Below are 89107 nucleotides of genomic sequence, written 5' to 3'. Positions count from 1 at the left end.
GGCGGGTGCGGCGCCCCCCCCGGGGCGGTCGCCCCCGGGCCGCCGCCCCGCGCCCGCCACTACCGGGCTGCGGTACGCGCGCACTCCCGCGCTGTGGTGCGTACACGTCCGCGAGCTGCGCGTGCACTGACTTCATGCATCAACCACGCTCGCGGCGCGCACAATAGCGCCCATGCCCGCCTCCCCCGCTGCCGGTGCTCCCGGCCAGAAGAATCCCAGCCTGCGCGAGCGCGTCAATGCCATGCGCAACCTGCCGCCGTTCCTGCGCCAGGTCTGGCAGACCAGCCCTGGGCTGACCCTGGCCAGCCTCGGCCTGCGCGTGATCCGTGCCTTGCTGCCGGTGGCGATGCTCTATGTCGGCAAACTGATCATCGATGCGGCGGTGCTGCTCAGCCAGCATGATGCGGGTTTTCCGCCGTTCGGCGAGGCACTCTCCAGCGGGTTGCTCAATCCACTGCTGGGCCTGCTCGCCCTCGAATTCGGCCTGGCGATGGCCTCGGACCTGCTCGGCCGCATGGTCAGCTACGCCGATACGCTGCTGTCGGAGCTGTTCACCAACGTCACCAGCGTGCGCCTGATGGAACACGCCGCCGAACTGGACCTGGAGGATTTCGAAGACCCCGACCTGCAGGACAAACTGGACCGCGCACGGCGCCAGACCATGGGCCGCATGAACCTGATGAGCCAGCTGTTTGGCCAGGTGCAGGACAGCATCACCGTGGCCAGCCTCGCGGTGGGTCTGATCGTCTACGCGCCGTGGTTGATCCTGTTGCTTGCGGTGGCGCTGATCCCGGCGTTCATCGGCGAATCGCATTTCAATGCGGCCGGTTACAGCCTCAATTTCCAGTGGACGCCCGAGCGCCGGCAGCTGGAGTACCTGCGCCAGATCGGGGCCAGTGTGGAAACCGCGAAGGAGGTGAAGATCTTCAACCTCCATCGCTTCCTGATCGACCGCTACAAGCTGCTGGCCGAAAAGTTCTATCTGGCCAACCGCGCTCTGGCCCGCAAACGCGCGATCTGGGGCACGCTGCTCGCCGCACTGGGGACGCTGGGCTACTACGCGGCCTACGCCTACATCGCCTGGCGCACCGTGCGCGGTGATTTCTCGATCGGCGACCTCACCTTCCTGGCCGGCAGCTTCCTGCGGCTGCGCCAGCTGCTCGAAGGCCTGCTGATCGGGTTTTCGCAGGTCGCCGGGCAGGCGCTGTACCTGGACGATCTGTTCTCGTTCTTCCAGATCGAACCGGAGATCCACTCGCGCCCGGATGCCATCGCCATCCCGCAGCCGATCACCCAGGGCTTCGTGTTCGAAAATGTCGGCTTCCGCTATCCCGATGCCGAACGCTGGGCCGTGCGCCACCTGGATTTCGAACTGCGTGCCGGCGAAGTGCTGGCGCTGGTGGGCGAGAACGGTGCCGGCAAGACCACCCTGGTCAAGCTGCTGGCCCGCCTGTACGACCCCGACGAAGGCCGCATCCTGCTCGATGGCCGGGACCTGCGCGATTACGACCTGGATGACCTGCGCGCCAACATGGGCGTGATCTTCCAGGATTTCGTGCGCTACAACCTCAGCGCCGGCGAGAACATCGGCGTCGGCCTGGTCGAGGCGATGAGCGATGACGCCCGCATCCGCGATGCCGCCCGGCGTGGCATGGCCGATGAAGTGATCGCCGGCCTGCCTGGTGGCTACGACCAGCTGATCGGCCGCCGCTTCAAGATGGGCGTGGACCTGTCCGGCGGCCAATGGCAGAAGATCGCGATCGCCCGAGCCTACATGCGCGATGCGCAGGTCATGATCCTCGATGAACCCACCGCGGCACTGGATGCCCGCAGCGAGTTCGAGGTGTTCCAGCGCTTCAAGGAACTGTCCGACAACCGCACCGCCGTGCTGATCTCGCACCGCTTCTCTTCGGTGCGCATGGCCGACCGCATCCTGGTGCTGGCCGACGGCCGGATCGAGGCCAGCGGCACCCATGCCGAGCTGATGACCCAGGGCGGCCGCTACGCCGAACTGTTCGAACTGCAGGCCGCCGGATACCGCTGAAACCCACGGCTGGCGGGCCTGTCCAGCCAGTCAATGAGAATTTATCTCATTTGAGATAAACTAGACCCGACGAAACCGACCAGAACCCCACCCCCATGTCTTCCGCTTTTGGCGCCGAAACGGTGCTTGAGGTCCGTCACTGGACCGACGCCTACTTCAGCTTCACCACGACCCGCGACAGCGGCTTCCGCTTCGAGAACGGCCAGTTCGTGATGATCGGCCTGGAAACCGAGGCGCGCCCGCTGCTGCGCGCGTACTCCATCGCCAGTGCCAACTGGGAAGAAAACCTGGAGTTCTTCAGCATCAAGGTCCAGGACGGCCCGCTGACCTCGCGCCTGCAGCACATCAAGCCGGGCGACAAGGTGCTGGTCGGCAAGAAGCCCACCGGCACCCTGCTGATCAGCGACCTGCACCCGGGCAAGCACCTGTACCTGCTCGGCACCGGTACCGGCCTGGCGCCGTGGCTGTCGGTGATCAAGGACCCGGAAACCTATGAGCGCTTCGACAAGGTGATCCTCACCCACGGCGTGCGCTACGAAAAGGACCTGGCCTACCGCGACCTGTTCGAGAAGGAACTGCGCGAGCACGAGTTCCTCGGCGAGATGATCGGCGACAAGCTGCTTTACTACCCGGCCGTGACCCGCGAAGCCTTCCCCAACCAGGGCCGGCTGACCTCGTTGATGGAAAGCGGCGAAATGCAGAAGACCCTCGGCCTGCCGCCGCTGGACCCGGAGAACGACCGCGCCATGATCTGCGGCAGCCCGCAGATGCTGGCCGACCTGCGCACCGTGCTGGACAGCCGCGGCTTCCAGACCTCCCCGCGCATCGGCACCCCGGGCCACTACGTGTTCGAACGCGCCTTCGTCGAAAAGTAAGTCACGCGGGCGAACGGCCCGCCAGGCCGACGCCCAGTTTGCTGGTAGTGCCGGCCGCTGGCCGGCAACCTGGGTCATGCAACACGAGCAGCCGGCCAGCCGCCGGCACTACCTCTGGCCGCGCTCCGACCGGGGGCCGATCAGCCCAGCGCGGCCTCGATATCCCCGCGCAGCGACTCGGGCTTGTCGGTCGGCGCGTAGCGCGCCAGCACCTTCCCATCGCGGCCTACCAGGAACTTGCTGAAGTTCCACTTGATCCCGCGCGTGCCCAGCACCCCGGCCTTCTCGGCCTTGAGCCACTGCCACAGTGGATCAGCGCCCGCGCCGTTGACCTCGACCTTGTCCGACATCGGGAAGCTGACTCCGTAGCTCAGCGAGCAGAATTCTCCGATCTGCGCCGCATCGCCCGGCTCCTGGTGCCCGAACTGATCGCAGGGAAACCCGACCACCACCAGCCCCCGCGGCCCGAACTCCCGCCACAGCGCCTCCAGCCCCTCGTACTGCGGCGTAAAGCCGCACTTGCTGGCCACATTGACCAGCAGCAACACCTTGCCCTGGTACTGCGCCAACGCCTGCGGCTGACCGGACAGGTCCACGAACGGGAAATCGAAGGCAGTGGTCATGGAAGGAGGTCCGGTGGAAAGACCTCATCTTAGCTCGCCTGCTGAACTTGTCCTGCACGGCTGGGGAGCCGGCCAGCGGCCGGCACTACCGCCCACACTCAGGGCCACACGCTCGTTCTCAAGGCGCCAATCAACTGTCCAGCGCGGGGCGGGTGGGGTTGGCGGGGCCGTAGTGCGCCATGGATGGCGCACTACGAGCGTACATGGACGTATTCACAGCGTGCCCCGCTGGCCCCCACCCGCCCCTCGCCTCGCAGCAGCCCACCGCCGCTGTTGCTGTTTCTGTTGCTGTTGCTGTTGCTGTTGCTGTTGCTGCAGTGACCGCGCCCTTGCCCAATGCCCCGGCCTTCGCACGGCCAAAACATGCCTTTCGACACAAGCCCCTCCCCAACGGCTCGGGTTACCCTCAAAGACTTGTCTGACCGGAGAACTCCCCTTGACCACCCGTCTTGCCCTCGCCGTCGCCGTGACCCTCGGCCTTGCCCTGCCCGCCTATTCCGCCACCGCCGCCACCCCGGCCGCGGCCACCGCCCAGCAGGCCAACCCGTTCTTCGCCGACAGCCCGCTGCCGCTGCACTTCCCGCAGTTCGACAAGATCAAGGACAGCGACTTCGCCCCCGCCTTCGACGCCGGCATGGCCCAGCAGCTGAAGGAAGTCGACGCGATCGCCAACAACAAGGCCAAGCCGACCTTCGACAACACCATCATCGCCCTGGAAAAGAGCGGTGACACCCTGGATCGCGCCACCACCGTCTTCTTCAGCCTCGTCGGCGCCGACACCAACGACGCACGCAAGAAGCTGCAGGCCGACTACTCCGCCCGCTTCGCCGCGCACAGCGACGCCATCGCGCTGAACGGCAAGCTGTTCGCCCGCATCCAGAGCCTGTACGACGGCCGCGCCGCGCTCGGCCTCGACGCCGAAGGCGTGCGCCTGGTCGAGAAGTACTACGAGAGCTACGTCCGCGCCGGCGCCAAGCTGTCCGAAGCCGACAAGACCAAGCTCAAGGAAATGAACGCCGAACTGGCCAACCTGGGCACCAAGTTCAGCCAGAACGTGCTGGCCGAAGTGAACGCCTCGGCGATCACTGTCGCTGACGTCAAGGAACTGGCCGGTCTCTCGCAGGAGCAGATCTCCGCCGCTGCCGAAGCCGCCAAGGCCCGTGGCCAGAACGGCAAGTACGTCATTACCCTGCTCAACACCACCGGCCAGCCGCCGCTGACCAACCTGGCCAACCGCGCGCTGCGCCAGAAGATCTACGAAGCCTCGGTGACCCGCGGCAGCCGCGGTGGTGAGTACGACAACACCGGCCTGGTCTCGCGCATCATGCAGCTGCGTGCCGACAAGGCCAAGCTGATGGGCTTTGCGAATTTCGCCGCCTACAACCTCACCAACCAGACCGCCAAGACTCCCGAAGCCGTCAACGCCATGCTCGGCCAGCTCGCCCCGGCCGCCGTCGCCAACGCCAAACGCGAAGCCGCCGACCTGCAGGCCATGATCGACAAGGAACAGAAGGCTGCCGGCAAGCCCACCTTCAAGCTGGAAGCATGGGACTGGGCGTTCTACAGCGAGAAGGTCCGCCAGGCCAAGTACAACTTCGACGAATCCCAGCTCAAGCCGTACTTCGAAATGAAGAACGTGCTCGAGAACGGCGTCTTCCATGCCGCCCAGCTCGAGTTCGGCCTGACCTTCAAGCAGCGCACCGACCTGCCGGTCTACCACGAAGACGTCACCGTCTACGACGTGTTCGATGCCGACGGCAGCCAGCTGGCGATCTTCATCTTCGACCCCTACGCACGCGCCTCCAAGCGCGGCGGTGCGTGGATGAACTCGTACGTCTCGCAGTCCGAACTGACCGGCTTCAAGCCGGTGGTTGCCAACCATCTCAACATCCCCAAGCCGCCGGCCGGCAAGCCGACCCTGCTGACCTGGGATGAAGTGACCACCACCTTCCACGAATTCGGCCATGCCCTGCACGGCATGTTCTCGAACGTGAAGTACCCCTATTTCTCGGGCACCTCGGTGCCGCGCGACTTCGTCGAGTTCCCCTCGCAGGTCAACGAGATGTGGGCCGATGATCCGGTCATCCTGAAGAACTACGCCAAGCACTACCAGAACGGCACCGCCATGCCGCAGGCCCTGCTCGACAAGGTCGTCGCCGCCGCCAAGTTCAACCAGGGCTTTGCCACCACCGAATACCTCGGTGCGGCCATGCTCGATCAGCGCTGGCACCAGATCGGCCCGGACCAGGTGCCGGCTGCCAAGGACGTGATGAAGTTCGAAGCCGAGGCCCTGGCCAAGGACGGCATCTTCTACGCGCCGGTCCCGCCGCGTTACAAGACCCCGTACTTCAGCCACATCATGGGCGGCTACTCGGCCGGCTACTACGCCTACATCTGGTCCGAAGTGCTCGATGCCAACACCCAGAAGTGGTTCCGCGAAAACGGCGGCCTGAGCCGCAAGAACGGCGACCACTTCCGCCAGACCCTGCTCTCCAAGGGGGGCAGCGTGGATGCGATGGAGCTGTTCCAGAACTTCGCCGGCCACGCCCCGCAGATCGAGCCGCTGCTCGAAAAGCGCGGCCTGACCTCGGGTGACAGCAAGAAGTAAGCGTCTGTTCCAGCGACGTGCAGTATGAGAAACGCCCGGCACTGCCGGGCGTTTTTCTGTTGCCCTCACCGCGGCGCCACATACCCCCCTGGCACGCCATCCGGCGACAACACCAACTGCCACAACTGCGCGTGCCGGCAGCGGAAACTGGCCATCGAACCGGCCAGATAGAACCGCCACATCCGGCGGAAGCGTTCGTCATAGCGCTGCGCATCCAGCCGCGGCCACGCCGCCTCGATGTTGGCCCGCCATGCCTGCAGCGTGCGGTCGTAATCGGTGCCGAAGTTGTGCCAATCCTCCAGCACGAACAAGCCTTCGAACGCCTGTGTCACCTGCGCCGCCGACGGCAGCATCGAATTGGGGAAGATGTACCTGGCGATCCACGGATCGGTGCGATGCCGCGACAGGTTGCTGCCGATCGAATGCAGCACGAACAACCCCTCCGGCCGCAGGCATCGACGCGCCATCTCGAAGTAACCACGATAGTTCTTGTCGCCTACGTGCTCGAACATGCCCACCGACAGGATCGCGTCGAACGACTCCTCCACCTCGTGGTAGTCCTGCAGCCGGATCTCGATCGGCAGCCCAGCGCACAACTGGCGCGCGTACTCCGCCTGCTCCTGCGAGATCGTCACCCCCACCCCGGACACGCCATAGCGCTCGGCCGCGAACTTCAACGCCTCACCCCAACCGCAACCGATATCCAGAATGTGCTGGCCGGGCCGCAGCCCCAGCTTGCGGCAGATCAGATCGAGCTTGGCTTCCTGCGCTGCATCCAGCTCCGCGGCCTCGCGCCAGTAGCCACAGCTGTACACAAGCCGCTGGCCCAGCATCGCCTCGTACAGATCGTTGCCTAGATCGTAATGGCGCCGGCCGACCTCGAAGCTCCCCGCGCCGGCCTGCAGGTTGAACACCCGCGCCTTGAGCGCATCGGCGAGATCGCGCCAGCCGTGTACGCGCTCATCCAGATGCGCCTGCATCAGATGAAACAGAAAAGCATCCAGCGAGCGGGCATCCCACTGCCCGTCCATGTAGCTCTCGCCCAGGCCCAACGAGCCGTGGGCCATGACCCGCGCAAAGAAGCGCGGATCGTGCACCGTGATGTCCTGCGGCTGGTCACCGTCAACGGTGACCCCCGCCTCATGCAGCAACCCTGTGACCCGTCGTTGCAGCCCAGCGTCCACATCGCCTCCGTCGATCAGCTCCGGGCGAACAACCCCGCGACATCCTGCGCCACGTGCGGTGCCAGCACGGCGGCCGGAACGTCCACGGTCTGCGTGCCGTCCGAGTATGGCCCTACCTGGTAGGGCGGGAACACAAAGCGTATCGCAGCGATATGCCCGTCGGCACCCGTCAACGGCTGGAACTGGCTGAAGTTGTCCGCGCTGGGCCCGGTGCCGTCGGCAATCATCCGGCTCGCGTTGCGCAGCGATTCCTGCATCTGTGCCGGCTCCATCTCATCGCCACTGAGCCGGGTGGCAACGCGCTCGCGCAGCTGGTCGGCCACGTAGTCACTGATCGCCTTCCAGCCTTTGGCATCGGCCACCAGCTTGTCTGCGGTCAGCATCTGCTGCTGCTCCGGCAGCCACACGAAACGCGCCACCAGCGGCTCCCCGTGGGCACCCCCGGTGTAGCGGCTGCCATCGGCGGTCACCACCACCAGCTGCGGTGTCTCCAGCACCTTCTCAAAGCTCAGCGACAGCTCATACGGCATCGTCGGCTTGTCGTTGCCCAAGCCGTCCACCGCCTGCTGCAGCTCGGCCCGCGCACTGTCGGCATAGCCGGCCAAGGCCTTGGCCAGGCCCGGATACCGCGCGATGTCCGGCGGATAGCTGATCCCGACCACCGCCTGCGGCGAGGTCTCGATCACGTCGCGCAGTTCGATCGGCGCGTCGGGTGCCACGGCCGGGGCAGCCGGCTCGGCGGCGGTGTCGACCGGCGCGGCCGGAGCCGCTGTTTCGCCGTCGCGCTTGCACCCGGCCATCACCACCACGCCCATGGCCAAGGCCAGCGCGCTGACGCGCAGCGCGCGACGGTTTCCTGCGATGTTCATCCTGAAATCCCCTTGTTGTAACCCACCATCATGATCAGCCATCCCTGAAGCATGACCCGCTGTCGTCATCGGACCAGCAGGTCGTCGTACTCCTCGTGCCGCTGCAGAAACGCCTCCGCGTACGCACAGGCCGGCACGACCTTGAACTTGTTCTCGCGCGCGTAACGCAGCGCCACCTTGGTCAGTTCGCCCGCGACGCCGCGGCCGGCGATCGGCTCGGGGACCTCGGTGTGGGTAATGATCATCCGCTTGCGCTTGATCTGGTAGTCCAGCAGCGCCACATGCCCTTTGACCCGGGCCTGGAAGCGATGGTGGTCCAGATCGTGCTCCACTTCGTAAGCCAGTCCGGGCGGCGTGACCGAAGCCATGAGCGGTGTCTCCTGCGGCGACTGACGCGATAGTGCGCAGCTGACCGCCATGATCGTGTGAAGCCTGAACAGGGTCAGGCAGCGACGCAGCACGTCACTTGCCGACCTAAAGCCTGGGCCGTTCAAGCCGATATCGGTCTCGGACAGGGCGTAAAAGCTGGCACGGCTTTTGCGAAGACCTGACCGGTACGAACCCGCTTTCCGGAGGTCCGCATGGACAACACTGCACCCGCCCCCGCCGCCCACGGCGATGCCGACAGCTCGCTGCTCGAAGGCCTGTTCCAGCTGGCCGTGAATGGCCAGACCCAGGGCTGGGAATTCGATCAGATCGACAACGAGGTCTACGCCCGGCTGCTCAGCACCTATGGCGTGGACGGCAAGAAGGCTGCCTGACGGTTGGCGTGCTCACGACCAACGGTCGTGAGCTACCCCGCGCCAGATGCCACGCCGCAGGGACCGACCGTTGGTCGGTACGCCCTGCCTCAACCGCCGAGGCGGAAGGTCGGGTTGCTCAGCTCACGCAGGAAGTGGCTGAAGATGCTTGGCTGCATGGCCAGCATGAACAACACACCGAAGGCCGCACCGGCCAGGTGCGCGCTGTGGTTGATGCGATCGCCGCCACGGCGGTCCATCCAGATGCTGTAGCCCACGTAGAACACCGCATAGATGATCGCCGGGGCCGGAATGAACAGCACCAGGATGATCGACCACGGCTTGATCAGGATGAAGGCGAACAACACCGCCGAGACCGCACCTGACGCCCCCAGGCTGAGGTAATTCGGGTTCTTCTGGTTCTTCAGGTAGCTCGGCAGGATCGAGACCAGCAACGCGCCCAGATAGAACGCCGGATAGGTCAGGTAGCTGCCGCTCAACTGCAGCATCACCTGTTCGATGAAGCCGCCGAAGAAGAACAGCGTGATCATGTTGAACGCCAGATGCGACAGATCGGCGTGGATGAACCCGTACGTGATCAGGCGGTCGTACTGGCGATTGCGGTCCACCGCCGGCGGCCACAGGATCAGGCGGTCGGCGAGCGCGCGGTTCTTGAACGCCATCCACGACACGATGACGGTGATGGCGATCAGCAGCAGGTTGACTGGGGTCATGTCAGGCTCAGGCGGTGCGGTAGTTGTCGACCATACGATAGCGCTTGGCATACCAACCAAAGGCCAACGCCGCCAGGAAAGCAAACCCGGCGAAGAAGAACATCAGGAACGCCGCCTCGCTCAAACCCGTACTGGCGATCTGGTGGGTCACCGTATCGTTGCGCACCGCCGCGTTGGACAGCAGCACCCACAGGTTACCGATGGTGGTGGTCAGGTTCCAGAAGCTCATCACCACGCCCTTCATCGCCTGCGGCGCCTGGCTGTAGGCGAACTCCAGGCCGGTGGCCGAGACCAGCACCTCACCGAAGGTCAGCAGCGCGTAGGGCAGCATCTGCCAGAAGATGGACATGACGTTGCCGCCATCCATCATCACCTGGATGCCGCCAACCACGATCCAGGCCAGGCCGCTGAAGGCGATACCGGCGGTCATCCGGCGCAGCGCGGTCGGCTCGAAGCCGAAGCGGCGCAGCATCGGATACAGCACCAGGTTGTTGAACGGGATCAGGATCATCACCAGCAGCGGATTCAGCGCCTGCATCTGCGAGGCGGTGAACCAGCTCGGCATGGCCATCTGCTGGCCCTGCAGGACCCAGGTCGAGGCCTTCTGGTCGAACAGCGAGAAGAACGGCGTGGTCAGGGCAAAGATCACCAGCACGCGCAGTACCGAGCGAACGCCCTCCACGGCTTCGGCCGGATGCACCGCACGGGCGCGGTCCAGCTGGATCCAGGTACCACCACCGATACCGGCCAGCAGCAGGACCAACGCGATGCACAGGCAGATCACGATGCCCAGGCTGCCCACCAGCCCCATCGAGGCGACGGCCAGTACCGCGCCGAGGATCGCCAGGGTGCGACCCGGACGGCCCTTGCCCGGCACCTGTGCCGACAGCGCGGTACGCACCACGTTGCCGAACGAATGCGGGTCCTTCGGCGGCAGCGGCACCAGCACATAGCGCTTGCGGCCCATCCAGAACACGAAGGTGGCCACGAACATCAGGATGCCCGGGATGCCGAACGCCCACGATGGACCGAGATTCTTGAGCGCCAGCGGGATCAGCAGGGAGGCGAACAGCGAGCCGAAGTTGATGATCCAGTAGAACGCGTCGAAGACCACCTTGGCCAGATGCTTGTTGCTCTGGTCGAACTGGTCGCCCATGAACGAGGCCACCAGCGGCTTGATGCCGCCGGCGCCCAGCGCGATCAGGCCCAGGCCGACGAAGAAGCCCTGGCGGCTGTCCTCGAAGATGGCCAGACAGGCGTGACCGGCGCAGTAGATCAGGCTGAACCACAGAATGGTGTGGTACTTGCCGAAGAATTTGTCGGCCAGCCAGCCACCGAGCAGCGGGAAGAAGTACACGCCGATCATGAAGCTGTGCATGATGTCCTTCGCCTCGCCGGCGCGGCCATCGGCGGTGATCTCTTGCAGCAGCAGCGAGGTGATCAGGAACTGCACCAGGATGTTGCGCATCCCATAGAAGCTGAAGCGTTCGCAGGCCTCATTGCCGATGATATAGGGAATCTGGCGCGGCATTTTTCCTTTGCCGGCGCTGGCGGCTGCGATATTGCTCATCCTGTGGGGCTGTCCTGCGAACACGAAAGGACCAAGATTACCGGAAGCCCCCACCCCAGCGCACGCTGCACAGCTGCATGACAGGGGCCGCCGGACATGGCAGGCGGGCTGAAAACGACCGCGCGCGATGCCACCCGTGTCACGGATCGTCGACGGCGGAAGCGTAAACTTATCGTTATGCGCGCGCACATCACTGGTGGGACCCGACGTTGGCCGAGCTGGATCCTGCTGCTGTTGCTGGCGGCGCCGGCGGCGCTTGTGCACGCGCGCCAGGCCGAGGAGGCCCTGCCTTCGTTGAAGATCGCCACACTGGAGCTTCCCACCCAGGATGATGCGCAATGGCAGCAGCGCCGTGACCAGGTGCTGCAGCTGCTCGAAGCGATGCAGCCGGACGTGATCGCGGTGCAGCGGGTACTCCAGACCCAGGGCCGCAACCCGGCCTGCTGGCTGGCCAGCCGCCTGCGCTACAGCTGCGATTTCGTCACCGCCGACCCGCCCAGCCAGTCCCTGCGCCACGGCAGCGCCATGCTGACCCGCCTGCCCGTGACCGATGATGCGGTCACCCTGCTGCACCCACCCGGCCAGTTCAGCGCGGCCGGCATGTTGCGGGTCAAGCTGCGCGAGGAGCTGGTCAACATCTACATCGCGCGGTTGCGACCGGAACCGGACGATGCACAGATGCGCCGGCACCAGACCAGCGACCTGATGACCTGGATCGGTGCGACCGCCGATGGCCTGCCCTCGCTGATCGCCGGGGACTTCTCGGCCGAGATCGGCGAACTGGTCGGCAGCACCCCGGGGTTCCAGCCGGCGCGCAAGAATCCCGGCGAACGCGTGGATCCGCCCTCGCTCGCCGGCGCGGCGCGCGGGCACGGCCTGGACGTGCTGTTCCAGGTCAAGCACTTCGGCGGGATGCGCCAGGACAGCATCAAGCTGCCGGCCAGTGAAAGCGACCCCACCGCGATGCGCTTGGGCACCATGGCGACGCTGCGCCTGCAGACCCCGGAAAGCACCAGCGCGCCCTGAGCTGCAAGGTGTCCCCAACGAAAAACGGCCAGGCATCGCTGCCTGGCCGTTCGTCTGTCAGGTGACCGTGCCGATCAGGCAATGGCTTCCTGGTAACGACGCTCGACTTCATTCCAGTCGACGACGTTGAAGAACGCGCCGATGTATTCCGGGCGACGGTTCTGATACTTCAGGTAGTACGCGTGTTCCCACACGTCCAGCGCCAGGATCGGCGTGTTGCCGTCCATCAGCGGGCTGTCCTGGTTGGCGCTGCTTTCCACCACGACCTTCTTGTCCGGGGTGACGCTCAGCCAGGCCCAGCCGCTGCCGAAACGGGTCAGTGCGGCCTTGGTGAAGGCTTCCTTGAACTTTTCCAGGCCGCCCAGCTGCGAATCGATCGCCTTGGCGACATCACCGACCGGGGCGCCGCCGCCGTTGGGCGACATCACGGTCCAGAACAGGGTGTGGTTGGCGTGGCCGCCGCCGTTGTTGCGCACGACGCCCTGCAGGTTTTCCGGAAGCGACTTGGTCTTCTTGACCAGCTCTTCCACCGGCAGGTCGGCGAACTCGGTGCCTTCCAGCGCAGCGTTGACGTTGTTGATGTACGTCTGGTGATGCTTGGTGTGGTGGATTTCCATCGTCGCTGCGTCGATATGCGGCTCGAGCGCGTCGTAGGCGTAGGACAGCTTGGGGAGGGTATAGGCCATGTGGTTCTCCTGGTAGCTCACTCACCCGGCAAAGACCGGGCGTTGCGGAGTCGATGATGGGGATGGCCAGCAAGCTTACCAAGGGGCATGTAAAGGAAACTTCGTCCTGCGCGGTCGATGGCGTGTCCAGTTCGTTACGCGAAAGTGACGGTGGCACGCAGGTGCGGCGCACGTGCTCGCACTGCAGCACGCCTGTTCGGCTGCGCCTCACCGTGCAGGCCGATGATCGCAGTAGAGTAGTCGCCTCGCCCATCGCTTCTGGCCCCCCATGCGCAAGCCGCTGCTGTTGTTGATCGCCATCGTGCTGCTGGTCGGTGGCCTGGCCGCCATCAAGCTCGCCCAGCGCCCGCCCGCGCCGCAGTTCGCGCCATCGCTGACCCAGCCGGATACCACGCCGGCCACCAGTGCAGCGAGGTCATCGCCAGCATCGTCCAAGGCGGCGCGCGATCCCCTGCCCCCGTTCCTGCCCGCCGAAGCGCGCGACACCATTGCGCTGATCCAGCGCGGCGGCCCGTTCCCGCACCGGCAGGACGGCAGCATTTTCAGCAACCGCGAACAACGCCTGCCGCAGCGACCGCGCGGCTATTACCACGAATACACGGTGGACACGCCCGGCGCGGGCAATCGCGGCGCACGGCGCATCGTCACCGGCGGCACCCCCCCTACTGGCTGGTTCTATACCGATGATCACTATGAAACGTTCCGCAGTTTCGACGTTCCACCTGCCGGGAGCTGGCAATGACGCATGACGGATTCGAGTTGGGCCTGCACGACATCAACAATGCCGGCATCTATGCGATCGGCAACGATGACGTCGCCCCCTTGTCGGCAGCGATGCGTGATGCCGGCCTGCGTGTGATCCAGATCGATCTGGCCGGCTGCCAGGATAAGCGCACGCTGCTGATGCGGCTGGCCGCGCGCCTGGATTTTCCGACCGGCTTCGGTGGCAACTGGGATGCACTGACCGACAACCTGCGCGACCTGGCCTGGCTGCCGGCCAACGGCTATGCGCTGTTCTTCAACGATGCCGATGCGTTGCGCAGCGAGGCGGGCGCGGAGTTCGACACGCTGCTGGATGTGCTCGACGAAGCCTGCCGCTACTGGGGCGAGAGCAACGTGCCGTTCTGGGCGTTCGTCGCATTGCAGGACGCGGGCGTGGATGCGAGCGACGCAGTACAGCCGTAACGCTGCGCAGCCTCATCGGCTGCCGTTGTCTTCCTGCAGTTCTTTCTTGAACGGGATGTCCGGCGGCGGCCGCGCGATGGCCGGCTGGTCCTGCATATTCGGATCACTCAGGCCGCACCCACCACCGAACTGCAGGACGGAAATCACACACGAGATCTTCGAGCTGGTACCAGGGATCGGGATCTCGACCGCCTTGATGCCCTTGCGGACCCATTCGGCCAGCAGCGATTCATTGGGCGCCCAGTACTTGTCGAACGAGGTCGGGGTGTAGTCGTACGGCGGGCGCTTGAGCCAGGTGCCGGACTGCGCGATGCGCTCCTTGCTCCACCCGTCCTTCTCGCCGCCGGGTGCACCGCGCTCGGTGCTGCCTGTTCCCGCCTGACCTGGCACGCGCACGCTGCCATCGGCATTGAACAGGCTGCCGCCAGACTTGCCGGTTGCGCTGACGGCGCGTCCATTGAGATCGGCATCCTGTGGATGGTTGGCTGCACCCCAGTCATCCGCGCGGTTGGGGGTTGCCCAGTTGCCCGGGGCCGCTGCCGCCTGGTTGGCGGGCAAACCCGCCGTGGTCGACGCGCGGTTGCTGGGCGCACTGCTGGCGCTCCGGGCACTGACGGCCGCAGGCACCGTCGCCGTACTGCTCGACGCCGTTGGCGACGGTGGCGATGGGCGTGGTGCGGCATTGGGCACGGCACGTTCACGCACGGCGACCTCCGCTGATCGTCCCGGGACGGTCACCTCGCGCGCAGGCAGCGTGGCGACGGTCACCGCAGGCGCCGTGACCGGCCGGATTTCGCGCTCGCGCACCTGCAACTCGCGTTGCGGAACCGTGGCCTCCACCTGTGGGCCCGGCACCGTGACCGTCGGTGTCGGCGCCTCGATGACGGCGACCTGGCGTTCCTGCACGCGAACATCGGGTGTGCGCAGTTGCGGCTCCACCGCGCGCGGTGTCGGTACGTTGCTGCGTGGCGTCGGGGCTTCCACGGTAACCACGGTGCGCTCGCGCACCGTGATGTCCTGCGGATCACGCGTGACCACGCGCACCTCGGTGCGGGGCACGCTGGTCGGCGGCACCACGAAATCGGTCGTCGCCCGGGCCACCTCCGTCGCCTGGACCGGCTGCTCCACCGCCGGTGTCGCGGGCGAGGGAGGCGTCGGTTGTGGTTCGCTGGGCGGTGCGGGCGTGGCGGAGGGCTGCGGCGCCGATGCCGACGGCTCGCGCGCATCGGCTTCGGCCTGGGCCATTGCCTGGGCATTGGCCATCGCTGCTGCGATGGCGACTTCGGCAGTGGCAGGTTCGGCCGCGGCCGGCTGGCCACCGTCTTCCTGCTGCGGGGTGCCACGGCCGACGAACGCGACCTGCACGCGACCACTCTCACCGCCCTGCTCGGGCTCGCTCGGCGGCCGGATCAAGGCCACCCACAGCAGCAACAGTGCGAACATCAGATGCAGCAGCGCGCTGATCACCGCCGAGGTCCAGCGCATCCAGCGCTGATCGCGCGGCGCGGGATCCCAGCCCTGCCAGAGCAGACGGCGCAGGGCCTGGACGAAACTCAGTTCGGGCAGGCGCCCGCGGTGCGGCACCGGCTCGCGCTGGGCCAGCTCGGCCAGCACTTCGCTGGCCCGGAAGGGCCGCGGCAGCGGCGACAGCGCGCGCAGCCACAGGCCCCACCCGTAAGGCAGGCCCGTGGTTTTTTCAAGAAAGCGTTTGTCCGGCTGGCGTGCCAGCAGCCACTCGAGGATGTCGTCAGCCCGGCGCAGTGGCACGCAGCGGAATCAGGCTGCCGTGCCGCGGGGAATGTACGGCGCGTCGCCACTCTCGTGGTCGGTCGCGTCGCGCACTGCGGTGATGCCCGGCACCCGCCCCATCAGGGTCTTCTCGATGCCCTGCTTGAGCGTCACATCGGCCATGCCGCAACCCTGGCAGCCGCCACCGAAACGCAGCAGCACCACGCCATCGGCGGAAACTTCCTGCACCGCGACTTTGCCGCCGTGCGAAGCCAACTGTGGATTGACTTCGTTCTCCACCACCCAGCGCACGCGCTCGACCAGCGAGGAGCCTTCGGTCGGCGCCTCGCCCTTGATCTTCGGCGCCTTGATGGTCAACTGCTGGCTGCCGGTGGCGTTGGTGACGAAATCGATCTCGGCGCCATCGACCCAAGCCACACTGGTGGCGGCCACATAGAGGGTGAAGCCATCGCAGTCCACCGCCCACTCATCACCCAGCAGTTCACTGGGATCAGCGAACTCCAGGCGGGCATCGGCGCGCGGGGTACCCGCATCGACGGCGGTCAGGCGCACACCCATGCCGGGCACGGCCTCACGTTCGATCAGCTTGCGGAAATAGGATTGGGCAGTGTCGGATATCTGGATCATCGGGCTATTCTAGCCAATCCCTTGTGATGCGCTCATTCGGTTTATACACCCGACCGCGCATTGTTCAGTCATACAGATGTGGAGGAACCCATGGCCGACCTGATTCCGCTGGCGCACGCCCACTGCGTGCCGCGTAAAGGCAGCGACCACAAGCTCGGCGCCGCCCGGGTCACCGAGCTGCTGGCCCAGGTGCCGGGCTGGGAGCTGGCCGAGGCCGGCCAGGCGCTGACCCGCACCTTCCGCTTCGACAACTACCACGGCACCATGGCCTTCGTGAACGCACTGGCCTGGGTGGCCCATCGCGAAGACCACCACCCGGATCTGGGCGTGCATTACGACCGCGCCGTGGTGCGCTTTTCCACCCACGATGTGGGCGGCCTGAGCGAGAACGACTTCATCTGCGCGGCGAAAGCCTCGGCCCTGACGGAGTAAGCCCATGAAACTGCAGTACATCGCACTGTCCAGCCTTGCCTTGGCCGCCCTGGCCGGCTGCAACAAGACCCCTGCCGAACCGGCCGCACCGGTCGCTGCGCCTACCGAGGTCGCCGCGGTCAAGACGCCACCGCCGGAGTACCCCATCGAACTGGCCTGCCAGGGGATCGGCGGCACCAGCACCTTCAAGGTGACCATCGCCGCCGACGGCCAGCCCAGCCAGGTGCAGCTCGCCAGTGGCAGCGGCAATGCCCAGCTCGACGAGCAGGCCCAGAAGGCCGTGCAGGCCTGGCAGTTCAAGGCCGCCACCCGCGCCGGGCAGACGGTCCCGACCACGATCCAGGTGCCGGTCAGCTTCAATCCGCCGCAGCCCAAGCCCGACCAGTGCTTCGCGGTCGAAGAACGGCTGCGTCGCGGCGGTTGATCGCCGCAGTGTGTTGAGGTCAGCCGCCGCAAACCTCGTGCTCCCTACTCCGCGCCCCGGTGCCAAAGCCCGGGGCGCGCTGCACTTCTACAAGGACGCGTTGGCGGATGCCTGATATTTCCAGTGAAAACGTATGGATCGCCCTGGCGGTCACGTTGGCCGCCGGCCTGGCTACCGCGCTGGGCAGCCTGATGGTGCTGTTCTCGCGTCGGCCCAACCCGCGCCTGCTGGCGTTCGGCCTGGCCTTTGCCGGTGGCGCGATGGTCTTCGTCTCGCTGACCGAGATCCTCAACAAGGCGATCGACTCATTCACCCAGGCCTACGACGCCCGGCTGGGCTTCGCGTATGGCACCGCTGCCTTCCTGGTCGGCGTGCTGCTGATCGTGGTGATCGACCATCTGATCCCGAACCCGCACGAAAGCCTGGACAAGCAGGACCCGCTGTTCCGCGACAACAACAAGGCCTACATCAAGCGGGTCGGCCTGCTGACCGCGGTGGCGATTACCGCACACAACTTCCCCGAGGGTCTGGCGACGTTCTTCGCCACGCTGGAAAGTCCGTCGGTGGGCATGCCGCTGGCCTTCGCCATCGCCATCCACAACATCCCCGAGGGCATCGCGATCGCGGTCCCGGTGTATTTCGCCACGCAGAACAAGTTCTACGCATTCGGCGCGAGTCTGCTGTCGGGCCTGGCCGAACCGATCGGCGCGGCGATCGGGTATGTCGCCCTGTCAGGGGTGCTCAACCACGCCACCTTCGGCTGGGTGTTCGGCATCATTTCCGGGGTGATGGTGTTCCTGGCCCTGGACGAACTGCTGCCAGCGGCCAAGCGCTACGCCAAGGGCCACGAGACCGTGTATGGCCTGGTGGCCGGCATGGGCAGCCTGGCGATCAGCCTGGTGCTGTTCAAGTGGTGACGGCCCGGGCTCTACCCCGATAACGCCAGGCCGCCAAGCCTTGTCGGCTCTATTTGAGTCGGTTCAACACCTCGACCAGCTCCTCGGCCAGCGGTGCATTGATCAGGTATGGCGTCTTGCCCGCGTCCAGCGCGAACTCCAGCGAGGCCGCGTGCAGGAACAGACGTTTCAGGCCGATCTGCTCACGAAGCCGCTTGTTGACGTCCGGATCGCCGTACTTGTCGTCACCGGCAACCGGATGCCCCAGATGCTGGGCATGCACGCGGATCTGGTGGGTGCGGCCGGTCTCGATGCGCACTTCGCAGTACGAATGCCCGCCCTTGCGCTCCAGCACGTTGAAGTGGCTGATCGACTCTTTGCCGATCGGATTGACCTGCACATGCCGCTCGCCACCCTGGCGCAGGCCCACGTGAAGCGGGGCGTCCACGGTCATGGTGCCATCGGGCATGCGGCCGGCCAGCAGGGTCAGGTAGCGCTTGCGGATGCCGGCGCCGTGATCTTCACGCAACAGTGCCTGCAGCTCGCTCAGGGCCGAGCGCTTCTTGGCCACGATCAGCAGGCCGGAGGTGTCCCGGTCCAACCGATGCACCAGCTCCAGGGTCTTGCCCGGACGCAGGGCACGCAGCGTTTCGATCGCGCCGAAGCTGATGCCGCTGCCGCCGTGGCTGGCCACGCCTGACGGTTTATTCAGCGCCAGCAGCCGATCGTCTTCGAACACGATGGCATCTTCCAGCCGTTTCATGAACGCCGGGGGCGGACCGGCCTTGTCGCCCTCTTCGTTGAGACGGACGGGCGGAACCCGCACTTCGTCGCCGCCTTCGAGCTTGCGCTCGGCCTTGGCGCGGCCGCCGTTGACGCGGACCTGGCCACTGCGGACGAGCTTGTAGATCAGGCTGCGCGGTGCACCCTTGAGCTGGCCGAGCAGGAAGTTGTCCAGGCGTTGCCCGGCGCGGTCGGCCGGGACAGTGATGATACGTACGCTGGTCATGGCTTCAGCGGCTTTGGGGGTGGGCTCGGTAACGGTCATTGGCCTTTTATTCTGTTACACTCGGCGGGCGAGATAAGGGATTGATTTCGTTGGAAGTTGCTCTGGGCCAGAAGCCCGACTTCCCGCGATTCCGGCACAGTGCGCAGCCACCGCCCCCGGGGCGGCCATGTTAGCGGCTCACCGGCGGTCCCGGCCATCGCCGGATGTCTGACACGCATTCGCGCTGAACATGTCCCTGTGGCGCTCCAGCCTGGCTGAAAGCTGCCTCCGGCCCCGTTACACCCAAACCAAAACAAATGAAGCGCTCCCGCGGCCTGCCGTGGTGTTGTAGCGCTGGAAACCCAAACCGCCCTCCCCGCGCATGCGCGATGGGCGGTGAAGCGTGACCAGAAGCGAAACCCCATGGCGTTCCGCGCGGTAGCAGCGCGCGAGGAACGCAAGAATGAAGCGAATGCTGATCAATGCCACGCAGGCTGAAGAGCTGCGGGTAGCCATCGTGGATGGCCAGACGCTGTACGACATCGACATCGAACAGCCGTCCAAGGAACAGAAGAAGTCGAACATCTACAAGGGCCGCATCACGCGCCTTGAGCCTTCGCTGGAGGCCGCTTTCGTCGAATACGGCGGCGAGCGCCATGGCTTCCTGCCGCTGAAGGAAATCTCCCGCGATTACTTCCAGGCTGGCGTCGACCACAACAAGGCCGGCATCCGCGAGCTGCTGCGTGAGGGCCAGGAAGTCGTGGTCCAGGTGGACAAGGAAGAGCGCGGCAACAAGGGCGCTGCCCTGACCACGTTCATCTCGCTGGCCGGCCGCTACATGGTCCTGATGCCGAACTCGCCGAGCGCCGGTGGCGTCTCGCGTCGCATCGAGGGCGAAGACCGCGCCGCGCTGAAGGAAGCCCTGGACAAGCTGAACATCCCTGACGACATGGGCGTGATCATCCGCACCGCCGGCGTCGGCCGCGATGCCGAAGAGCTGCAGTGGGATCTGGATTACCTGCTGCAGGTCTGGAAGTCGATCGCCGAAGCGGCGCTGACCAAGCCGGCCTCGTTCCTGATCTACCAGGAATCGCGCCTGATCGTGCGTGCCCTGCGTGACTACCTGCGCGCCGATGTCGGCGAGATCCTGGTGGACACCGAAGAGCTGTACGAGACCGCCCAGGAGTTCATGCAGCAGGTGATGCCGCAGACCCTGCGCAAGCTCAAGCATTACAAGGACGACATTCCGCTGTTCAACCGCTTCCAGATCGAATCGCAGATCGAAGGCGCGTATGAACGCAATGTCCGCCTGCCGTCGGGCGGCTCGATCGTGGTCGACCAGACCGAAGCGCTGACCGCCATCGACGTCAACTCCTCGCGCGCCACCAAGGGCAGCGACATCGAGGACACCGCGTTCCAGACCAATCTGGAAGCGGCCGAAGAAGTGGCCCGCCAGCTGCGCCTGCGCGATCTGGGTGGCCTGGTGGTCATCGATTTCATCGACATGGCCTCCAACAAGCACCAGCGCGAAGTCGAGAACCGCCTGCAGAACGCGCTCAAGTACGACCGCGCGCGCGTGCAGCTGGGTCGCATCTCGCGCTTCGGCCTGATGGAAATGAGCCGCCAGCGCCTGCGTCCGAGCCTGGGCGAATCCAGCCAGATCGTCTGCCCGCGTTGCGACGGCCATGGCCGCATGCGCAGCGTCGAGTCGCTGTCGCTGTCCATCATCCGCGTGGCTGAGGAGCATGCGATGAAGGAGAACACCGGGCAGGTGCTGGTCCAGGCCCCGGTCGAGATCGCCAATTACCTGCTCAACGAAAAGCGCAGCGCGCTGCGCGAGATCGAACAGCGTCATGACGCGCCGATCGTGATCGTCGCCGACGAGCAGCTGCACACCCCGCACTACGAAGTGACCCGCCTGCGTGAGAACGAGCTGGGCGAAGAAAGCGGCAAGCCGAGCTACCAGCGCGGCACCCCGCGCAAGCTGCCGGTGCATGCGCTGACCAAGGCCCAGTTGAACATCCCGGTCGCCCCGGTGGTCACCCAGGTCAAGCACAGCCAGCCGGCCCCGGTGCGCGAAGCGCCGGAACCGGAAGCCGCACCGGCGCCGGTCGCCGCCCCCGTTGCCGCCCCGGCCGCAACCGGCGTGGTGGGTTGGCTCAAGCGCATCTTCGGTGGCGAACCTGCCCCGGCCGCCGCACCGCAGCCGAGCAACCGCTCGGCCCAGGATGGCAACCGCAATGGTCGCAACAAGGACCGCAACGGCAAGGACCGCAACGGCCGCCGCGATGAGCGTGGCGAGCGTGGTGGCAACGGCAATGCGCAGGCGCAGGGCCGTGGCAAGGACCGTGGTGAGCGTGGCGAACGCGGCCCGAAGGGTGAGCGTCGTGACGAGCGCCGCCAGGACACCGCCGCACCGGCCAATGGCAATGCAGCACAGGTGCAGGCACCCGGCCAGGGCAAGCCGCGCAACGAGCAGCAGCCGGCCAAGCCACGCAATGAATCGCGCAATGACCAGCAGCAGCCGAAGCTGAAGCAGAAGCAGGGCCAGAACGGCCAGGCCAAGCCGCAGCAGAACGACGGCGACAAGCCGGCCGTGAGCGAGAAGCCCGCGCGCCAGCCGCAGACCGATGCACCGAAGCCGACCACCGCTGCACCGGTCGCTGCCGACGCCGCCGTGATCGCCGCGGCTGCCGTGGTAGCCACCGATGCCGCCGCACCGGCTGCCCACGTCCAGGAAACGGCCAAGGCCGCCCCGGCCGAGGATGCACAGCTGAGCGACACCGACGCCACCGAACAGGGTGACGCGCCGGCAAATGCTGAAGACGGTACCGGCGAAGGCGCTTCGCGCCGTCGTCGCGGTCGTCGCGGCGGCCGTCGTCGTCGTCGTGGCAATGGTGAGCAGGCTGCCGGCAGCGATGGCCTGAATGGTGATGACAACGGTCTGGATGACGAGGGCGACGACCAGGACGGCGATCAGGACGGCGGCAACGCTGCCCCGGCCGAGCGCCAGGTCGCCAACCATGGTCAGCCGCAGCCGGAGTTCGAGTTCGACGACGAATCCGGCAACGCGCCGGCCGCTGCCCCCGCACCGGTCCAGGCCCCGCGCCCGGCCCCGGTCGCCGCTGTCGCTGCTGCCGCTCCGGTTGCCGTGGTGAGCAGCCCGGTCGTGACCGCCGGCCATGCGGAGCCGACCCCGGCCCCGGTGGCTGCACCGGCGGCCGAGAGGGCCCCGACCCCGGTCGTTGAGAAGGCGGCTGCCCCGGCCGTCGAGCCGGTCGCTGAGAAGGCCCCGGCCTCCTACAACGACCCGGTGCCGTTCGTGGAAAGCCCGAAGCCGGCTCCGGCCGCGGCTCCGGTGGCTCCTGCCCCGGTCGCTGCTCCGGTTGCCCCGGCTCCGGTCGCTGCTCCGGTTGCTCCGGCTCCGGTCGCCGCTCCGGTGGCTCCTGCCCCGGTCGCTGCTCCGGCAGCTCCGGCTCCGGTCGCGGCTCCGGCAGCTCCGGCTCCGGTCACTGCTCCGGCAGTCCCTGCTCCGGTCGTGGCTCCGGCAGCTCCGGCTCCGGTCGCTGCTCCGGCGCCGACCGCTCCGGCCCCAGTGGCTGCTCCGGCGGTTCCGGTCGTTGAGACCGCCCCGCAGGAAGTGAAGGAGCCGACCGTCGCACCGGTGCAGACCAGCATGCTGGATGCCGTTGATGCGACCCAGGCCCCGGCACAGCCGGCAGCCCCGCAAGCCCGCACCGAATCGGCCCCGGCCGGCCCGGTCGTGCACAACGGTCAGCTGTTCGGTTCGGCCGCCAGCGAAACCCCGGCCGCGACCAACGCCGCCGAACAGGCCGCGCAGGCCGAAGCCCGCGAGGACATCCCGACCGATGCCCCGCAGGCCGAGGAAGGCGACAAGGCTGACCAGGAAAAGAAAGACACGCTCTGATCCTGAGTGAGTGACGCAACAAACAGACAGCGGCCTTCGGGCCGCTGTCTGCGTTTGGAGGGTTGGAAGGCGCAGGCAGCGGCGTGCGTCAGGTGGTCATGAGGGCGGCACTGAGAGCAATCCACGCATGGCGTGGATCTACACGGGCCAGCGGATGCAAAGGGTAGACCCACGCCATGCGTGGAGGCAGCCGGTAGCGCGCTACACCATCACCGACGACGCGGCGCGCGCCTCAGGGCGTCGTCGCGCCAGCGTTGCCGGTACCCGGGGCGAACTGCAGCCGGGTCCACACGCCGTAATGATCCGAAGCCCAGCGGCCGTCGGCGTACGGCTGGTCGAACAGGATCTTCGCCTCACGGGCAAGCAGTCGATCCTGCTGGAAGAAGATATGGTCGATGCGCGAAGGTGCGTCGTAGTAATGCCGGTTCAATGTACTGACCTGGGCCAGCTCGTTGTTTACGTGCACGCTGCCGTAGCTGTCGCCGTAGTGATTGCGCAGCTCGCTCAGGTCACCGGCATCCACCAGCGCATTGAAGTCACCCGCCACCACTACCGGCGCATCCGCCGCGGTCCGGGCAATGAACGTCAACAGATCCGCCACCTGCTCACTGCGGATGCGGCTGCCGGCCTCGTCCGAGCGCTCGTTCAAGTGGGTGGCGTAGACATTGACCGGGCGGCCGTCCACATCGATGCGCAGATGCGCCACGGTGCGGTAGTCCCCCAGCGGTGCCAGCAGGTGATCGTTGCGCGACAGTACCGGCCGGCGGGTCAGCAGCGCATTGCCATAGCGCTTGAAACGGCCCGGCGGATCGGTGGAGACGAACTGATACTCATAGCCCAGCTTGCGCGCCAGCCAGGCGGCCTGGTTGCGCACGTGGGGCTTCTGGATCACTTCCTGCAGGGCGATCGCGTCGGGCTTGAGTGCCTGCAGCTCGCGCAGGATCACCTTGCGCCGGGCCGGCCAGTCTTCGCGGTCATGGTGCAGGTTGAAGGTGACCATGGTCATCTCCTGCCCCGCCCCATCGCCCTGCGCGAGCGCTACCAGCGGCGCCAATGCCAGCGCCGCGGCCAGCAGGCCGCGCATCATCTTCGTCATCTGCCGCATTACGGTGCCTTGCGTTCGGCCCGGCGTACCGAGGCCGGAATCTCGATCTCGACCTTGGCCGGCACCTGCATCACGCGCAGCTCGCCGCCCACCCACTCCGCCGGCTCACCATTGACGGTGGTGGCGCCCGGTTCGCCGCTGTACGGCCACGGCAGCACCACGCCGCCGGCCGGCGGAATCAAACCGGCCGACACGGTCAGGGTGAGCTGCTTGTCGTTGCGGATCAGCGCGTAGTTGAGCTGGCCGTTCGGGGTGCGCAGGCCCTGCACGCCGACGCCCTTGCCTTCCAGCCAGCGCGACGGTACGCCGGCAGCCAGCACCAGGCTGTCGTCGATGTCGCGGCTGTAGGCGAACATGTCCAACGCCGAACGGACGAAATCCGAGGCTACCCACGCGTGCGGCAGATCACCCAGGAAGAACGGTTTGCGCGGCGTGCGCGAGACGACTTCAGCCCACTGGTTCCAGGGCTGCGGTGCGCGATCCTTGAAGAAGAACTCGGTCGCCTGCCAGGCACGGTCACGCCAGCCCAGCCGCACGAACGCAGCCACGTTGCGCCACTCGTACGGGGTGTAGTCCTTCCACTCGCGCTTGCCGTCGCGGCGCGCTTCGAACTCGCTCCAGTAGCGCTCGAAGGTGTTGTTCAAGTACGGCTGCGGCAGGCGGCCCTGCTCACCGGCCGGGGCCAGTGCGATGGTGGTCGAGGTGGCATCGAAATCGCCCAGCTCGGCCGAACCAGGCAGATAGTCGATCTTGTGCTGCGCGGTCGCGGCCAGCAGCGACGCCTGCAGGTCGTCACGGAACTGATCGCGTGACTCGCTGATCTGCATCGCCTCGGCCTTGCCGAGCGTGCTGGCGATGATCGCCGCGTCCTTGTAGCCACGCAGCGCCCAGAAGTTGTCCCAGTACGAATGCATCGGCTTGGCCGAATAGCCCTCGTGGCTGATCGAGACCGGCATCATTCCGTAGAAGGCGGGGTTGCGCGCGCGGTTGTCTTCGGTGCGCTCGCTCAGGCGCAGCTGCTCCATGTACTGGTAGGCACCCTGCACGTGCGGCCACATCACCTCCAGGAAGGTGGTGTCACCGGTGTAGCGCCAGTACTCGGCGATGTTGAAGATCAGCTCGCCGTGGCTGTCGTTCTCCGGCACCGGGTCGCTGCCACGCGAATCCACGCAGCACGGCACCTTGCCGTTGTCGAACTGGTACGGCGCATACCAGTTGACGTACTGGCGCACCGCATCGCTGCGGCCCATGCGCAGCAGCCCTTCGGAAATCATCGCGCCATCGCGGATCCAGCTGCGCGAGTACGAGCGTGTGCCCGGTTGCAGGCTGGGGCCGATGCGCGAGATCAACATGTGCGCCAGCGCAGTGCGCAGCGTATCGGCCAGCGGCTTGCCGGCCGCGGGCACCTGCAGTGTCACCTGGTCCAGCTTGGTCCGCCACATCGAGGCGACCTGCTGTTGCGCCTTGGCCGCATCGAAGGCCTTGGGCATGGTCCAGGTACCGGTCTGTGGCAGCACGATGGCCACCTCACGGCTCTGGCCCGGCTCCAGCTTCCAGCGGTACAGGAGCGCACCGGAGGCCAGCCCGGTGCTGTCCTTCACTTCAGTGGTGCCCGGCAGCTTGCCGCTGGCCAGGTGGACCACATCCAGCTTGCTGTCGAACGCCGTGGCAAACGCCGCATCCGGCGCCTGCGCGGGGTAGAGGCGCGGCGTGCCGTTGACGTCGACGTGGGTGGGGTCAACCGACAGGTTGTCGATCCGGCTTACACCACCGACGGTATTGAGGAACTGGGTCGGCGGATTCACCTGCCACGGGCGCACGGCCAGGGCCAGGGTGTACTCATGGGCGACCTTGTCCGGGTTGCGCAGGGTATAGCGCCCGACCAGCTGCGCGTTGTCCGGCGTGCCCTGCACGAAGCCGGTCACCTGCAGGCCGGCCTTGTCGTGGGTCCAGCCGACGTTGGCGATCGGCAGGTAATCGTCCTGCAGCGATTGGCTGGTTTTGACATCTGCCCAGCTCAGCAGCTTGTTGTCGACCAGCACGAACGGCTCCACGCTGAAGCTCGCCTTGGCCACTTCCAGCGCGCCATCCTCACCGATCAGGGCCTGCTCACGGCCGCCATCCAGACCCAACAGTGTCCAGTATGGCTGCTCGCCGGTGAAGCCACGCGGCACCGAGCCGCGCGGCAGATCCGCGCCGACCGAACGGACGAAATCATTCGGAGTCGCGGCGAACTCGAGCGGCTTGAGCGTGATGTCACGGATACCGTAGCGCCAGCTCGGGCCGCCCTTGAGGTCGAAGCGCAGGTAGCGCGCTTCCGTATCGGGCAGGGCCAGCCAGTCACGGGCACCTCCGCCGGCGGTCACCTCGCGCAGCGTGTTCCAGGTGCGGCCGTCGGCCGACGAACGCACCACGTAACGCGTGGCCTCCAGCCCGGGCAGCCATTCGATCACCGCGCCGCCAAACTCGCGCACCTTGTGCAGGTCCAGGCTGATGGTCTGCTCGGCCACGCCGCCACTGATCCAGACCGTATCCGGTTTGCCATCGACGATGCGGTTCTGCAGCGCGGTGGCGGTATCGGCGATCACCGACGGGCTCAGCGAAGAGGTGTCAGCGGCGGGCAGGCCCTGCAGCGTGAGCCGGTCGAAACAGACCGTGCCCTTGCCGCCGACCTTGCTGTAGATCGTGAATTCCACGGCGGCGCTGCGCTTGAGCGTCTTGTCGGTCTCCGGGCCCCAGGCCTTGTCGATCTGGCGCTTGCGGTACTGCACAGACGTCCAGGCCTTGGGGAAGGCATAACCGGGGCGGTTGACCCACCACACGTTGTCGCCGCTGGCATCGATCAGCTTGAACTGCAGATCGTTGCCCGGCGAATCACCGCGCAGCTGGAAGCCGAACTGGTAATTCTCCGGGTACTGGATGCCCAGTTCGCGGCGGATGCCGACGTAGCCGGACACGTTGTGGAAGTCGTAATCCACACACAGCGCGCGGCCACCGCCACTACCGGCCACGCTGCGCAGCGAGCCGCTGACCTGATCGGAGACGACCAGCTTCCACGGGGTCATGTCATCGAAGCTGTCCAGCACCCTGGGTGCGGGCAACACCGGCGTCGCCGGCGGTGCGGCCGAGGCCGCCAGTGACCAGACCAGACCCAGACCCACCGCGACGACGGCATGCTTCACCCTTTGACACTCCCCAGCAACAGACCTTGGATGTAATAACGCTGCAATGCCAGGAACAGCAGCAGCACCGGAACCACCGTGACCACCGCGCCGGCCATCATCATTTCAACGTCCATGATGTGCTCGCGCGAGAGCGTGGCCAGGGCCACCGGGAGAGTGTAGTGCTCCTGATCGGTCAACACGATCAAGGGCCACATGAAATCGTTCCAGGCGGCCATGAAGGTGAAGATCGACAGGGTCACCAGCACCGGCTTGAGCATCGGCAGCACGATCTGGAAGAAGATCCGCAGTTCCCCTGCCCCGTCGATGCGGGCTGCCTCAAGCAGCTCGTCCGGAATCGAACGGGCGTACTGGCGCACCAGGAAGATGCCGAACACGGTGGCCAGCGCCGGCACGATCACGCCGCCGAAGTTGTTGACCAGGCCCAGCTGCTTCATCAGCAGGAACAGCGGCAGCATCGCCACCTGCGCCGGGATCACCAGCGCGGCCAGCAGCAGCTGGAAGATGCGCTCGCGGCCGGCGAAGCGCAGCTTGGCAAAGGCATAGCCGGCCATGGTGTTGAGCAGCAGCGAGCCGAAGGTGATCGCCAGCGACACCATCAGGCTGTTGACGAAGTTGTTGGCCATGCCGGTGCGCGCGAACAACTCATGGTAGTTCGCGGTGGTCAGCGAGGACGGCAGCAGCGGCGGCGGGAAATGCGCCGCCTCGCCGGTCGGCATGAACGACACCGACACCATCCACAACAACGGCGCCAGGCTCAGGACGGCGAGCACCAGCAGGCCGCCGTTGACCCACCAGGCATGCCAGCGCGATTGACCGATTTCACGACTCATACCAACTGCCTCTTGCGGCCGAAACGCAGCATGACGCTGGTCACGCCCAGGATGATCAGGAACAGCAGGAACGCCACCGCGGAGGCGCGACCCAGGTTCCACCACTTGAAGCCTTCTTCAAACATGAAATACAGCACGCTGACGGTGCTCTGCAGTGGGTCGCCACGCGTCATCACGTAAGGCTCTGCGAACAGCTGGAAGTAGCCGGACACGGTAATCACGCCCACCACCAGCAGCACCGGGCCGAGCATCGGCAGGGTGATGTGCAGGAACTGCTTCCAGCGCGAGGCGCCATCGATGCGGGCGGCCTCATACAGGTCATGCGGGATCGCCTGCAGGCCGGCCAGGAAGATGACCATGTTGTAGCCAAAGTTCTTCCACACTGCGAACAGCATGATGGTCGGCATCGCCCAGTTCGGATCGCCCAGCCAGTCGATCGGACTGATGCCCAGATGACCCAGGCCGTAGTTCACCAGGCCGTAGCTGGTATGGAACAGGTAACGCCAGATCACCGCCACCGCCACCAGGGTGGTCACCACCGGCGCGAACAGCGCGGTACGGAACAGCGCTTTGAAGCGCGCGGCCGGGGCGTTGAGCAGGATCGCCGCACCCAGTGACACCGCGATCGACAGCGGCACGCCGACTATCACGAAGTACGTGGTGTTCCACAGCGACTTCCAGAACATCGGGGTCTGCAGCAGGTCAATGTAGTTGCCCAGCCCGACGAAACGCAGGTTGTCACCGTCTGCCAGTGCGTACAGATCGAAATCGGTGATGCTCAGCGCCAGCGCCGAGAACACCGGCAGGCCGAAGAACACCGCGATGACCAGGATGGCCGGGCCGGCGAACATCCAGCCGGCAAGCGAACGCTGCTTCATGGTGCCACCTCCGTGGCCACGGCACTGGAGTGCGCCGTGTCGCTCGCCCCCGAGGATTCCTGCCGGTGCTGCTCATGCATCCATCGGCGTTTGGCGAGGACCTTGTCCACGCGTTCGTCCAGCTCTTTCACTGCTTGATCCTGGTCCAGGCCACCACGCACCACCTGTTCGGTGGTGATCCGCATTTCCTGGGCGATCCGTTCCCACTCCAGCACCTTCGGGGTCGGCTTGACCCGCTCGAGCTGGTCGCGGAACGGCTGCGCCAATGGGTCGTTGGCCAGCGAGGGATATTCCCAGGTGCTGCGGCGCGGCGGCAGGTCGCCGATGATGGAATGGAAGCGTTCCTGGATCGCCGGACGCGACAGGAACTCGATCAGCTTCCACGAGGCTTCTTTCTGCTTCGAATCACGGAAGATCACCAGGCTGGTCCCGCCGGCGATGCCCGCACCCGGGCCATCAGGGCCCGGCAACGCGGCCGTACCCCACTGCCCTTCCAGCGCCTTGGGCTGCAGCTTCTTGAACTCGCGGATATTCCAGGGGCCGGACACGTAGAACACGTTGAAGCCACGGAAGAACTCGTCCCAGACGTTGGAGATCTGCGTCTCGGACATGCGCGGGGCCCAGCCCTGCGCGAACATGTTCTCGTAGAAGCCCAGCGTCTTGCGGAAGCCCGGGCTGCTGAAGTTGCCCCGGGTGTCTTCATCGCGCAGCAGCGGATCGGGCTGCTGCAGCGCAAAGGACAGCTGCTGCTCGAATTCATTGATCGGCATCAGCACCGCGTAGCGGTTGGGGCCCTGCATCGTCTTGATCGCCGCCATCATCTCGTTCCACTCGTCCCAGGTGCGGGGCGGATGGTCGTAACCGGCCTTGGCCAGCATGTCCTTGCGGTAATACAGCAGGCGCGTATCCACGTACCACGGCACGCCGACCAGCTCGCCGTGGATCACGTTGGTATCCCAGATGCCCTGGAAATAATCGGCCGGGTCCACCACCTTGGACTGCGCCACGTAGGGCTGCAGCGGGGTCAGGGTGTTGAGTTCGGCGAACTCGGGGATCCACGTATTGCCCAGCTGGCACACGTCCGGCAGCCCTTCGGCGGCGAACGCGGTCAGCAGCTTTTCATGCGCGGCCGTCCACGGGATGTTCTGCACATCGACATGGATGCCGGGATTTTCCGCCTCGAACTCACGCACCAGGCCGGTGACCACTTCGGCCTCGCGGCCCATTGCCCAGAAACGCACGGTGACCCCTTCCGGTTCTTTCCGGCAGGCACTCAACAACAGGCTGCCGGCAATCAGCAGCAACAGACTCAACCCCAGCTTCGGGCGCGACGACGATGGCACTGCTTACTTCCCCTGCTGCTGGTTGCGGTTCGAATTGGAATTGTTTTTCTGTTCCTGCGCCGCGGCCGCACGCGATTCGGCGATGCCGACCGAGCGGGCCGAGGCCGCCTTTTCATCTTTCTGCAGTTCCATCGGCTGATCCTCGCCTTCCGGCGTCAGCCAGCCACCGGTGAAGCCGGCGCGTTCCAGGCCCTTGCGGATATGCGGATTCTTCTTCATCACATCCCAGACGAAATCATTGCGGTAGTTGGCGATCATGGTCAGGATCGGGCCCTGATCGATACCGATGTAATCGCTGGCCACCCAGCCGCGATCCGGAACCAGGCGGCCGGTCTTGATCGGGATGTCGTAGTTGAAGCTCGGGTTGAACGAGTCCAGGAAGCCGTAGCTGGAATAGATGTAATCGCCGTAGCGCTTGTGCATCTCCTCAGTGGCCGGGATGACTTCTTCCGGTGCGAACACGATCGAGGAGATCGCCGCGGTCGGCGCGATGGTGCCGTCATCGAAGTTCTCGCGCAGACCGGCGCCACGCGAGGAGTAATGGCGGAACTGGCGCTGCTCGCCCCGGTATTCCTGCGTGGTGTTCTGCGGGCCGTCGCTGGCGGTCAGGCCCCAGACGTTCTGTCCGTAATCCTTCCAGTTCATCGGGTTGGCGATCGCGTATTCGCGCTGCGCCAGGGCGGCCGACCGGCTGTTGAGGAAGTAGGTGCTGCCCCGCTCGCGCATGTAGGCATCCTGGATGTCGCGGAAGTCCACCCACACATGCGTGTACTGGTGGCCGAACAGCGGGCCGAAGGACAGGTATTCCTGGCCCTGGTACACGCCCCAGTCGTTGTCGTAGGTACGCGTCCAGACCGTCCAGGCATCCGGACTGACCGGGTGGGTCGGCGAGCCGAGCGCGAGGATGTAGACCATCATCGCTTCGTTGTAGCCCATCCAGTCATGGTCGATGAAGCCGCTCTCCGGGAACCAGCCCATCGAGATCAGCGGCGCACGCTGCTGCAGCCACGGCCAGTCCACGCGCTTGTAGAGCGTATCGGCGATCTCGCGGATTTCTTTTTCGCGCGCGTCGTCACCGTCGTAATAGGACTGCGCGAACAGCACGCCCATCATCAACAGGGCGGTGTCCACGCTGGACAGTTCCACCCAGCTGTCGTAACGACGGCCTTCCTGCATGTCCAGGAAATGGTAGTAGAAGCCCTTGTAACCGCCCTTGCCGGTGCGCTGCGGGCCCATCGGCAGATCACGGAAGAACTTCAGCGTCAGCAGGGTGCGGTCGATCGCCTGGTTGCGGCTGACCCAGCCGTTCTCGATGCCGATCGGATACGCCGTCAGTGCGTAACCCACCGAGGCGATGCTGGCGAACGGACGCGACGGGTAACGGTCCGGGCTGAGCCCGTTGACCTCATTGGTGGTATCCCAGAAGAACTGGAAGGTGCGGCGCTCGATATCATCGAACAGCGGCGGCAGCTCCGGCTTCATCGGCCGCGGCGGTACGTCCGCCTCGACCAGGATCACCGGCGGCTTGGGCTTGGCGGGCTCCTGCTGGGCCTGCGGCTGGCAGGCAACGGCGACGAGACTGATCGTCGCAGCGGTCAACAGGTGGCGTGCCTGCATGGGCCAACTCCTTGTGCGTTGTTCGTGACTGGGAAGCATAACGTCCAATGACCTGAAATCGTTTACAGAACGCGGCCTAAAAAAAACCACGCAGGCGTGGTCCAAAGCCGCGGGTCATTGCCCAGGCCGCTGCCACCCTCCGTGGCAGCGGCCTGGACAATGGACTGGCCCGAAGGCCAGCCATTGCCGTGAAACCAGCCCCATCCGAAGACGGGGCCGTGTGCTGCATCAGAAGCGGAAGCCGACTTCGGCCTTCACCTGGCGCGGCGTACCGACGATATCGCCGGTCTCGTTGTAGCTGGCCTGCAGCTTGCCGTTGCTCTTGACGTAGTTGTACGTGGCGAAGTTGTCGAAGTTGAAGACGTTGATGATGTCCAGACGCGCGTACAGCTCGGTATCGCCCGCCATCTTGAACGTCTTCGTCGCCTGCAGATCGACCGAACGGTAGCCGAAGATCTTGCCACCCAGCAGGAACTTGCCATTGGCATTGGGCACAGCCGCCTGCGGGGTCGGCAGGTCGAAGCCACTGGCCTGCGGCACCGGGTACCAGTCGTTGACGGCGGTCGGGGTGGCCAGGGTGACCTTGCCACCGAAGGTGATGCCCCAGAAGCCCGCGTACGAACCGGTGACCACCAGGCGGTGGCGCGGCGCGCCGTTGGAACGGATGGTCGGGTAGTCTTCGATCAGGCCGCGGTCGAACGCGTACTTCTCGTTGATGTCGCGGTTGTGGCGCGCGGTGGTCCAGGTGTAGGCCACCGAAGTGCCCCAGCCGCTTTCCTGGGTGAACGGCTTCTGCGCCGACAGCAGGACCTGGGTCGCACGGGTCTTGATGCCCTGCTGGCCGATGATCAGGCTGCCGAAGCCCGGCACGTTGCAGCTCCAGGCCTGGCTCAGGCCCGGGTCGGTGCCACCGCACAGGCGCGGATCATCGAAGAACTGGCCGGTCGGGTAACGGTTGCCCAGGGTGAAGGCGAAGCCGTCGTAGCTCAGGGTGCGGGAGATGGTGGCATCGGTCAGCCACTCACCCACCTGGTTGCTCATGCCGAAGCTGAACTGATCCGAGTACGGCACCTTGAGGTTGTTGTTCAGCAGGTCGACTTCCAGACCGGCATTGCTGGTCGAACCGACCAGGGTCTGCAGGTTGCCGATCCCGTTGAGCAGGTTCGGGTTCCAGTCGTAGCAGGCGGCCTGACCGTTGATGCAGGTACCGGTCGACGGATTGCGGAAGTAGATGGTCGGCTGCGGCAGGGCCAGCTTGGTGGTTTCCAGCTGCAGGTTGTCGAACAGATCGCGATCGTACGAACGGCCGGCACCACCGTGGAACACGTGCTGCTCGTCGGCGTTGATGTCATACGAGAAGCCCAGGCGCGGCTGCCAGGCATCCTTGAACGCCTTGCGGTTGCGGCCAGTGCTGATGTAATCGCCGATGTTCAGGCCACCCAGCGCCAGCGAATCGGCGTAGGTCTGGCCAGCGGCCGCACGCGGATCCTGCGAGTAGATCGCGTCGACCACCTGCTGCGGGGTCACGAAGTCCAGGTAGGACGGGGTCTTCTCGTAGTCCCAACGCAGGCCGAGGTTCAGCTGCAGATGGTCGTTGACCTGCCAGTCGTCCTGGATGAACAGGCCGATCTGCTTGGACTTCGAGCGCACTTCGCCCGACACGCCCGACACGCCGGTCACCGGCTTGACGAACTGCGCCTTGTACGGGATGGAAGACGGGAAGTCCGGATCACCCAGGCTGTAGGTGAAGGTCGGATTGATCTGCGCCGCATCGGATGCGTACAGGTCGATCTGCTTGTACTTGGCGCCCATCTTGATGGTGTGATCGCCGGCCCACTGGATGCCGTCCAGGGTCAGGTTGTCTTCGATCGACCAGCCCTTCTGGCCCTTCACCTGCGAATCCAGTGCCGATGCGCCACCGATCTTCACCACGGTGCGGTCTTCGGTGCCGTCCGGTGCGGTGTAGGTGATGCCGTTGGCCAGGGTCAGCGGGGTCGGGTTGTTGAACGAATCTTCGTGGGTGACCATCAGTTCGTTGTAGTAACGCTCGCCGCTGTGGTTCCAGCGCAGGGCGTAACGACGGTCGGTGTTGACCACTTCGCGGCCGGCTTCCGGCGCGGTCTGGCCGCTGAACTGCGACTGGGTTTCATCGCGGTCCTGGAAGGTCAGCTCGATGCGATCGTTGTCGGTCGGCTCGAAGTCGACTTTGGCGAAGATCAGGTCCTGCTGGAACGGCTGGCTGGCCGGGCCGAGGCCGGCGGCGCCTTCCGGCGGCAGCAGTGCGGCAGCACGGCCGACCGCGCCGTCGGGCGCGATGGTGACCGGCAGGTCGAAGCGCTTGGCTTCGTAGGTCACGAAGAAGTGGGCCTTGTCCTGGATGATCGGGCCACCCAATGCAAACCCGTATTCCTTCTCGGCCGATGCCTCTTTGGTCTGGCCAGCCTGACGCTCGGCCGGGGTCTTGGCGCGCATGTCCTCGTTGGTGTAACGGTAGAAGGTTTCACCCTTGAACTCGTTGGTACCGGACTTGGTGGCCGCGGTCACGGCCGCGCTGGACACCTGGCCGTACTCGGCCTTGTAGTTGCCGCTGATGACCTTGTACTCGCCGATCGCCAGCTGCGGGAACGGGTTGCCGGCGCTGCCGGACTGGCCGGCCACGCCGCCGCCCTTGACGTAGCTCTTCTGGCCCACGCCGTCGATGTAGACGTTGGTGCCGTCGGAGTTGGTGGCACCGCCACGCAGCGAGGTGTTGCCCTTGGCATCACGGGTGAAGATCAGGCCCGGCACCGCGTCGGCGAACTCCAGGAAGTTGCGCGACACCTGCGGCGTGGTCTGGATCTGCTGCAGGCTGACGGTCTTGCCCACTTCGGAGGTACGCACTTCCTGCAGCAGGGTCGGTGCAACCACGTTGACCGTGTCCAGGTTGGTGGCGTTGGCGGTGCTGCCGTTGGCCGGCGCGCCGCTGAAGTTCAGGGTCGCGGCCGAGGCCACGGTGACCGTCACCTTCTGGGTCTGGCCGTTGGCCACGACATCGTAGGTGCCCGGATCCAGGCCCATCAGCGAGTAGCTGCCATCGGCACGGGTGGTGGCGCGGCGCACGGTACCGCTGGCCACGTTGGTCGCGGTGACCTCGGTGCCGGCGGCGGTATCGGCGACCTGGCCGCGCAGCGACGAGGTGGCCGACTGCGCCATCACGCTCGGGGCGGCGCCCAGCATCAGGCAGGTGACCAGCGCGCTGGCCAACAGGCTGCGTGCGGGCGCGCGATTGCGGTGATTGGAATACGTCATGTAACTCTCCGGGTGGTGGTGGCCGTCTTTGCGGCCCCTGTCGTTTTATGTGGTGCGTTTTTTAGGGCGTCACGACCAACGGTCGTGACCTACTGCTCGGGTCTGGCTTTGCTCGAATCACGCACGATCAGGGTCGGCACGAGCGTCTGCTTGTCGCCAGCCCCTTCTGTGTTGTTGCCATCCATCAACTGCAACAGGCGCGTCGCGGCCTTATCGCCGAGGTCGGCGATACTCACCTGCATCGTTGTCAACGATGGGTGAACGAAACGCGCCAGCGGAATGTCATCGAAACCCGCCAACGCGACATCCAGCGGCACCCGGATACCTGCCTGCGCGAACGCATACAGACACCCCAGCGCCATCATGTCGTTGGCGGCGAACACCGCATCGGGCAGCGTGCCGGCTGCCAGCAACTCCTGTCCGGCGCGATGGCCGGAAGCTTCGTCAAAGTCACCGGGCAACTCGATCCCTTCGGCAGCATCGCCGAAGTCCGCCAGCGCATCGCGGAAACCGCGCAGGCGCTCACGGGCGTCGTAGTTGAGGTCCGGACCGGAAATGAAGGCGATGCGCCGATGCCCCACGTCCAGCAGGTGGCGGGTCATGGTCATCGCACCGGCATGGTCATCGATGCTCAGCACCGGATGATCCTGCTCGGGCAGATAGGTATTGATCAGCACCGTCGGCAACGACTGCGGCAGGTTGTCGGTCAGGAAGCCCGGGCTCTCGGCATACGGCGAGAGCACCAGCAACCCATCGACACGACCGCGCATGGCACGCAGGGCCGCGCCCTGCTGCTCCTGGTCACCGTGGTAACTGGACACGAGCAGATGCTGGCGACGCTCGCGGGCCACCCCATCGATGCCACGCATCAGTTCGGAGAAGAATTCGCCATAGAGATCGGGCAACACCACGCCAATCGTGTTGGTCCGTCGGCTGCTCAGGCTCCGGGCCGCTGCGTGCGGGGTGTAGCGCAGACGCGCCGCCACCTCCAGCACCAGCTTGCGCACGGGCTCGGCAACATTTTCATGGCCATTGAGTGCGCGCGAGACCGTGGCAACAGAGACACGGGCTTCACGGGCGACATCTTTGATAGTGATCGCTGCCTTGTTCACTTCGCCGCCCTCCACGGCTTAGAGATCTGGGCTTGGCGCGGAATGTAAGCGTTTTCAAACCCGGATGTAAACACTACGTTAGCCTCATGTCGTACGGCGGTAACCAAAAGCTGTCCATGGCTGCCCCTCGGGGGACTGACCAGGACAAGGCGGGACAAGGGTTTCAGCGGTTTTTGACCGGTGTCTCGGCACGAATGGACAATGCGTGGATATCGGTCTCCATCATGGTGCCCAAGGCCGCATAGACGGCCCGATGGCGCGCCAACGGGAGCTTTCCTTCGAACGCTGCGCTGACCACGTGCACCTTGAAATGCCCCCGACCATCGCGCGCGCCCTCATGGCCAGCATGCCGATGACTGTCGTCCTTGACCTCCAGCAGCTCCGGATCCAGCGCCTGCTGCAGGGCCTCGCGGATGCGCTCGACCCGGTTCATGGCAGGACCTTGCGGAACGGACGCACCTGGACGCGCACATAGACGCCCGCCTCCACATAAGGATCGGCGGCGGCCCAGTCCTGGGCGTGGGTGAGCGAATCGAACGCGGCAATCACCACGCTGCCGCTGAAGCCGGCCGGGCCGGGATCTTCGCTGTCGATGGCCGGGCACGGGCCGGCCAGCAGCAGCCGACCTTCGTCCTGCAGCGCCTGCAGCCGGGCCAGATGGGCCGGGCGCGACGCCAGACGGGCGGCCAGCACATCCGTACCGTCATAGCCTTCAATCACATACCACACGGGCAACTCCGAGGTCTTGTTGAATCAATCCCGGGCATTCTAGCGGGGCTGGCTGGACACTGGCGCGGCAACCCCGTAGTCTTAGCTCCATTGCACGTGGCTGGACGCAGCGCCCCGTCGGCAACCGGCTCCACCGCCAGCCGACGACCGATCCACTGCCCCACACCAGCACACGTAGACGACCTCCCCGTAGTTCTGTCGCTGCCCGTCGCGGCGCGCCTTGCTGTTTGAAGTGTGGAATCGCGCCGACCCAGGCGTGTCATGGCTTGCCATCCTGCCGCCCGGCCCTGTTCCGGACGCTCGCATGGTGCGGCGACCGGTCCGTTGCAATACTGACGTCTATTTGATGACTGCCGAACTCGCGCTCGACGCGAACCCGCCAACCCGAGTGCCCGCCCCACAGCAGCAGGAAATGCCGCTGGCCGTGGTGCATGGACAACCGGTCCTGCAGATTCCGCAGGACCTGTACATTCCGCCGGACGCGCTGGAAGTCATCCTGGATGCCTTCGAGGGTCCGCTGGATCTGCTGCTGTACCTGATCCGCCGGCAGAACCTGGACATCCTGGATATCCCGGTCGCCGAGATCACCCGCCAGTACGTGGAATACATCAACGTCATGCAGGAGCTGCGCTTCGAACTGGCGGCCGAATACCTGGTGATGGCGGCGATCCTGGCCGAAGTGAAATCACGGATGCTGCTGCCGCGTCCGCCCAGCGTAGAAGGCGAGGAAGCCGACCCGCGTGCGGAGCTGGTGCGCCGGCTGCAGGAGTACGAACGTTTCAAGCAGGCCGCCGAAGATATCGACGCCCTGCCCCGCCAGGATCGCGACACCAGCCTGGCACATGCCTTCGTTCCCGATCGCGCGGCCGTCAAACTGCCGCCGCCGGTGGATCTGAAGGAAATGCTGATGGCACTGCACGACGTGCTCAAGCGCGCCGAGCTGTTCACCGGCCACGCGATCAAACGCGAGGCGCTGAGCGTGCGCCAACGGATGGGCGACGTGCTGGGCCGTCTGGAAGATGGCCGGTTCTACCGGTTTGAAACGCTGTTCACTGCCGAAGAAGGCAAGCTGGGGGTGCTGGTCACCTTCCTGGCCCTGCTGGAACTGGCCAAGGAACAGCTGCTGGACATCGTCCAGGAAGCTCCGCTGGCGCCGATCTACGTCAAGTCCCTGGCTGCTGGCAACACCAACGAACCGCTGCAGTTCAACAGCGAGTTCGACGACGCCGACGCCGCCAACGAATCCGACTGAGCACCCGACCCACGCATGGATCAAGCACTGATCAACCGTATTGTCGAAGGGGCGCTGCTGGCCTCCAGCCAGCCGCTGACCCTGGCGCAGCTGCAGGGCCTGTTCCCGGAAGAGGAACCGGCACCGCCGGGCAGCATCGAACGCGCGCTGGAACTGCTGCGCGAGGGCTGCCAGGACCGCGGCGTCGAACTGGTCGAGGTGGCCTCCGGCTTCCGCTTCCAGGTCACCAATGAAGTGCATGGCTACATCACCCGGCTGTGGACCGAGCGCAAGACGCGCTATACCCGCGCCACGCTGGAAACCCTGGCCCTGATCGCCTACCGCCAGCCGATCACCCGCGGCGAGATCGAACAGGTCCGCGGCGTGGCGGTCAGCAGCAACATCATCCAGGCCCTGGAAGAGCGCGAATGGATCCGCGTGATCGGCCACCGCGACGTGCCCGGCAAGCCGGCGCTGTTCGGCACCACCAAGGGCTTCCTGGATTACTTCGGGCTCAAGCGCCTGGACGAGTTGCCGCCGCTGTCCGAGCTGCGCGACCTGGGTGAGCTGGAGCCGCAGCTGCCGCTGGACCGCGAAGGCCAACCGGCCGGACGCCTGGCCGCGGGCGCTGCGACACCGGATGCCGAGCTGGACAGTGACGCCGCCAACGACGACACGACCCCGCCGGCCGATCCGGCCGAGCCGGTGGACCCTGCCGCGGCCCGGTTGGCAGCCCGCGTGGCGCTGGCCTCGGCCCGACTGGCGGAGCCGCCGGCCGATCCGGACAATAGTGGGGCCTCCGCCGACGCGGAGACCTTCGATACCCCATCCCATGCGCCGTTGTCGCTCGCCGACGACGACGCGGATACGACCGCCAGCGATGGCGAACCCGATACCGCGCCGGGAGAGCGCGCGGCGCCCCAGAACGAAACCGGAAACAACGCCGTCGCGAAGACGACCGTGGCTGTTGACGAAGCCGATCCCGAACCAGAGGCCGACGCACCCGTTGCCGGCCGGAGCCAAGTAAATGAGTGACACCCCCCGCAAGCCGTCGTTGAACAAGCTTTCGCTCAAGCGCGAAACCGCCTCCGAACAGCCCAAGCTCGAAGAGCGTCTGCACAAAGTGCTGGCCCAGGCCGGCCTGGGTTCGCGCCGCGCGCTGGAACAGCGCATCGCCGATGGCCTGGTCAAGGTCAACGGTGAGGTCGCGCAGACCGGCCAGTCGATCAAGAGCGGCGACAAAGTCGAACTGGACGGCCGTGGCTTCGTCGCCACCGCGCTGACCGAAACGTCCCGCGTGCTGGCCTACAACAAGCCCGAAGGCGAAGTGACCACGCGCGAAGATCCCGAAGGTCGCCCGACCGTGTTCGAAGCGCTGCCTGCCCTCAAGGGCGCGCGCTGGATCGCGATCGGCCGCCTGGACATCAACACCACCGGCCTGCTGCTGGCGACCACCGACGGTGAGCTGGCCAACGCGATGATGCACCCCTCCTACGAGGTCGAGCGCGAGTACGTGGTGCGCGTGCGCGCCCCGGAAGGCGAAGAGAAGGTGCCCGACAACATCGTCGACCGCCTCGCCCGTGGCGTGGCGCTGGAAGACGGCCCGGCCAAGTTCGACGAGATCGAACGCATCGGCGGCACCGATTCGCACGACTGGTTCCGCGTGGTCGTCAAGGAAGGCCGCAACCGCGAAGTGCGCCGCCTGTGGGAATCGCAGGGCTGCCAGGTCAGCCGCCTCAAGCGCACCCGCTACGGCAAGGTCAGCCTGCCGCGCGAACTGCTGCGCGGTCAGTCGGTCGAACTGCCGGCCAAGCAGGTTGAAGCGCTGCGCGCCGAACTGAAGCTGGAAGAAGGCGCCCCGTCGGCGCTGACCCTGCAGCCGGTGATCGGCCAGCGCCGCGCCGCCAAGACCACCGTGCGCGTCTCGCGCGAGGGCGGCCGTGGCAATGCCTACGTCAACGGCCACAATTCGGCCGATGAAGGCCGCGAACTGCGCCGTTTCGACAACGTGCGCGAAGAGCGCGGCCGTGGCCGCGGTGGCAAGGGTGGCGGCTTCAAGGGTGGCCTGACGGTCAGCGGCGAAGCGGCCGCCAAGCAGTCGCAGCGCCCGTTCAAGGCGCGCCCGGACAAGGGCAACCGGGCACTTCCGGAAGGCAACCCGGCCGCGTTCCGCAGCTGGTACGTGCCGGACGGTGTCAGCACCGGCCCGAGCGGCCACCGCAATGCCGGCCCGGGCGCAGCCCGCGGCCCCGGCGCGCGGGGTCCGGGTGCCGGCGCAGGCGCCGGTGGCCAGGGCCGTCCGTACGGCAAGCCGAAGGGTCCGGGTGGCGCAGGCGGCCCGGGTCGCGGCAGCTACGGCGGCGGCGCTGAAGGTCGTGGCGGTTATGCCGGCGGTGGCGAAAGCCGTGGCGGCTACGGCGGCCAGGGCCGTCCGGCCGGTCCGGGCGGCGGTGGCAACCGCGGTGCCCAGGGGGGCCAGGGTCCGTCCCGTCATCCGTACGGCCATCCGGGCAATGCCCCGAGCTTCCCGTCCGATCACGCCAATCCGGGCGCCAGCCCGTACGGCAGCGCGCGTCCGGCGGGTAACCGCGGCCCGGGTGGTCCGGGTGGCAATCGCGGCCCAGGTGGCCCCGGTGCCCGTGGTCCTGGTGGCGCGAACGCGCGCGGCCCTGGCGGTCCCGGTGGCAACCGCGGTCCCGGTGGCCCGGGCGGCAACCGCGGCCCGGGCGGCCCCGGTGGTCGTGGTCCCGGCGGTCCGGGCGGTCGCCCGGGTGGCAGCCGTGGTCCCGGCGGCGGCAGTCACCGTGGTGGCGGCCCGCGCGGCGGCTGATCACTGATACGCCGAGATCAAAAAACCCCGGCTTCGGCCGGGGTTTTTTGTTTGGTTCCACGCGGGCCGCGATCAACCCGGTCGTGTAGAGCCACCCCATGGGTGGCTGCGCGTCATGCCGAAGACGGTGGTGCAGCCACGCATGGCGTGGCCCTGCACCTCAACGCCGCTCGATGGTGAAGCGCCCCACGCCCACGCCCAGATCCCAGCCCTTGCCGGTGCCAGCCAACGCGAGCGACACATCGCCCTTGGTCATGACCTGAGCGTTGCTGGATTTATCCGCACCGGCGTGCGCTTCGACAGCCGCGTACGAACCGATCAGATCGTTCACCGAATAGGCACCGGAAAACTTGCCCTTGCCGTCGACGATCTTCGATTTGCCCACGGTGAGACCTCCGCCCTTGGCGGTGATCTTGACCGGAATGCGGGTGCCGTTGTCGCACTGGATGGTGCCGGTGCCGGAGGCAGTCTTGTACAGCACCGACCAGCCAGCCAGGTTGTAATGCAGCTCGCAATCAATGTTGCCGGCGGCCTGCGCGGCAGGGACGGCCGAGATGCCGGCCAATGCGATCAATGCCAGGGAAAACTTCTTCATGCGGGTCCGCTCGTACTGAAGGGGTAACGAGCCGAATCTAGCAGCGCGCGCGTGTGGCGCGGATGATGCGCATCGCGGGAATCCGGCATCCGTTCAGCCGTCAGCTGCGTTCCTGCAGGCTGAAGCTGTCCGCATCGAGCATCGCCGGGAAGCGCGCGCGGTGGGCGGCCAGGGACGCTGCCGAGATGGTGGTGGTCACCACCTGCTCGCGTTCGCGTACTTCCACCTGCGGCTGGCCGAGGAAATCGATCACCGCACTGTCGCCGGCGTAATGCAGCTCGTTGCCGTCCATACCGATCCGGTTCACCGCCGCCACATAGCAGAGGTTCTCGATCGCGCGCGCGCGCAGCAGCGTCTTCCACGCATAGGCGCGTGCCGACGGCCAGTTGGCCACGAAAATCTGCAGATCGAAATCCAGCTGGTCGGCGCGCTCCACGTTGTAGCGGTTGCGGCAGAACACCGGGAAACGCAGGTCGTAGCAGACCTGCGGATTGATCCGCCAGCCCTTCCATTCCACGCACAGGCGCTCGCGGCCGGCAGCATAGCGTTCGTGCTCACCGCCGTAACGGAACAGGTGGCGCTTGTCGTAGTACTGCAGTTCGCCCTCCGGCGTGGCCCACAGCAAGCGGTTGTAGACGCCCTCGCCCACCCGCAGCTGCACGCTGCCGGTGACTGCCGCGCCCAGCCGCACGGCCTGCTCGCGGATCCACGCGACGGTGGGGCCGTCCATGCCCTCGGCCTTGTCGATGGCGTCGTTGGAGAAACCACTGGTGAAGGTCTCCGGCAGGATCACCAGATCGGTCTGCCCGGCCAACGGCGCCAGCAGCGCACCGTAATGCGCGCGATTGCCGGCCGGGTCATGCCAGCGGGTGTCGCCCTGGATCAGGGAAATGCGCAGGTCCTGCAGCTCGGCCACGGCGCTCATCACAGTGCCCGCAGGCGTTCGATCGCCGCATCCATCGTGGCGTCGTTCTTGGCAAAGCACAGGCGCACCAGACGCTGGCCGGCCGGCGCGGTCTCATAGAACGGCGACAGCGGGATCGCCGCCACGCCCTTCTCGATGGTCAGCCATTTCACGAATTCGTGGTCCGGCAGATCGCTGACGGCCGAGTAATCCACCAGCTGGAAGTAACCGCCCGGCACCGGCAGCGGCGTCAGGCGCGTGGTCAGCAGCTGCTCGCGGAAGCGATCGCGCTTGGCCTGGTAGAAGGCGCCCAGTTCCAGATGGTGCTCGGGCTCGTCGCGGATCATCGCCGCGAAACCGTATTGGGCCGGGCCGAAGCTGGTGAAGGTGTTGTACTGGTGCACTTTGCGGAACTCGGCGGTCATCGCCGGCGGCGCGATGGCATAGCCGATCTTCCAGCCGGTGCAATGGTAGGTTTTGCCGAAGCTGGAAATCACGAACGCACGCTCGCGCAGTTCCGGATGGCGCAGCGAGGATTCGTGGCGGCGGCCGTCGTAGATGATGTGCTCGTACACCTCATCGGAAATCAGGTAGATATCGGTGCCGCGCAACACATCGGCCAGCGCCTGCATGTCGTCGGCGCTCAGCATCGCGCCGGACGGATTGTGCGGCGTGTTGACCATCAGCAGCCGGGTACGCGGTGTGATCGCGGCACGCACGCGGTCCCAGTCGACCGCGAAGGTCTGCGGGTCCAGCGGCACGTGCACGGCACGCGCACCGGCCAGATCGATCGCCGGTTCGTAGCAGTCGTAGGCCGGGTCGAGCACGATCACTTCCTCGCCCGGGCGCACCACCGCGTGGATCGCGTTGAAGATCGCTTCGGTAGCGCCGCTGGTGACCGTGATCTCGGTGTCCGGATCCACCTGGGCGCCGTACAGATCCAGCGACTTCTGCGCGATGGCCTGGCGCAGCGGCACCACGCCGGTCATCGGCGGGTACTGATTCAGACCGCCCTGCATCGCGGCGATGGTTTCATCGATCAGACGCTGCGGTGCGGAGAAATCCGGGAACCCCTGGCCAAGGTTGACCGCGCCGTGTTCGGCGGCGAGCTGGGACATCACGGTGAAGATGGTGGTGCCCACCTTGGGCAGCTTGGTTTGCGGTTGCATCGGCAGCGGGGAAAGAACCGGGGGAACTCCCAGTGTACGCAAATCATCCAGCCCGTTCCCCCGATACAATGGCGGCCCATTCCGGTGCAAAGATCCCGCCCCTTGAACGCCCCTCCGTTGCTGGCCGCGCATGGCCTTGGCTTCAGTCGCAACGACGAACCCGTCTTCGGCCCGCTGGACCTGCATGTGGATGCCGGCGAAGCCCTGCTGGTGCAGGGCGACAACGGTGCCGGCAAGACCACCCTGCTGCGGGTGCTGGCCGGCCTGCTGCGCGCCGACAGCGGCCAGGTCGAGATCGATGGCAAGCGTGCCGGGCACAAGGAGCGCGCCAACTACGTGGCCTACCTCAGCCACCTGCCCGCACTGAAGCCGGACCTGGACACGCTGGAGAACCTGCATTTCCTGTGCGGCCTGCACGGCCGCCGCGCGCGCCAGATGCCGGGCAATGCACTGGCTATCGTCGGCCTGGCCGGGTATGAGGACACCTTGGTGCGGCAATTGTCGGCCGGGCAGAAGCGCCGCCTGGCGCTGGCCCGCATCTGGCTCTCGCCCGCGCCGCTGTGGCTGCTCGATGAGCCTTACGCCAATCTGGATCTGGACGGCATCAACCTGGTGAACCGCATGATTTCCGCGCACCTGCGCAGCGGCGGCGCCGCCCTGGTCACCACCCATGGTGCCTATTCCGCCCCGCCGGTGCGCACGCGCCTGCTGATCCTGGGAGAAGCCGCATGATCGCGCCAGGGACCGAGCCGGGCCTGTGGCAGACCGCACGGGCGCTGGTGGCCCGCGACATGCGCCTGCTCTGGCGCCGCCGCGGCGATGCGCTGCAGCCCTTGCTGTTCGCGCTGCTGGTGGTCGTGCTGTTCGCACTGGCGCTGGGCCGCGATCCGGAGGCCATGGCCCGCGTGGCCGCGGCCGTGATGTGGCTGGCGGTGCTGCTGGCCGGCCAGTTGGCGATGGATTCGCTGTTCCGCAGCGACGCCGAGGACGGCTCGCTGGAGCAATGGCTGCTGGCCCCGGTGCCGCTGGCCTGGCTGGTGCTGGTGCGGGTGCTGGTGCACTGGCTCACGACCGCGCTGCCGCTGATCGTGATGTCGCCGCTGCTGGCGGAAATGCTGCATCTGCCGCATGACCAGCTGCCGATGTTGCTGGCATCGTTGCTGCTGGGAACGCCCTTGCTGAGCCTGATCGGCGGGGTGGTCGCGGCGCTGACGGTCGGCATCCGGCGCTCTGGTATTCTCGTGGCGCTGCTGGCCCTGCCGCTGTATGTGCCGGTGCTGGTGTTCGGCGCAGGCAGCGTGGCGGCGGTCGCACGCGGGCAGGACCCGATCGGCGCGCTGCTGATGCTGGGCGCCGGGCTGGTGATTGCACTGGTGCTGGCCCCGCTGGCGACAGCCGCCGCGATCCGCATCTCGCTGAGTTGAGCGGTATGGCGTACTGTCGGTGGCGTGAGCGGCGTTGTGAGCGTCACCTGCATCCGCGTCACCCGTTGCCTAGCCACTCCACGTCCGTTCCATCGTCGCCCTTCGTTGGATAGCCACTGCCGCATGCACCCGATCGTCCGCTGGTTCCACCAACTCGGTTCGCCGCCCACCTTCGACCGCTTTGCCGCGCGCTGGTCGCGGGTGTTCTACCTGGCGGCGGTGCCGGTGCTGCTGATCGGCATCTGGCAGGCACTGGCGGTGGTACCGGCCGATTCCAAGCAGCTGGACAGCTTCCGCATTCTCTACATCCACGTGCCCAGCGCGTGGATGAGTCTGTTCGTGTTCGCGCTGATGGCGCTGTACGCGGCGATCGCGCTGATCTGGCGGATCAAGACCTGTGAAATCCTGGCGATGGCCTGCGCCCCGCTCGGCGCCGGCTTCACCCTGATCACTCTGCTGACCGGCAGCATCTGGGGCAAACCCACCTGGGGCACCTGGTGGGACTGGGACCCGCGCATGACCACCGAGCTGATCCTGCTGCTCCTTTACCTGGGCGTGATCGGCCTGTACTACGCCATCGAGGATCGCCGCAGCGCCGCGCGCGCGGCCGGCCTGCTGGCCATCGTCGGGGTGAGCCTGCTGCCGGTGATCCGCTATTCCGTGGAATGGTGGGGCAGCCTGCACCAGGGCCAGACCATCCGCCTGTTCGGCGAATCCACGCTGGATGCCAGCATGGCACTGCCGCTGTGGCTGATGGTGATCGGCACCAAGCTGTGGTTCGCCGGCTCGCTGCTGGCCAAGGCCCGCGCCGACAACCTGCTGCGCGAGGCCGGCAAGGCCTGGGTTACCGCCGGCATCCGTGCACCCCTGGAGGACCGCCGCCCATGACCCACCTGCCCTATGTGATTGCCGCCTACGCGGTGTTCGTGCTGGTGCTGGGCAGCGATGCCATCGGCTCCTGGCTGCGCCTGCGCTGGGCGCGCCGCCTGGCGGTCCGCCGCCAGCAGCGCCAACAGGCCCGTGCGGCGGCCGACAGCGCGCCGCCGCTGGCGCCGGAGCTGACCCGATGAATCCGGTCCGGCGTCGCCGCCTGCTCTGGGTGATGCTGCTGGTGCTGGCCTCCGGCCTGGCCACCGCGCTGGTCGCGATGGCCCTGCAACGCAATATCGCCTACCTCTATACCCCGTCCGAAGTGCTGCGCGGCGATGCCGGCGATCACGCCCGGTTCCGCTTGGGCGGCATGGTGGTCAAAGGCTCGCTGCAACGTGCGCCCGGCTCGCTGGATGCGCACTTCGTGGTCACCGATGGTGACGCGACCCTGCCGGTGATCACCTCGCGGATCCTGCCGGACCTGTTCGCCGAGGGGACTGCCGTGGTGGCCACCGGGCGCCTGCAGGACGGTCGCTTCGTCGCCGAGGAAGTGCTGGCCAAGCACGACGAGACCTACATGCCCAAGGAAGTGGCCGACAAGATGGGACAGGCACACACCAAACACGATGTGCCCGTGCCGGCGCCGGAGACGTACTGAGTGCTGCCGGAACTGGGGCAGATCCTGCTGGTCACCGCGCTGTTGATGGCCGTGCTGCAGACCGTGCTGCCGCTGTGGGGCGCCCATCGCGGCCGCACCGCATGGATGGCGGTGGCACGACCGGCAGCGTATGCGCAGCTCGCGCTGTTGCTGGGCGCATTCGGCGTGCTGACGGCCGCCTTCGTCACCCAGGATTTCTCGGTGCGCTATGTGGCGGAGAACTCCAACTCGCTGCTGCCACTGGCCTACCGTTACTCGGCGGTCTGGGGCGCGCATGAAGGCTCGCTGCTGCTGTGGGCGCTGGTGCTGGCCCTGTGGTGCGGCGCGGTCGCGCTGTGGTCCAAGCGCCTGCCGGCAGAGGTGTCCGCCCGCGTACTGGGCGTGCTTGGCATCATCAGCATCGGCTTCCTCGCCTTCCTGATCTTCACCTCCAACCCGTTCGCGCGGCTGATTCCGGCGCCGCTGGAAGGACGCGATCTCAACCCGCTGCTGCAGGATCCCGGGCTGATCATCCACCCGCCGATGCTCTACATCGGTTACGTCGGCTTTGCAGTGCCGTTCGCCTTCGCGATCGCCGCGCTGCTGGAAGGCCGCGTGGATGCGCGCTGGCTGCGCTGGACCCGCCCGTGGACCAACGTGGCCTGGGGTTTTCTGACCATCGGCATCGCACTGGGCAGCTGGTGGGCGTATTACGAACTGGGCTGGGGCGGCTGGTGGTTCTGGGACCCGGTCGAGAACGCCAGCTTCATGCCGTGGCTGGCCGGGGCGGCGTTGATCCATTCGCAGGCGGTCACTGAAAAACGCGGCAGCTTCGCCAGCTGGACGCTGCTGCTGGCTATCGCCGCCTTCGCGCTGTCATTGCTTGGCACCTTCCTGGTGCGCTCGGGCGTGCTGACCAGCGTGCATTCGTTCGCGGCCGATCCCTCGCGCGGCACCTTCATCCTGATTTTCCTGGCGCTGGTGATCGGTGGCGCGCTGCTGCTCTATGCACTGCGCGCCGGCGCGCTGACCAGCGAGGATCCGCGCCGCGGCTTCCTGCCGACCTCGCGCGAGACCCTGCTGCTGGCCAACAACCTGCTGCTCGCCGCCGCCTGCGGCATGGTTCTGCTCGGCACGCTGTATCCGCTGCTGGCCGATGCACTGGGCCTGGGCAAGGTCTCGGTCGGGCCGCCCTACTTCGGCACGCTGTTCGTGGTGCTGATGGCACCGCTGGTGGCACTGCTGCCGTTCGGGCCGCTGGTCAACTGGCAGCGCGACCAGGCCTCGCGCCGCGTGGCGATGCTGGCACCGTGGGCCGGGCTGGCGCTGCTGCTGGGCGTGATCGCGTACTTCATCGCGCCGCAGGGCGCGTTGAAGACCGCCGCGGGCGTCACCGGCGCGGCCTGGGTGGCGTTGGGTACCGGCCGTTTCGTCTGGACCCGCCTGCGCGGCAACGGCAGGTTCACCGCCGAGATGGTCGGCATGCTGCTCGCCCATGGCGGCGTGGCCGTGTTCCTGGCTGGCGCACTGCTGGTGGAGGCCTTGAACGTGCAGCGCGAAGTGGCGCTCGCCCCCGGCCAGTCGCTGGTGGTGGGCACCTATGAAGTGCGCTTCGAAGGCGTGGATCATCAACAGGGGCCGAACTACGTCGCCGATCGCGGGCACCTGCGCGTGCTTCAGCATGATCGCCAGCTGGCCCTGCTGCATCCGGAGAAACGGCTGTATGCCAGTGGTGGGCAGGTGATGACCGAAGCCGGCATCCACGCCCGTCTCAACGGCGATGTTTACGTGGCACTCGGCGAATCGCTGGGCAACAATGCATGGGCCGTGCGCGTGCACATCAAACCGTTCGTCCGCTGGATCTGGCTGGGCGCGCTGCTGATGGCACTGGGTGGCTTCGTCACCGCCGCCGACCGTCGTTTCCGTCGTCCCTAGGAGTTTCCCGTGTCCGATCCCCGCCCTGCCTCCCGTCCGCTGCCGCCCGTGGCCATCGTCATCGGCGTGCTGTTCTTCTTCGGGCTGCTGGGGCTGATGATCTACGGGGTGATGAAATCCGGCGCGCCGGACCGCGACGTGCTGCCTTCCGCACTGATCGGCAAGCCGGCACCGGCCTTCGAACTGCCAGTGCTGCACGACCCCCACATCAAGGTCAGCAGTACCGAGCTGCGTGGTGCGCCCTACGTGCTCAACGTGTGGGGCAGCTGGTGCGCGGCCTGCCGCGACGAGCATCCGATCCTGACCAAGTTCGCCGAAACCAAGCGCGTGCGCGTGATCGGTTACAACTGGAAGGATGAGCCGGCCGATGCGCTGCGCTGGCTGGAACAGCTGGGCAATCCGTTCGTGCTGGTACTGAGCGACATCGAAGGCCGCACCGCGATCGACTGGGGCGTCACTGCCGCGCCGGAGACCTTCCTGGTGGACGCCAGTGGCGTGGTGCGCTGGAAGTACAGCGGCGCGCTGAGCCAGCGCGTGATCGATACCCAGCTGATCCCGGAACTGGAAAAGGTGGAGCATGCCCATGCCAATGCCCAGCCGCAGCTGCCTGCCTCGCCGTAACCGGATGCTCCGCCAGGCCGGCGTGGTGCTGATCGCGCTGATGCTGGCCCTGGCCTCGCCGGTGATGGCGCAGGCCGTCTCCGACCCGACCCCGTTGCAGTACCGCGATGCCGCCGAGGAAGCCCGCTTCCACGCGCTGGCCGCCGAGCTGCGCTGCGTGCAGTGTCAGAACCAGTCGCTGGCCGATTCCAATGCGCAGATCGCGCACGACCTGCGCCGGGAAGTGCTGGTGCTGATGCAGCAGGGCAACAGCGATGCGCAGATCAAGCAGTTCCTGGTCGATCGCTATGGCGAGTTCGTGCTGTACCGGCCGCCGATGGAAGCACGCAATGCGGTGCTCTGGTTCGGGCCGCCGGTGGCGCTGCTGATGGGCGCAGGCGTGCTGGTCTGGGTGGTGCGTCGGCGCAGCCGCGGGATCGAACCGATGGACAAGAGCGAGGAGCGCTGGTGAGCCTTTGGATGGCCCTGAGTGCCGCCGTAGTCGCAGCGGCCGTTGCTGCACTCGTACTGCGGCCGTTGCGTGCAGGTGGTCAGCATCGTCCCTTCATGATCGCCATGCTGGCCCTCGGGCTGGCCGGGGGCGCGCTGTACCTGCTGGTCGGCACGCCGGATGCCGCCGAACGGACGGCGGCCAGTAACGAACCCGCCACACTGGAAGATGGCGTGCAGGCGCTGGAACAAGCGCTGGCCAAGGATCCACAACGCGCCGATGGCTGGGCCCTGCTCGGCCGCTCGCAACTGGCGCTGGGCAAGCTGGCCGAGGCCACCGCCGCCTTCGACCGCGCGGTGCAACTCGCCCCGGACGACCCCGGCATCCTGGTCGAAGCCGCGCAGGCGCGCGCCCAGGCCGCACCCGGCAAACAGTTCGACGACCAGGCCCTGCAGTGGCTGCGTCACGCCAACGCACTCGCGCCGGAGAGCGAACGCGCCGGCTGGCTGATCGGCATTGCCCTGCGCCAGCGCGGGCAGGATGCCGAGGCGGCGGCCGCGTGGGAAGCGCTGCTGCCTCGCCTTGAGCCGGGCGCGGCACGCGCGTTGCGCGAGCAGATCGCCATCGCCCGCGGCAATGCCGGGCTGCCGCCTCTGGCTGATGCACCCGCCCCTGCGGCGGCGGGCAACCACGCCCTCACTGTGCAGGTGCGTATCGCGCCGGGAAGCACGCTGGATCCAGCCCTGGCCAACGCCACCGTGTTCGTGATCGCGCGCGCACCGGGCGGCCCGCCGATGCCGATCGCAGTTCAGAAACATCCGGCCAGTCAGTTGCCGCTGCGGGTCACCCTCGGCGATGGCGACAGTCCGATGCCCACCAGCACACTCTCCCAGGTGCAGGAGGTCGAGGTCATTGCGCGGCTGTCGCGTTCGGGCCTGGCCAACCGCCAGCCGGACGATGTGGAAACCACGCCGGTACGGGTGCGTCTGCCGCATGCCGGGCCGGTGCCACTGGTGTTTGATCGCCCATGACCGATGCGCGGCCGCTACGCAGCGTGCCGCTCACCACTACGGCGCCATCGCGGCGCCCGGCTAAACTGCGCGCATGACTGAATTCATTCCCCCCGGCACCCGTTATCACGCCCTGCCCTCGCCGTTCGCGTTCAAGCGCGGCGGTGAACTGCGCGACGCGCACGTTGCCTACGAAACCTGGGGCACGCTCGCTGCCGATGCCGGCAATGCGGTGTTGATCGTCACCGGGCTCTCGCCCGATGCGCATGCCGCGGCCAACGCCGACAACCCGGCCGCCGGCTGGTGGGAGGCGATGGTCGGCCCGGGCAAACCGATCGATACCGACCGCTGGTTCGTGATCTGCGTGAACTCGCTGGGCAGCTGCAAAGGCTCCACCGGGCCGGCCAGTATCGATCCGGCGACGGGCGAACTGTATGGCCTGCGCTTCCCCGAACTGTCCATCGAAGATGGCGCGCGGGCAGCGGTGGAGGTGGTGCACGCACTGGGCGTGACCGAGCTGGCCTGCGTGATCGGCAACTCGATGGGCGGGATGACCGCCTTGGCGCTGCTGATGCTGCACCCAGGCATCGCGCGCAGCCATATCAACATTTCCGGCAGTGCCCAAGCATTGCCGTTCTCCATCGCGATCCGATCGCTGCAGCGCGAGGCGATCCGGCTGGATCCGCAGTGGAATGGCGGTCGCTACACCGACCAGGCCTATCCGGAATCGGGTATGCGCATGGCGCGCAAGCTCGGCGTGATCACCTATCGATCCGCCCTGGAGTGGGATGGCCGCTTCGGCCGCGTGCGGTTGGATTCGGACCAGGCTGATGACGATCCGTTCGGCCTGGAGTTCCAGGTCGAAAGCTACCTGGAAGGCCACGCCCGCCGCTTTGTGCGCTTCTTCGATCCCAACTGCTATCTGTACCTGAGCCGCTCGATGGACTGGTTCGACCTGGCCGAATATGCCGATGGCGATGTAATGGCCGGGCTGGCGCGCATCCAGGTGGGCAAGGCGCTGGCGATCGGCGCCAACACCGACATCCTGTTCCCGGTGCAGCAGCAACAGCAGATCGCCGACGGCCTGCGCGCCGGCGGTGCCGATGCGCAGTTCATCGGGCTGGATTCGCCGCAGGGCCATGATGCGTTCCTGGTGGATTTCGCACGGTTCGGACCGGCGGTCAGCGGCTTCCTGCAGGCGCTATGAGGCACTCGCGCCGGTACCTGGCGCTGGCTGCGGCAGGTGCCTTGATCGCGATGGCGGCGACCGACCTGTTACCCCTGTGGCTGGCGGCGTGGTACGTAGTCGCCAGCGTGGTTGCGTTCGCACTCTACGGGTACGACAAGCGCGCTGCGCGACTCGGCCGCTGGCGCACGCCCGAACGCACGTTGCAATTGCTGGCATTCGCGGGCGGCTGGCCCGGCGCATTGCTCGGCCAATCCGTGTTTCGCCATAAGCATCGCAAGGCCGCGTTTCAATGGGTATTCGCCTTGTGCGTGCTGGCCAACGTCTGCGCGCTGGCGGTGCTGCTGCGGGCATGACCCAGGATCATCATGGGTGCGCGCGGCGCGGCTTCACGGCAACACGCGCAGCCATGCGGCCGCCATCTCGATGGCGTCCTGATCATTGGAAACGAGCGCCTCGGGTTGTATCCCGTCCGGATAGGCCTCACCCGAGCGATCCAGCATCTCGGCCCTCGTCAACCGTAGCGCGCCGCCGTCAGGCAGAGGATAGGCGCGATTGGCTGTTGCGAGCCCTGCCGTGCGCTGTCCGAAGAACCGGGTGCCAGGGCGGGCTCTGAAGGCGACGGCAACCGCTTCCCCAGAGCTTGCCGTCTTCGGGCCGACGAGAACAGCCACGCGACTGCCGGAAAGGTCGGCTCCACAGGCACGGCCGGATCGTGGGCGCCAAACGGTAGCAACGCCGTCGCGGTCCCGGGATGCGCCAATCGTTCCGTTACCCAGCAACGGGTGCAGCCCGCTGAGCATCGGCCACATATTGCCGCCCGTGTTCTGGCGCAGATCGACGATCCAGCCCCTGGCTGATGTCGGTGCCAATCGTTCGATCTGCTCACAGAGCTGGGTGGTAAACGCCTCACTGGCGCTTGCTTCGGTCCCACGCAGGCCCGGCACCAGAACGTAACCGATGTCCTGCAGCTGCCTGGCCTCGATGTCTCTCGATGCCGACGCGGTCTGGCGGTACGCGGCGGCCTCTCTGGGCTGTTCCAGGAAACTATGGCGATCTGCCAGCGCATCCAGAACCTCTCTGATGCTGGCATAGGCCTCTTGTGCGGGGAGGTTTTTCAGTGCCGGCGTCAGACGCCCCTCCTCGGCTGCCCAGTCAACGTTCCCGGCGTTCAACGCATTGGCGCGAATGGTACTGAAGGCATACTCGACCATGTCATAGGCGGACACTTCGCCCGACGTGGCAGCCTCCGCTGTCAACGTGAGCACCTCGACGACAACATGCCCGGCGCTGTCGAAGGTTGCCCCGAGTTTGAGGCTGGTCGTTCCGGACGGAATGTACAGCCGGAGCTCTCTTTCCTGTGAACCTTCATCGACACGCACGGGCGTGCCAGCCGAACTCGCAAACGCCAATCGCCCGTTGGCGCCATCCGCACGCAGCCATAGCGCCGCACTGCCTGTGCCCTTCTCGACCAACAGCCTGCCGGCCAAGCGAACCTCTTGTCCCTGGAACGGACGGGCGTCCATCGCGGTGACGGCGCCGACAAATTTTTCCGTGCCGGTCGATTCTGCAGACAAGTGGAGGGCCACACCACCGGCCTCCAGAATGTCTCCCGTCCCCGAGGTGATCGAGCTGACGCTGGTGCCCTTCCACACCGTATCCGCGGAGGCGCCACCGCTGAAGAGCCCCAGCATAAGGAGGAATGCTGCGTTGCGATTCATGCTCAACATCCTTGTTCACGTTGAGACACGATCCTAGGTCAAGCACATTGCATTCGCCAGACAATCCGGCCTATCCCAACCGTCCATCCCGCAAACGATAGCTCCGATGCACGATGCCCTCCGGCAGTTCGTCGTGGGTGATCATCAACAGACTGCGATTGCCCAGCGCCGCCACCATGTCCTGCAGCAGCGCATGCGCGGTATCCACGTCCAGGCCTTCGGTGGGCTCATCCAGCAACAGGATCGGTGCATCACGCAGCAGCGCGCGTGCCAGCGCCAGCCGCCGCGCCTGCCCGGCGGACATGGTTGCGCCGTTCTCGCCCACCCACGCCGACAATCCGCCGATCTGCTCGGCCCAGGCGTGCAGACGAACGTCCGCCAGCACCTGCCACAAGCGCGCGTCGCTGGCCTGCACATCGCCGAGCCGCAGGTTGTCGGCCACGGTGCCGGCAAACACCGGCGCATTCTGCGGCAGCCAGGCAATCTGCCGATGCCAGTCCGCCTGCGCGAAACTGCGGATATCGGCATCGCCGTAACGCACGCTGCCAGCCTCTGGATCCCATAGCCGCAGCAGCAGCGAGGACAGCGTGGTCTTGCCACTGCCGCTGTCGCCGCGGATCGCGATCCGTTCGCCCGGCGCGAGCTCCAGCTGCACGTGGTCCAGCAGCACGCGCGCCTGGCCGGGCCAGCGGAACACCACCTGATCGAACCGCAGCGTTGCGGGCACCGACGGCACGGCCACCGGCGCGTCGGCTTCCACCACGCCCGGCGATTGATCCACGATGGCCTCCAGCCGCACCGCGGCGACGCGACCGGACAACCACGATTGCCAGGCCAACCCGATGCCGGCCCACAGCTCCAGCAGTGCCACGGTCAGGAACACCAGTGCGGCCGCCAGCGCGGCATCCACGCTGCCACGCTCGAAGGCATGCAGGGCCAGCCACAGCATCGCGACCAGACCACCGGCACCACACAGACCATGCAGTGCATTGCCACTGATCAGGCGCCAGCGGCGACGCTTGTCACGCGACTTCAGCTGTTTGGCCGCCACCAGCACGCGCTGGTTCCAATGCTCGCGCGCCTGCAGCGCGGCAAGATCGGCCGCACCTTCCAGCCCTTCGAACGATTGGGTACGCAGCTGCGCCCGGTGCAGCGCGCGGTCGCGCTCCTGGTCGGCCGCGCCACGCACGGTCAGCCACGGCACGCCCACCCCGATCAGCAAGGCGAGTACCGCCAGCAGACCGGCGGCCGGCAGATAGATGATGCCGGCCGACACCACCGCGACCAGCGAGATGCCGCCCAGCGCCAGCAGCGGGCCGATTGCGCGCACCAGCAGGCCATCGACCTCGCCGATGTCCGACATCAGCCGCGCCAGCAGTTCACCGGTGCGTACACCGGCCAAGCGCGCCGGGGCCAGTGGCAGCGCGCGCCGGAAGAACCACACGCGCAGATCGCGTGCGATGCGCAGGGTGACATCGTGGCCGACCAGTTTTTCGAAGTAGCGCGACACGATGCGTGCCATGGTCAGCCCGCGGATGCCCGCCGAGGGCGAGAAGAAGTTGAAGCCGTTGCCGAGCCCGGCCGCCCCGGCCAGGGCGGCAGCGGTGAGGAACCCACCGGACAGCCCGAGCAAGGCGGTACCGGCCAGCATCGTGGTCCACAGCAGCAACACGGTCAGCAGCAGGCGGCCGCGATGCCGGGCGAACACGCCCTTCAGCGAATCGATGTGTGGGGCCTTCATGGCGTGACCTCCGAGGCCAGGCGCGCGCCGCCGGCGGTCAGGGTCAGGCGGGTGTCTGCCCAGCGCATCGCGGTCTCGCTGTGCGTGGCGAGCACTACGCTGCGCCCACGTGCGAAGGCGGCCAGGGTACGCAGGAGATCGGCTTCGGTATCGGGATCGAGGAAGGCGGTCGGCTCGTCGAGCAGGAGCAGTTGCGGGTCGCGCAGCAGCAACCGGGCCAGGCCGATACGGCGCGCTTCACCACCGGACAATCCGAAGCCGCGCTCACCGATCACCGTGTCCAGCCCCTGCGGGAGCGCGGCGGCGAAGCGCATCACCTGGGCGGCCTCGGCAACGGCGCGCAGATGCGCGTCGGTCGCGCCCGGTGCAGCCAGGCGCAGGTTGTCGGCGATCGTGCCGTGGAACAGATACGGGCGCTGCCCGGCGTAGCCCACGTCCAACCCGGGGCGCAGCACGATGCTGCCCTCGCGCGGTGGCAACCAGCCGGCCAGCGCTTCCAGCAACGTGCTCTTGCCACTGCCGCTGGGGCCGACCAGCGCCACGCGCTGCCCCGGCTCGATCTGGAACGAGAGCTGCTGCACCACATCGTGATGCGCACCGAGTGGACGCAGGCTCACACCGCGTACGACCACCGGGGGGGCGTGCTGTTCGAGCAGTTCCGGAACGCGTGCGGTCGCGGGCGATGCGTCCTCGGCGACGGGAGCCTCAGGCAGCTCGCCCAGCAGGCGCTCCACTTCCGCAGCTGCGGCCAAGGCGTTGGCGCGATCGTGGTAATGCGCGGCCAAGCGCCGCAGCGGTGCATAGAACTCCGGGGCCAGCAGCAGGCAGAACATGCCCACGCCCAAGGTCGGCACGTGTGCATGCAGCGACATCAGGCCGAGATAGCTCAGGCCCAGATACAGCGCGACCATGGCCACGCTCACCGACGCGAAGAACTCCAATACCGTGGAGGAGAGGAAGGCGATCCGCAGCACCTTCAAGGTGCGCTCGCGCACGCCCTCGGCTGCCGTGGCTACACCATCCAGCTCGGCCTCGCCTCGTCCGTACAGGCGCAGCAGGCCGAGCCCTTTGATGCGATCAGCGAAGTGGCCACTCATCCGCGCCAGTTCACCCAGCTGCGCACGGCCGGCGGCTTCCGCGCCCCAGCCGACCAGCATCATGAAGAACGGCACCAGCGGCGCGGTGAACAGCAGGATCAGCGCGATCACCCAATCGATCCAGGCCACTGCGATGGCGATCAGCAGCGGGACCACCACCACTTCGATGCGGACCGGCTGATAGCCCGAGTAATAATTCTCAATCGCATCGGCGTGGGCCAGCATCAGCTCGCCGAGTTCACCGGTGCGCTGCTGACGCAGCCACAGTGGGCCACGGCCGAGCAGCCGCTGGTAGACCCGTTCACGCAGGGCCAGCCGGGCGGCATCGGCGACGTCGCCGGCCGCCGCCTGGGTGGCGCTGCCCAGCAGGGTGCGGATGCCGAGCACCGCCAGCAGCCCCAACAGCACCGGTGTGGCGTCCGCCAACGGGCGATGATCGACCAGCACCGCCTGGATCAGCCAGGCGATGGCCGCAGCCTGCCCGATCAGCAGCGCGCCGGACAGGCAGATGCAGAACGCCGCCAGGCGCTGCTTGCCGCGCGCGGCCGCGGCCAGCCCACCCAGCCACTGCAGGCGACGGCGGCGCAGGGCGGTTGTCTCAACAATGGACGCGTCGGGGGGTATGCTCAAAACAAGTCACTGGCGGCCACAGGGAGGTTCCGTCGATTGTAGTAGGTGCTGGCCCTGCCCCCGTGCGGCCAGCGGTCGCAGGGGGTGGGATGCATACGATCCCCGCGCCGGTCTGTTTGTACATTGATCTGAATCAAGGCTGTTTGAAGTTGCTGGTCACAGAATTCACCCCGTAGACCCCCCTTCCCGCCACCTGAAACGGCAAAACCCAACGAGGTAGCCAGGCCATGATTGATCAGACAGTCGTAGAACTGTCGCGGCTGCAATTCGCTCTGACCGCGATGTACCACTTCCTTTTCGTTCCCCTCACGCTTGGCCTGTCGTTCATGGTGGCCATCATGGAGAGCGTCTACGTCATGACCCGCAAACAGGTCTGGCGGCAGATGACGCTGTTCTGGGGCACGTTGTTCGGCATCAACTTCGCCATCGGCGTCGCCACCGGCATCGTGATGGAATTCCAGTTCGGCATGAACTGGTCGTATTACAGCCACTACGTCGGCGACATCTTCGGCGCACCGCTGGCGATCGAAGGCCTGATGGCGTTCTTCCTGGAAGCGACCTTCATCGGTCTGTTCTTCTTCGGCTGGAAGCGTCTGACCCCGGTCAAGCACCTCACCGTGACCTGGCTGATGGCCCTGGGCACCAACCTGTCGGCGGTGTGGATCCTGATCGCCAACGGCTGGATGCAGAATCCGACCGGCGCGATCTTCAACCCGGAAACGATGCGCATGGAGGTGGTGGATTTCGCCGCCGTGCTGTTCAACCCGGTGGCGCAGGCGAAGTTCGTGCATACGGTCAGTGCCGGCTACGTGACCGGTGCAGTGTTCGTGATGTCGATCAGCGCCCTGTTCCTGCTGCGCAACAAGCACAAGGACATGGCACGCCGTTCCTTCGCGGTGGCGGCCGCCTTCGGCCTGCTGTCCTCGCTGTCGGTGGTGGTGCTGGGTGACGAAAGCGGTTATGCCGCCAGCGAACACCAGAAGATGAAGCTGGCCGCGATCGAAGCGATGTGGGAAACCGAGCGTGCCCCGGCTGACTTCACCGCCTTCGGCATTCCGAACCAGGCCACCCAGCAGAACGATTACGCGATCAAGATCCCCTACCTGATGGGCCTGATCGCGACCCGTTCACTCAACCAGCCGATCCCGGGCATCCTGGAACTGGTGGAACGTGCCGAGCACCGCGTGCGGGGTGGCCAGCTGGCCTACGGTGCACTGGAACGCGTGCGCAAGGACAAGAACGACGTCGAAGCGCGCGAAATGTTCGACCGCCATTGGCAGGATCTGGGCCACGGCCTGCTGCTCAAGCGCTATCGCGAAGACATCCTCAACGCCACCCCGGAAGAAATCTCCAAGGCCGCGATGGACACCGTGCCGCGGGTCGCACCGCTGTTCTGGACCTTCCGCATCATGGCCGGGCTGGGCTTCTACCTGATCGCCTTCTTCGCCCTGGCCTTCTACTACTCGTGCCGCCACAACTTCCAGGACAAGCGCTGGTTCCTCAAGCTTGCCCTGTGGTCGCTGCCGGCCCCGTGGATCGCGATCGAATGCGGTTGGTTCGTGGCCGAGTACGGCCGCCAGCCGTGGGCGGTGGACGGCGTGCTGCCGACCTTCTACGCCGCCTCGGGCCTGGCCCTGCATGAAATCCTGACCACGCTGGCGGTGTTCACCGGGCTGTACACGGTGCTGCTGATCATCGAAGTGAAGCTGATGCTCAAGGCGATCCGCAAGGGCCCGGACGACATCCTGCCGTCGCTGCAGGCTGCAGCCACGTCCCTTTCCCCCAATGCCGCTGCGCCGACCCACGGTCGGGCGTAAGGCAGGAGAACCCAGATGGAATTCATTGGACTCGATTACACCACGCTCCGCGTGATCTGGTGGCTGCTGCTCGGCATCCTGCTGATTGCCTGGGCGGTGATGGACGGTTTCGACCTCGGCGTCGGCACGTTGCTGCCGTTCGTGGCCAGAACCGATGACGAACGCCGCTTGGTGATCAACACCGTCGGCCCGGTGTGGGAAGGCAACCAGGTGTGGCTGGTGCTCGGTGGCGGTGCGATCTTCGCCGCCTGGCCGCCGCTGTACGCGGTCAGCTTCTCCGGCTTCTACCTGGCGGTGTTCCTGATGCTGTTCGGGCTGATCCTGCGCCCGGTCGCGTTCAAGTACCGCAGCAAGATGCCCGGCAAGCGCTGGCGCGAGAACTGGGACCGTGCGCTGTTCGTCGGCGGCCTGCTGCCGGCGCTGATCGCCGGCGTGGCGGTGGGCAACGTGCTGGTCGGCGTGCCGTTCCACTTCGATGACAGCATGCGCATCTTCTACACCGGCACCCTGATCGGCCTGCTCAACCCGTTCGCCCTGGTGGCCGGTCTGGTCAGCGTGGCGATGGTGGTCTCGCACGGCGCCGCGATGCTGGTGCTCAAGACCGATGGCCCGGTGGCCGAGCGCTCGGCCCGCTATGGCAGCGTCGCGGCGGTACTGACCTTCGTGCTGTTCGCCCTGGCCGGCGTCTGGGTGGCCTTCGGCCTGCCGGGCTACCAGATCACCTCGCAGGTGGTCACCGATGGCCCGACCAACCCGCTGCTCAAGACCGCTGCCGTCGGTGCGGTGGCCGGTGGCTGGCTGCGCAACTACCAGACCATGCCGCTGACCCTGCTGGCCCCGATCCTCGGGCTGGTGGGTGCGCTGGCCAGCGCGGTGCTGCTGCGGGCCCGCCGTGGTGGCCTGGCCTTCCTGGCCTCGGGGGCGTCGATCACCGGCATCATCCTGACCGTCGGCTTTGCGATCTTCCCGTTCCTGCTGCCCTCCTCCAGCCAGCCGGGCTCCAGCCTGACCGTCTGGGACAGCTCCTCCAGCCACCTGACCCTGGGGATCATGCTCATCGCCACGGCCATCTTCCTGCCGATCATCATCGCCTACACCTCCTGGGTCTACCGCGTAATGAAGGGCAAGACCACGGCCGAAGAGATGGGCGACAACCCCAACGCTTACTGACGCGCCCCACGGCGCCATAGGAGACTTACCATGTGGTACTTCGCTTGGATTCTGGGTGCAGGGCTGGCTTCGGTCGTGGCCATTCTGAACGGCATGTGGTTCGAAGCCCGCGAGCAGAGCCGTACGGATCACGAAGAAGGCTAAAAAAAGGTTGCCGATCGGGTCTTCACACCGTATCCTTGTCGGCTCCTTCGGGGTGTAGCTCAGTCTGGTAGAGCGCTACGTTCGGGACGTAGAGGTCGCAGGTTCGAATCCTGTCTCCCCGACCACTCCGGTGGTCGTATTGAAGCCTGGGAACACGTTTCCAGGCTTCTTTATCAAGGGCCGTGGCAACACGGCACCGAAGGTGAAAAACGCGATCCCCCCTTGTCGCCGACCGGCGGGATTGATACAATAGGCGGCTCCTTACGGGGTGTAGCTCAGTCTGGTAGAGCGCTACGTTCGGGACGTAGAGGTCGCAGGTTCGAATCCTGTCTCCCCGACCATTTGATGGTCACAATCAAGCCTGGAAGACATCACTGTCCTCCGGGTTTTTTTGTGTCCGGCGATTGGCAGGCCGGGTAGCGGCCGCGGATCTCCCCTTCGCAGCTGCCGGTATAGCGGTAGCCTTGGCCGAGCATGCAGCGCTGCAGATCATCGAACGTGCGGCCCAGGGCCTGCTGGATCGCCGCCGCGCTGGAACCCTCCGGCGTGGAGACGTGGTAACCGCCATTGGCGGCGCCGCCGCACGCCAGCCAATCGGCATTGCGGGTCGCGCCGTCATTCCCTGCCTTCTGCCAGGTGTCGCGTGGCGGCACGAGGGTACGGCCGACCGATGGATCGCCATTCATCCACATGCCGCCGATGCCGCAGGCGCTGAGGCTGAGGGCCAGGCACAGGGCCGTGACGGCGCGTGGGTGCCGCTCAATCACACACACCCCGCAGATACGCTTCCGCCCGCGATGCGGGTGACGCGGCCGAGGGTTCGGGCGGCACCGCACGGAACGTGATGCCCGACTGCTCGGCAGTACTCTGCAGCCCCTGCATCTTCGGCGACGTGCCTACGACTGTCAGAGTCAGGTGCGAAAGGCGCTGGTGCTTGAAGGTATCAAGTGCCGACTGCACTGCCTTGCGCGTGACATCTTCGCTCTCACCGGCGACAACCAGGCGGGTCATCGGTGGTTCGGCGCCGCGGGCCATGAGGGCCTTTAATTGACCCATCCATGCGGCCTTGCCCACCACCGATCCCATCATCAGGTTGGCCACGCGGTTGCCCGCCGAGGGAACATCGATGTAGAACGCCGCACATTGCGCTGATGGCACTGGCTGCGGCGATTGAGGTACCTCCGCCGGGTCGGCGAACGCTGCGCCCGCGATGCACAGAAGGCCCAGATACAGCGCAACGCGGGCATACGCTCCAGGCAGTTGAAGAAAGGGTGACGGCATATTCTCTGGCTCCCAAGCAGGGTGGCGATCATTGCATCGACATCACAGACGCCTGTGCGGTTCAGCGCGCCGGCACCGCATCGTCCGCGCGCTGGCACGCGGGGAACCTGCTGGGAATCTCTCCCTGGCAGGTACCGGTGTAGTGATACTCCTTACGCATCATGCAGCGTTGAATCTGGTCGAATTTCTCACCGGAGCGCGCCGCCGTTATCGCGTTCAACGCGGCGAGGACTGGCAGGCCGGATAGCGGCTCGGGATGTCACCTTCGCAGGTGCCGGTGTAACGGTAGCCTTTGCCCAGCATGCAGCGCTGTGCCGCATAGAGCTTGTCACGGGAAAGATCCGCCGTTTCCTTGCCCGTAGCACCTTGCCGGTCCGGCGAGATGTTCCCACTGCGCTGGCCACCGCAGGCCTGCCAGTCCGTGTCACGCGCCGAGGCGCCGGCGTCCGGCCTGCTCCAGTCATGGCCCGGCGGAACCAAGTGCGAGGTCGCATTGGGATTGCCATTCATCCACATGCCGCCGATACCACAGGCGGTCAGACCCGTGGCCAGGCACACCCCGAACACGACGCGAAAAACATGCTTGCCGTTCATTACCACCTCCTGAAAATCGTCCATGGACAGCGTGCCATCCTCACCGCGAAGCGCGTGCAAGGATGGAGATCGCTTCCCATACCTGCGGTGGAAGTGCCTTGGCCATTGCGAACGGCGCAGCCACGGGAATGGCCACCACGCTCCATCCTTCATGCACCATCTTCAACGGCGACGGGCGACCGCGGGTTGCATTGCCCTGCTCATCGTACAGGCCACCCCATTGGCCGCCGATCATGTCGTGCGGGCCGGCGAAGTACTCGATAAGCCTGTCCTGCCACGCGCCAGACGCGTACGGCGTGCCCTTCAGGGTGCCCTCGATGCCCTGGATGCCACCGGTCAGCCCGCCCATGCCCTTGCCTGCCGGGCTCTGCAAAAACTCCGACAGCGTCATCTTCGCCTTGGCCGAATCCCACTGCACGCGCCCCTTGTCGTCCAAGGCGAGTGTTTTGCTCCCCGGCAGCGTCATGCAGCGCTCGTTGCTCTCCCCGCACAGCTGATCCAGGTCGACGCGCGTGCCGCCCAGCTTGATCCCATCGCCGTCCACACCAACGCTGATCCCGTTGATGTTGTTGAGTACGTTGGGATCCTTCGAGGTCGGATCGACCTCGGAATTGGCAGGGTCCACCACGCCGGTAAAGATGCTGGAATTCTTGATCATCTCCTGCCGCATCCAGTCCGCCGCACTGGCCAGCGCCTCCTTGGACACCGCACTGGTCGCCGAGCCGGTCACCGCGCCGATCAGGATATTGAGCATCTTCTCCTGCGTGCGCAGTTCATCGGCTTCGGCCTGCAGGGCCGCCTTCTGTTCCGGCGTGGAGGCTTCCTCGTAACGTTCCCGGATGCTGGCGCCGCGGCTGGCCACATAGCTGCCCACGGCGCTGTGAGCCTGCTGGGTAAAGGCCGCGCTGATCTGTGCTTCGGCCTGCACCTTCTGCGCGAGTTCCACCGGATCCCAGGTGCGGATCAGCCCATTGGCATCGTCGCCGCTGAGCACGCTTCGGTTGAGGCTGGCCACGGTGTCGTCGATGCTCTTGCCGGTCTTGGCCAGCTGCGCGTTGCCATCGGTGATGGTCAGCGCGCCTGCGCTGATGCCGCTGCGGGTAGTGCTGGCATCGCTGCCCTTGTCGCTGGCATAGCCGGGCGCGGCAGCGCTGGCATCGTTGCCGAAGTTCTGCCACGACCAGCTGCTGCCCTGCCCGGCCGGACCGGTGGCCCCTGGCGTGCCGTCATTACCACGGGCGCTGTTACCGCCACTGGACGGGCCGCCTGTGCCGCTCTTGCTGAAGCCGCCGGACAGGCTCAGGCTGCTGGCCTTGTAGTCGCTGCGGTTGTCCAGATCGCGCACGCTCAAGGTGCTGGTGATCAGCTGGTTGCGACCGTCGGCGATGGCCTGTTCGCTGGAGGCGATCACGCCACCGATCAGATCGGTGTTGCCGCCCACACGCACCTGGTAGCCGCCGTCGCCCGCCTTGATCCCGCTCTGCTCGACCACGCTGGCGTAGTCGCCATCCACCTTGGTGTTGCCGTAGCTGGCGCTGCCGGAGAAGCCCAACCCGACCGTGACACTACCGCCGACACTGGTGTCCTTGCTGTGGAAGGTGGAGGTGTCCTGCAGGCTCTCGATGTTGAGGTCACCGCCGATATCGCCGATCACCTGGCGGCCACTGGCCACCGCGCCACGCAGGGTGGTGTCGCCGCCGGATTGCAGCACCAGCGTGTTGCCCGCATTGACGTGGCTGTTGGTCCAGTTCACGTCGGTGCCCTCGCCCTTGCCCTTGGAGCCACTGGCATTGGCGGTGATGCCGGCGCTGGCGCCACCGGAGCCGATGCTGATGGCCACGCCGACACCGCCGCTGGCCGCGCTGCTCTTGCGATCGGTCTCCAGCGTGTTCTTCGCCGCCAGCAGGGCGATATCGCCATCTGCCCGGAGGTACGCGTTGTTGCCGGCGGTGATGTTGCTGCCGACCACGGTCAGGTCCGAGTCCTTGCCCGCGCCGGTGGCGCTGATGCGCACGTCTCCGCCTGCGGTGATGCTGGAACCGGCGGCGTTGTCGTGCGTAGTGGTGGTCTTGCTGTCGCTGCGTGCGCCGCCCACGGTGATGGAGATGTTGATGCCGCCCGCCGCACCCGGATCGGCCTGCACCGCACCCACCGCTGCCGCCGTGTTGAGCACGGTGGTCGCTGCCGCCAAGGTCTTCATGCGGCTGTCGTCGGTCTGGCTGGCCGCCTTCTTCATCTGCTCGGCACTCTGGATCGCCGAGATCACCGGCGCGGTCAGCGCCACCGTCAGGCCGGCCTGGCGGAATTTGTCCTCCTGGGTGGCGACGCCCGTCTCGCGGGCTTCGACGATATCGACCTTGCGCGCATGGATATCGATGTCGCCCTCGGGTGCGACGACGTGGCTGCCGACCTGGCGGTAGTTGTTGCCCGCCACCATCACCACGTTGCCCGCGGTGGAACCGATGGTCGATGCTGCAGCGCTGGTGCTCACGTCCTTGGCATCGCGGCTCTGCATCTGCGTGCCGACGGTGAATGCGACGCCGCCGTTGTAGAGGAAGCCGCTTTCGTCCTTGCGCTTGTAGTGGCTCTCGCCGCGGGTATTGGTTGCCGCCTGCACGGTCAGATCGTTGTCGGCCAGCAGCACGGTGCCCGCATCGGAGACCACGTTGCTGCCGGTCACGGTGATGTTGTTGCCACGCACCGCCACCTGGTGCCCACTCAGCGTGCTGGCGACGGCCTGGGTTTCCTCCAGGCTGTCGCGCGTGGTGTTGGTGGTGGACTTCAACAGCCCGCGATGGGTGTGCTTGCGGCCCTCGCTCCAGTTGTTGCTCTGCTCGCCACTGGCGATGCTGACGTCGTTGTCGGCCATCACCGAGATCGCGCCATCGCTGCTGTAGACCTGCGCGGCGCGCAGGTTCGCATCCTGCCCGGCCTGCAGCTGCACTGCACCGGCAGTATCGATGGTGGTGCCGACCTCGCGCTCGTATCCTTGGCGCAGGTAGTTGTCGTTGTTGCGGACGTTGTTCTCCTGCCGTGCTTCGGTGACCGTGCCCAGGGAGAGATCACGCCCCGCCGAAAGCAGGGTCTGGCCCTGCGCGCCGGTGTTGACCACCTGGGCGCCGTCCATGCGCAGATCGCGGCCGGCCTTGGCCAGCAACGTGGCGCCCTGATCACTCACGAACAACCCGGCCACGCGATCGATATTGGTCCGGCTGAAGTCGCTCAGCCCGGCCGTGTTCTGACCGCTGCGGGTCGTAGTGACCATGTTGAGATCACGGCCGGCACTGGCGACCAGCACGCTGCGCGCATCGATCAGGCCGCCGAGGTTGTCCAGATCGGTCCGCGCGTTGGCGCTGACCGCATCACCACTGATGCGGCCATCCAGGTTGCGCAGGTTCTGCGCGTCGATCTTCACCGCGGTGCGGCCAGCGATGGTGCCACTGTTGACCAGATCGCCGCGCAGGTTCAGCTCCACCGAGCGACCAGCCAGCAGCGTGCCGGTGCCGTCGATATCGCCGGGGCGCACGCGTACATAGACCTGCGGGACCAGCGCGGTGGTGGTGCTGCCATCGGCCAGGGCGACGCGCTGCTCGACCAGCCAGACGATGTCGCTGGTGAGCTGGGCCATCTGCGCCGGGGTCAGTGCCACGCCGGGGCGCAGGCCCCATGCGTCGGCGATGGTGGCCGCATTATCGAGCAGCGCGCGGTACTGCGCTTCATCGTCGGCGTAGCCATCCAGGAAGCGGCGGCCGGTGAGCTGGGCGACCTGATCGCGAACCAGCTTCTGTTCGTAGAACCCATCGCCCAACCGCTTCTGCACGTTGGCCGGGTCCACGCCCATCTTCTGCAGCAGATACTCCGAGCCGAGCCAGCTGCGGTAATCGGCAAAGCGTGGATCGGTCTCGACCAGGTACTGCCCCGCGTTCGGGCCACTCTGGAACAGGCTGCTCTGCGGCAGTTCCGCATCCACGCCGATGGTGCGGATCACCGTCGGCTGGCTGGCCGCCGCGCCCTCCGCACCGGTGCCTGCGTTGCTGCCAGGACCGGCCAGCGAGGCGACACTGGCGTTGACCTCGGTCACCTGGCGCTGCCCACCGACGGTGCCGGCATCGGCTGCACCGCCTACCTGCCCACCGACGGAACCGGTAGTGACACCGCCCACCTGATAGCCGCTGCCACCGTCGCGGGTGTGCTGTTCGGTGCGGGTTACACCCAGGTTGATGGTGCGTACTTCATCGGCCGGGCGATAGGCGATCTTCCCGTCCCATTTGCGTTCGTGATAACGCTTGAAGCCACCGCGCCAGCGGCTGTAGGTGTACTGGCTGGTGCCTTCCTCGCGCACGCGGTACTCGCCGAACGCATCGATGTTGCGCAGGTTGCCAAGGTCGCCCAGCAACGCGCCGCCGGCCAGGATCTGGCTCTTGTCGTTGATCAGCTCATCACCGCGCAGGGTCATGTTCCCGCCGGAAATGATGCGGCCGGGCGCGCTGGAGGTGACCTGGGTTTCGTACTCGGTATGGGTGACGTCGTACTGCGTCCACGCCTTGACGTCGCCGCTGCCGTTTTTCCACCAGTACTTGCCAGCACGGCTCCAGCTGGACCAGGTGAACTCGCTGGCATCGTGCATGCCCGGCGTGCCCTTGGGCTGGATGTACAGCTTCTTGGTCGGGCCGACCACCATCACTTCGCTGGTAGCGAAATGCTCGTTGCTGTTGAGCAGGCGCGTGGCGTCTATGCTCAAGCCACCCAGCGATTCGATGGTCGCGCTGGCGTTGTGCACCGAGCCGGCGCGACCGACTGCATGCCCCTGCGCATCCAGCGCACCGCCGATATTGAGTGCATTGTCGCCACCGCCGGCACTGAAGATCAGCGCCTGCTCGCGGTTGACCACGGTGCCGGCGCCGATGTCCAGGCGCTCACGCGCGGCAATGGTGGCGGCGCGGGTAACGCCCTCCAGCGTTTCGTCACTGTTGACGAGGGTGCTGGCACCGATCGACAGGCGGTCGCCGTAGATGCGACCGGTGCCGACGTTGAGGATCACATCGGCATCGACGCGGGTATCCACGCCGTCGATCAGGCCGCGGTTGCCGAGCACGCCATCGGCGCGCACCTGGGTGCGGATGCCGCTGATCTCACCCGTGACGAGGTTGTCGATCTGGCCTGCGTGCAGGTTCAGATCCCCGGCCTGCACCTTGCCTGCGTTGGTCCACAGCCCCTGCGTGGAAACGGTGGCCTTGCCATTGGCGGTGATCTGGCCATCGTTCCGGTAGTCCTGCTGCAGGGCCAGCACCAGGTCGCCCTGCGACAACACCCGGCCCGTGCCGTTGAGCGCATTGGCATGCAGCGTCTGGTTGCCCGCCGACAGCAGCGTGCCGTCGGTGTTGCCGACCTGCCCGGCGCGCACGTCCAGACTGCCCGCCGAGGACACCAGGCCTTGCTGGTTGAACAGTGCATCGGCCGCCTGCAGCGCGATGCGCTGGTCGGCAGCGATCATCCCCGCGCTGTTGTCGATCTGGGTTGCGGTGAGGTCCACGTTGCGGCCCTGCAGGCCGAGTGCGGTGCTGCCGCCGCTCGTGTTGCGGTTGTCGATGCGCGCGGCGTGGGCGACCAGATCGCCGCCGGCGACGGCCAGACCAGCCTGGTTGACCAGCTCACCGCTCAGCTCGAGGGTCAGGTCCTGGGCGGCCTGCAGGCGGCCGCCGCTGTTGTCCACGTGTTGCGCCTGCAGCAGCAGCGAGGTGCCGCTGCCGACCTGCCCGCCGCCACGGTTGTCCAGCGAGGCCAGCCGCGCGTCCAGCGCCGCCTGCGCCTGGACAAGGCCGGCACGGTTGTCCAGCTCACCGGCACGCAGGCTCAGCCCGGCACCACTGACAATGCCGCCGCGCGCGCCCGCGTCGGTATTGCCCAGCCGCTGGCCGTGGGTATCGATGCTCATCGCCGCACTGGACTGCAGCAGGCCGGCGCGGTTCTCCAGCGCACCACTGCGGATATCCAGCGTGCCGGCGGTGGCGGCGATGATGCCGTCACTGTTGTCCACGCCGCCCAGACCCGTATCGAGGGCGACGGACGCACCGGCCAGCGTGCCACGCAGGTTGCTCAGCCCTTGGCTGGTCACCGACAGCGCGCGCTCGGCCTGGATCACACCGGCGGTGTTGTCGATATCGCTCGCACTGTCTAGCGAGACGTCGCCGTCAACCGACGCCAGCGTGCCCGCGTCACGATTGATGATGCGCCCGGCCTGCACGCGCAGCGTGTCGTTGGCGGCGAGGGTGCCGGCGCTGTTGTCGAGGGTCTGGGTGACCGCCACGTCCAGCGTATCGCCTGCGTTGACGGTACCGCCGCGGTTGTCGAGGCTGCCCGCGCGCAGCTGCTGCGCACTACCGGAGGCGATCATGCCGCCCTGACGGTTGTCGAGCAGGCCGTCCACGGTGAGCTGCAGCGCACTGTCACCGGCCGCCTGGACCGTGCCAGCCTGGTTGTCCAACTGGCCGGCGTGCAGCGTCAGATCGCCGGCGCTGGCCAGGGTGCCGCGCTGGTTGTCGAGCGCGCCGGTCACCTTCATCGTGGAGGCCGCACTGCCTGCCGCCAGTAGTTTGCCGTCGCGGTTGGAAAGACTCCCTGCCTGCACGGCGAGCGCACCGTTGCCGATGATCTGGCCGCTGTCGTTGAGCAGCGCATGGGTCACGCGCAGGCCAAGCGTGTCGGTGCCGGTGGCGATCAGCTCACCACGACGGTTGTCCAGCTGCCCGGCGTCGATCTCCATGCGCACCGCCGAGGTGATGCCGCCGGAGACATCGATGCGCTCTCCCTGCAGGTGCAGCGCGCCATTGCTCAGCAGCTTGCCGCTCGCCCCGGCCAGCGTCGCCGCGGTGATGTCCAAGCGGCCGCTGCCGGCCTGCTGGACCTGCCCGCCCGCGTTGTTGAACAGCGCTGTGCCTATGGCCAGATCGCCGTTGCTGGCGAGCGTGCCACCGCTGTTGTCCAGCGCGGTCGCCGCCTCGATGCGGTTGGCCTGGCTGCCGGTCACCAGCAGCTGGCCGCCACGGTTATCGAGCGTATCGACCAGGACATCGAGCGTACCGGTCTGCAGTTCCGCTTGGCGATGATCGACCTGCCCTGCCCGCAGGGTGAGCCTGCCTGCCGTGGCGATCTCGCCGCGCTGGCCGTCCAGCGTGCCGGTGGTGAGCTGCAGACCGTCGCTGCCAGCGTGCATCAGCCTGCCATCGGTGTTGACCAGCACCGCACTGGTCAGCGCCAGCGAAGCGGCGTTGCTGGCGAGATTGCCGTCGGTGTTATCGAGCGTACCGGCCACCTGCAGCTGGGCGGGTGCCGTGCCGCTGTGGGCGATCGTGCCGCTGCGGTTGGAGAGGTGCGCAGTGCGCACATCGAGTGCGCCGCCCACGTTCAATGCGCCGGCGTCGTTGTGCAGTGCCTGGCCCTGCACGCGCAGGTCGCGCTGGGTGGTCAGCTCGCCTTGCAGATTGGTCAGCGCGCCACCGTTCACGGTCAGGTCGCGCACGCCGATGCGGCCGCCGTCGTTGTCCAACTCACTGGCGCGCAGATCGATATCGCCACCGGCCAGCACCGCGCCGGCATCGTTGTCGAGCAGGCCGGCAATCATCACCCGACCCTGCGCGAGCGGGGCGGTGGTCGGCGGAATCGCGCCCGGCGCGCTGCCGTCGGTGCCGCCGGTGCCACTCCCGTTTCCTGGCGTGCCCGGGGTTTCCGTGCCGCCGCCGTTGCCGGGTGTGGTCCCATCCTGCTGGGCCAGCGCGCCGATGCTGCCCTTGTCGCGGTTCTGCAGCTGCCCGCTCTCTACTGCCAGCGCCTGCACACCCGCCTGTTCGATGCGCCCGCCGCGGTTGGTCAGCGAGGTGGCTTCCACGTCCAGACGCGTGCCGTTGAGCTGACCGCCGCGGTTGTCCAGGTCCTGCCCGGTGCGCAGGTTCAACTCGCGGCCCGCGCTGACCAAGCCCTCATTGCGCACACCGCCGCTGGCCGCGATGCGGGTATCGTCGCGCGCCTGCAGTTTGCCGGTGTTTTCCAGCCGGCCATCGACAGTCACGACCAGCTCGCCGGTCTGCGCCCCGAGGTTGCCCGCATTGCGCACGCCCACGCCGTGCTCGGTGCCCATCAGCAGGATCTTGTTGGCGTACATGCCGCCGAGCTGGGCGACATCGAGCGCGTACTGCGGCGTGCTGCCGTCGGCCGCCTGGGCCTGCACGCGGCTCAGATCGGCGCTCACCGTATTGGCGCCGGTGGTGACCTGCAGCTGCTTTGCCCAGAGGCCCGCATTGAGCTGCACCGAGCGCGCGATCAGATCGGTGTAGTCGACCCGGCTGGCATCCATGCCGGCGCCGAAGATATGGATCGCCCCGCCCTGCACGCGATAGCCCTCCAACGCGCCGCCGTTGAACATCGGCGTGCCGGTGGTCAGGGTGATGCGGTTGGCGTTGATAAAGCCGCAGCCGTCGCAATCGATGCCGGCCGGGTTGGCGATCACCACCTGCGCGCGGTCGCCGGCCACTTCCACGTAGCCGCGCAGCTGGCTCGGGTTGGCGCCGTTGACCTCGTTGAGGATCACGCGTGCGGTGCCGCCGGCCAGCCAGGGATTGCCCTGCACCCAGCCGCCGATCTGCGACTGCGTATTGCCGCGCGAATTGTTGAGGATCACGCCCTGCTGATCGACATCGAAACGCTGGTAGGTGTTGCGCGAGACACCGGCCGCACTCGGGGTCTGGATGTTGATCTGCGGCGTGCCGTTGGCCGTTTCCAGCACGGTGGGCCGCTGGTTGCCGGGCGCATTCGGATCGGCCACTACCTGCGCCGCGGCCATGCCGGTCACCCCGACCCAACCAAGCATCACCCACAACGCGAAGGCCATCGGGCGCAGTGCCGCCGTGCGATCACCGCCCTGTCCGATACCAAGCCCGCCGGGGCGCGGGGTGATCTCCGCGGCGACCTGCCAGAGCTTGAGAGCGTGGTTGAACACGAGGCGGTACAGATGCTTGTTCATGACAGTTCCTTTGTGTGCGTGTGGTCGGCGCGGCGCACAGGCGCCAGCGCGGGAATCAGAACGACCAGCTCAGGGTGAATCCGGTGACGGTGTACGCATTCTGGAAACCAGAGGGCTTGTTCAACGGGGCGCCCACGAAGCCGTCCCAGTACAGGCCGCGATAGGACCCGCGCAGGCCGATCACGGTGCCTGCCAGGTCATTGCCCACCTGCCATTGCGTGGCGCTGCCGCCGACATGCCCATAATCGGCGCCGACGTAGAACTCCTGCCCACCGCCGAGTGCCAGGCCGATGTCGTTGCGGATGAGCCAGCCACGTTCGCCCATCAGCGACATCTCGCCATCGAAGCCGCGCACGGTGTAGCGGCCACCGATCGCGAAGCGGTCCTGCGGCACCAGGCCGCCACGGTTCCACTGCGCGCGCCAGCTGCCGGTGTAGCGCAGGCGCTGCTGGCCGAGCTGGAACGGGACGCTCAGCTGTGCGTCCGCGAAGTAGATCTTCGGGTGCGAGGTCGCTTCACCGAACAGCTCCTCGGGCGCTGCGATCGAGCCGAATGCCCCGGTGCCGCGGCGGAAGCCGAACGTACCATCCAGCGTCGCCTGACCGATGAAATGACGGTGGTTCAGGCCGAGTTCCCAGCCGCCCATGCGCCGGCGCTGCACCAGGATTTCAGTGTCGTCGATGAAGTTGCGCGAGTCGCGCTCCCACGCACGCAGGTACATGCTGGTCTTGCTGCTTGCATTGCGGAACAGCAGACGGGTGGCCCGCACTTCGGCGTTGTAACTCTCGCCGCTGTACAGATACGACTGCTGGTTGCCGGCCACGGTCTGCTCATACTCGTAGCCGCTGCGGGTAGCGCCGAACAACCAGTAACCGACCGGCACGGAGTAGTGGAAGGTGAAGCCCTTGGTGCCGCGCTTGCCACCACTGAACACGTCGTGGTTGAGGTTGACGTAGAACAGGTCGTTCTGGCGCAGCGCGTGGTCCAGTGACATCGTCGCGCCCGCCTGGGTCCTGCCGGTGGCCTTGCTGCCCGAATCGTCCAGGCTCAAGTTGAAGCGCACCAGCCGCTGCTGGGACCACTGCACGATCAGGTCGCTTTGCCCGGGCGCGGCATCGGCGCCTTCGGCCGGGCTGATCTGGATGTCGGCCTCGGCAGTCGGCACGCGCTTGAAGTTCTCCAGGCCCTGCTCGATATCCCGCAGGTTGAGCAGGTCGCCACTGCGCGCCGGGATCGCATTCCACATGGTGGCATCCCGGTGGGTGCCCTCAGCGAAGCGGATCTGGCGCAGTGTGCCGGGCACCAGCGTCAATTCCAGCGTGCCGGTGGTGAGGTCCTGCGGCTGGGCCAGCACGCGCGTGGTGACGAAGCCGCGCTCGACGATGGCGTTCTGCACGCGCGACATCACCACGTTGATGCCGGTGGTCCCCAGGCAGCGGCCCAGCGCGGGATCGCCTTTGACGTTGGCCGCAGCCAGCGCCCACTGGAAACGCTCGGCCTGCTCGCCGCCCAAGGTGATGCGCTCGATCGCGAAACACGGCGCCTCGTCCTGGGGCAGCCGTTCCGGCGCGGCCACGGGCGCCTCCTGCAAGCGCGCATCGGGCCGGGTTTCAAGCTGTTCGCGCAGGGCGCGTTCGCGCTCCTGCTGGCGGAGCAGTTCCTGATCGGGGGCAGGCAGTTGCTGTGCCTGCGCTGGCGTGCCGATCAGGGCCAGTGCAGCCGCCAGCGGGGCCAGAAGCAGGGTGCGCCGGGAAGCGCCATGAGAACCGGCGCGAGCCGGGGTGGGTAGTACGTTGTTTGGCATGCAGGATCTCGAACGTGGGCTGGCACGAACCATCGTTCGCTATAGACCGCCCCTATGGAGGCCCGCCAATTTAAGAGCTATTAGCGACATGAAAACCGTCAAAAACCCCACTCACCGGGTAGGGAACCCACCCTTACGCGTGTAGGTATTTTCCTAAATAGTCATTTTTTTGACGCAGCTCACATGGAGGGGGATCGCGCGACCCTTGTTGTGAACACGTTTTCACACGTAGTGCGTGCCAAAGGCCTCGGTGAGGGACCTGCCGGTATCGAACCCGTACAATGAGCGGTCCTGGCGCCGCCGTCGGCGGCGGCCCAGTCCCCTACCCCGCAGATGCCGGCCACTGGCCGGTGTCTGCCGTTGCACCCGCGTGCCGGCACGGCCGCGGTGCGCTACCTGTCCGGAAACATGCTGATGACTCACCCCACCTCACCGTCCCAGTCCCTGCTGCACGGGCGCCTGTTGGCCTTCGCGGCAATCCTGCTGGCTGCCTTGAACCTGCGCACCGCGGTTACCTCGCTGACCCCGCTGCTGGATGTGCTCGGCCAGACCTTCGGCTTCGGGACGACCATGACCGGCGTGCTTGGCATGCTCCCCACCGCGGCCTTCGCGCTGTTCGGCGTGACCACCCCGGCGGTGGCGCGTCGCCTGGGCCTGGAGCGCACCGCTCTGCTGGCGATGAGCCTGGCCACCGTGGGCCTGCTGCTGCGCTCGATGGCCGGCGGCGTGGGCAGCCTGTTGTTCGGCTCGGTGGTGGCGCTGGCCGGCATGGGCATCGGCAACGTGGTCGTCCCCCCGCTGGTGAAGCGTTACTTCGCCAACCGCGTGGGCACCATGAGCACGCTCTACATCACCGTGCTGCAGATCGGCACGATGATGCCGGCACTGCTGGCCGTACCGGTTGCCGAGCAGGCGGGCTGGCGCGTGTCGCTGGGCATCTGGGCGCTGATGTCGCTGGCCGCGGCGCTGCCGTGGCTGATGCTGTCGCGTGCACGCCCGCACCCGGACACGATCAGCGCTGCCAACGATCCGGCCAGCGCACCGCACGGCAAGGTCTGGAAGACCCCGCTGGCGTGGGGCATGACCCTGATGTTCGGCATGACCTCGTTGATGACCTATTCGATGTTCACCTGGCTGCCGCGGATCGTGGTCGAAGCCGGTGCGACGCCGGCCTTCGGCGGCATCATGGTGGCCATCTTCGCCGCCTGCGGCCTGCTGCCATCGCTGACCATGCCGGCCCTGGCCGTGCGCCTGCGCAATCCCTTCGGGCTGGTGTTGATCGGCTTCAGTGCCTTCCTCATCGCCTTCGCCGGCCTGCTGTTCGCCCCGATGAAGGCGCCATGGCTGTGGGCGGTGCTGCTCGGCATCGGGCCCTCCACCTTCCCGCTGGCGCTGACCCTGATCAACCTGCGTACCCGTACGCCGGCCGGCTCAGCCGCGTTGTCCGGTTTCATGCAGGGCGTGGGCTATGCCTTCAGCTGCCTGGGCCCGTTCCTGTTCGGCTGGCTGCACGCGGTCAGCGGGGGCTGGCACCTGCCGTTCGGCTTCCTGGTGCTGTGCGCGGTGGTCCTGTTGTGCGCCTCCTGGGTGGCCTGCAAGCCGCAGAAGCTCGAAGACCAGTGGTAAGACGCGTCCATCTACACGCGCCGTGCGCAACTGCTGACGTAGCGTGTCGCTAACTGACCCGATCAAGAGGATCGGGCGGTGTTCGGAGCCCCTGGCGCGGCCAGGTGGCTGAACAGCTTCATGGCGACGGAGTGCGCTTCCCCATGCTGGCGACATGGTGTGAATCTGTAGAAATTCAACGACTTGCCCTTCCCCTCCGGGTATCACCCGGGGGCTGATTCGTCGTACCCGCGTCTTAACGATTTGGCAACAACTGCGCAGTCAGGCACGATTGGCATGTGATGTGCGTCACACTTTTGACGCAAGACACCTTTGAAAGGATGCTCCAAGGGGGGTTCCATGTACGACCATCGGCCGCTGACGCTCTGCGTCGGCCTGGCATGCGCCACACTCGCTTTTTCCGCTTCGGCGGCACCGGCAGACACTGCGCGGGACAACGCCCTGGCCGAGATCGGCCAGTTCCGGGATCACGCCCAGTGGCTGGATGCACTGGCCGCCATCGAGCGGGCACGGGTGCTGGCCTCGGACGACGAACTGTTGTATCGCCTGCAGGTGCTGACCCTGTCCGACATCGGCAATGCGCACCGCGCCTGGCAGTTGTACCTGGCGCGGCCCACCCTGTTCGATGCAGCACAGAAAGAACGGCTGGAAGGCAATTACCTGGCCAAGCTGGTCGGCTGGAGCCTGGCCTACGGGCCAAGCGAGGACACCCGCCTGGATGAAGCCGACGCGGCCCTTGCGCAGATGCAGCAGTACCTGGAACGCGATGGCACGACGGTGCAGCAGGCACCACTGCGGATCCGCTATGACCGGCTGATCCTGCTCAACCGGCTGGGCCGCCATGCGCAGGTGCGCGATGAGTACCGCACGTTGCTCGCCGAGGGCCACCCGGTGCCGAATTATCTGCTGGCCGCCGTCGGCGATTCACTGATGGCCACGCAGCACCCGGCCGAGGCGATCCCGGTGCTGGAAGCCGCGCTCAAGGCCGATCCGTCGCTGCCACAGGCGCGCTCGGAACTGGCCTACGCATATCTGGAAGATGAGCAGGCCGACACCGCCATCGCCCTGCTGAAGAAGTGGCAGGCCGATGAGCCTGCGTGGCGCTGGGCGCATGGCGCCAGGGCACCGTATGCGAACTGGCCGCGCTACGAGGCCGACCTCAACCTGGCGATGGTGCGTGCCTACAGCGGCGATCTACCCACTGCCCAGCGCGACCTGGAGAAAATGGTCGAGATCGGACCGGGCAACACCGGCACGCAGTCCTCGCTGGGCAACATCTATCTGATGCGCGGCTGGCCACGACGCGCGCTGGAGCGCTACAGCATGGCCAACACGCTGGACCCGCGCGACGTCCCTGCGCGCCTGGGTCAATACGACGCCTACGTACAGGTGCAGCGCGATGACCTGGCGCGACCGGTCCACGACACGCTGCTTGCCGCCTACCCCAACCAGCCCTCCGTGCAGCGCATGGACCGCAGCTGGCGCGCGCACCGTGGCTGGCAGTGGCATGCCTACGCCGAAGGTGGGCGCAGTTCCGGCGGCGGCGGTACGTCGCCGCTGGGCAACGATGACGGCCGCTACGGCGTGGAAGTGCAGTCCCCGGTGCTGGATGACCGCTGGCGCCTGGTCGCGTTCGCCGACCGGCGCAGCGTGGATTTCCAGGACCAGACCATCGACCCGCTGCGGATCGGTGTGGGCACGCGCTACCGCTACGGCCGTGCCGATGCGGAAGCCTTCGTCAACCGCGCCAACGACCACATCGGCGATACCGGCCTCAGCGCCGGATTCGGCTGGCAGTTCAGCGATCAATGGCATGCCGGCATCACCGCCGCACGCAATGACCCGGATGCGTCGATGCAGGCACGCGTCTCCGGCATCACCGCCGACAGCATCGCACTGGCGGCCGACTACCGCCTCGACGAGCGCACCCACTGGAGCGTAGGCGCCAGCCAGTTCCGCTACGACGACGGCAACCGTCGCGATACCGTCAGCACGGCCATCGAGCAGCGCCTGATGACCCGACCAACCGTGTTCCTGGACGGGCTGGGCAGCGTGTATGCCAGCCGCGGCAGCCGCGATGACGCGCCCTACTTCAACCCGTCCGAGGACCACTCGGTGGAGATCGGCCTGCGCGTGGACCAGCAGTTGTGGCGCCACTACGAACGCCACTTCCGCCATCGCCTGACCGTCTCGGTCGGCCAGTACTGGCAGCAGGGCTATGGCAGCGCGATCGTGCCCTCGGCGGAATACCGCCACGAGTGGCAGCTCGGCGAAGGCCGCATTTTCGAGTACGGCATCCGCTGGTCGCGACCGGTCTATGACGGACAGCGTGAACGACACATCGGCCTGGATGCCGGCCTGCGGTGGGGAGAATGACATGCGGAACATGGACTTGAAGCGTTGGACCCACTGGCTGTTGCTGGCCCTGCTCATCGTGGTGCTGCCGGCACAGGCGCAGCAACCGCCGGCCGTACTCGACGCCACCGACAACGGATTGCTGGTGCTGAGCTACCACGACATCCGCGACGAGGTGGCCGCCCGCGGCGATCCGGATGCGTATGCCGTGAGCACGCAGAACTTCGCCGCCCACCTGGACTGGTTGTCCGCACATGGCTATCACCCGGTGTCGTTGTCGCAGCTGATCACCGCGTCACAAGGCGGCACACCCCTGCCCCCCAAGCCGGTACTGCTGACCTTCGATGACGGCCTGCGCAGCGTGTACAGCAAGGTCTTCCCGCTGCTGCGCGCCTACAACTATCCGGCGCTGGTCGCGGTAATCACCGACTACGTGGACATGCCGGCCGGGCGCCAGATCGACTACGGCTACCGCCCCTTCACCCGCGATGATTTTCTGACCTGGGCGCAGCTGCGCGAGATGCAGAAAAGCGGGCTGATCGAACTGGCCAGCCACACCGACAACCTGCACCACGGCGTGCAGTCCAATCCGCAGGGCAATTCCACTCCAGCGGTGATCACAAGGACCTACGATCCCGCCCGAAAGACCTACGAAACCGCGGCCGAGTACGAAGCCCGCCTGCGCGCCGACCTGGGCCGCAGCGTGGAGCGCATCCAGCGCAATGTGGGAGTGAGCCCGAAGGCGATCGTGTGGCCTTACGCGGCCTACAACGCACTGAGCAACGACATCGCCGAGCAGCTGGGCATGCCGGTCTCGTTCGATCTGGAAGGGCGCAGCACGCCGGTCAAACGTGATCTGCACGGTCTGGCGCGCCTGCTGGTGACCAATAACCCGACCGTGGTGCAGTTGGCCTACGAACTGCGCCGCGATGTCGAGCGCGATGGCATGCGGGCGCTGCAGATCGACCTGGATGCGGTCTACGATGCCGACCCGGTGCAACAGGGCAAGAACCTGGATGCGCTGATCGATCGGGTCAAGAAAATCGGCCCGACCCACGTGTTCCTGCAGGCCTTCGCCGATCCGGACGGCAACGGCTCGGCCGATGCGCTGTACTTCCCCAACCGCCATCTGCCGATGCGTGCGGATCTTTTCAACCGCGTGGCGTGGCAGCTCAAGACGCGCGCCGGGGTCAAGGTATATGCGTGGCTGCCGGTGCTGGGCTATGAACTCAAGGACCCGGCCATCCGCAAGGCGCTGGCCATCAAGAGCCCGGAAAGCGATGGCATCTTCCGGCTGGATTTCACCCGGCCGCAGGTGCGCCGGATCATCGATGACATCTACGAAGACCTGGCGATCAACTCGTACTTCGAGGGCCTGCTCTTCCACGATGACGCCTACCTGCGCGACACCGAGCTGACCCAGTTGCCGCAGGAAGGCGATGACGGCGCACGCACCCAGGCCCTGATCGACTTCACCCTGGAGCTGCGCACCGCGGCGCAGCGCTGGCGGCCCAAGCTGGGCACCGTGCGCAACCTGTATGCCCAGCCCGTGCTGGAACCGCAGAGCGCGAGCTGGTTCGCCCAGCGCCTGGACCTGTTCAACAAGGCCTACGACCACACCGCCCTGATGGCGATGCCGTGGATGGAAGGCAGCCGCAGCCCGGAACGCTGGCTGGACCGACTGGTTGTGGCGGTGAAGCAGCACGATCCGCAGTTGTCGCAGACGATGTTCGAGCTGCAGACGTTGGACTGGCGCACCGGAAAGCCGATCCCCGGCGACCGCCTGCGCGCGCAGATCCGTCGTCTACAGGCGCAGGGCGTGCGTCATTTCGCCTGGTATCCGGATGATTTCATCGCCGGACGTCCCTCCACGTATGACGCCCGCGCGGCCATGTCGGCCCGCAGCTTCCCGTACGAGGAAAAGTGAGGTCGCCATGCATCCTCTTCTCTATATTCTGTTCCAGTTCGCCTTCTTCTACCCGATGGTGATGGCGTTCTTCTGGATGTCCGGCGGCCTGTATTACTTCTTCCGGCGCGAGCGCAAGGCACGCGACCGCGATGATCCGCCGCCAATGGACGACTACCCGTTCGCCTCGATCCTGATCCCCTGCCACAACGAGGCGGAGAACCTGGACGACACCCTCGGCTCGGCGCTCAGGCAGAACTACCCGGATTTCGAAGTGATCGCCATCAACGATGGCAGCAGTGACGATACCGGGGCGCGCCTGGATGCGCTGGCCGCCCTGCACCCGCGGCTGCGGGTGGTGCACCTGGACCGCAATCTGGGCAAAGCCAATGCGCTGCGCATGGGCGCACTCGCCGCACGCTCGGAGTTCCTGGTGTGCATCGATGGCGATGCGATGCTGGAGGAATACGCCACCCACTGGATGGTGTGGCACCTGACCTCGGGCCCGCGCGTCGGCGCCGTCACCGGCAACCCGCGCATCCGCAACCGCTCCACCCTGCTGGGCCGGCTGCAGGTGGCCGAGTTCTCCTCGATCATCGGCATGATCAAGCGGGCGCAGCGGGTGTACGGGCGCATCTTCACCATCTCCGGGGTGATCGCCGCATTCCGTCGCACCGCGCTGCACCGGATCGGCTACTGGGCCGATGACATGGTGACCGAAGACATCGACATCAGCTGGCGCCTGCAGCTGGATCATTGGGACATCCGCTACGAGCCCAATGCGCTGTGTTTCATCCTGATGCCGGAAACGCTGAAAGGGCTGTGGCGGCAGCGCCTGCGCTGGGCCCAGGGCGGCGTGGAAGTGCTGCTGCGCCATGGCGGCTCGCTGTTCCACTGGCGCAAACGGCGGATGTGGGGCGTGCTGCTGGAGTACATCCTCAGCGTGCTGTGGGCTTACACGATGCTGGCGATCATCGTGCTGTGGGCGGTGGGCAAGTTCATGGTGCTGCCGCCGGAGCTGTACATCGCCACGCTGCTGCCGCAGTGGCATGGCGTGATCCTGGCCTTGGTCTGTCTACTGCAGTTCGCCAGCAGCCTGATCATCGACCGCCGTTACGAAACGCATATTGGACGTAATTACTTCTGGGTGATCTGGTACCCGATGGCGTACTGGCTCATCAGTCTGTTCACGACCCTGGTGGCGTTCCCCAAGACGATCTTCAAACGTCGTGGCAAGCGCGCGGTCTGGGTCAGTCCTGACCGGGGTATCCGATGAACACCGTCAAATCCACCCGCCGCTTCGACTCGCGGCTGATCCAGAAACCGCGCCAGCAGCCGCGTCTGCAGCGCACCGCCTGGGGCTTTGTGACCATCGCCTTCTGGGCGTTCTATTTCTACCTGTGGGCCCCGCTGGTGACGCTGGTCTCCTGGGTGCTGGGCGGGCAGATGGCCTGGACCCAGCTGTACGAGCAGAAGCAGACCATCGATCCGTTCGTGATGATCGCGCTGCCGGTGATGCTGGTCTGCTGCGCGGCGCTGCTGATCGCCTGGGCCGAGTACAACCGCATGCGCTTCTCGGGCAAGGAACGTCGGCTGCCCCATGATGATGTGACCCGCGAGGAGATGGCGCACGATCTGGGCGCGAGTGCCGGGGTAGCGGCGCAGTTGGCGGACGGCAAGGCCGTGACGCTGCACATGGATGACCACGCGCGGCCGGTGCGGGTGACCGCGCAGGTGTTGACCGGTTGAGGGTCGTGCCGGCCGGCGGCCGGCACAACCGATTACGTGCGCGTCTGGCCCTCGCCGCGGACGACGAAACGTTCGACGGTCAGCGCTTCCAGTCCCATCGGGCCGTAAGCGTGCAGGCGGGTGGTGGAGATACCGATCTCCGCGCCCAGGCCCAGCTCGCCACCGTCGGAGAAACGCGAGGATGCGTTGACCATCACCACGGCCGAGCGCAGGGCGTGCACGAAGCGCTCGGCTGCCGCGGGATCTTCGGTGGCGATCACTTCGGTGTGGTCCGAGCTGTACTGCTGGATGTGGGCCAGCGCCTGATCGAGGTCATCCACCACACGCACCGCGATGATCAGATCCAGATACTCGGCGGCATAATCATCGTCGCTGGCCGCCTCGGCGTCGGGCAGCCACTGGCGTGCCACCGCATCGGCGCGCACCTGCACGCCGCGCTCGGCCAGCGCCTGCGCCACCAGGGGCAGGAAGCTGGATGCCATGTCGGCGTGCACCAGCAGCGTTTCCAGCGAGTTGCAGGCCGACGGCCGGCTGCACTTGCCGTCCACCAGCAGGCGCAGCGCCAGCGCGGGATCGGCGGCACGGTCCACGTACAGATGGCACACGCCCTTGTAATGCTTGATCACCGGCACGCGCGCATGCTCGGCCACGAAGCGGATCAGCCCTTCCCCGCCGCGCGGGATCGCCAGATCGATCAGGTCGTTGAGCTGCAGCAGGGCAAGCATGGTCTCCCGGCGCAGGTCTTCGACCAGCGTCAGCGCGGCATCGGCCACACCCGCCTCGCGCAGGGCGCGCTTGAGCGACGCCGCAATCGCGGTGTTGGAGTGGATCGCCTCCGAGCCACCGCGCAGGATCACGCCGTTGCCGGCCTTGATGCACAGTGCGGCCGCATCAGCGGTCACGTTCGGGCGCGCCTCGTAGATCATTGCGATCACGCCCAGCGGCACGCGCACCTTCTGCACGCGGATGCCATTGGGGCGCACGTCATCGCGGGTGACCTGGCCGACGGGATCCGGCAACGCGGCAACCTCGCGCAGCGCGGCGGCGATACCGGCCAGACGCTGCGGGTTCAAGGCCAGGCGGTCCAGCATCGCCGTGCCGACACCCTTCTCCGTGGCAGCGGCGAGATCACGGGCGTTGGCGGCAAGAATCACGTCGGTATCGGCGTCCAGCGCGGTGGCCATGGCTTCCAGCAGCTCGGCCTTGGCGGCGGAGGACAGCTGAGCGAGTTGCTGGGCAGCGTCGCGGCAGGCCAGCGCCTGGCTGCGGATGTCGGTGGTGGAGCTGGCGACCATCTCAATATCCTTGAAAAAACACGGTAGAGCCACGCCATGCGTGGCCGGGACGCAATTACAACAGCACCAGGTCGTCGCGATGGATGACGTTGCCACCGTAGTTGTAGCCGAGCACGCTTTCGATGTCGCGCGAGTGGCGCCCGGCGACCCGGCGGATGTCGCTGGCCGAGTACTGGCTGACGCCACGGGCCAGGCAGACCTCGCCGTTCTCCAAGCGCTGGCGGATCTCGACCATATCGCCGCGGCGGAAGTCCCCCTCGGCGCCGAGCACACCACCGGGCAGCAGCGAGGCACCTTTGCCACGCAGCGCATCGGCCGCGCCGGCATCGACCAGGATCGCGCCCGGCTCCAGTGGTGCGTGCCGCAGCCAGTACTTGCGTGCGGCCACGCGCGTCTGTGCGGCATGGATGCGCGTACCGAACAACCGGCCCTGGCTGAGCGCGCGCACGACCTCCGCGCTACGCCCGTTGAACAGGCATGTCTCGATGCCCACGCGCCCCGCCTTGGCCGCGGCCTCCAGCTTGGTGTGCATGCCCCCGGTGCCGGCACCGCTGCCGGCACCGCCGGCCATCGCCAATACTTCGACGGTCAGCTCGGGCACATCGTGGATCGGCCGTGCCTGCGGATCGCGACGCGGATCGGCGCTGTACAGGCCGTCGATGTCGGTGGCGATGAACAGCACATCGGCGTCGATCAGCGCCGCCACGGTCGCAGCGAGATTGTCGTTGTCGCCGAGCTTGAGTTCATCCACCGAGACCGTGTCGTTCTCGTTGACCACCGGCAGCGCGCCGAGCCGCAGCAGTTCGTTGAGTGTGGCGCGTGCATTGAGATACCGGCGGCGGTTGCGCAGGTCGTCGTGGGTCAGCAGCACCTGCGCCACCGGGCGCTCGAAGAAGCGCTGCCACAGCCCGATCAGCTGCGCCTGGCCGAGCGCGGCCAGCGCCTGACGCGCGGCCATCGCCGCTCCGGCTTCCAGCGCGCGCGGCACGATCGCCCGACCCGCCGCAACCGCACCGGAGGACACGATCACCACTTCGCGCCCGGCCAGTACATTGGCCGAGACGAACTGGGCCAGACCCAGCGCGTGGCGTGGCGAGAGACCGCCGCCGTCAGCCGCCAGCAGACTGCTGCCGACCTTGAGTACGGCACGTTTCCACTGCGGGACTGCTTGTTCGGTGAACGGCGAAGGCACGGGCTGGTTCATGGTCTCGATGCGCTCAGCGCGTACTCCATTCGTGGATGCGGGCGGTGGCACTGCCCTGCACCAGCAGCGGATCGGTGTCGACCAGCGCCTGTGCGGCGGCCAGATCGGCGATGTCCTGCAGCACGTAGGCGCCGCCGCTCTTGTCGGTGAAGCCGCCGGTCAGCAACAACTGCCCGCGGGCGCGGACCTCATCGAGGAAGCGCACGTGTTCGGCAGCGACCTCATCGCGGAAGTCCGGGGTGCGGGTGACCATCACCAGATAACAGATTTTCATGGCGCTCCTTTCCCGGGCAGCACCCGGCAAGACGTTGCAAAATCGGCGGCCTTGCGGCCGCCGTCGTGATTACACCAGTGCGGCCCAGCGGGCGCGCAGTTCATCCAGCCGCAGGTCGGCGGCCGCGCCGGGCGACACGCGCGCGGCCAGGCTGCCTTCGGGGGTACGCCCCTGCCCGGCCGTATCCGCGGCAGCAGCCGCGGCCTTGTAGGCCTCGCGGAAGGGCACGCCGGCGACGGCTGCTTCCACGGCGACATCCGTGGCATACATGCCCGAGTCGATCGCCGCGCGCAGCTTGTCGTCGCGCCATTCCAGGTTCGCCAGCAGCGCCGGCAGCAGCTCCAGCGCGGCCAGGCCCCGGCCGAAGCCATGGAAGATCGCGCCCTTGCTGCTCTGCAGATCGCGGTGGTAGCCCGAGGGCAGCGACAGCAGCTGCTCGATCTCGGTGCGTGCCGCCGCCACGCTGGCGTGGGTGGCGCGCATCAGTTCGATCACGTCCGGGTTGCGCTTGTTCGGCATGATCGAACTGCCGGTGGTGTACTGCGCCGGCAGCGCGACAAAGCCGAACTCGCCGCTGGTGAACAGCGACAGGTCCCAGGCGATGCGACGCAGATCCAGAGTGGCGCCGCCCAGCGCTTCCAGTGCGGCCAGCTCGAACTTGCCGCGCGACAGCTGCGCGTAGATCGGCGAGATCTGCATCCGAGCAAAGCCGAGTGCCTCGGTGGTGTGCGCGCGGTCCAGCGGCAGGTTGACACCATAACCGGCGGCCGTGCCGAGCGGGTTGGCATCGACCAGGTTGAAGGTATCGTGCGCGCGGATGGCGTTATCGATGAAGGCTTCGGCCCAGCCCGCCCACCACATGCCCGCCGAGGACACCACGGCGCGCTGGATGTGGGTGTAGCCCGGCACCGGCAGATCTTTCTCGGCCTCGGCGCGGTCGAGCGCGACCTTGGCGATCTCGCGGCTCAGCTCAGCCACGCGCAGCAGCTTGTCCTTCAGCCACAGCCGGGTCGCGACCAGGATCTGGTCGTTGCGGCTGCGGCCGGTGTGGATCTTGCGGCCGGCATCGCCGAGACGTTCGGTCAGGCGCGCTTCGATCGCCGAGTGGCAATCCTCGAAGCGCTCATCCAGTACGAACGCACCGCTGCGGAAATCCTCCGCCAGCAGGTCAAGCTCACGCTGCAGGCCGACGCGCTCGTCATTGCCGAGGATGCCGATGTTCTCCAGGCCCTGCGCGTGCGCCTTGCTGGCCGCCACGTCGTACAGGAAAAACTCGCGGTCCAGGATCACATCATCGCCGGCCAGGAAGGTCTGGATCTTGGCGTCTACCGCCACGCCGGGCTTCTGCCACAGAAGGTCTGCCATGTCTTGCTCCGTAGGCGGAATTGCTCCGCCGGGTTGTCAGGGCGCGCGCGGCGGACCGCGGCGCGCCGTGGGAATTCAGTGCGGAATCGAGGCCAGTTCGTCCAGGCCCAGTGCCAGGTTGAGGTTCTGCATCGCCTGGGTGGCCGCGCCCTTGAGCAGGTTGTCCAGGGTCGCCACCACCACTACGCGCTTGCCGCCCGGGGCCACGTCGAAGCCGCCGATCTGCACGCCGTGCCGGCCCGCAATCTGGCTTACCCAAGGCGCTTCGTCGAGCACGTCGATCAGCGCTTCGTTGGCGTAGTACTTCTGGTACAGCGCGATGACGTCCTCGCGCGTGACCACCGTGTTGAGCCACAGGTTCACCGTCATGGTGATGCCGCGGAAGTGCGGCGCCACATGCGGCATGAACTCGACCGGCACGCGCAGGTGCGCGGTGACTTCGCGCTCGTGCACATGGTTGGTCAGCGCGTACGGCATCAGATTGTCGCGCAGCAGCTCGGGATTGTTCTTGTCCGACGGCGTGGTGCCGGCACCGGAGTACCCGGAGACACCAAAGCACTGCGGCGGGCCGGCCAGCTGCTGCAGCAGCGGACTGATCGCAAGCTGCATCGCGGTGGCGTAGCAACCCGGGTTGCTGATGTGCTTCTGGCCCAGGTAATCGCCCCGGGTCAGCTCCGGCAGGCCGTAATACCAGCTGGGCTCGAAACGCTGATCGGCCGACAGGTCGACGATCACCGTGTCTGGCTTGACCGCATCCAAGGCGGTGACGAACGGCACGGACAGGCCATTGGGCAGCGCCAGGATCACCGCGTCCATGCCCTTGGCGGCGACGGCATCGGCATCCAGGTTTTCGAACTGCAGCTCACCGTGCCAGTCGCTGTGGTGATCGCTCACGCGCTGGCCGGCCAGTTCGCGCGAGGACACAAAGCCCAGCTGCAGGTGCGGGTGGGCGGCGATCAGTTTGATCAGCTCGGCGCCGGTGTGGCCACGGGCGCCGACGATGCCGACGGTGAAGGTCTTGATGCTCATGCGTGTGCGTCCAGGCGGTGCTGCAGGTGGCGTTTCACCCCCTGCCATTCCGCATCGATGATGGAGAAGATGACGGTGTCGCGCGGGGTGCCATCCGGGTGCCGCTTGTGGTTGCGCAGCACACCGTCCTGCTTGGCACCCAACCGTGCGATCGCGGTGCGCGAGGTGACGTTGAACCAACTGGTTTCAAACACCACGCTCAGGCATTCCAGCCGTTCGAAGGCATGGGTGAGCAGCATCAGCTTGGTCTCGGTATTGATGCCGGTGCGCTGGGCGGCCTCACCGTACCAGGTGTAGCCGATGCTCAGGCGCGGCACCTCGGCGTCCAGATCGTAATAGCGCGTGGTGCCGACGACTTCATCGGCCTCGTTGAGGACCGCGAACGGCAGCACCTTGCCCTCGGCCTGCGCCTGCAGCGCAGCCTGGACGTAGGCGGTCATGGTCTTCGCGCTGGGCACCTGGGTGTACCAGAGCTTGGACAAGGTGCCATCCCCCAGTGCACCGCGCAGGCCATCGATATGCGCCATCTGCAGCGGCTCCAGCCGGGCATGGGTGCCGGCCAGTGTGGGGACCTTGGTCCAATCGGCGAGATTCATGGGGTTCAGCCCTCCAGGCTGGGGGTGCGTACGGCGCAATGCTCGACGTACGCTTTGATGCGGTCGAAGCCGTCGGCGCCGAACCAGAACACCTTCCAGTGGCCCTGCTTGTAGCAGCCATCGGATTGCGCGTAGTAGAAGTGATTGATCGGGTTGCCGTTGCGCGAACGCCAGAACAGCTGCGGGGTTTCATCCAGCATCACGTTCCAGACCGCACGGCCGAGGCCTTCGCCCTGGGCGTCATCGAGCACGGCGAACTTGTCCAGGTACACGCCTTCGGCCTCGTCGGTGAGGATCACCGCTGTGCGGTAGTTTTCGCTCACGTACGCGCGCAGCAGCTTGGTTTTCTGGAAATAATCCGGCACCAGGGTACGGCCGAAGCTGGATTCGATCAGCTGCTTCAGGCGCGGCAGATCCAGCGCATCCCACGTGGTGGCGCGCAGCACTTTCTCGCCCTTGCGCACCAGCGTGCCGGAGCCCTTGTGGGTGAACAGTTCCTTGGCCAAGTCCGCCGGGCGCGTGATCGACACCGAGGACTCCAGCGGCAGGCGATCGAGCAGGTCCTTGATCTGCTCGATCTTGACCCGCATGCCGCCATGGATCCACGGCTGCTGCATCAGCTGGTCGTACTCGGTGGACAGGTTGATCGAGTCGATCACCTTGCCTTCTTCATCGAGCAGGCCGCCGGTGCCGGTCAGGAAGATGATCTTGTACGGCTGCAGTTCCTGCACCAGCTCGTTGGCAGCGAAATCGGCGTTGACGTTGAGGATCTGCCCGCAGCGGGTTTCGCCCAGGCTGGTGATCACCGGGATCGAGCCGGCGCGCAGGCTGGCTTCGATCGGGGCCAGGTTGACCTTCTTGACCTCACCGACCAGGCCGTAGGTCTCCTGGTCCAGGTACTCGGCTTCGAATACGCCCCCGGTGATCGAGGTCGCGCGCGCGCCATTCTGCTGCAGGGCTTCCACCAGCTGCAGGTTGGAGGCCTGGAACACGCGGCGCACGATCGCCAGGCCTTCGGCCGAGGTCACGCGCAGGCCGTTCACGGTCTGCTTCTCGATGCCGGCCGCCGACAACTCGGCGTCCAGCTGCGGGCCGGCGCCGTGCAGCACGATCGGGGTCAGACCGACTTCCTGCAGGAACGACAGCGAGGAGGTCAGTGCCTCCAGGTCATCGCGCAGCACCGCGCCCCCGACCTTGACCACGGCGAAGCGTTTGGCATCCAGCTGCGAGAAACGCTTGAGGTACTGGCTGATCTCCTTCGCACTGGCCATGCTCGAGAGCAGGCGCACGATGGTCTGACGGGTCTGGCGGTGGGGCTGGGAAGAAGGCATTTCGATATCGTCACAGGCGGCCGCGGCCGCGATGGGAGTTCCGTCAGTGGGGGACCACGACGGCGTCATTCGATCAGGCGCCGTGCGCGATGATGCGGTGCACGGATTCGGTGTAACGCTGCAGCTGCTCCAGCGTCACGAACTCATCGGCGGTGTGGGCCTGGGCGATATCGCCCGGACCGTATACCAGCGTGGTGTAACCCCCGGCCGAGAACAGCGAGGCCTCGGTCCAGAAATCCACTGCGTTGCCGATCGGGATGTCCAGCGCATCGGCCACGTCGCGCGCCGCCAGACGGCGGTTCTCTGCTTCGGCAATATCGCCGGCCGGGAAACTCGGCCCGCGGAAGGTCTCGGTGAACACCGCGGCGGCCGGTTCGGCGAAGCCGGCGAACGTGGCCAGCAGCGCATCAATGTCCATCGACGGCAGCGGGCGGAAGCCGAAGCGAACCTCGGCGGCAGGCGCGATCATGTTGGCCTTGATGCCGCCTTCCACGCGCCCGATGTTGAAGCGCAGGCCGGTCAGCCCGCCAAAGCGCGCATGCGACAGCGACTCGACATGGTCCAGCGCGCGGTTACCCCAGCGCATCGCCTGGTGCAAAGCACTGGCCGCCGCATCCTGCTTGCCCGAGGCATGCCCGGCGCGGCCCTTGAATTGCATCAGCACCGAGCTGATCCCACGGTGCGCGAGCACCGCTTCGCTCATCGTCGGCTCGGCGACCAGCACCGCGTCGTACGGAATGCCACGGGCGAGGAAGGCGGCGATGCAACGCGGATCGTTCGCCTCCTCGTCGCTGGAAAACAGGAACGCAGCGTCACCGTCGCTGGCGTTCGCAGCCGCCACCAACGCCGCCGCGGCGCCCTTGATATCGCACACACCCAGGCCGATCACACGATCATCCGCGCGCCGCATCACGTGCGGATCCGCACTCCAATGCGGCGAATCCGGTACGGTATCCAGGTGCACGTTGAACAGGTACTTCGGCGTGCCGCGCACCGCGTACAGGCTGACCGCACCGTCGCCATGGTCGATCACCTCCACGTTGAACCCGGGCAGGTTCGCGCGCAGGTAATCGAAGATGCCGCCGGTGGTGATCGCACGCGGCGGATTGCGCGTATCGAAGGACACAAGCTGCTGCAGGTGATCGAGTGTCTGTTCAAGCATGTGTCTGAATATCCGTAGGGTTCAACATCGGTAGTAGTGCCGGCCGTTGGCCGGCTCTGCAATGATCCAGCCGTACCAGGAGC

At 66.6% G+C, this 89107-nt stretch carries 72 protein-coding genes and 2 tRNA genes; 35 read left to right on the top strand and 39 right to left on the bottom strand.

The window, feature by feature from the left end; genetic code table 11:
• Positions 1-172: 172 nt before the first annotated feature.
• Positions 173-2044 carry an ABC transporter ATP-binding protein gene (locus ABE464_RS17750; RefSeq protein WP_346473006.1) on the top strand — a complete coding sequence of 624 codons (1872 nt, stop codon included), beginning with the start codon at positions 173-175 and terminating at the stop codon, positions 2042-2044.
• A gap of 95 nt (positions 2045-2139) precedes the next feature.
• On the top strand, positions 2140-2919 hold the full coding sequence (locus tag ABE464_RS17745) for a ferredoxin--NADP reductase (RefSeq protein WP_019185907.1): 780 nt from the start codon (positions 2140-2142) through the stop codon (positions 2917-2919).
• A gap of 140 nt (positions 2920-3059) precedes the next feature.
• On the opposite strand, the gene ABE464_RS17740 is transcribed toward ABE464_RS17745, so the two are convergent.
• The gene (locus ABE464_RS17740; protein WP_346473005.1) at positions 3060-3542 is read right to left on the bottom strand and encodes a glutathione peroxidase; all 483 of its coding nucleotides are present in this window, start codon (positions 3540-3542) and stop codon (positions 3060-3062) included.
• A 436-nt stretch (positions 3543-3978) separates the two neighbouring features.
• Between ABE464_RS17740 and ABE464_RS17735 the strand changes: the two genes are divergently transcribed.
• The gene (locus ABE464_RS17735; protein ID WP_346473004.1) at positions 3979-6150 is read left to right on the top strand and encodes a M3 family metallopeptidase; all 2172 of its coding nucleotides are present in this window, start codon (positions 3979-3981) and stop codon (positions 6148-6150) included.
• Between the two features lie 65 nt (positions 6151-6215).
• Here the strand turns inward: ABE464_RS17735 and cfa are convergent, their stop codons facing one another.
• The 3 genes from cfa to ABE464_RS17720 form a co-directional block, all read right to left on the bottom strand.
• Positions 6216-7334 (bottom strand): cyclopropane fatty acyl phospholipid synthase, encoded by a 1119-nt coding sequence (gene cfa, locus ABE464_RS17730; protein ID WP_346473003.1) that lies wholly within the window; start codon positions 7332-7334, stop codon positions 6216-6218.
• Between the two features lie 14 nt (positions 7335-7348).
• A complete protein-coding gene (locus tag ABE464_RS17725; RefSeq protein ID WP_346473002.1) occupies positions 7349-8203 on the bottom strand; it encodes a DUF3298 domain-containing protein in 855 nt (284 codons plus the stop codon).
• A 65-nt stretch (positions 8204-8268) separates the two neighbouring features.
• A complete protein-coding gene (locus tag ABE464_RS17720) occupies positions 8269-8571 on the bottom strand; it encodes a GNAT family N-acetyltransferase (protein WP_346473001.1) in 303 nt (100 codons plus the stop codon).
• 213 nt (positions 8572-8784) lie between these two features.
• On the opposite strand from ABE464_RS17720, the gene ABE464_RS17715 reads away from it, so the two are divergent.
• Positions 8785-8964, top strand: coding sequence for a hypothetical protein (locus ABE464_RS17715; protein ID WP_123730771.1), 180 nt, complete (start codon positions 8785-8787; stop codon positions 8962-8964).
• A gap of 89 nt (positions 8965-9053) precedes the next feature.
• On the opposite strand, the gene ABE464_RS17710 is transcribed toward ABE464_RS17715, so the two are convergent.
• Complete coding sequence (locus ABE464_RS17710) at positions 9054-9677, bottom strand: rhomboid family intramembrane serine protease (RefSeq protein ID WP_019182898.1); 624 nt, start codon at positions 9675-9677, stop codon at positions 9054-9056.
• A 7-nt stretch (positions 9678-9684) separates the two neighbouring features.
• Positions 9685-11247 carry an oligopeptide:H+ symporter gene (locus tag ABE464_RS17705; RefSeq protein WP_070470348.1) on the bottom strand — a complete coding sequence of 521 codons (1563 nt, stop codon included), beginning with the start codon at positions 11245-11247 and terminating at the stop codon, positions 9685-9687.
• 177 nt (positions 11248-11424) lie between these two features.
• On the opposite strand from ABE464_RS17705, the gene ABE464_RS17700 reads away from it, so the two are divergent.
• Positions 11425-12273: an endonuclease/exonuclease/phosphatase family protein gene (locus ABE464_RS17700; protein ID WP_346473000.1), complete on the top strand. Its 849-nt coding sequence runs from the start codon at positions 11425-11427 to the stop codon at positions 12271-12273.
• Positions 12274-12347: 74 nt separating this feature from the next.
• Here the strand turns inward: ABE464_RS17700 and ABE464_RS17695 are convergent, their stop codons facing one another.
• Positions 12348-12959: a superoxide dismutase gene (locus ABE464_RS17695; RefSeq protein WP_123730769.1), complete on the bottom strand. Its 612-nt coding sequence runs from the start codon at positions 12957-12959 to the stop codon at positions 12348-12350.
• Positions 12960-13227: 268 nt separating this feature from the next.
• On the opposite strand from ABE464_RS17695, the gene ABE464_RS17690 reads away from it, so the two are divergent.
• Positions 13228-13701: a ribonuclease domain-containing protein gene (locus ABE464_RS17690; protein WP_346472999.1), complete on the top strand. Its 474-nt coding sequence runs from the start codon at positions 13228-13230 to the stop codon at positions 13699-13701.
• Entirely contained in the window at positions 13698-14144 is a 447-nt protein-coding gene (locus ABE464_RS17685; protein ID WP_346472998.1) for a barstar family protein, read from the top strand. The genes ABE464_RS17690 and ABE464_RS17685 overlap by 4 nt, the downstream gene beginning before the upstream one ends.
• A 12-nt stretch (positions 14145-14156) precedes the next feature.
• On the opposite strand, the gene ABE464_RS17680 is transcribed toward ABE464_RS17685, so the two are convergent.
• Together ABE464_RS17680 and ABE464_RS17675 are read right to left on the bottom strand one after the other, a co-directional pair.
• Positions 14157-15911 carry a hypothetical protein gene (locus ABE464_RS17680; protein WP_346472997.1) on the bottom strand — a complete coding sequence of 585 codons (1755 nt, stop codon included), beginning with the start codon at positions 15909-15911 and terminating at the stop codon, positions 14157-14159.
• A 9-nt stretch (positions 15912-15920) separates the two neighbouring features.
• Positions 15921-16520 (bottom strand): NfuA family Fe-S biogenesis protein, encoded by a 600-nt coding sequence (locus tag ABE464_RS17675; protein ID WP_259261543.1) that lies wholly within the window; start codon positions 16518-16520, stop codon positions 15921-15923.
• Positions 16521-16610: 90 nt separating this feature from the next.
• Between ABE464_RS17675 and ABE464_RS17670 the strand changes: the two genes are divergently transcribed.
• The 3 genes from ABE464_RS17670 (at position 16611) to zupT (ending at position 18293) form a co-directional block, all read left to right on the top strand.
• Complete coding sequence (locus ABE464_RS17670) at positions 16611-16952, top strand: 4a-hydroxytetrahydrobiopterin dehydratase (RefSeq protein WP_319214246.1); 342 nt, start codon at positions 16611-16613, stop codon at positions 16950-16952.
• A gap of 4 nt (positions 16953-16956) precedes the next feature.
• Positions 16957-17376, top strand: coding sequence for an energy transducer TonB (locus ABE464_RS17665; RefSeq protein WP_346472996.1), 420 nt, complete (start codon positions 16957-16959; stop codon positions 17374-17376).
• Between the two features lie 107 nt (positions 17377-17483).
• Entirely contained in the window at positions 17484-18293 is an 810-nt protein-coding gene (zupT, locus tag ABE464_RS17660; protein ID WP_019182887.1) for a zinc transporter ZupT, read from the top strand.
• 49 nt (positions 18294-18342) lie between these two features.
• On the opposite strand, the gene ABE464_RS17655 is transcribed toward zupT, so the two are convergent.
• Positions 18343-19281 carry an RluA family pseudouridine synthase gene (locus ABE464_RS17655; RefSeq protein WP_346472995.1) on the bottom strand — a complete coding sequence of 313 codons (939 nt, stop codon included), beginning with the start codon at positions 19279-19281 and terminating at the stop codon, positions 18343-18345.
• 442 nt (positions 19282-19723) lie between these two features.
• On the opposite strand from ABE464_RS17655, the gene ABE464_RS17650 reads away from it, so the two are divergent.
• Positions 19724-23188, top strand: a complete 3465-nt coding sequence (locus ABE464_RS17650; RefSeq protein WP_346472994.1) for an Rne/Rng family ribonuclease — start codon at positions 19724-19726, stop codon at positions 23186-23188.
• 232 nt (positions 23189-23420) lie between these two features.
• Here the strand turns inward: ABE464_RS17650 and ABE464_RS17645 are convergent, their stop codons facing one another.
• The 10 genes from ABE464_RS17645 to ABE464_RS17600 all read right to left on the bottom strand — a co-directional run bounded on the left by ABE464_RS17645 (position 23421) and on the right by ABE464_RS17600 (position 37275).
• Complete coding sequence (locus tag ABE464_RS17645; protein WP_346472993.1) at positions 23421-24293, bottom strand: endonuclease/exonuclease/phosphatase family protein; 873 nt, start codon at positions 24291-24293, stop codon at positions 23421-23423.
• Positions 24293-27475 carry a discoidin domain-containing protein gene (locus ABE464_RS17640; RefSeq protein WP_346472992.1) on the bottom strand — a complete coding sequence of 1061 codons (3183 nt, stop codon included), beginning with the start codon at positions 27473-27475 and terminating at the stop codon, positions 24293-24295. The genes ABE464_RS17645 and ABE464_RS17640 overlap by 1 nt, the downstream gene beginning before the upstream one ends.
• Positions 27472-28308, bottom strand: a complete 837-nt coding sequence (locus tag ABE464_RS17635; RefSeq protein ID WP_346472991.1) for a carbohydrate ABC transporter permease — start codon at positions 28306-28308, stop codon at positions 27472-27474. The genes ABE464_RS17640 and ABE464_RS17635 overlap by 4 nt, the downstream gene beginning before the upstream one ends.
• Complete coding sequence (locus ABE464_RS17630) at positions 28305-29186, bottom strand: sugar ABC transporter permease (RefSeq protein ID WP_346472990.1); 882 nt, start codon at positions 29184-29186, stop codon at positions 28305-28307. Before ABE464_RS17630 ends, ABE464_RS17635 begins: the two co-directional genes overlap by 4 nt.
• Entirely contained in the window at positions 29183-30505 is a 1323-nt protein-coding gene (locus ABE464_RS17625; RefSeq protein WP_346473010.1) for a sugar ABC transporter substrate-binding protein, read from the bottom strand. The genes ABE464_RS17630 and ABE464_RS17625 overlap by 4 nt, the downstream gene beginning before the upstream one ends.
• A 27-nt stretch (positions 30506-30532) precedes the next feature.
• Positions 30533-32146: a glucoamylase family protein gene (locus ABE464_RS17620; RefSeq protein ID WP_346472989.1), complete on the bottom strand. Its 1614-nt coding sequence runs from the start codon at positions 32144-32146 to the stop codon at positions 30533-30535.
• A gap of 228 nt (positions 32147-32374) precedes the next feature.
• A complete protein-coding gene (locus tag ABE464_RS17615; RefSeq protein WP_346472988.1) occupies positions 32375-35434 on the bottom strand; it encodes a TonB-dependent receptor in 3060 nt (1019 codons plus the stop codon).
• An 89-nt stretch (positions 35435-35523) separates the two neighbouring features.
• The gene (locus ABE464_RS17610) at positions 35524-36561 is read right to left on the bottom strand and encodes a LacI family DNA-binding transcriptional regulator (protein WP_346472987.1); all 1038 of its coding nucleotides are present in this window, start codon (positions 36559-36561) and stop codon (positions 35524-35526) included.
• Positions 36562-36709: 148 nt separating this feature from the next.
• On the bottom strand, positions 36710-36979 hold the full coding sequence (locus tag ABE464_RS17605; RefSeq protein WP_070470362.1) for a BolA family protein: 270 nt from the start codon (positions 36977-36979) through the stop codon (positions 36710-36712).
• Complete coding sequence (locus tag ABE464_RS17600; protein WP_019182875.1) at positions 36976-37275, bottom strand: YciI family protein; 300 nt, start codon at positions 37273-37275, stop codon at positions 36976-36978. Before ABE464_RS17600 ends, ABE464_RS17605 begins: the two co-directional genes overlap by 4 nt.
• 220 nt (positions 37276-37495) lie before the next feature.
• Between ABE464_RS17600 and ABE464_RS17595 the strand changes: the two genes are divergently transcribed.
• From ABE464_RS17595 to ABE464_RS17585, 3 genes are read left to right on the top strand one after another with little or no spacing between them, the layout of a single operon-like run.
• On the top strand, positions 37496-38527 hold the full coding sequence (locus ABE464_RS17595; RefSeq protein WP_346472986.1) for a ScpA family protein: 1032 nt from the start codon (positions 37496-37498) through the stop codon (positions 38525-38527).
• Positions 38528-38542: 15 nt separating this feature from the next.
• The gene (scpB, locus tag ABE464_RS17590; protein ID WP_346472985.1) at positions 38543-39541 is read left to right on the top strand and encodes an SMC-Scp complex subunit ScpB; all 999 of its coding nucleotides are present in this window, start codon (positions 38543-38545) and stop codon (positions 39539-39541) included.
• The gene (locus ABE464_RS17585) at positions 39534-41336 is read left to right on the top strand and encodes a pseudouridine synthase (RefSeq protein ID WP_346472984.1); all 1803 of its coding nucleotides are present in this window, start codon (positions 39534-39536) and stop codon (positions 41334-41336) included. The genes scpB and ABE464_RS17585 overlap by 8 nt, the downstream gene beginning before the upstream one ends.
• Before the next feature lie 160 nt (positions 41337-41496).
• Here ABE464_RS17585 and ABE464_RS17580 read toward each other — a convergent pair whose 3' ends face one another.
• The 3 genes from ABE464_RS17580 to ABE464_RS17570 form a co-directional block, all read right to left on the bottom strand.
• On the bottom strand, positions 41497-41931 hold the full coding sequence (locus ABE464_RS17580) for a hypothetical protein (protein ID WP_123730749.1): 435 nt from the start codon (positions 41929-41931) through the stop codon (positions 41497-41499).
• A 100-nt stretch (positions 41932-42031) separates the two neighbouring features.
• Positions 42032-42838 (bottom strand): amidohydrolase, encoded by an 807-nt coding sequence (locus ABE464_RS17575; RefSeq protein ID WP_346473009.1) that lies wholly within the window; start codon positions 42836-42838, stop codon positions 42032-42034.
• Positions 42839-42855: 17 nt separating this feature from the next.
• The gene (locus tag ABE464_RS17570) at positions 42856-44004 is read right to left on the bottom strand and encodes a pyridoxal phosphate-dependent aminotransferase (protein ID WP_346472983.1); all 1149 of its coding nucleotides are present in this window, start codon (positions 44002-44004) and stop codon (positions 42856-42858) included.
• A 102-nt stretch (positions 44005-44106) separates the two neighbouring features.
• Here ABE464_RS17570 and ccmA point away from each other — a divergent pair, with 102 nt between their 5' ends.
• The 11 genes from ccmA to ABE464_RS17515 all read left to right on the top strand — a co-directional run bounded on the left by ccmA (position 44107) and on the right by ABE464_RS17515 (position 52473).
• Positions 44107-44736 (top strand): heme ABC exporter ATP-binding protein CcmA, encoded by a 630-nt coding sequence (gene ccmA, locus ABE464_RS17565; RefSeq protein ID WP_346472982.1) that lies wholly within the window; start codon positions 44107-44109, stop codon positions 44734-44736.
• Positions 44733-45428: a heme exporter protein CcmB gene (gene ccmB / locus ABE464_RS17560; protein WP_319211861.1), complete on the top strand. Its 696-nt coding sequence runs from the start codon at positions 44733-44735 to the stop codon at positions 45426-45428. The genes ccmA and ccmB overlap by 4 nt, the downstream gene beginning before the upstream one ends.
• A 123-nt stretch (positions 45429-45551) precedes the next feature.
• A complete protein-coding gene (gene ccmC / locus ABE464_RS17555; protein WP_123730745.1) occupies positions 45552-46316 on the top strand; it encodes a heme ABC transporter permease CcmC in 765 nt (254 codons plus the stop codon).
• The gene (locus ABE464_RS17550; protein ID WP_346472981.1) at positions 46313-46498 is read left to right on the top strand and encodes a heme exporter protein CcmD; all 186 of its coding nucleotides are present in this window, start codon (positions 46313-46315) and stop codon (positions 46496-46498) included. Before ccmC ends, ABE464_RS17550 begins: the two co-directional genes overlap by 4 nt.
• Positions 46495-46956, top strand: coding sequence for a cytochrome c maturation protein CcmE (ccmE, locus tag ABE464_RS17545; protein ID WP_123730743.1), 462 nt, complete (start codon positions 46495-46497; stop codon positions 46954-46956). The genes ABE464_RS17550 and ccmE overlap by 4 nt, the downstream gene beginning before the upstream one ends.
• Positions 46957-48870 carry a heme lyase CcmF/NrfE family subunit gene (locus ABE464_RS17540; protein WP_346472980.1) on the top strand — a complete coding sequence of 638 codons (1914 nt, stop codon included), beginning with the start codon at positions 46957-46959 and terminating at the stop codon, positions 48868-48870.
• 9 nt (positions 48871-48879) lie between these two features.
• Positions 48880-49491 carry a DsbE family thiol:disulfide interchange protein gene (locus ABE464_RS17535; protein WP_346472979.1) on the top strand — a complete coding sequence of 204 codons (612 nt, stop codon included), beginning with the start codon at positions 48880-48882 and terminating at the stop codon, positions 49489-49491.
• 4 nt (positions 49492-49495) lie between these two features.
• Positions 49496-49942, top strand: a complete 447-nt coding sequence (locus tag ABE464_RS17530) for a cytochrome c-type biogenesis protein (RefSeq protein ID WP_346473008.1) — start codon at positions 49496-49498, stop codon at positions 49940-49942.
• Entirely contained in the window at positions 49936-50952 is a 1017-nt protein-coding gene (locus ABE464_RS17525; protein WP_346473007.1) for a tetratricopeptide repeat protein, read from the top strand. Before ABE464_RS17530 ends, ABE464_RS17525 begins: the two co-directional genes overlap by 7 nt.
• Before the next feature lie 73 nt (positions 50953-51025).
• Positions 51026-52138, top strand: coding sequence for a homoserine O-acetyltransferase (locus ABE464_RS17520; RefSeq protein ID WP_346472978.1), 1113 nt, complete (start codon positions 51026-51028; stop codon positions 52136-52138).
• Positions 52135-52473: a DUF1294 domain-containing protein gene (locus ABE464_RS17515; protein WP_346472977.1), complete on the top strand. Its 339-nt coding sequence runs from the start codon at positions 52135-52137 to the stop codon at positions 52471-52473. Before ABE464_RS17520 ends, ABE464_RS17515 begins: the two co-directional genes overlap by 4 nt.
• A gap of 33 nt (positions 52474-52506) precedes the next feature.
• Here the strand turns inward: ABE464_RS17515 and ABE464_RS17510 are convergent, their stop codons facing one another.
• From ABE464_RS17510 to cydD, 3 genes are all read right to left on the bottom strand, one after another.
• Entirely contained in the window at positions 52507-53838 is a 1332-nt protein-coding gene (locus ABE464_RS17510) for a S41 family peptidase (RefSeq protein WP_346472976.1), read from the bottom strand.
• Positions 53839-53908: 70 nt separating this feature from the next.
• Positions 53909-55579 (bottom strand): thiol reductant ABC exporter subunit CydC, encoded by a 1671-nt coding sequence (cydC, locus tag ABE464_RS17505; RefSeq protein ID WP_346472975.1) that lies wholly within the window; start codon positions 55577-55579, stop codon positions 53909-53911.
• The gene (gene cydD, locus ABE464_RS17500; RefSeq protein ID WP_346472974.1) at positions 55576-57306 is read right to left on the bottom strand and encodes a thiol reductant ABC exporter subunit CydD; all 1731 of its coding nucleotides are present in this window, start codon (positions 57304-57306) and stop codon (positions 55576-55578) included. Before cydD ends, cydC begins: the two co-directional genes overlap by 4 nt.
• A gap of 227 nt (positions 57307-57533) precedes the next feature.
• On the opposite strand from cydD, the gene ABE464_RS17495 reads away from it, so the two are divergent.
• From ABE464_RS17495 to ABE464_RS17475, 5 genes are all read left to right on the top strand, one after another.
• A complete protein-coding gene (locus ABE464_RS17495; protein WP_261997003.1) occupies positions 57534-59123 on the top strand; it encodes a cytochrome ubiquinol oxidase subunit I in 1590 nt (529 codons plus the stop codon).
• Positions 59124-59138: 15 nt separating this feature from the next.
• Positions 59139-60293, top strand: coding sequence for a cytochrome d ubiquinol oxidase subunit II (gene cydB, locus ABE464_RS17490; protein WP_346472973.1), 1155 nt, complete (start codon positions 59139-59141; stop codon positions 60291-60293).
• A gap of 30 nt (positions 60294-60323) precedes the next feature.
• Positions 60324-60437: a cytochrome bd-I oxidase subunit CydX gene (cydX, locus tag ABE464_RS17485; RefSeq protein WP_019182852.1), complete on the top strand. Its 114-nt coding sequence runs from the start codon at positions 60324-60326 to the stop codon at positions 60435-60437.
• A gap of 48 nt (positions 60438-60485) precedes the next feature.
• Positions 60486-60562 (top strand) — tRNA-Pro (locus tag ABE464_RS17480).
• Positions 60563-60701: 139 nt separating this feature from the next.
• Positions 60702-60778, top strand: a tRNA-Pro gene (locus tag ABE464_RS17475).
• A gap of 30 nt (positions 60779-60808) precedes the next feature.
• On the opposite strand, the gene ABE464_RS17470 is transcribed toward ABE464_RS17475, so the two are convergent.
• The 5 genes from ABE464_RS17470 to ABE464_RS17450 form a co-directional block, all read right to left on the bottom strand.
• Positions 60809-61123 (bottom strand): hypothetical protein, encoded by a 315-nt coding sequence (locus ABE464_RS17470; RefSeq protein WP_346472972.1) that lies wholly within the window; start codon positions 61121-61123, stop codon positions 60809-60811.
• 73 nt (positions 61124-61196) lie between these two features.
• Positions 61197-61718, bottom strand: a complete 522-nt coding sequence (locus ABE464_RS17465; RefSeq protein WP_346472971.1) for a hypothetical protein — start codon at positions 61716-61718, stop codon at positions 61197-61199.
• Between the two features lie 216 nt (positions 61719-61934).
• Complete coding sequence (locus ABE464_RS17460) at positions 61935-62312, bottom strand: hypothetical protein (RefSeq protein ID WP_346472970.1); 378 nt, start codon at positions 62310-62312, stop codon at positions 61935-61937.
• Positions 62313-62352: 40 nt separating this feature from the next.
• Positions 62353-71328, bottom strand: a complete 8976-nt coding sequence (locus ABE464_RS17455) for a hemagglutinin repeat-containing protein (protein ID WP_346472969.1) — start codon at positions 71326-71328, stop codon at positions 62353-62355.
• Positions 71329-71383: 55 nt separating this feature from the next.
• Positions 71384-73132: a ShlB/FhaC/HecB family hemolysin secretion/activation protein gene (locus ABE464_RS17450; protein ID WP_346472968.1), complete on the bottom strand. Its 1749-nt coding sequence runs from the start codon at positions 73130-73132 to the stop codon at positions 71384-71386.
• Between the two features lie 414 nt (positions 73133-73546).
• On the opposite strand from ABE464_RS17450, the gene ABE464_RS17445 reads away from it, so the two are divergent.
• The 5 genes from ABE464_RS17445 to pgaD all read left to right on the top strand — a co-directional run bounded on the left by ABE464_RS17445 (position 73547) and on the right by pgaD (position 80768).
• Complete coding sequence (locus ABE464_RS17445; RefSeq protein WP_346472967.1) at positions 73547-74758, top strand: MFS transporter; 1212 nt, start codon at positions 73547-73549, stop codon at positions 74756-74758.
• Between the two features lie 339 nt (positions 74759-75097).
• Positions 75098-77134 (top strand): poly-beta-1,6 N-acetyl-D-glucosamine export porin PgaA, encoded by a 2037-nt coding sequence (gene pgaA, locus ABE464_RS17440; RefSeq protein WP_346472966.1) that lies wholly within the window; start codon positions 75098-75100, stop codon positions 77132-77134.
• 10 nt (positions 77135-77144) lie between these two features.
• Positions 77145-79040 carry a poly-beta-1,6-N-acetyl-D-glucosamine N-deacetylase PgaB gene (gene pgaB, locus ABE464_RS17435; RefSeq protein ID WP_346472965.1) on the top strand — a complete coding sequence of 632 codons (1896 nt, stop codon included), beginning with the start codon at positions 77145-77147 and terminating at the stop codon, positions 79038-79040.
• 7 nt (positions 79041-79047) lie between these two features.
• A complete protein-coding gene (gene pgaC / locus ABE464_RS17430; protein ID WP_346472964.1) occupies positions 79048-80295 on the top strand; it encodes a poly-beta-1,6-N-acetyl-D-glucosamine synthase in 1248 nt (415 codons plus the stop codon).
• Positions 80292-80768 (top strand): poly-beta-1,6-N-acetyl-D-glucosamine biosynthesis protein PgaD, encoded by a 477-nt coding sequence (pgaD, locus tag ABE464_RS17425; RefSeq protein ID WP_346472963.1) that lies wholly within the window; start codon positions 80292-80294, stop codon positions 80766-80768. Before pgaC ends, pgaD begins: the two co-directional genes overlap by 4 nt.
• A 32-nt stretch (positions 80769-80800) precedes the next feature.
• Here pgaD and ABE464_RS17420 read toward each other — a convergent pair whose 3' ends face one another.
• The 8 genes from ABE464_RS17420 to ABE464_RS17385 all read right to left on the bottom strand — a co-directional run bounded on the left by ABE464_RS17420 (position 80801) and on the right by ABE464_RS17385 (position 89024).
• Positions 80801-82063: a glutamate-5-semialdehyde dehydrogenase gene (locus ABE464_RS17420; protein ID WP_346472962.1), complete on the bottom strand. Its 1263-nt coding sequence runs from the start codon at positions 82061-82063 to the stop codon at positions 80801-80803.
• A 55-nt stretch (positions 82064-82118) separates the two neighbouring features.
• Positions 82119-83267 (bottom strand): glutamate 5-kinase, encoded by a 1149-nt coding sequence (proB, locus tag ABE464_RS17415; protein WP_346472961.1) that lies wholly within the window; start codon positions 83265-83267, stop codon positions 82119-82121.
• Positions 83268-83280: 13 nt separating this feature from the next.
• Positions 83281-83541, bottom strand: coding sequence for a YciI family protein (locus tag ABE464_RS17410; protein ID WP_346472960.1), 261 nt, complete (start codon positions 83539-83541; stop codon positions 83281-83283).
• A 69-nt stretch (positions 83542-83610) separates the two neighbouring features.
• Positions 83611-84906 carry an argininosuccinate lyase gene (gene argH / locus ABE464_RS17405; RefSeq protein ID WP_346472959.1) on the bottom strand — a complete coding sequence of 432 codons (1296 nt, stop codon included), beginning with the start codon at positions 84904-84906 and terminating at the stop codon, positions 83611-83613.
• A 75-nt stretch (positions 84907-84981) separates the two neighbouring features.
• Positions 84982-85935, bottom strand: a complete 954-nt coding sequence (argC, locus tag ABE464_RS17400) for an N-acetyl-gamma-glutamyl-phosphate reductase (protein WP_346472958.1) — start codon at positions 85933-85935, stop codon at positions 84982-84984.
• The gene (locus ABE464_RS17395) at positions 85932-86531 is read right to left on the bottom strand and encodes a GNAT family protein (protein WP_346472957.1); all 600 of its coding nucleotides are present in this window, start codon (positions 86529-86531) and stop codon (positions 85932-85934) included. The genes argC and ABE464_RS17395 overlap by 4 nt, the downstream gene beginning before the upstream one ends.
• Positions 86532-86536: 5 nt before the next feature.
• Complete coding sequence (locus ABE464_RS17390; protein WP_346472956.1) at positions 86537-87862, bottom strand: acetylglutamate kinase; 1326 nt, start codon at positions 87860-87862, stop codon at positions 86537-86539.
• Between the two features lie 73 nt (positions 87863-87935).
• Complete coding sequence (locus ABE464_RS17385) at positions 87936-89024, bottom strand: acetylornithine deacetylase (RefSeq protein ID WP_346472955.1); 1089 nt, start codon at positions 89022-89024, stop codon at positions 87936-87938.
• Positions 89025-89107 lie beyond the last annotated feature (83 nt).

The organism is Stenotrophomonas sp. TWI587, assembly GCF_039674145.1.
In the GTDB taxonomy this organism is placed as follows: domain Bacteria; phylum Pseudomonadota; class Gammaproteobacteria; order Xanthomonadales; family Xanthomonadaceae; genus Stenotrophomonas; species Stenotrophomonas maltophilia_AY.
The sequence above is the reverse complement of the archived record's forward strand: the minus strand, read 5'-3'. Positions and strand labels throughout refer to the sequence as shown.

Excerpts from the sequence above, each read along its gene's own strand:
- ABE464_RS17750 (WP_346473006.1), top strand. The coding sequence starts at position 173 with ATGCCCGCCTCCCCCGCTGCCGGTGCTCCCGGCCAGAAGAATCCCAGC.
- ABE464_RS17745 (WP_019185907.1), top strand. The coding sequence starts at position 2,140 with ATGTCTTCCGCTTTTGGCGCCGAAACGGTGCTTGAGGTCCGTCACTGG.
- ABE464_RS17740 (WP_346473005.1), bottom strand. The coding sequence starts at position 3,542 with ATGACCACTGCCTTCGATTTCCCGTTCGTGGACCTGTCCGGTCAGCCG.
- ABE464_RS17725 (WP_346473002.1), bottom strand. The coding sequence starts at position 8,203 with ATGAACATCGCAGGAAACCGTCGCGCGCTGCGCGTCAGCGCGCTGGCC.
- ABE464_RS17720 (WP_346473001.1), bottom strand. The coding sequence starts at position 8,571 with ATGGCTTCGGTCACGCCGCCCGGACTGGCTTACGAAGTGGAGCACGAT.
- ABE464_RS17715 (WP_123730771.1), top strand. The coding sequence starts at position 8,785 with ATGGACAACACTGCACCCGCCCCCGCCGCCCACGGCGATGCCGACAGC.
- ABE464_RS17710 (WP_019182898.1), bottom strand. The coding sequence starts at position 9,677 with ATGACCCCAGTCAACCTGCTGCTGATCGCCATCACCGTCATCGTGTCG.
- ABE464_RS17705 (WP_070470348.1), bottom strand. The coding sequence starts at position 11,247 with ATGAGCAATATCGCAGCCGCCAGCGCCGGCAAAGGAAAAATGCCGCGC.
- ABE464_RS17700 (WP_346473000.1), top strand. The coding sequence starts at position 11,425 with ATGCGCGCGCACATCACTGGTGGGACCCGACGTTGGCCGAGCTGGATC.
- ABE464_RS17695 (WP_123730769.1), bottom strand. The coding sequence starts at position 12,959 with ATGGCCTATACCCTCCCCAAGCTGTCCTACGCCTACGACGCGCTCGAG.
- ABE464_RS17690 (WP_346472999.1), top strand. The coding sequence starts at position 13,228 with ATGCGCAAGCCGCTGCTGTTGTTGATCGCCATCGTGCTGCTGGTCGGT.
- ABE464_RS17685 (WP_346472998.1), top strand. The coding sequence starts at position 13,698 with ATGACGCATGACGGATTCGAGTTGGGCCTGCACGACATCAACAATGCC.
- ABE464_RS17675 (WP_259261543.1), bottom strand. The coding sequence starts at position 16,520 with ATGATCCAGATATCCGACACTGCCCAATCCTATTTCCGCAAGCTGATC.
- ABE464_RS17670 (WP_319214246.1), top strand. The coding sequence starts at position 16,611 with ATGGCCGACCTGATTCCGCTGGCGCACGCCCACTGCGTGCCGCGTAAA.
- ABE464_RS17665 (WP_346472996.1), top strand. The coding sequence starts at position 16,957 with ATGAAACTGCAGTACATCGCACTGTCCAGCCTTGCCTTGGCCGCCCTG.
- zupT (WP_019182887.1), top strand. The coding sequence starts at position 17,484 with ATGCCTGATATTTCCAGTGAAAACGTATGGATCGCCCTGGCGGTCACG.
- ABE464_RS17655 (WP_346472995.1), bottom strand. The coding sequence starts at position 19,281 with ATGACCAGCGTACGTATCATCACTGTCCCGGCCGACCGCGCCGGGCAA.
- ABE464_RS17650 (WP_346472994.1), top strand. The coding sequence starts at position 19,724 with ATGAAGCGAATGCTGATCAATGCCACGCAGGCTGAAGAGCTGCGGGTA.
- ABE464_RS17645 (WP_346472993.1), bottom strand. The coding sequence starts at position 24,293 with ATGCGGCAGATGACGAAGATGATGCGCGGCCTGCTGGCCGCGGCGCTG.
- ABE464_RS17635 (WP_346472991.1), bottom strand. The coding sequence starts at position 28,308 with ATGAGTCGTGAAATCGGTCAATCGCGCTGGCATGCCTGGTGGGTCAAC.
- ABE464_RS17630 (WP_346472990.1), bottom strand. The coding sequence starts at position 29,186 with ATGAAGCAGCGTTCGCTTGCCGGCTGGATGTTCGCCGGCCCGGCCATC.
- ABE464_RS17620 (WP_346472989.1), bottom strand. The coding sequence starts at position 32,146 with ATGCAGGCACGCCACCTGTTGACCGCTGCGACGATCAGTCTCGTCGCC.
- ABE464_RS17615 (WP_346472988.1), bottom strand. The coding sequence starts at position 35,434 with ATGACGTATTCCAATCACCGCAATCGCGCGCCCGCACGCAGCCTGTTG.
- ABE464_RS17605 (WP_070470362.1), bottom strand. The coding sequence starts at position 36,979 with ATGAACCGGGTCGAGCGCATCCGCGAGGCCCTGCAGCAGGCGCTGGAT.
- scpB (WP_346472985.1), top strand. The coding sequence starts at position 38,543 with ATGGATCAAGCACTGATCAACCGTATTGTCGAAGGGGCGCTGCTGGCC.
- ABE464_RS17585 (WP_346472984.1), top strand. The coding sequence starts at position 39,534 with ATGAGTGACACCCCCCGCAAGCCGTCGTTGAACAAGCTTTCGCTCAAG.
- ABE464_RS17580 (WP_123730749.1), bottom strand. The coding sequence starts at position 41,931 with ATGAAGAAGTTTTCCCTGGCATTGATCGCATTGGCCGGCATCTCGGCC.
- ABE464_RS17570 (WP_346472983.1), bottom strand. The coding sequence starts at position 44,004 with ATGCAACCGCAAACCAAGCTGCCCAAGGTGGGCACCACCATCTTCACC.
- ccmB (WP_319211861.1), top strand. The coding sequence starts at position 44,733 with ATGATCGCGCCAGGGACCGAGCCGGGCCTGTGGCAGACCGCACGGGCG.
- ccmC (WP_123730745.1), top strand. The coding sequence starts at position 45,552 with ATGCACCCGATCGTCCGCTGGTTCCACCAACTCGGTTCGCCGCCCACC.
- ABE464_RS17550 (WP_346472981.1), top strand. The coding sequence starts at position 46,313 with ATGACCCACCTGCCCTATGTGATTGCCGCCTACGCGGTGTTCGTGCTG.
- ccmE (WP_123730743.1), top strand. The coding sequence starts at position 46,495 with ATGAATCCGGTCCGGCGTCGCCGCCTGCTCTGGGTGATGCTGCTGGTG.
- ABE464_RS17530 (WP_346473008.1), top strand. The coding sequence starts at position 49,496 with ATGCTCCGCCAGGCCGGCGTGGTGCTGATCGCGCTGATGCTGGCCCTG.
- ABE464_RS17520 (WP_346472978.1), top strand. The coding sequence starts at position 51,026 with ATGACTGAATTCATTCCCCCCGGCACCCGTTATCACGCCCTGCCCTCG.
- ABE464_RS17515 (WP_346472977.1), top strand. The coding sequence starts at position 52,135 with ATGAGGCACTCGCGCCGGTACCTGGCGCTGGCTGCGGCAGGTGCCTTG.
- ABE464_RS17510 (WP_346472976.1), bottom strand. The coding sequence starts at position 53,838 with ATGAATCGCAACGCAGCATTCCTCCTTATGCTGGGGCTCTTCAGCGGT.
- cydC (WP_346472975.1), bottom strand. The coding sequence starts at position 55,579 with ATGAAGGCCCCACACATCGATTCGCTGAAGGGCGTGTTCGCCCGGCAT.
- ABE464_RS17495 (WP_261997003.1), top strand. The coding sequence starts at position 57,534 with ATGATTGATCAGACAGTCGTAGAACTGTCGCGGCTGCAATTCGCTCTG.
- cydB (WP_346472973.1), top strand. The coding sequence starts at position 59,139 with ATGGAATTCATTGGACTCGATTACACCACGCTCCGCGTGATCTGGTGG.
- cydX (WP_019182852.1), top strand. The coding sequence starts at position 60,324 with ATGTGGTACTTCGCTTGGATTCTGGGTGCAGGGCTGGCTTCGGTCGTG.
- ABE464_RS17470 (WP_346472972.1), bottom strand. The coding sequence starts at position 61,123 with ATGAATGGCGATCCATCGGTCGGCCGTACCCTCGTGCCGCCACGCGAC.
- ABE464_RS17465 (WP_346472971.1), bottom strand. The coding sequence starts at position 61,718 with ATGCCGTCACCCTTTCTTCAACTGCCTGGAGCGTATGCCCGCGTTGCG.
- ABE464_RS17460 (WP_346472970.1), bottom strand. The coding sequence starts at position 62,312 with ATGAACGGCAAGCATGTTTTTCGCGTCGTGTTCGGGGTGTGCCTGGCC.
- ABE464_RS17455 (WP_346472969.1), bottom strand. The coding sequence starts at position 71,328 with ATGAACAAGCATCTGTACCGCCTCGTGTTCAACCACGCTCTCAAGCTC.
- ABE464_RS17450 (WP_346472968.1), bottom strand. The coding sequence starts at position 73,132 with ATGCCAAACAACGTACTACCCACCCCGGCTCGCGCCGGTTCTCATGGC.
- ABE464_RS17445 (WP_346472967.1), top strand. The coding sequence starts at position 73,547 with ATGACTCACCCCACCTCACCGTCCCAGTCCCTGCTGCACGGGCGCCTG.
- pgaA (WP_346472966.1), top strand. The coding sequence starts at position 75,098 with ATGTACGACCATCGGCCGCTGACGCTCTGCGTCGGCCTGGCATGCGCC.
- pgaB (WP_346472965.1), top strand. The coding sequence starts at position 77,145 with ATGGACTTGAAGCGTTGGACCCACTGGCTGTTGCTGGCCCTGCTCATC.
- pgaC (WP_346472964.1), top strand. The coding sequence starts at position 79,048 with ATGCATCCTCTTCTCTATATTCTGTTCCAGTTCGCCTTCTTCTACCCG.
- pgaD (WP_346472963.1), top strand. The coding sequence starts at position 80,292 with ATGAACACCGTCAAATCCACCCGCCGCTTCGACTCGCGGCTGATCCAG.
- ABE464_RS17420 (WP_346472962.1), bottom strand. The coding sequence starts at position 82,063 with ATGGTCGCCAGCTCCACCACCGACATCCGCAGCCAGGCGCTGGCCTGC.
- proB (WP_346472961.1), bottom strand. The coding sequence starts at position 83,267 with ATGAACCAGCCCGTGCCTTCGCCGTTCACCGAACAAGCAGTCCCGCAG.
- ABE464_RS17410 (WP_346472960.1), bottom strand. The coding sequence starts at position 83,541 with ATGAAAATCTGTTATCTGGTGATGGTCACCCGCACCCCGGACTTCCGC.
- argH (WP_346472959.1), bottom strand. The coding sequence starts at position 84,906 with ATGGCAGACCTTCTGTGGCAGAAGCCCGGCGTGGCGGTAGACGCCAAG.
- argC (WP_346472958.1), bottom strand. The coding sequence starts at position 85,935 with ATGAGCATCAAGACCTTCACCGTCGGCATCGTCGGCGCCCGTGGCCAC.
- ABE464_RS17395 (WP_346472957.1), bottom strand. The coding sequence starts at position 86,531 with ATGAATCTCGCCGATTGGACCAAGGTCCCCACACTGGCCGGCACCCAT.
- ABE464_RS17390 (WP_346472956.1), bottom strand. The coding sequence starts at position 87,862 with ATGCCTTCTTCCCAGCCCCACCGCCAGACCCGTCAGACCATCGTGCGC.
- ABE464_RS17385 (WP_346472955.1), bottom strand. The coding sequence starts at position 89,024 with ATGCTTGAACAGACACTCGATCACCTGCAGCAGCTTGTGTCCTTCGAT.